Genomic DNA, 115,343 nt, shown 5'->3' on the forward strand with positions numbered 1-115,343 from the left:
CCCGCAAGGATACAGGTACAACTATGTACGATGCTCTTCTAGTGATTTTCCTTATCGTGGCAATCGGCCTTGTAGGTCTGGTTATGCTGCAACAAGGTAAAGGCGCAGATATGGGAGCCTCTTTCGGAGCAGGTGCATCAGGCACATTGTTCGGTTCGAGCGGTTCCGGTAACTTTATGACCCGCATGACGGCTATTTTGGCGGCGCTGTTCTTCGTCATTAGTTTGATTCTGGGGAACATGAGCACCAATAAGAGCAAAAGCGGCAGCGAGTGGGAAAATCTCGGTCAGCCAGTTAAATCTGAGCAGACTACTGCACCGGCAGCTCCAACGGGCCCAAGCAGCGATATTCCTAAGTAAGTTGCAGTAAAAGTACAGAAGTTGCAGTAAATCAGTATCAGGTTGTAGAAAAGATTTTAAAGCATTTGACGCCAGCGTCAGGGCTTGGAAGTAAAGGGTTCTAAACAATTGCAATTACTTGGACAGTAAGCGCGATTGAGAAAACAGAGTGCCGAGGTGGTGGAATTGGTAGACACGCTACCTTGAGGTGGTAGTGCCCGAATGGGCTTACGGGTTCAAGTCCCGTCCTCGGTACCAATCTTTTGATGACTTGCATTCTTGCGGTTATCGGCGTAATATTTTGCGGCATCAAGTCGCGATAATATAAATGCGCGTTACGTTGTTTTCGGACGCGGGGTGGAGCAGCCTGGTAGCTCGTCGGGCTCATAACCCGAAGGTCGTCGGTTCAAATCCGGCCCCCGCAACCATTTTCCTCAAGTGTTTGTTTCAAATATACTGCTAGTATCCTCCCTGGTGCTTCCGAGTATCCATTTGAAAAAAATCCTTCTGAAAGTGCTCCGAAGCCGCCTTGCGGCAAATAGGGTCCAGTTCTATAAAGCCCCGATTTATCGGGGTTTTTTATTATTGTTTCGGCAATAAGACTGGCAGCAGAATCACTGGGCTATAGGCCCTTTTTTTATGTCTTGGGGGTGGACTTGTCCACATTAGAACAAAAGTTAACAGAGATGATTTCAGCACCGGTCGAAGCTTTAGGTTTTGAACTGGTAGGTATCGAGTTCGTTCGAGCTCGCCAATCGACGCTACGCATCTATATTGATAGTGAAGACGGGATCAACGTTGATGATTGTGCTGATGTCAGCCACCAGGTTAGCGCCGTTCTCGAAGTAGAAGATCCGATTACCGTTGCCTATAACCTGGAAGTTTCCTCCCCGGGCCTCGATCGCCCTATGTTCACCGCAGACCATTATCAACGATTCCTTGGTGATGAAGTAAGCGTTGTATTGCGAATGGCAATGCAGAACCGCCGCAAATGGCAGGGAATAATCAAGGCTGTCGAAGGCGAAATGATCACGGTTACGGTGGATGGGAAAGACGAAGTGTTCGCACTGAGCAACATCCAGAAGGCGAACCTGGTACCCCACTTTTAAAGTTAGGATGAGGCAACTAGGATGAATAAAGAAATTCTGGCTGTTGTAGAAGCAGTTTCGAATGAAAAGTCCCTTCCGCGCGAGAAAATTTTTGAAGCGCTGGAAACTGCATTGTCGACAGCGACCAAGAAAAAGTACGAGCAGGAAATCGAAGTTCGCGTCACCATCGACCGTAAGACCGGCGACTTTGACACTTTCCGCCGCTGGGTAGCCGTAGACGAAGTCACTCAGCCGACGCGTGAAATCACGATCGAAGCTGCGCAATACGAAGATCCATCCATTCAGTTGGGTGATTACATCGAAGATCAAATCGAATCCGTCACCTTTGACCGTATTACCACGCAGACCGCCAAACAGGTCATCGTACAGAAAGTACGTGAAGCCGAGCGCGCGATGGTAGTCGATGCTTTCCGCGAACAGGAAGGCGAAATTGTGACCGGCGTCGTCAAGAAAGTGAACCGTGACAGCATCGCTCTGGATCTCGGCAGCAACGCTGAAGCCGTTATCCTGCGCGAAGACATGCTTCCGCGTGAAAACTTCCGCTCCGGTGACCGTATTCGCGGCGTACTTTACGCTGTGCGCCCTGAAGCGCGTGGCGCACAACTGTTCGTTAGCCGTTCACGTAACGAGATGCTGGTCGAGTTGTTCCGCATCGAAGTACCAGAAATCGGCGAAGAACTGATTGAAATCAAGGCCGCAGCCCGCGATCCGGGTTCACGCGCCAAGATTGCAGTAAAAACCAACGATAAGCGTATCGACCCTGTTGGTGCTTGTGTCGGTATGCGCGGTGCGCGCGTTCAGGCCGTTTCCAGTGAACTGGGCGGTGAACGTATTGATATCATCCTCTGGGATGACAATCCTGCGCAATTCGTTATCAACGCTATGGCGCCGGCCGATGTCGCGTCTATCGTTGTTGATGAAGACAAGTGCACCATGGATATCGCCGTTGAAGCCAGCAATCTGGCTCAGGCGATTGGTCGTAACGGCCAAAACGTGCGTTTAGCCTCCCAGCTTCTGAAGCAGCATCGTGGTGATGACAAGTGGGAACTGAACGTGATGACAGCAGACGATCTGCAGGCCAAACATCAGGCCGAGGCGCATGCTGCAATTGAAACCTTCACCAAATACCTGGCAATCGACGCAGATTTCGCGACGGTTCTGGTTGAAGAAGGCTTCTCTACCCTCGAAGAGCTGGCTTACGTGCCGGTGAACGAGTTGCTTGAAATCGATGGTCTGGACGAAGACACGGTTGATGCGCTGCGCGAACGCGCGAAAGAAGCGCTGACTACCCTGGCCCTGGCACAGGAAGAAAGTCTCGGTGACAACAAGCCTGCTGAGGATCTGCTGAATCTTGCAGGTTTGGAACGCAGTATGGCGTTTAAACTAGCAGCAATCGGTGTTTGCACGCTGGAAGATCTTGCCGAGCAGGGTGTCGACGATCTCACTGATATTGATGGTCTTAATGACGAACAGGCGGGTGAATTAATCATGGCCGCTCGTAATATCTGTTGGTTCGGCGACAATGCGTAATAAACTGTAGCAGGAAGGAACAGCATGACAGATGTAACCGTAAAATCGCTGGCAGCGGAGATCCAAACTCCTGTCGATCGCCTGGTACAGCAATTTGCTGACGCAGGGATTGATAAGTCTGAAGCTGACTCTGTCACCCAGCACGAAAAAGAAACACTGTTGGCGCATTTGAATGGTGGAAATTCGAATGCGACAAACAAACTTACGTTACAACGCAAAACGCGTAGTACACTTAATGTTCCGAGCACCGGCGGGAAGAGTAAATCGGTGCAAATCGAAGTCCGCAAGAAACGCACTTATGTTAAACGTGATATGACCGAGGCAGAAGTTGCCCAGGCCGAAGCGGAAGAGCAGTCAAAGCGTGAAGCGGAAGAACAGGCTCAGCGTGTAGCACAAGAGCAGGTCCAGCAAGCGGCCGCTCAAGAGAAAGCTAAACGTGAAGCCGCTGAGCAAGCCAAACGTGAGGCCGCTGAAAAAGCTAAGCGTGACGCAGCGGAAAAAGATAAAGTGACGAATCAACATACCGACGAAGTAACCAAGCCAGGTCAGGCAGAAAAAGTACGCCGCGAAGCGGAAGCTGCAGAGCTTAAGCGTAAAGCGGAACAAGAAGCCCAGCGCAAAATCGAAGAGAACGCCAAACGCGTTGCTGAAGAAGCACGTAAAATGGCTGACTCCGGCGTCTGGACCGAAGCGCCTGCCCCTAGCGAAGCCGAAGCAGAAACTGCTGACTACCACGTCACCACTTCCCAGCACGCACGTGCTGCAGAAGATGAAAACGACGCGAAAGTTGAAGGCGAGCGCCGTGCGCGCACCCGTGGCGGAAAAGCGACCAAGCAGAAGAAAGGCAATAAACTGTCTGAATCTAAAGCCGATCGCGAAGAAGCCCGTGCCGTTGGCCGTAATGGCAAAGGCAAGCGCAAGCCAAGCACCCTGCAACAGAGCTTCAACAAGCCTGTCGTAGCGGTTAACCGCGACGTTGTCGTGGGCGAAACTATCACCGTAGCCGAACTGGCTAACAAAATGGCCGTCAAAGGCTCTCAGGTCATCAAAACCATGATGAAACTGGGCGCTATGGCGACCATCAACCAGGTTATCGATCAGGAAACAGCTCAGCTGGTTGCTGAAGAGATGGGCCACAAGGTTATCCTGCGTCGTGAGAACGAGCTGGAAGAAGCGCTGATGAGCGACCGTGACAACGGCGATTCAGATGCTGCTGAACAACGCGCACCTGTTGTTACCATCATGGGCCACGTTGACCACGGTAAAACCTCTTTGCTCGACTACATTCGTTCAACGAAAGTAGCCGCAGGCGAAGCGGGTGGTATTACCCAGCACATTGGTGCATACCACGTTGAAACCGAAAATGGCATGATCACCTTCCTGGATACCCCTGGACACGCCGCGTTTACTTCAATGCGTGCTCGTGGTGCCAAGGCGACAGACATCGTGGTTCTGGTTGTTTCTGCAGATGATGGCGTGATGCCTCAGACCGTCGAAGCCGTACAGCATGCGAAAGCCGCTGGCGTGCCAATCGTGGTTGCAGTGAACAAAATCGACAAGCCGGAAGCCGATCCCGATCGCGTTAAAACCGAGCTGTCCCAGTACAACGTTATGCCGGAAGAGTGGGGCGGCGAGTCTCCGTTCATCCACGTATCAGCGAAAGCCGGTACCGGTATCGACGACCTGCTGGAAGCTATCCTGCTGCAAGCCGAAGTTCTTGAACTGAAAGCAGTGCGCACCGGTATGGCAAGCGGCGTTGTCATCGAATCCTTCCTTGATAAAGGTCGTGGCCCAGTGGCTACCGTTCTGGTTCAAGAAGGTACGCTCAACAAGGGTGACATCATCCTGTGTGGCTTCGAATACGGCCGTGTGCGTGCGATGCGTGACGAAATGGGTCGCGATATCACCTCTGCGGGTCCTTCTATCCCTGTCGAAGTTCTGGGCTTGTCCAGCGTTCCGGCTGCGGGTGATGAAGTTACCGTTGTGCGTGACGAGAAGAAAGCACGTGAAGTTGCGCTGTATCGTCAGGGCAAATTCCGCGAAGTTAAACTGGCTCGCCAGCAGAAATCTAAACTGGAAAACATGTTTGCGAACATGACCGAAGGCGAAGTTTCTGAACTGAACATCGTGTTGAAATCTGACGTGCAGGGTTCTTGCGAAGCTATCTCCGATGCGCTGCAAAACCTGTCGACTGCTGAAGTTAAAGTTAAAATCGTGGGCATGGGCGTAGGTGGTATCACCGAAACCGACGCGACGCTGGCTGCGGCTTCCAACGCTATCATCCTGGGCTTCAACGTACGTGCCGATGCTTCTGCTCGCCGCGTCGTAGAAAACGAAAGCCTGGATCTGCGTTACTACTCCGTCATCTATAACCTGATTGACGAAGTTAAGCAGGCGATGAGCGGTATGTTGGCACCAGAATACAAACAGCAAATCATTGGTCTGGCTGAAGTTCGTGACGTGTTCAAGTCACCGAAATTCGGCGCTATTGCAGGCTGTATGGTTACTGAAGGTATGATCAAGCGTAACAACCCAATCCGCGTTCTGCGTGACAACGTGGTTATCTATGAAGGCGAGCTGGAATCCCTGCGCCGCTTCAAAGATGACGTTGCCGAAGTCCGTAACGGCATGGAATGTGGTATCGGCGTTAAGAACTACAACGACGTACGTCCTGGCGATGTGATCGAAGTCTTCGAAATCATCGAAATCAAACGTACCATCGCTTAACGTTTACGTTTTCGATTGTATCCAGAACGATAGGGGGCCTTGTGCCCCCTTATTTGTCTGAGGCTTGGTGAAGTACAAGTTTGGAGTATTAAATTATGGCTAAAGAATTCAGCCGTACCCAGCGCGTCTCGCAAGAGATGCAAAAAGAGATCGCTATTATTCTGCAGCGCGAAGTCAAAGACCCGCGCGTAGGCATGGCGACGGTTTCCGGCGTTGAAGTTTCCCGCGACCTGGCTTATGCCAAAGTTTTCGTGACCTTCCTGGACGTGTTGACCAGCGAACCTCAAGATCCTGACCGTGTTAAAAACGGTATCAAGGCCCTGCAGGACGCCTCTGGTTTTATCCGTACCCTGATTGGCAAGGCGATGCGTTTACGCGTTGTTCCCGAGCTGACTTTTGCCTACGACAACTCGCTGGTTGAGGGCATGCGCATGTCCAACCTGGTGACCAACGTAGTGAAAAATGATGCCGAACGTCGTTCTGCCGCAGGCGACGACGAGGAATCATAATGAGTCGCCCACGTCGCCGAGGTCGTGATATTCACGGCGTTTTATTACTCGATAAATCACTCGGATTGTCGTCCAACGATGCGTTGCAAAAGGTGAAGCGCCTTTACAACGCCAACCGCGCAGGGCATACCGGCGCGTTGGACCCGCTGGCCACCGGCATGCTGCCGCTGTGTCTCGGCGAGGCAACCAAGTTTTCACGTTTCCTGCTCGATTCCGACAAGCGTTATCGCGTTATCGCCCGCATGGGCCAGCGCACGGACACCTCTGATGCCGAAGGCCAGATTATTTCCGAACGTCCGGTGACTTTCACTCAGGCCCAGCTTGACGAGGCGCTTGAAAGTTTCCGTGGCGAGACGCAGCAGATCCCTTCAATGTATTCAGCATTGAAATACCAGGGCCGTAAACTCTACGAGTATGCGCGCGAAGGGATTGAAGTACCGCGAGAATCACGCAGCATCACAGTGTATGAATTACAGTTCATCCGCTGGGAAGGCGAAGAAGTCGAGCTGGAAATTCACTGTTCCAAAGGCACCTATATTCGCACCATCGTCGATGACCTGGGTGAGAAGCTAGGCTGTGGCGCGCACGTGACTTTCCTGCGTCGTTTGCAGGTGGCAACCTATCCATTTGAACGGATGGTAACGATGGACCAGCTGAACGCGCTGATTGCTCAGGCAGAAGCCGAAGGCGTTGAGCCGCGCACGCTGCTCGACCCGCTGCTGCTGCCGATGGACAGTCCGTGTGAAGATTTTCCTGAAGTCAATTTACTGCCCGTGGTGGCCGCTTATGTCAAGCAGGGCCAGCCGGTGCAAGCGTCGGGCGCACCGCTTTCGGGTCTGGTGCGCATGACCGAAGGTGAAGAGCGTAAGTTCATCGGTGTTGCTGAAATCGATGATCAGGGCCGCGTTGCTCCTAAACGTCTGGTTGTAGAGTATCCTGAGTAAATTGCGGGCCTGTTAAAGCAGGCTGGCGAGTTAACACAGTGTTGCTCATGTTGCGATCGGGCATATCAAAGAGTAGAATAGCGCAGCTTATGCATGGGGTAGCTGAATTAGAGATCGGCGCCCGTTTAATTAATCTATAATATTTTGGAGTTCATTATGTCTCTAAGCGTTGAAGCGAAAGCTCAAATCGTTGCAGACTTCGGTCGCGGTACTAACGACAGCGGTTCTACCGAAGTTCAGGTTGCTCTGTTGACTGCTCAGATTAACCATCTGCAAGGTCACTTCTCCGAGCACAAAAAAGATCACCACAGCCGTCGTGGTCTGCTGCGTATGGTTTCTCAGCGTCGTAAGCTGCTGGATTACCTGAAGCGCAAAGACGTAGCACGCTACACCACCGTTATCGAACGTCTGGGTCTGCGTCGCTAAGTTAGCGAGTTTCAGTGTAAAGGGGCCACAAGTTGGCCCCTTTATTCTAGGGAGCATCGGTAAACTGTTTCTTGCCAGAACCCTTGTTTCTACGCTACTTTTTTATAAATGCGTTTGTTAGTGACGATTTATAAAAAAGTAGAGTGTTATAGAGTAGATTGTTAGCGAGATCTTCCATTGCTGAGGTTCGCGCGGCTAATGAGAGACTTTAATCCCGCCGAGAGGATTAAGGATTGTCATTAGTCGCGAGGATGTAATGTGAAGTTCAGATTTTATTGACGTGAACTGCTGTCATAACAGCTGCGCGTCGCCAAAAAAGGATCATACATTGTCATTTCTTGATGCGAAAATTCGTAAATTTCAATACGGTCAACATACCGTAACTATCGAAACCGGTATGATGGCTCGTCAGGCCACCGCCGCTGTTATGGTTAGCATGGACGACACCGCGGTATTCGTTACCGTTGTTGGCCAGAAAAAAGCCAAGCCGGGCCAGAGCTTCTTCCCGCTGACTGTAAACTACCAGGAGCGTACTTACGCTGCCGGTAAAATTCCGGGTAGCTTCTTCCGTCGTGAAGCACGTCCAAGCGAAGGCGAGACCCTGACTTCCCGTCTGATCGACCGTCCAATTCGTCCACTGTTCCCGGACAGCTTCCTGAATGAAGTTCAGGTTATTGCGACCGTTGTTTCTCTGAACCCGCAGGTTAACCCGGACATCGTTGCGATGATCGGTGCTTCTGCTGCGCTGAGCCTGTCTGGCATTCCGTTCAACGGCCCAATCGGTGCTGCACGCGTCGGTTACATCAACGACCAGTACGTGCTGAACCCAACGGCTGAAGAACTGCTTGAAAGCAAGCTGGACCTCGTGGTTGCCGGTACTCAGAACGCGGTTCTGATGGTTGAATCCGAAGCCGAGATCCTGAGCGAAGAGCAGATGCTGGGTGCAGTAGTATTCGGTCACGACCAACAGCAAATCGTTATCAACGAAATCAACGCGCTGGTTGCCGAAGCAGGCAAGCCTAAGTGGGATTGGCAGCCAGAAGTGGTTAACGCCGCGCTGCACGCTCGCATTGCCGCTAAAGCTGAATCTCTGCTGGGCGACGCTTACCGCATCACCGACAAGCAAGAGCGTTACGCTCGCATCAACGTCATCAAAGACGAAGTCACGGCTTCCCTGCTGGCCGAAGAAGAGACGCTGGACGCTGGCGAAATCTCCGACCTGCTGGGCGCAATCGAGAAGAACGTAGTGCGTAGCCGCGTACTGAGCGGTGCTCCGCGTATCGATGGCCGTGAAAAAGACACCATCCGTGCGCTTGACGTGCGTACTGGCGTGCTGCCACGTACCCACGGTTCTTCACTGTTTACCCGTGGCGAAACGCAGGCGCTGGTTACCGCAACTCTGGGTACTACCCGTGATGCGCAGAATCTCGACGAACTGATGGGTGCCAAAACTGACACCTTCCTGTTCCACTATAACTTCCCTCCGTACTCCGTAGGCGAAACCGGCATGGTCGGTTCACCTAAGCGTCGCGAAATCGGTCACGGCCGTTTGGCGAAACGCGGCGTGCTGGCAGTGATGCCTAAGTTTGAAGATTTCCCATACACCGTGCGCGTGGTATCTGAAATCACCGAATCAAACGGTTCTTCTTCAATGGCTTCCGTTTGTGGCGCGTCACTGGCTCTGATGGACGCAGGTGTGCCAATCAAGGCTGCCGTTGCGGGTATCGCGATGGGTCTGGTTAAAGATGGCGACAACTTCGTTGTACTGTCCGACATTCTGGGTGACGAAGACCACCTGGGCGACATGGACTTCAAAGTAGCCGGTAGCATCGACGGTATCACTGCTCTGCAGATGGATATCAAAATCGAAGGCATCACCCGTGAAATCATGCAGGCTGCACTGAGCCAGGCGAAGGGCGCGCGTACGCACATCCTGAGCGTGATGAACAATGCAATCAGCGAATCTCGCGGCGATATCTCGCAGTTCGCGCCACGCATTCACACCATCAAAATCAACGCTGACAAAATCAAAGATGTCATCGGTAAAGGTGGTTCTGTAATCCGTGCGCTGACCGAAGAAACGGGCACTACCATCGAAATCGAAGATGACGGCACCGTGAAAATTTCTGCGACCGACAACGAGAAAGCGAAACACGCTATCCGTCGTATCGAAGAAATCACTGCTGAAATCGAAGTTGGCCGTATCTATCAGGGTAAAGTTACCCGTATCGTTGACTTTGGCGCGTTCGTTGCCATCGGTGGCGGTAAAGAAGGCCTAGTCCACATTTCTCAAATCGCCGACAAGCGCGTAGAGAAAGTGACCGACTATCTGACGATGGGTCAGGAAGTGCCGGTTAAGGTTCTGGAAGTTGATCGTCAGGGCCGTGTGCGCTTGAGCATTAAAGAAGCGACCACCCCGTCTGAAGATTCGGCTGAACCAGCTGCAGAGTAATCTGTAACCTGTAGTTTACAGCTCCCGGCGTAATAGCTGGGAGTTGTTCGTATCATGAGCGCAGGAAGCGCTTGTGCTAAGCAAGCGGATAACAGGATGTTTGTCCAATGTTTGTCTTCGGGAGTTGAAATGAAGCCTTTCTTGCGCTGTTGTTATGTTGCGACAACACTTTTGTTGGCAGGATGCAGCAACCATGATTGGCGCAAAAACGAAGTCCTGGCAATCCCGTTGCAGCCTACTTTGCAGCAGGAAGTGATCCTGGCGCGTATGGAACAAATACTTGCCAGTCGTTCATTAACAGATGATGAGCGCGCACAGCTATTATATGAGCGCGGTGTGCTGTATGATAGTCTCGGACTCAGAGCACTAGCGCGAAATGATTTCTCACAAGCGCTATCTATTCGTCCTGATATGCCAGAAGTTTTTAACTACCTGGGGATTTACCTAACGCAGGCCGGCAACTACGATGCCGCCTATGAAGCGTTTGATTCTGTACTAGAGCTTGATCCAACTTACAATTACGCGCGTTTGAATCGCGGTATCGCCCTGTATTACGGTGGCAGATATTCGCTAGCGCAGGATGATTTGCAGGCGTTTTATCGAGACGATCCAAATGATCCCTTCCGTTCGTTGTGGCTATACCTTGCGGAGCGAGAAATCAATCCCAAGAATGCCGAAGTAGCGCTTCAAGAGCGTTACGACAAAGCGGACAGAGGGCAATGGGGATGGAATATCGTCGAATTCTACCTAGGCAAAATCAGCGAATCCACGCTGATGGACCGCCTAAAGGCAGAAGCAACGGATAACACTTCGCTCGCTGAGCATCTCAGTGAAACTGACTTCTATTTAGGTAAGCATTACCTAAGTCTGGGGGACAAGGACAGCGCTTCTGCACTGTTCAAACTGACGGTAGCTAACAACGTACATAACTTTGTTGAGCACCGCTATGCATTGTTGGAATTGGCGCTTTTGGGCCAAGAGCAAGACGACCTATCAGAATCGGACCAGCAATAGCTGACGACACTAATCAGCCTGATTAACCATGGCCTATGCCATTTTTAATCGCCTTTATTGGCGAGGGTTGCTTTGTTCGTTTTATAAACTAATTTGAGCCGGTTCACACTTTTCAATGAAAATGACTGAAAATTTTCTCGACGAGTTATGTAGACTGGCTGCCATTATTAATGAGGCACGTGTACATGACTACTGAGCTTGAAACCTCTTTTGCTGACCTGGGGCTGTCTGCTCCGATCATTTCTGCCCTGACCGATCTGGGCTACGAAAAACCATCACCGATCCAGGCTGAGTGTATTCCTCACCTGTTGAGCGGTCGCGACGTTCTGGGTATGGCTCAGACCGGTAGCGGTAAAACTGCAGCCTTCTCGCTGCCACTGTTGCACAACATTGATGCTTCCCTGAAAGCACCACAAATTCTTGTTTTGGCTCCAACCCGCGAACTGGCGGTTCAGGTTGCCGAAGCGATGACCGATTTCTCCAAGCACATGCACGGCGTTAACGTTGTTGCATTGTACGGCGGCCAGCGTTATGACGTGCAGTTGCGCGCTCTGCGTCAGGGTCCACAGGTTGTTGTGGGTACCCCGGGTCGTCTGCTGGATCACCTGAAACGCGGTACGTTGAACCTCTCTAACCTGAGCGGTCTGGTACTGGACGAAGCCGATGAAATGCTGCGTATGGGCTTCATCGAAGACGTAGAAACTATCATGGCGCAGATCCCGGCTGACCATCAGACCGCGCTGTTCTCTGCAACCATGCCAGAAGCGATTCGTCGTATTACACGTCGCTTCATGAAAGATCCGCAGGAAGTTCGCATCCAGTCAAGCATCACTACGCGTCCGGACATCAGCCAGAGCTACTGGTCTGTACACGGTATGCGTAAAAATGAAGCGCTGGTACGTTTCCTTGAAGCTGAAGATTTTGACGCGGCTATTATCTTTGTTCGCACCAAGAATGCGACCCTGGAAGTGGCTGAAGCGCTGGAACGTTCTGGTTACAGCTCTGCGGCACTGAACGGCGACATGAACCAGGCCCTGCGTGAGCAGACTCTGGAACGTCTGAAAGATGGCCGTCTGGATATTCTGATTGCAACCGACGTGGCAGCACGTGGTCTGGACGTTGAGCGTATCAGCCTGGTTGTAAACTATGATATCCCTATGGATTCAGAGTCTTACGTTCACCGTATCGGCCGTACCGGTCGTGCTGGCCGTGCTGGTCGCGCGCTGCTGTTCGTTGAGAACCGCGAACGTCGCCTGCTGCGCAACGTAGAACGCACCATGAAGCTGACTATTCCAGAAGTGGAATTGCCAACTGCAGAAGTGCTGGGTCAACGTCGTCTGGCCAAGTTTGCCGCTAAAGTTCAGCAGCAGCTTGAAAGCAGCGATCTGGATCAATACCGTGCGCTGCTGGCTCAGCTTCAGCCTGCAGAAGAGCTGGATGTTGAAACTTTGGCCGCAGCACTGCTGAAAATGGCACAGGGCGAACGTCCTCTGATCGTTGCCGCTGACCCAATCTTCAAAAGCCGTCCACCGCGTCGCGAATTTGAAGACCGTGGTGATCGTCCAGCTCGTGGCGACCGTCCTGTTCGTGGTGACCGTCCTTCACGTGATGGCGATCGTCCAGCGCGTGATGGTGCTGCTCCACGTCGCGAACGTCGTGATGCTGGCGAGATGGAACTGTACCGCATTGAAGTTGGCCGTGATGACGGCGTTGAAGTTCGTCACATCGTTGGCGCTATCGCTAACGAAGGCGACATCAGCAGCCGTTACATCGGTAACATCAAGCTGTTTGGCACCCACTCAACTATCGAGCTGCCTAAAGGTATGCCGGGCGAGATTCTGTCTCATTTCACCCGTACCCGCATCCTGAACAAGCCGATGAACATGCAGTTGATGGGCGATGCAGTACCACAGTCCGATCGTCGTGAGCGTCCAGCTGGCGGTGAGCGTCGTGGTAACGGTGCTCCACGTTCTTTCAGCGGCGAACGTCGTGAAGGTGGTGCAGGCCGTGGTCGTCCATTCAACGGCGAACGTCGTGAAGGTGGCAACTCTGCAGCTGGCGATCGTCGTCCGCCAAGCCGCGCACCACGTCGCACTACTGACGCATAATCTGTCCGACATTCAAAAGTCTTGATAGATGAGCAATAAGAACCAGCCTCCGGGCTGGTTTTTTTTGCCCTAATACTTCTTGTTTTTGTTTCACGCAGTCATCAAAAAAGGTCGTCACACGGCTGCCCGACTTTATTCAGCGCGTTGTTAATGCCAGCTCGCAATTCGGCCAACGCTTTTTCTTTCTCTTCAATTTGCACCAGTTTGCGTTGCAGGCAGGCGCGTTTTTGTTCAGCGGTAAACTGTTTATCTACCCATACGGCCAGCACGTCGGCGATTTCTGCGAGAGTGAAGCCCAACATCTTGGCATGTTTGATCATCTTCAAACGCTGTAAATCCACGGCGGAATAGACTTCATAATTATTGCTGCCGTTGGGCTGCGGAATTTTTTCCAGCAGACCCTGACGCTCATAATAACGCACCGTATCTTTAGGCAATCCGGATTTTGAACAGAGTTCGCCAATTCTCATTATGACCTGCTTTGAGTGAGTTGAGTTGTGCTTGACCGTAGACCTTACTCCACGGTTTATGCTGTTTTCAGCATATCGTCAAACAGGAAGAGAAACATGGATTCTTTTGATTACACTCATAAAACGGCGCTGATTACGGGCGCGTCGTCGGGAATTGGCCTGGAGTTTGCCCATCAGCTCGCTGCACGCGGCGTCGCGTTAATCTTGATTGCCCGCTCCCGGGAAAAACTGGATGCCCTTGCCACCGAATTAACGCAAAAGCACGGCATTGACACTACGGTTATCGTGCAGGATTTAGCGCAGGCGCAGGCGAATACTGCCATTGTTGCGCGGCTAAATGAATTGCACCTGTCACCCGATATTCTGATAAATAATGCCGGCTTTGGCACTTACGGATTTTTCGAGGTGCAATCGGTGGAACGCCAGAAAGAAGAAGTGCAGATCAATTGTCTCGTTCCCGTTGAGCTGACTCACGCCCTATTGCCCGCCATGCTGGCGCGCGGTTCGGGGGTGATTATTAACGTTGCGTCGACGGCGGCGATGCAGCCAGATCCCTATATGGCGATTTACGGCGCAAGCAAAGCGTTTTTGCTTTCATTTTCGAATGCACTTTGGGCCGAAAATTGGACGCGCGGGATTCGTGTCTTGGCCCTCTGTCCGGGGGCGACAGATACCGCCTTTTTTGAAGTGGTCAATGCTGAAGAAGCTTCGGTCGGAAAAAGGATGACGCCAAAAAGCGTAGTTTATCAGGCTCTTCGTGCCGTTGATAAGAATCGTAACTCGCTGATTACCGGCTGCAATAATTGGCTGCTAGGACAATTATCACGCTTTCTGACCCGTCGCCGCCTGCTGCTTGTCGCGGAGAAAATATTGCGGCCAACATAAAGGCGTTAACTCCGACAGTCGAAAAAAGCCTATTGAACATCACGATCAATAGGCTCGATTGGGTTTTCAGAAGAAAATCTAGAGCAGAGGATCAGTCAATACGCGGCGTTTTAAATACTTCGCCCTGAAGCTCTGAGACGATTTCGAACGAACGCAGACGCGCCGCATGATCGAAAATCTGCCCGTTGATCATCAGCTCGTCGGCGTCGGTTTCACGCAAAATCGCCTGTAATCCCTGACGAATGCTCTCTTTATTACCCACTACCGACAGACGCAGCGCCTGATCGACACCGAAACGCTCCTGCGCAGACCACAGACTTTCGATATTATCCACCGGCGCAGGCAGTTTGCCCGGATTACCGCGACGCAAATTGATAAATTGCTGCTGGTTCGAGGTAAACATCCGGCGCGCTTCTTCGTCGGTATCTGCCGCAATTGCATTGACGCAGACCATCGCGTGCGGCTGTTGCAGTTGGGCGGAAGGCTTGAATTTGCTGCGATAAATCGCCAGCGCCTGATAAAGCATGTCAGGGGCAAAATGCGAGGCGAAGGCGAAAGGCAGGCCAAGCGCGGCGGCCAGCTGGGCGCTATACAGGCTTGAGCCGAGCAGCCAGATAGGCACGTGTAATCCCTGACCCGGCACCGCCTGCACGGCTTGACCCGTTTGAACTTCGCCGAAATAGTGCTGAAGTTCCTGCACGTCCTGCGGGAAGTTATCGATTTCGCCGGACATATTGCGGCGCAGCGCCATCATGGTGCGCTGGTCAGTACCCGGCGCGCGGCCCAGGCCGAGATCGATACGATTAGGATAGAGCGTCGCCAAGGTGCCGAACTGTTCGGCAATCACCAACGGCGCGTGGTTAGGCAGCATCACGCCGCCCGATCCGAGGCGAATAGTTTTGGTTCCGGACGCAATATAGCCAATCAGCACCGAGGTTGCCGCGCTGGCAATCCCGGTCATGTTGTGGTGTTCCGCTAACCAATAACGCTGGTAGCCCCATTTTTCAGCGTGCTGCGCCAGATCCAGCGAACATTCGAAAGCGTTAGTTGGCGTTTTGCCCTGTGGAACGGGCGCGAGATCGAGCACGGAGAAGGGGACGGGAATGTGTTTAGCTTGTGCTTCAGACATAGTTTTCTTCACCTTGTAGGCTCTGGCAAACGTAAAATCTTTGCCAGCTAATCATCGTCTAATAATAGACCCAGTATTCCCCATTTCCTGCACGCTGAATACGCTATTTGAGCGGTATAGCTGGAGTTAGCCGCTTTTTATGAAGTAACTCAACACAATTCAAAACCTTATAAAATAGCGGATTATGTGCTAAAAATAGTCCGGTTAATTAGATAAAAAGGTAAGAGAACGATGAGTAAAAAGGTGTTGTTTACCCTGCTGCTGGTGGCAGTAGTGATTTCTCTTGCCGTACTTTTTCGCGCCAGTAATCAGTCTTTATTGTTGCAGGGTGAAGTTGACGCTCCCGAAGTGATTGTTGCTTCGAAAGCCAAGGGTCGAATTATTGAACGTCACGTGCGCCGTGGTGATGACGTCAAGGCGGGCCAACTGTTGATCACGTTGGACAGCCCCGAGCTGATGGCGCAATTGCGATCGCTGCAAGCCTCGCGGGATCAGGCCAAAGCTCAGCTTGACCTGTCGCTGAACGGCACGCGCGAAGAGAGCATCCGCAACCTGAAAGCCGCGCTGGCACAGGCGCAGGCGACCTACGTCAATGCCCGTGACCTGTATAATCGAAACGCGCGCGTCGCGGCGAAAGGCTATGTTTCGCAGTCAGATCTCGAAGCTTCCCGCGAATCGCGTGACAGCGCCTATCAACAGGTTCAGGCGGCCAAAGCCAATCTCGACGAGGGGGTAAACGGCGATCGTATTGAGCAGCGTGATGTTTACGCCGCCGAGCTGCGGGCGGCAGAAGAGAACCTGCTGGAGATCAAAGCGCAAACCGATGACTTGCAGGTAAAAGCGCCCGTCGATGGCGAAGTCGGGCCGATCCCCACTGAAGTGGGTGAACTCGAAAGTGCCGAAAGCCCGCTGCTGACGCTGGTTCGCCTGCCGCAGGCCTATTTCGTGTTTAATCTGCGTGAAGATATTCTGGCCGGCATTCGAAAAGGCGACAAGATTCAGCTGCGCGTGCCGGGTATCGGTAATAAAGAGGTTGAAGCTGAAGTGCGCTATATCGCGCCATTGGGGGATTACGCCACCAAGCGCGCCACCCGCGCCACCGGCGATTTCGACCTCAAGACTTTCGAAGTGCGACTCTATCCGCAACAGCCGGTCGCTGGCCTGCGACAGGGCATGAGCGCGCTGTGGCAGTGGAAAGCCGCGCACTAATGGCGCACGCAACTCACCGTATTAAAGCCGCGTGGCGCTGCTTTGGTCGCGCGTTTAACGCCGAGGTCAAAACGGCCTTTCGCCAGCCGGTAATACATTGGTTATGCTGGTGTTTTCCGCTGATTTTATTCGCGCTGATCGCCAGCAACTTTTCGGAAGGCACGCTGCTCGACCTGCCGGTTTCCGTGGTCGATAGCGATCACAGCACGCTGTCACGCGAGCTGACGCGCAAACTCGATGCCGGTTCACACGCGCACGTTGTGGCCTATCAAGGCGGGCTTCCCGAAGCGGAATATCGGCTCCGCACGGCGCAGGATTACGCGCTGCTCTACATTCCGCCACGCTTTGAGGCCGACGTGCTGGCCGGACGCCAACCCAGCGCGGTGCTCTATTACAACGCGCTGTTTTACGGCGCGGGCCTCTATTCGACGCAAGATTTCAGCGGGCTGATTACCGAACTCAACACTAGCTATCGCACTATTATCGCGACCGAAATCGGCAAAACCGTGCCTTCGCTCGCCAGCGTCGATCTCTCTTATGGCAGCCTGTTTAACGCCAGCGGCAGCTATATTTACTATCAACAGTTCGGCGCGACCATCCACCTGCTGCAACTGTTTACCGTCACCTGCATGATTTACGTGATGGCGCGTAGCCAGTCGCTGCTTGCCTCGCCGTCCTTTACCTTCGGGCTGCTCGGCAAGCTGGCGCCTTACACGCTCTGTTTCACCGCCCTGTTGATGGTCGAAATTGCGCTGCTGGTGGGCGTATTTGATGCGCGGGTTAGCGGTAACCCGCTGGATATGCTGATTATTGCCTTCTTTTATGTGATATCGGCGCAGAGCCTCGGACTGTTGCTGTTCACCTTCACCAGCACCACCATCACGGCTTACACCTTAATGGCGACCTTCGTGGGCCTCGCGCTGACTTTTTCCGGAATGGCGGTGCCTGAGCTTTCGATGTCATTACCCGCGCAGATTATTTCGGAAATCGAGCCGCTGACCCACGCGCTCAACGCGATGTTTGACGTCTTCCTTCGTCAGGTGCCGAGCACCCGTATTCTGGGCGTTTGCGCCGTGCTGCTGGTTTATCCACTGGTCACCGGCCTGTTGGTGCATCGCAAACTCTATTTGCGATTGAAAAAGCAGGAGCCGGGCAAATGAAACGTCGCGACGCGTTTTCCGTTTACTGGCACACCTTCACCCATTCTCTCTACGGCATGCTGGATAAGCCGATGTGGATGATGCTGCTTATCTCGCTGTGCCTGATGAGCACCGTTTATGCTCATCGCACCGTATGGGATCTCCCCGTCGCGGTTATCGATCAGGACCACAGCACCGCGAGTCGGCTGCTAACGCGCGATCTCGATGCCACTTCGAAAATCAAAACGGTCAGCTACGACAGTATTCCCGAAGCGCAGCGCGATTTGGGGCTGCGCAAGCTGTTCGCGGTGGTTATCATGCCCGTCGATCTCGAGAAAAAGATTCTGGCGGGTGAAGACCTTGTGATTCCGGTCTATGGCGATGCGACCAACCGGCTGGCAAACGGGCAGATCCAGCAGGATGTAGTGGCGGCGTATCAAAGCCTGTTGTCGCAATATAATACCCAGTTGCTGCTGCAAAACGGTTTTAGCAGCCGACAGGCCAACGTGCTACTCACGCCGATAGTGGGGCAGACGCTGGACCTGTTTAACCCCGGCATTAGTTTTGCGGCGATTATTTTCCCGGGCCTGCTGGTGATGCTGTTGCAACACTCGCTGCTGATTGCCAGCGTGCGGGTCAATATCACGCTGAAAAACACGCCGGACGGTAAAGCCTCGCTGCCTGCCTTTTTCGGTGCGCTGTCGGCGCTGGTGCCCATCTGGCTGTTTCTCTCCATCGTGCTGTTTGTGCTCTGGCCGTGGGTGTTGGGCTATCGGCAGACGGCGAGCATTCCCGAAATCCTGCTGCTGACTTTCCCGTTCGTTCTCGCCGTCATGGGGCTCGGCAAGTTTGTCACCGAGTGTTTGCGCAGCGTCGAGATGATTTACCTGACGCTGTCGTTTGTGACCATGCCGGTATTTTATCTGTCGGGCACGATTTGGCCGCGACAGGCGCAGCCCGGCTGGGTATACGGCGTGTCGTCAATGCTGCCTTCAACCTGGGCGACCAAGGCCATCGCGGGGGTAAATCAGATGGGCCTGAAGTTCAGCGAGGTCGGCAGCGATATCGCGGTGCTGCTGTTGTTGTGCGTGTTTTATACCGGCCTTGGCATCGCGCTCGGCATGCTGCGTGACAGCGGCCGTTTGCGCACGCTGCTCCATCGCAAGAAGCCGTTGAAAAACGATTAACATAACGGTTTGTTTGACTATTTAAATGCGTATTTATCGCAAATTCAGCTAGTTAAACTCATGCCCGCAATATTCTGCCAGTAGCCATTACAATCGCGCGAGGCGGCGAGCGTGAGCGGATTCAGCCCCTTTTCGTTGGCCCGAAACGCCGCCATTACCTCGAAGGTTTCAGGCGTTTGTGGCGAAAGCCGCACGATATCGACCAGCCCCTGCATGGTCAGCAAGTCATTGCCGAGGTTGTAACACGCGCCGCTTTGCGTCTGAATTCCGTTGAGTACAAACACCTGCTGATCTTCCTGCGACAGCACCTTTCTGCCCTGTGGATAGTGAATACAGCAGGTTTCGCACTCGTCTTTGGCGCGATTTTCGGCGCGGGCGGTAAAGCAGCGCGCCGAATAGGCGAGAGGAAGATGGCCGTAAGCGAGAACTTCGACCTCAAAAGTGCCGTAAATTCCCAGCCCCCGACACTGCGTCAGCAGCTTGGCCAGCCAGTCGCGCGACAGCTCAACCGGCATGCACCAGCGGATCATCCCCTGACGTTGCAAAATTTTCAGCGTCGCCGCGTTATAGCAGTTAAGCGCGTGTCCCACTACAAAAGGCAGTCCGCGTTCCGCCAGCATGTTCACCGCGCCAAAATCATTGGCCTCCAGCAAGAAATCGCCGTTATCAACATAACGTTTAAGCTCGGTTAACTCTGAAGGCGCCTGTATCAAAGCCAGCGTCGACAGCACGACCTGCTTGCCGCTGGCGCTGAGCTGTTTTGCCAAGGCCAGCCAATCGCCGACCTTCATTTCACGCCGTTTACTGCACACGTTTTCGCCGAGATAGATAATGTCGGCCTCGCTGCTCATTGCCGCCTGATAAAAATCCTCAATCTGCGCTTTCGGCCAGCAGTAAAGCAGCGCGCCTAATGAATATTTCATAATGCTTTTCCTCCTTATAGAACCTTGTTTAGCCCTGAATTACTGCCATTTTCGATGATAGGCACCGAGCGTGGTTTGCGTGCCTTCAGAGAGCTGGCCCAGCGTGTTCATCCAGTTTTGCTCGCTAACAAATTCCTGTGGATTTCGCTGACAGTGGTCAATCGCCGCGCGCCACACCCGCGTAACCTGGCTGACATAGGCGGGGCTGCGCTGGCGACCTTCGATTTTTACCGAGACGATATTGGCGGCAAACAGTTCGGGCAGCAGTGACAGCGTGTTCAGGCTGGTGGGCTCCTCCAGCGCGTGATAACGCACGCCGTCAACCTGATAACGGCCTTTGCACAGCGTCGGATATCCCGCGTTTTCGCCGGGATCGTAGCGATCGATCAACACCTCGTTGAGCCGCGACTCCATGCCCAGCGGCGTTTGCTGCCAGCGAACAAAACGCGCGGGCGAGCAGGCACCGGCCGTATTGGGTGATTCACCGGTTAAATAAGATGAAAGGTAGCAGCGACCTTCCGCCATGATGCACAGGCTGCCGAAGGCGAAAACCTCCAGCGGCACGGCACTAACGCGAGCAAGCTGGCGCACCTGATGCATCGACAAAACGCGAGGCAGCACCACGCGGGCGACGTCAAAATGATTTTTATAAAACGCGATCGCCTGCTCGTTGGTGGCAGAAGCCTGCACGGAAACGTGACGTTCGACGTGCGGATAACGTTTTGCGGCATATTCCAGCATCGCCAAATCGGCCAGAATCAGCGCATCGGCGCCTAATTGTGCCGCCATATCCACCGCCCGTTCCCAGCGCTGAAAGCCATCAGGATGTGCAAAAGTATTGATGGCAATATGGAGTTTGCGGTGGCGTCGATGTACGTACTCCACCGCTTCGTGCAATTTTTTCTCGGTAAAATTGAGTCCGGCAAAATGACGTGCATTGGTGTCATCTTTTAATCCGATATATACCGCATCGGCACCTTCATCAATCGCCGCCTTTAACGCAGGTAAATTACCTGCCGGGCAAAGTAGCTCCATTACGCTCTCCGTTAATGGGTCAAAAAACCAAGATTAAATGTGGTAAAAATTGGTTCTTATCTTAAAGAAGGCGTGCGGCCAATATTTTGATTTAAGGCAGCTTATGAGGTGTTTGCGCCAGGAGGATAAAGGCAGAGGTTGTGTACGGGATATTTCTGGTGCACTATTTTTAGAGGACAATATTGATTTGGGCGAGGGTACGAAACAGGCGATCTGGCAACATGGCTGTCGGCTATTTTACGATCGACCGTATAACTGCCGGTCATTTTACTATTGTTCATAAAACGCGTTTAACCGCGCGTCGCTAAAGGAGAAGTCTCCGTGTTGCAAAAATTAGGTTCACAGCTAGGCCAGCAAGTTCGAGCAAAAATAGTGCGACAAGGACCCGCCTGGTTAAGAACGCCGGTAAAATATACCCCTTTTGCCGTTAAAGGCCGCGTGCTGCAACAGGTAATGAACTGGCAGTTTCAGCAGGCACTGACAGACGGCGAGCTCGATTTTTTGATCCATCGCACTTTAAGGATTGAGATTGCCGACCTCGGTCTTGATTGGCTGATGACCGTCGAAGACGGCAAGCTGCAAGTTTGCCAGCACGGAGCGGCCGACGTATGCTTTAGCGGTAATGCCAACGACCTGCTTTTGGTCGCCGCCCGCAAAGAAGATCCTGACACGCTGTTTTTTCAACGGCGTCTACGTATTGAAGGAGATACTGAATTGGGCTTGAACGTAAAAAACCTGATGGACTCCATCGATCTCGACAGCATGCCGGCTCTACTGCGCCACGGGCTCGACAGCCTGGCGGCCTTTGTAGCAGCCGGACGACAAGAGGACGGCGAGTTATTCTCTCCGGCAGTATCACCATGTTAATTAGAGTTGAAATACCCGTCGATGCCGCCCGCATCGACCAGCTGCTGCGTCAGGCTTTTGGTCGCGATGACGAAGCCGATTTGGTTCAGCGCCTGCGCGAAGATGGCCTGCTGACGCTCGGCATTGTTGCCACTGACGACGAAGGCGGCGTGGCAGGCTACGCGGCCTTTACGCCGGTTGATGTGCACGGCGAAGATCGCCAGTGGGTGGCGCTCGGCCCCCTTGCCGTCGAGGCGTCGCAGCGCGGACAAAAGGTGGGGGAAAAGCTGATTTACGAGGGCCTCGATGCCCTGAATGAGTTTGGCTACGCCGCCGTGGTTGTGCAGGGCGCGCCAGACTATTTCGCGCGCTTCGGTTTCAAACCTGCCGCCGCTCACCAGTTGCACAGCCGCTGGCCGGATTCCGAAAAATCATTCCAGCTCTATGTGCTCGCCGATAATGCCCTTGAGGATGCCAGCGGGCTGGTGGAATATCCTCCACATTTTAATCACAATTAAGCGCTAGATTTATTCTTGTTAACTCATTTATAAAGAAAGGCCGAGGTTATTACCTTGGCCTATTTTATTTCCTGCGATACTCAAAATACCGAGATATAAATAAGCATCAAAAGCTAAAAATAGCTTTTTTTGTTAAAGCTGACAGCGGGAATAATAAACAGAGTGGATTAATAACAAGCGAAAGCTTTTAATTTCCTACTAAACAGTGAGTTAGATAATAAGTTAGACAAATAGCTTATTCATTGCACAAATTAATATTTAAGCAATGAAACAAATAGACGCACAAAAAGATAAATTGTCGATATTTAACACTACATTGATACGTTATGTGCGCAATCAAATAATCCCCGTTCGAATATATTTAAAATATCAAATACAGGTCACAGAATATTGCTCCTCGAAGAATAATATTGTCGCCACTGAACTTTAAGAATTATAAGGAATCTAAAGTGGCCAATAAACCTTCTTTCCGCATCAACACGCTGACTCTGGCATGTACCGTTGGACTGCTTTGCAGTTCTGCTCAGGTATTGGCCGCCGAAGGACCTTTCTCACCGACCTCGACCTACATGCTAGGAGATTGGGGCGGCGAACGAACCGCACTCAAAGATGACGGCGTTGATTTCCAGGTGAACTACACGGGCGAAGCCGGCAGCAATTTCGGGGGCGGTTATGATACCAACACCACGGCGCGCTATTCCGACCAGTGGCAGTTCGGCGTTGACCTCGATTTAGACAAGTTGCTCAACTGGAAAGACACCGAATTCCAGATGACCGTGACCAACCGTAATGGCCGCAATATCTCCAACGACGCCGTGGGCGATCCGCGTTCCGGCACGCTCTCTTCTTCACAGGAAGTGTGGGGCCGTGGGCAAACCACCCGTTTGACCCAGTTCTGGCTGCGTCAGGGCTATTTCGATGACACTTTGGATATCAAAGCCGGTCGCGTTACCGTCGGTGAAGATTTCGATTCGCTGAAAAGCAACTTCCAGAACCTGGCGCTGGGCAGCGGACAGGCGGGGAACTGGCGTGGCGATCGCTGGTACAACTGGCCAATCTCCCAGTGGGGCGGCCGTATCAAGCTCAAAATCACTCCTGAGTTCTACACTCAGGTCGGTATTTACAACCAGAACCCGAAAAACTATGACACGGGCAACGGTTTCCGTCTCGACACGTCAAACTCGATTGGTAACCTGATCCCGCTGGAATTTGGCTGGTTGCCGAAGCTCGGCCCTGAAGCGTTGCCGGGCAAATACGCCGTGGGTGCTTATTACAGCTCCACTAAAGGAAACGTTTACAGCAGTGGCGACGTGCGTAACGGCGCTTACGGCTACAGCGACGAAGCGCATGCCTACGGCGGATACCTGCTGATACAACAGCAGCTTACCTCGATGAATGGCGATAAGGATCGCGGCCTGTCGCTGACGGTGCAAGCCGTCATGAACGACAAGAAAACCTCCACTACCGACAATTATCAATCCGTGGCGCTGACCTATATGGGGATGTTTGATGCGCGTCCTAAAGACGAAATCGGTTTTGGCGTCGGACGTATTCACGTCAATGATGATTACACTCAAACCGAGCGCGATCAAAATAACGCCAACGGCGTGAACAACTACAATAATCCGACCTATTTGCCGGTGCAGAGCGGCGCGGAATATAACTACGAGCTCTATTACGGCATTCGCGCCACAGAGTGGATGACCATTCGTCCGAACCTGCAATATATCACCGCACCGGGCGCGGTCAGCGAAGTTAAAGACGCCTTCGTCGGCGGGGTGACGGTTAACGTCGCGCTGTAATCTTGAACGGCTCGCTATTTTTTAATGGCGAGCAGAAACGCCGAAATATCTTCCGAGCAGCTGTGAACCAGCTGCTCTTTTTGTTTTTTACTCAGCTGCTTAACCTGATATTCCAGCTTCGACGCCTCTGAGCGATCGCCCGCCTCGCAGTGAAACACCAGCGTTAGTTCACCTTTTCCTCGCAGCGCCTTGGCGCCTTTTCCCTGCTGATGCTGATGCAAACGGCGCTGCACGTCAGTGGTGATGCCCGTATAAAGCATGCCCGTCGGCGTGCGCAGCATATAAAGGTGCCAGCCGAGGGCAAGTAAAGGAGAGGAGAGGGCGGAATCAGTCACGAGTTTTCTTTCTCTAGGCAAAATCTGGCGATGGCGCAGTTTACCTTACGGCTGGCGAAATAAGTGAGGCAAAAGCGCATCTTCCGTCAACCCGCCGCAGGTAACTTGCCGCTCATCGCGCTAAACTGGAGGCAAAATTTCAGGGAGCCGAATATGAATAATGCTAACGACGTTGAAATCATTCGCCGTTTTTTAGAGGAAAACCACGTGCTGGCGCTCTGTGCGCACGCCGACGGCCAACTCTGGAGCGCCAACTGTTTTTATGTCACCGATGCCGAGACTATGTGCCTCTATTTTATGACGGAAATGAAAACGCTGCACGGCGCGCTGATGGCGAAAAACCCCGAAATTGTCGGCACTATCGCCACCCAGCCTGAAAATATCGCGCTGATTCGCGGCATTCAGTATCGCGGTCAAGCCACCGTTTTAGAAGGCAGCGCGGACGAAAACGCGCGGGCGCTTTACTGCCAGCAATTCCCTATCGCTGCCAAAATGAAAGCGCCGGTCTGGCAGCTGCGTTTCGACGACATCAAGATGACCGACAACACGCTCGGCTTCGGCACCAAGCTGTTTTGGTCACGAAAAGAAGGGTCACGAAAAGAAGGGACGCGAAAAGAAGGGACGCGAGAAACAGGGTCACGAAAAGCAGGGTCACCAGAAACAGGGTCACCAGAAAAATGATTAAGTTGAAGCCGCTCAGCTATTTCAAGGCCGTGTGCGAGCACGGCTCGATTTCGGCGGCTTCCGACGTGCTGTTTATTGCCCAACCTCCGCTCAGCAAGGCGCTGCATCAGCTTGAAGAAGAGTGGGGCGTTAAACTTTTTGAACGTTCGAGCCGTGGCATGACGCCGACGGAAGCCGGAACCTACCTTTATCGCCGCGCTAGCGACCTGCTGCAAATGGCAGCGGAAATCGACGAAGAGATGCAGGCGTTTGGCGAAGGCGATCGCGGCGTGGTGCGCATTGGCACCGTATCCATGGGGATTCCTCGAGTCGCGGCGGCCATGAAACGGCTGAAATTGGCGCATCCGCAGCTCAGCTTTTCCTTGCAGCAGGGCGATACCGGCTATCTTGAGGAACTGCTGGAAAGGCGACGAATTGACGTGGCGCTGGTGCATTTGCCGCTGACCACGCGCGACGATGAACTGGCGATTCAGCCGCTGGCCCGCGCCTGTTTTCGAGTGATGTGTCTCCCCGATTCCCCATTGGCGCGCGATCCGCAGGTTACGCTACAGCAGCTCGCCGCGTGGCCGCTGGTGGTTATGCGCCGCAAATCCGGTTTTGGCGTTTACGATAACGTGATGCAATTTTTCAGCAAGGCCGGGCTGAAACCGCAGATTTTAGCCGATGCGTCCGACGTGCCGATGATGAAACATCTGGTCGAACAGGGGATGGGCGTGGGCCTGCTGCCGATGCTGGCGGAAGACCGCGAGGCGTCGGCGTTGCTGACTCTGCCGGTGCCCGAACTCGACGCCGTAGCCGATGATTTAGTGCTGATTTCCCGTTCGCACCACCAGTGCAATACGGTGCTGCGAACGGTCATCGAAGCGTTTAACGCCGCTAGCTAGCGCGGTAGAAGCGCGCCAAAACTTAACCCTTTGTTTTCAATTCTGGAATCGCAGGCATCACGCCGAAATGCGCCATGTCTGCCGGTGAAAACTTGAAATTCGGGTTATATTTTTGCGGATCGGTAATGAAATCCGGCTCCGTATTGCGCCAGGTAAAGAAGCAGGTCGGGCAGTGAAAAACCGTCCACGCGCCCTCTACCGGCGAATGACTCAGCGCCTCCGGCCCGCGAGAATCACAGCGCGGACAGCATTCAGGCTGCTGACCTTCTTTATTCTGCACACTCTTTTCATTATCAAGATTAGCCATCTCATTTCCTCCGGGCGAATTAGCGATCATTTTGCTGATTTTGCATCATCGATTGCAGCTTCTCGACCCACGCATCGGTGGTGATCGGGTCGCGCAACTCCTGCGAAAAGTGACCGTGATCTTCCGGCGCTTTCGGCGTGGTGGCATCAATAATCACCTTGCTGGTCATCCCGGCGGGTTGCGAGGCGGGGTCGAGCGGCAAAATCGACAGGCCCGGCACCGTGACTAAATCGTACTGCGGATTAAACTTGGTCGACATCGCCCACATCACCTGCGGCAGGTTAAACGGGTCGATAGTTTCGTCCACCACGATCACCATCTTCGCGTAGCCCAAGCCGTGCGGCGTGGTCAGCACGCGCATCCCGACGCCTTTGGCAAAGCCGCCGAAGCGCGTTTTGGTCGACACAATCACCACCAATCCGTGGGTGTACAACGCGTTGACGGCGACGACTTCCGGGAACGCTTCTTTAAGCTGCACGTAAAGCGGCGCGCAGGTATTAATGCCCATCATGTAGTCGATTTCGGTCCACGGCATGCCGAGATAAAGGTGCTCGAAAACCGGATTTTTGCGGTGCGACACCTTGGTGATTTCGACCACCGGCATCTGCCGTCCGCCGGAATAGTGGCCGGTAAATTCGCCAAACGGCCCTTCAGCTTCCCGTACGCGCGACAAAATGCGCCCTTCGAGTACAAATTCGGATCCCCACGGCACGTCCAGACCTGTTAATTCGGCTTTAACGATAGGGTAAGGCACGCCGTTGAGCGCACCGGCCATCGCGTATTCCGATTGGCTGTAAAGGATAGGCATCGCGCCGACGGTGCTGATCATCGGGTCATTGCCGATGGTAATGGCGATGGGTAAATCGAGGCCCAACTCTTCGGCACGTTGAAGGTGAATTGCAATATCGTGAGCAGGCACGGGCTGTAACCCGAGATGATTTTTGCCTTTTACCTCAATGCGATAGATGCCGACGTTTTGGCTGGCTTCGTGGGCGTCGCCTTCGAGAGAAGGGTCGCGCGACACCACGCTCGCCTTGTCGATATAAAAGCCGCCGTCGCCGTGATTGAGGCGAAACAGCGGCAGAATATCAAACAGATTGATGTCCTCCTCAATCACTACCTCCTGCCACGGCGCGCTGTCGCGATGCTCGACTTCGCCCGGATAATTTTGATAGCGGCGTACAAATTCAAAAAACTGCTGCTTGAGCGGGGTATTTTTCGGCATATCCATGGCGATCGCCAGATTCGGCCATGAGCCGTGGACGTTCATCGCAATGCGCGCGTCGTGATAACCCAGAATATTTTCAAACAGCAGCGCGGGAGAACTGTCGCCCAGCTTGGCGGCGGCGCAGGCGGCAGCCGAAATATCCGGTTCCGGCGTCACCTGCTCGGTGATGTGCAACAGCTGTTGCTGTGCGTCGAGTTCTTCAAGATAACTGCGTAAATCGTGAAATGGCATGGTTACGGCTCCTTTTATCCCAGACTTAATTCGATTATCTGGGGCGCGGAGCCGTTGGAACATGACTTAAAAAGATCGTCGGTATAGCTTTTAAATATAGCCCGAACGGCAAACGGATGGCGTATCTCGGGCGGACGCCGTTAAACACTTCGCCTGATGCAATACCGCCAGCAGGTTCGCCAGCGTGTGCTGTAAATCGCCATTATTATCAAGGCGCTGACATGACGCGGGCAGACCGTGCTGATACTGTGCCGCGCGCTGCAAACGCTGCTCGATTTCCGTGGCTGACTCACGCCCGCGCGCCTCAAGCCGCCGAGCCAGCACCTCGGGCGAAACGTGCAGATAAACCGGCAGTAATGTCGTGCCATAGCGAGCAAGCGCCGTCGGCAGATGCGCTCGCGAGCCGTTGATCACCACGCTAAATCCCTGCTGCATCCACAAATCGATTTCGAGACCTAGCGCGTAACGCGTTTCGTGCGCCTGCCAGTCGAGGGCAAACAGGCCACGTGATTGCCGCAGCGCAAACTCTTCGCCACTTAGCGCGACGTGATTTTCCGCCCCCGCGTGCGCCGGACGGGTAATGTAGCGATGCGCCACCAGCAGCGCTGGCGGCATTTTCTCTCGTAGCGCGTCGAGCAGGCTGTCTTTGCCCGACCCCGACGCGCCAATCACGTAAACCAGCTTTGCCATCAGAATACCTGTATTCCCTGACGCCAGACGTTTTGCACGTAGTAGTTTTGAATGTAGTGATGCGGGCCGTGCGCGCGTGCCAGCAGCAGATCCGCGCGTTTGCCCTCGGCAATCACTCCTCTATCTTCCAGCCCCAGCGCCCGCGCCGGATTACGCGTCACCAGCGCCACGGCCTGCGACAGGGTGAAAGCGTTGCTGTCATCATTGGCAATACGAAACACGGCGTCCAGCAGGCTGGCTGGATAGTAGTCGGAAGAGAGAATATCAAGCAGGTCGAGCGACGCCAGATATTTTGCCGCCACGTTGCCGGAATGCGAGCCGCCTCGCACGATATTTGGTGCACCCATCAACACTTGCAGCCCTTCTGCGTGCGAGGCCCGCGCGGCTTCTTCCGTGGTCGGGAACTCGGCAATCACGCTGCCCAGCGCTTTCGACTCCTGCACGTGAGCGGCGGTGGCGTCATCGTGACTCGCCAGCGCGATGCCTTTTTCGCGGCAGTGGGCGGCAATCGCCAGCCGATTTGGCTGCGCCCAACGCTGGGAGTTGGCTATTTGCTCCGCCTGAAAAGCTTCCATGTCCTGATCGTTAAGCTGATATTTTCCCTGATAATATTCGCGATATTTTTCTGGCGTTGAAAACTGACGCTGGCCCGGCGAGTGGTCCATTAAGGAGACGAGAGAGACGCCCGGCTTGTTCATCAGCTCTTCAAACAGCGGCAGCGTGGTTTCGTGCGGCAGCTCGCAGCGCAGGTGCAGCCGATGTTCGGCGCGATTTAATCCAGACTGCTGGCTATGAATCACCGCGCCGATCATTTTCTCAAGATTATCAAGCCGATGCCCGCCGTCGCGCACGTCGCCCACGCCGATGGCGTCGAGCACGGTGGTAATGCCGCTGGCGACCATCAGCGCGTCGTGGCTGCTCATCGCCGAATGCGCGGGCCAGTCAACTTTTGGGCGCGGAGTGAAAAACTTGTCCAGATTATCGGTATGCAGCTCGACAAAACCGGGCATCAGCCACGCGCCGTCGGCATCGACCGCCTGAGGCAGCTGGCTTGGATTATCGGTAAACGACGAAATGATTCCGTCTTTAATCTCAATCGAACCCTTGACCGTTTCTTGCGCCAATACCAAATTGACGTTGTTGATAATCATGCAAAATTCTCCGCATTAACCGAATCTGGCGTCATAACGTGCAGCCTGTCCGCCACGCGTTCGCGCACCTCTTCATCGTGAAAAATACCGACCACGGCGGCACCGCGCGCCTTGGCTTTTTCAATCAGCGTCACCACCGCCGCGCGATTGGTGGCGTCGAGCGAAGCCGTCGGCTCGTCGAGCAGCAACACCGGATAATCGACAATAAAGCCGCGCGCGATGTTAACCCGCTGCTGCTCGCCGCCTGAAAAGGTCGAAGGCGCCAGCTGCCACAGGCGTTCGGGCACGTTAAGATGCTGCAATAATGCGGCGGCGCGCTGCTCGGCTTCGGCTTTATCGACGCCCAGCTCGACCAGCGGCTGCATCACCAAATGCAGGGCGCTGATACGCGGAATTACCCGTAAAAACTGGCTGACCCAGCCGACGCTGTGACGGCGCACGTCGAGAATTTCTCGCGCCTGCGCGCCGACCATGTCGATCCACTGGTCACGATGCTTGACCCAAATGTGGCCGTTGTCGGGCAGATAATTGCCGTACAGCGAGCGCAAAAGTGTCGATTTTCCGCTGCCGGAATGGCCGTGCAGCACCACGCATTCGCCCGCGTTGACCTCGAGGCTGGCGTCGTGAAATACCGGCAGCCGAATGCCCTGTTGATTGTGCAAAATAAAGGTCTTGGCGAGATTGTCGACCCTAAGTCTGGTTGTCATGGATGGCTCACTTTTTAAAGGCTCAGGACAAAACGGAAGAAACCAGCAGCTGGGTATAAGGATGATGCGGATCGTCGAGCACGCGGTCGGTTAACCCACTTTCCACCACCTGACCCTGTTTCATCACCAGTAATCGGTGAGCCAACAGGCGCGCGACGCCCAAATCATGGGTCACAATCACCACCGCGAGCTGCATTTCCACCACCAGCGTGCGCAGTAAATCCAGCAAACGCGCCTGAACGGAGACGTCAAGGCCGCTGGTCGGCTCATCCATAAACACTAAACGCGGATGCGTCACCAGATTGCGGGCTATTTGCAGGCGCTGCTGCATGCCGCCGGAAAAAGTGGTGGGCAGGTCGTCGAGACGCGAAACCGGAATTTCGACATCTTGCAGCCACTGGCTCGCCTGCTGACGAATATGCGCATAATTGCGCTCGCCGATCGCCATCAGACGTTCACCGATATTGCCGCCCGCCGAAACCTGCCGACGCAGGCCGTCCATAGGATGTTGATGCACTACGCCCCAATCGGTGCGCAGCAAACGACGACGATCGCTTTCCGCCATCTCATACAGCGAATGCGCCGGCTGCACGCCGTTGTCGTAAATAACTCGCCCCTGCTGAGGCGCAAGGCGAGCGGAAATCGAATGCAGCAACGTCGTTTTGCCAGAGCCCGATTCGCCAACGATACCCAACACTTCGCCGGGATAAATGTCGAATGAAACATCGCTGAAGCCTTTGCCCGGCGCATAAAGATGGGTCAGATTTTCAACCGAAAGTAACGGATTCATTGCGGACGCGCCTCGTGTGAAGATACGTTTTCGTTCTGCTGGGAACAAAAATCAGTGTCGGAACAAACGAACATTCGATTGCCGAGATCGTCGAGCACCACCTCATCGAGATAGCTGTCGTGTGACCCGCAAATCGCGCACGGCTGATCCCATTTTTGTACCGAAAACGGGTGATCCTCGAAGTCCAGGCTTTCGACTTTGGTAAACGGCGGCAGCGCGTAGATGCGCTTTTCGCGTCCGGCACCAAACAGTTGCAGCGCGGGCATCATGTTCATTTTCGGATTATCGAATTTCGGGATCGGCGAGGGGTCCATTACGTAACGATCGTTCACCTTCACCGGATAAGCGTACGTCGTGGCGATGTGGCCAAAACGCGCGATATCTTCGTACAGTTTCACCTGCATCACGCCGTACTCTTCCAGCGCGTGCATCTTGCGCGTTTCGGTTTCGCTTGGCTCGATAAAGCGCAGCGGCTCGGGGATCGGCACCTGAAAAATCAGGATCTGATCCTCTTGCAGCGGCGTTTCCGGAATCCGGTGACGAGTCTGAATCAGCGTCGCCTCACGGGTTTTTTCCGTAGTTTCGACGGCGGCGACGTTTTTGAAGAAGCGACGGATCGACACGGCGTTGGTGGTATCGTCGGCGCCCTGATCGATCACTTTCAGCACGTCATCCTGACCGATCACGCTGGCGGTCAGCTGGATCCCGCCGGTTCCCCAGCCGTAAGGCATCGGCATTTCACGGCCCGCGAACGGCACCTGATAACCCGGGATCGCCACGGCTTTTAGAATCGCGCGGCGGATCATTCTTTTGGTCTGCTCGTCGAGATAACCCGGGTTATAGCCCGTTGCGGTCTGCCGAGGCTTTTTTTGCGATTGATTCTGTTTTGCTTGAAAAGTTTCAGATTTCATCGGACGGTTTTCCCTTCATCATGGCCTTCTCCGCGGCGGTGGCGCGCAGACGCTGCAACAGCTCCAGCTCGGCCTGAAAATCGACGTAATGCGGCAGTTTCAGATGCGAGACAAACCCGGCGGCCTCGACGTTATCGGCGTGCGAGAGTACAAACTCTTCGTCCTGCGCGGGGCTGCGCACCTGCTCATTGTGCTCGGTGGTTTGCAGCGCGCGGTCAACCAGCGCCATCGACATCGCCTTGCGCTCGGCGCGGCCAAACACCAGCCCGTAACCGCGGGTAAAGTGCGGCGGCCTCTCTTCCGGCGTGATAAAGCCGTTCACCATCTCGCATTCGGTCAGCAAGATCTCGCCGATATCAATCGCGAAACCCAGCTCTTCCGGCACGATTTCGACCGTCAGCCAACCCGTGCGGATCTCGCCCGCAAACGGATGCGTGCGGCCATAACCGCGCTGGGTGGAGTAGCTCAGCGACAGCAAAAAGCCTTCGTCGCCGCGCACCAGCTGCTGCAATCTGGCGGCGCGCGAGGCCGGATAAACCGGCGGCGTGCGGGTGATATCTTCCGGCTCGCTGCCGTCATCCTCTTCGCGCACGGCAAGCTGCTGATTAGCCAGCAAATCAAACACGTGGCTGCACGATTCCGGCAAGGTTTCGTCACCTTCGGGCGCGCGCGGATCCAACCCTTCGGCCAGCAGCGCGAAATCCAGCAGGCGATGGGTATAGTCGTAAGTCGGCCCCAAAACTTGTCCGCCCGGCAGATCTTTATAGATAGCCGACACGCGACGCTCCAAACGCATCGTGGCGGTGTTCAGCGGCTGGCTGGTCGCCAGTCGCGGCAGCGTGGTGCGATAGGCGCGGAGCAGAAAAATCGCCTCAACCAGATCCCCCGACGACTGCTTGATAGCCAGCGCGGCCAGCTCGGGATCGTAAATTCCGCCTTCGCTCATCACGCGATCTACCGCCAGCCCGAGCTGCTGCTCGATTTGACTAGCCTCAAGCTCAGCCACCTGCGTGTCGCCGCGACGCTGATGCGCCAACAATTCATGGGCAGCTTCGATAGCCTTTTCGCCCCCTTTAACCGCAACGTACATTAGTTAACCTCCACGCGGCTGGTGCGCGGCAAGGCAAGCAGCTGCTCACCGCAGGTCAGCATAAAGTCCAGACCCAGCGGGAAACGGTGCGGACGATTTAACAGATAGTCACTGACGGCGCGCGGCAGCAGCGGCGAAATTAGGCATGACTGCGCGATGCCCGGCCCGCTCAGGCGCAGAGGCTGGCCGCCGTCGAGCGACTCAACCTGCACGATCACGCTGGTCGCCAGCTCCGGCGACATTTCATCGCCACACGGAAAGGCAAGCAGGGTGGCGCTATCGAGCGAACGATCGGCGAGGGCAAAGCTGACGGCGCGCGGATCGTCGGTTAATCGCGCTCCGGTATGAAAACGCAGGTTTTGACGCAGTATTTCATCGTCGAGCTGCGGACTGATCCACAAAGGCGTATCGCGATCGATAAGGGTCAGCAAGACGCAGGCGCTGGCGGAACCGAGCAGGCCGAATCCCGGCATGGCAGGCAGCGTAACCACATTACCTGGCTCGCTTAACGCCTTGAGAATACGGCGGAAACTGTACTGTGCATCGGCAACCGGATGCTGAAAGCTGGCAACTAATGACATCTTTATTCTCCTCGAACCAGAGTGAAGAAATCGACGCGGCTGGAGGCGATTTGACGAGCGCGCCTCTCGCGTTGCGCCTGCTGGCTGGCGGCCAACGGCGCGATGACGCGTTTGTGCAATAACTCTTCCATGCCCGAAACTTGCAGCAGGGCGTCAATCACCGCGCAGAGTTCGGCGTGTTGTTTGTCGCGGCCGCGCACGTAGCTGTAACCGTAAACCCCCGATGAAAGCTGAATCACGGCGCGCGTCACCGTCATATCACCCATCACAAAACGTTTTCCGGTGCCGCCCATGCGGCCTTGCAGCTGGGTCAGCCCCGTTTCAGCCGGACGCAACAGGCTGTAAGTCGGCGAGAGATTCAGCGGCTGCCAGTGTTCGAGCAGCGCGGAAGGCGAGCTGTGCGCCAGCACCGACATCCAGCGCTGACGATGTTGCAACGCCTGCTCTTTCAAGGCATTCGCCTCATCATTTTTTAAGAAAGCATCGCTCTTTAAGAAAGCATCACTATTTATGGCGTCCATTAATGCTCCATGGTCAGTTCAATCATGTCGGCACGCGTCAGGCTGACGGAGTATTCCGCCACGCTGCCGCTGCTGTCACAGGTGTTCAGAGTACGCACGCACAGCAGCGGCGCCTGTGGCACGATCTCCAGCAGCTGGCTCTCTTTCGCCAGCGCGCGGCGAGCGCTAATACGCGTCGAATGGCGGTTTAACGGCTCTTTCAGCTGTGAATTAATGAAATCGTGTAGCGATCCGCTGCGAAAATGCTGTAACGCGGCCCACCACCTGAGATCGGGTAAGTAGTGATCGATTACGCAAACCGGCACGTTATTCACGCGGCGAAGCGTACGCAGATGAATAACCGTGTCGCCTTCCTGCTTGCCAATCGCGGTCGCCACGTGTTCGGTACACGGACGCAGCACCGACAGCAGGCGTTCGCTGGTGGGATGACTGCCCTGATCCAGCAAATTCTGGCTAAAACGCGCCTGTGAATGCAGCGGATAGTCGTAAGGTCGCATGAGTACCAGCGTGCCCACGCCCTGACGGCGCTGCAGCCAACCGCGATCCACCAGCTCGTCTACCGCGCGGCGCAGCGTGTGGCGATTGACAGCAAATCGTTCGGCCAACTGATTCTCGGGAGGAAGATAGTCGCCGCAGCGATAGTTGTTGCGCAGCTCATGCTCAAGCTGGGCGGCAATTTGCTGATAACGCGTGGTGAAACTGGTCGGATGTCTAGATAAGTCGATCACAATGAAACCCTCGTTAACAGGTTTTTGGACAGGTTGTCTGACAAAAGATGAAGTCGAGGCGGGTACAAAGGCGTATTAACGGCGTAAAAGGGAGGTAAATCGTAACTCAAGAGGATCGCTTCAAAACCTTGCATGATGTCAACCTCGCTTCGACGTTGGCATCATCTTGCAGGCGTTAAATGACAGTTCGGTGAAGCGCGGATTGCAGAAAGATGAAGAATGCTGGGCGGGGGTTTAGCGTAAATGCCAAACGATCTGGTTGCTGCTGCCGCGCCAGTGGAGGGACGGATCGTGCAGTTGCTGGATGAATTTTCCGTCGATCATTACGTTGATACGCGCGATCGTGTTGCGTTGGCAGGCGTTGAGCTCGCTGAGGCGATAGCCGGTCCAGAGCCAGACATCTTTTCCGGGGCATTCGTGAGCCACGCGTTCGAGCAGGCGATTGATCGCGGCTAAATTTTGCGGATGCAAAGGATCACCGCCCGAGAGCGATAATCCCTGACGCGGGATCTGCTGATCCTGCAAATCCGCCACGATCCTGTCTTCGATTTCCTGCGTAAAAGGCAGGCCGGAATCCAGCCGCCAGGTGCTCTGGTTATAGCAACCGCGACACTGATGCACGCAGCCGGAAACAAACAGCGTGCAACGCGTTCCCGGCCCGTTAACGACGTCGATAGGATAATAGGCGTGATAATTCATGAGATTACCCCAACTGGCCGTTATCGAGATGTTTTACGCGACGCTTGACCTCTTCCTGCTTACCCGCGTTGAAAGGCCGCGCATCGGGGCTGCCGAGATAGCCGCAAACTCGCCTCGTGACGGAGACTTTTGCCGCGTCGTGATTGCCGCATTTCGGGCATGTAAAGCCTTTGCTGGTGCAGGCGAATTCGCCGGTAAAACCACAGCAATAACACTCGTCGATAGGCGTGTTGGTGCCGTAATAAGGCACGCGCGAGTAGCTGTAATCCCAGACGTCTTCCAGTGCTTTCAGGTTGTGTTGCAGGTTGGGATACTCGCCGTAGCAGATAAATCCGCCGTCGCTGATAGGCGGATAAGGTGCTTCGAAATCGAGCTTTTGGTAAGGATTAACCTTCTTCTCGACGTCGAGATGGAAGCTGTTGGTGTAATACCCTTTATCGGTGACGCCCGCGATAACGCCAAATTCGGCGGCATCGAGGCGGCAAAAACGGTCGCAGAGATTTTCGCTGGGCGTGCTGTAAAGGCTGAATCCGTAGCCGGTTTCGGCTTTCCAACGGTCAGTAGCGGCTTTTAGATAGGCGACAATCGCCACGGCTTTTTCGCGCAGTTCGGGCGCATCGAAAGGATGAATCGACGCGCCGTACAGCGCATTGACCGTTTCATGTATGCCGATATAACCCAAAGAAATCGACGCGCGGCCGTGTTTGAAGATTTCGCTGATATCGTCGTCGGCCTGCAATCGCACGCCGCAGGCACCTTCCATATAAAGAATGGGCGCGACGCGGGCTTTTACGCCGTCGAGCCGCGCGATTCGGGTCATCAGCGCTTTTTTCGCCAGCAGCAGGCGCTGGTCAAGCAGGGCATAAAACGCCGCTTCATCTCCTTTGGATTCCAGGGCAATGCGCGGCAGATTCAGGCTTATCACGCCAATATTGTTGCGTCCGTCGTGAATCATCTCGCCTTGCTGCTCGTAAACGCCCAAAAAGCTGCGACAGCCCATCGGCGTTTTAAACGATCCTGTGACCTTAACTACCTGATCGTAATTAAGAATATCGGGATACATGCGTTTGCTGGCGCACTCCAATGCCAGCTGTTTGATATCATAATTGGCGTCACCCACTTTATGGTTAATGCCGTCACGAATGGCAAATACCAGCTTCGGGAATACCGCCGTTTTACGATTTTTACCCAAACCGGCGAGGCGATTGCGCAGGATAGATTGCTGAATCAACCGCGATTGCCAGCTGGTGCCCAAACCAAAGCCAAAGGTGACAAACGGCGTCTGGCCGTTGGCGGTGTGCAGCGTATTGACCTCATATTCCAGCGACTGAAAGGCGTCGTAGCACTCTTTTTCGGTGAGCTGATGGGCGTAGGCGTCGGCATTGGCAATCTGCCAATCAATCGCGGTTTGCCGATGTTTCTCAAAGGATTGGGACACAAAGGGCGCGAGGATTTCGTCAATGCGATTGATGGTGGTGCCGCCATAAATGTGGCTGGCGACCTGAGCAATAATCTGCGCGGTGACGGCGGTGGCGGTCGAGATAGATTTCGGCGTATCAATCTCGGCGTTGCCCATCTTAAACCCCTGATTTAGCATGCCTTTCAGGTCGATGAGCATGCAGTTAAACATCGGGAAAAACGGGGCATAATCAAGATCATGATAGTGAATTTCACCGCGCTCATGCGCCAGCACCACATCACGAGGCAGCATATGCTGGCGAGCATAATGCTTGGCCACAATCCCGGCCAGCAAATCGCGCTGGGTCGGGATCACCTTGCTGTCTTTGTTGGCGTTTTCATTGAGCAGCGCCAGATTGCTTTGCTCCACCAGCCCGCGAATATCCTGATTCAGCCTGCTGTGCAGCTCTCTTTTGACGTCGCGGTCGTGACGATATTCGATGTAGGTGCGCGCCAACTGGGGATAAGGCCCCGCCATTAAACGATTTTCAACGGCCTGCTGAATTTGGTGAATATCCGCCTGTGCATGGCCGGTAAAATCATCGGCAACCTGCTGCGCAACCTGTTCGGCATAGGTGACGTCATTGATGTGAGCGGCGGCGGCGGCGCGCTGTACGGCCTGGCTGATTAATTGCCGAACAAACGGCACCTGACAGCCATCGCGTTTAATAACGATGAGGTGCGGATAAGCGGATTTCACAGGGCGAGTCCTTTTGGATGAATATCTATATGTAGAGGCTGGTCGCATTGTATGCGCTACATATAGATAAATTCTCGCCCATTTTGGCCGCTTTTTTGACGTGAAACAAAGAAGCCGGCGATCGGCTTCCGGCGTCAAGGCCGCTCAGTTTTGATTGGCTTCTACGGCAAATTCATCTTTGTCAGGCGCATTTTCAAACAGGCCTTGGCGCTGCTTTCGCTTGTAAACAATCAGCGTTAGCAGCAGCGGAACGACAATCGCAATCAGCGTCGCGATGCCATAAACCGGCCAGAACTGGGTTTTGATCGACAAAATTGCCGGCAAGCCGCCCACGCCGATGCCGTTTGCCGTCACGCCATACAGGCCGCAAAGCAGCGAGGCGAGGGCGGATCCAATCATGCCGCACAGCATCGGGAAACGGTATTTCAGGTTGATGCCGTAAAGCGCCGGTTCGGTTACGCCGAGATAGGCTGAAATGGTGGCGGGTACGGAGATTTCGCGCTCGTTGCGTTTTCGACTGATAATCACGATGGCTAATACCGCGCTGGCCTGCGCCATATTCGATAACGCAATCAGCGGCCACACCGGCGTGCCGCCCGTGCTTTGCACCATCTGCATGTCGATAGCCAGCGTGGTTTGATGCACGCCGGTAATCACTAACGGCGCATAAAGGAAGCCGAATACCGCCGCGCCAATCGGCGCAAAGCTGCCGGTCATCACCGTTTTCACCACCCACGCCACGCCGTTACCGATGGTGCGACCAAACGGTCCGATCAGCGTGTGGGCAAGAAAAGCGGCGAGCAGCAACGAGACCACGGGCACGATAACCAGCTGCAAATAGTTGGGAATAATTTTTTTCAGGCCGTTTTCGATCCATGCCAGCGTTAGACCCGCGAGCATCGAAGGAATGACCTGCGCCTGATAGCCGACCTTTTCGATCGAAAACCAACCAAAATTCCACAGCTCCGGCGTCTGCTGGCCGAGCTGATAGGCGTTCATCAGCTGCGGCGAAACCAGCGTAATCCCTAATACGATGCCGAGAATTTCAGTGCCGCCGAGCTTTTTGACCGTCGACCAGCACACCGCAACCGGCAGGAACATAAAGATTGCTTCACCGAGCAGCCAGACAAAATCGTAAATCGTTTTCCACAGCGGGTGCATTTGCACCAATGTTTGGCCATTACTGAAGGGAATGTCGCCGATAACGTTACGAAAGCCGAGAATCAGGCCACCGCTAATCAGCGCGGGTAAAAGCGGGAAGAAGATTTCGGCGATGTGCGAAATAATGCGTTCGAACAGGTTCATGTTTTGGCGCGCGACGGCCTTGGTCTGCGCCTTGGTGGCGGCAGATTTGCCCGAGATTTCAATCAGCGCCTTGTAGTAATCGTCGACTTCGGGGCCAATGACCACCTGAAACTGTCCGGCATTGGTGAAGCAGCCTTTCACCATCGGCAGATTTTCGATCTCTTTCGGTCGCGCCTTGGCCGGATCGTTTAACGCGAAGCGCAGCCGCGTAATGCAGTGCGTAACGGAGGCAATATTCTCGCGACCGCCGACCTGTTCGAGCAGCTTTTCAACGTCCTGTCGGTTTATTTTACCCATCTTTTCAGCCTCTTCGTCCCAAAGGTTAAAACCTAAGCATAACGGCAGATTGAAAACCTGCACGTCGACAACCACTTTCCGGCGCTCTAGTGGTTTAGCTACGGTTAACAATCAGAGGCGTATGATTCGACCACTGAGTTGATCGAGATCAGCTCGGCCCGCGCGTTTAGGTTCATACTGCGCACCGTTCATAACTTTTTAGTTCATAAGTTCAGAACTTTGTAGTTCATAAACTTTTAGTTCATAAGTTCATAAGTTCATAAGTTCATAAGTTCACGATTTCACTTACCGAGGCTTTTTATGGATCCCGACCCCGATACATCAAGTCCGTCATGATCCGGTAAGCACCCGCCTTTTCGCTGCTGCTTACCGGTAAATTTGGTAAGCAGCAGCGCGCAAAAATTTAAATGCCCGCTCTGCCTGTAACTTGCCTATCCCTGGCTAATTTGTCAGGGGTTTTCGCGCTGCGTCTGCGTTTTAACGTCGACGGCAGGCTGAAAACCTCCGACAAGCTTTTGCCGTGGGCGCAAGAAAGGTATTTATTATGTTCAAAACTCTCACTCAACGCCTGTTCGACGCATTTAGCCGTACTTTGCCGCGCCGTCTGATTCGCCGCTCGCCGATGCTGGAAAATGCCCAGCCCGCCGCCGGTCACGACGTGCCGCAGACGATTGTCGAACACTGTCAGGCCTGCGCTCGCGCCAGTGCCGATGAACTTTATCAACAGTTCAACAGCCATTTTGAAGGCCTGACCGACGCCGAAGCCGCGACGATTCGCGAACGCGTCGGCGCAAATCAGACTGACGATCAGCAGCCCGCGCCGTGGTGGCAGCATCTGTGGATCTGCTATCGCAATCCGTTCAACCTGCTGCTGACCATTCTGGCGGCGGTTTCCTACGCCACCGAAGATATGAAGGCGACGCTGGTCATCGGCAGCATGGTGGTGATTTCCACTTTGATGCGTTTTATTCAGGAAGCGCGTTCCAATAAAGCCGCCGACGCGCTGAAAGCGATGGTCAGCAACACCGCCACGGTGCTGCGCAGCGACGCGCAAACCGGGCGCAGCGAAAGCCTCGAGCTGGCCATTAATCAGTTGGTGCCCGGCGATATCGTCAAGCTTTCGGCGGGCGACATGATCCCCGCAGATTTGCGCATTTTGTCGGCCAAAGATCTGTTTATCAGCCAGGCGGCGCTGACCGGCGAATCGCTGCCCGTCGAAAAGCAGGCCGTGAGCCGGATGCCCATCGACTGCGATCCGCTTGAGCAGGACACGCTGTGCTTTATGGGCACCAACGTGATTAGCGGCACGGCGCTGGCGATAGTGATTTCAACCGGCGCGCAAACCTGGTTCGGCCAGCTCGCCGAGCGGGTGATTCGTCAGGACGAGCAGCCTAACGCCTTCCAGCGCGGCATCAGCAAAGTCAGCTGGTTGTTGATTCGCTTTATGATGGTGATGACGCCGATCGTGCTGCTGATTAATGGTTATACCAAAGGCGATTGGTGGGAAGCGGCGCTGTTTTCGCTCTCTGTCGCCGTGGGGCTGACGCCTGAAATGCTGCCGATGATCGTCACCTCGACGTTGGCGAAAGGCGCGGTAAAACTGTCGCATCAGAAAGTGATCGTCAAACATCTGGACGCGATTCAGAACTTCGGCGCGATGGATATTTTGTGCACCGATAAAACCGGCACGCTGACGCAGGATAAAATTATTCTTGAGCGTCACACCGACGTGCTGGGGTCGCCGAGCGACGACGTGCTGCATTTGGCGTGGCTGAACAGTCACTATCAGACCGGCCTGAAAAATCTGCTCGACGTCGCGGTGCTCGAAAGCGCCGAAGCGCGGCTGATGGAGCAGGGCATGAATCCGGCCACCAAGATTGACGAGATCCCGTTTGATTTCGAGCGTCGCCGCATGTCGGTGGTGGTGTCGGAGGTTGAAAACGAGCATCGGCTGATCTGCAAGGGCGCGCTGGAGGAGATCCTGTCGATCTGTACGCAGGTACAACTCGACGCTCAAACCGTGCCTTTGACGGCGGCGCTGCTGGCGCGCATTCGCGGCATTACCGACGAACTCAATCAGCAAGGGCTGCGCGTGGTGGCCGTGGCGCATAAAGTGATGGCGGCGCGCACGCAGGATTACGCGGTGCCCGATGAGTCCAGCCTGATTCTGGCCGGTTATATCGCCTTCCTTGATCCGCCGAAAGAGAGCACCGCGCCCGCGCTAAAAGCGTTGCAGAACAAAGGAGTGACGGTAAAAATCCTCACCGGCGATAATCCGCTGGTGGCGCGTAAAGTCTGTAAAGATGTCGGGCTGAGGGTCGATAGAATCGTGATTGGCAGCGAAGTTGAATTACTGAATGACGCCGAGCTGGCCGAGCTGGCAAAAACTACCACCGTTTTTGCCAAGCTGGCGCCGCTGCATAAAGAGCGCATTGTGCGCGTGCTGCGCGAGCAGGGTCACGTGGTGGGTTTCATGGGCGACGGCATTAACGACGCGCCCGCGCTGCGAGCCGCGGATATCGGGATTTCGGTCGATTCGGCGGTGGATATTGCCAAAGAGGCGGCCGACATTATCCTGCTCGAAAAAAGCCTGATGGTGCTGGAGCAGGGCGTGACGGAAGGGCGTCGCACCTTTGCCAACATGCTGAAATATATAAAGATGACCGCCAGTTCAAACTTCGGCAACGTGTTTAGCGTATTGGTCGCCAGCGCCTTTTTACCTTTCCTGCCGATGCTGCCTTTGCATCTGCTGGTGCAGAACCTGATTTACGATGTTTCGCAGGTAGCGATCCCGTTTGATAACGTCGATGAAGAGCAGCTCGCCAAGCCGCAGCGCTGGAACGCCGGCGATATCGGGCGATTTATGGTCTTCTTTGGGCCGATCAGCTCCGTTTTCGATATCCTGACTTTTTCGCTGATGTGGTGGGTCTTTAAGGCCAACACGCCTGCAATGCAGACGCTGTTCCAGTCCGGCTGGTTCATTGAAGGGCTGCTGTCACAAACGCTGATTGTGCATATGATCCGCACCCGAAAAGTGCCGTTTATTCAGAGTCGCGCGTCGTGGCCGCTGTGCATCATGACGCTGCTGGTGGTGGTTACGGGCATTGGCCTGATCTTCTCGCCCGCCGCCGGATTCCTGCAATTACAGGCGCTGCCGCTGGGTTATTTCCCGTGGCTCATCCTGATTCTGGTGGCTTACATGGTCCTGACGCAGGGCGTAAAAGGCTATTTCGTTCGTCGCTACGGCTGGCAATAATTTGCTGATTTAAAAGCAGTAATGTTTTAAAAAGGCCTCTTGCGTAGAGGCCTTTTTGCGTTTCGATCTGCAACTGCATTTACAGCCGTGACAGGCGTTCGGCCAGCATTTTCAGCAGGCGCGGTTTATCGACTTCCGTCATCACCGTAATATTGGTTTGATTATCAGCCAGGTGACGCGGTTTAACGGCCACGACGGTCTGTCCGCGATGAATATCGTCGTGATAGCTGACGCTAATATCACCTTCAACGCCGCTAAATAACGAAGGCTCGATAAGCCAGGCGATAACACAGGGATCGTGCAGACACGGATCGCTCGCGCCGTAGCTGCGCATCATGGCGGTGGCGCTGGCAAGTAACGGGCTAACCTGCTGTAAGGCATCCAGATAATTTGAATTTATTTTAGCCTGAAGCGTAACGTCGAGGCCAAACATCACCTGCGGAATGCCTGCACTCAGCACCACGTGCGCCGCCCACGGATCGACATAAATATTAAATTCCGCCACGGGCGAGCTGTTGCCCGGACAAAACGCCGCGCCGCCCATAAATACCAGCTGTTTGATCTTCGGCGCAATCGACGGATCTTTGACGATCGCCAGCGCGATATTGGTCATCGGGCCGATCGGGCACAGCGTGATTTCGCCGGACGCCGCGTGAATAGCGCGAATCAGATAATCGACGGCGTGCTCTTCTTGCAGGGCGAAATCTGGCTCCGGCAGCGTCACGTTGCCTAATCCGTCATTACCGTGAACTTTTGAACGACGCCCTTCGGCTTCGAGCATCGGACGCGAACATCCGGCGTAAACCGGAATATCCTGACGCCCCGCCAGCGTACAGATCCGCCGCGCATTGCGGGCGGTATTCTCGAGCGGCACATTGCCCGCAACGGTGGTAATGCCAAGCAATTCAATCTCCTGCGGCGACGCTAGCGCCAGCAGAATGGCGATGGCATCGTCAACGCCAGGATCGCAATCGAGAATAATTTTATGTGGTGCCATAGCCAGCCTTGCCAGAATGAGTGAGGAGAAGCGAAAGTATTTTCCCGCCGTGAGGGCTATAAAACTAGTCGCCTTGCCCAGCGCGCGCAATACGTTTCTTCCGCCCCTGCACCGCAATAGCGCGCGTTGAGCCTACAACAGGATGTTGCCCGCCTTTAAAACACTTTTAACCTTCCACCCATTCACTGACCAAAACATCTGTAATCGATAATATCCAGCCTAATCAGCCCGTTGGCTTTATTTGTGATTAATGTGGGAAGTGGTACGAAGCTTGCTTATTAACTGGCTGAAAAGGTTTTTCCACGCCTTTCCCCGTTGATCATCTTTTTTTCAGAGGCAAATATCATGGCCCATTACACGCTACGTCAGCTGAAATACTTCGTCACCGTGGTGGAGTGCAGCAGCATTGCGGAAGCATCGCGCCAGCTGCACATCGCCCAACCCTCTATTTCGCAAGCGATTAAAGGGCTTGAAGAGAGTTTCGGCGTGCAGCTATTTATTCGCCATCATGCGCAGGGCGTGTCGCTAACCTCGAGCGGCCGCCGGTTTTATACCAAGGCGCAGGAGCTGCTGCGCATGTCCTATAACTTTGAGCAAAACGCGCTGGCCGATAATGACGTGGTGTGTGGGCAGATTTCGATTGGCTGCTTTGAAACCGCCGCGCCGCTCTATCTGCCGCGTTTGCTGACGGGCTTTCGTCGCCACTATCCGGGGGTCGAAATTCATATCTACGACGGCGAACAAAACGAGCTGGTTCAAGGGATTAGTAACGGTCGTTTTGATTTGGCGATCCTTTATCATCACGATCTCGATGACAGCATCATCACTCACTCGTTGAACGCGCCGCAAAAACCTTACGTGCTGCTTCCCGCCGATCATCCGCTGGCGCAGAAGCCGCGCGTGACGCTGCGTGAGCTGAGCGAAGAGCCGATGATCCTGCTCGACGTGCTGCCGAGTAAGCACTATTTCGTCAGCCTGTTTACCGAGCAGGGCCTCTCGCCGCAGGTGGCGTTCGCCTCGCCGTCGATTGAGATGGTGCGCGGCATGGTGGGGCAAGGGCTTGGCTTCTCGATTCTGGTCACCCGTCCGCACTCGAATTACACCTATGACGGCCAGCGCGTGGCGATGGTGGAACTCGCCGAAGAGGTTACGCCTTCCGCACTGGTGATTGCGCAGCTAAAAACCGCGCAGCCAACCAAGCCCGCCCAGCTGTTTGTCGACTATTGCCTACAGCAAATTTTGACCCCAATGGCCGCCGTGGCCTAAGTCTCACAGAGTAATCTGCTGCTTTTTCCGCGTGGTGGGAAAAGCCGGAGGTTACTCGTTATCTCTATGATAAATATATTGATAACAACATGATTAATCGCTTGATTCAGGTTTTATCACGTCGCGCTGCCTCGAAGGTTTCCTGCCGATTTAACCTCTGATTAGTTTTTTTAACTTCACTAGCCATTAATTAACTAATTTCGCCTATAGCGCTTCCCGCTCAGGATAAGCCTTATACGTCCGCGCCTTTGATGGCATGACCCCAGGAGTCAGCAGCATGAGTAATAAAGAGCACCCAGAGCAGGATCTCGTCTCGTTAAGCACTGAAATGACGGCTCAGGAGCAGGCTTCTCTGCTCAGCGGCCATCGGATGTGGAAAACGGAGCCGATCGATCGTCTGGGCATTCCGAATATCGTGATGACCGATGGCACCTACGGCGTGCGTTATTCCATTCAGCAGATTGAAAACGATGAAAAGGGCGGACAGGATTTTTCGGCCTTCCTTAACGTAGTCAATCAGCGCGCCAAAGATGTCGAGCTGGCGTGGGGCACCATGAAACCCGCGACCTGTTTCCCGAACGGCTCCAGCTTTGGCTGTTCGTGGGACGTCGATTTGGCCTGGCGTCTCGGCGACGCGCTGGGGCAGGAGTGCCAGAACATGGGCGTTCACCTGCTGCTCGGCCCGGGGATCAACATTCGCCGCACGCCGCTCGGCGGCCGCAGCTATGAATATTATTCAGAAGATCCGGTCGTTTCCGGCGATATCGCCGCGGGCGTGATTAATGGCCTGCAACAGCGCGGCGTGGGCGCTTCGCTCAAACATTTCGCCTGCAACAACTCCGAAGTCGAGCGCACGACGATGGATTCGATCGTCGACGAGCGCGCGCTGCGGGAAATTTACCTGCGCGGCTTCGAGCGCGCCATCAAGCAGAGCCAGCCGTGGACGGTGATGAGCTCCTACAATCGCCTGAATGGCGTGCATACCGCCGAAAGTCGCTGGCTGCTGACCGACGTTCTGCGTAACGACTGGGGATTCACCGGCGTGGTGGTGGCCGACTGGCACGGGATTAAAGATCGCTGCGCGTCACTGCTGGCGGGCAATGATCTCGACATGCCGGAAAGCGAAAGCCGTAAGGCAGAGCTGCGCGTGGCGCTGGAAGAAGGGCGCATCGATCGCCACGTGGCCGAGCAGTCCTGCCGCCGCATTCTCTCGCTGGTGCAGAAAGCCAAGGCCGCTGAACGCCGCGATACTGCGGTGGATTACGGCGAGCATCACCAGCTGGCGCGCAACATGGTGGCCGAATCCATCGTGCTGCTGAAAAATGATAACCAGCTGTTACCGCTGGAAAAAGCCAGCTGCCAACGCCTGCTGGTGATTGGCGAAGGCGCGACGGTGCCGATTATTCAAGGCTCGGGCTGCGCGACGACGGTGCCGACGCAGGTCGATATTCCTTTAGATGAAATGAACAAGCTGGCCGACGGTCAGATGAGCGTGCAGTGGCTGCAAGGCACCTCCGAGATTGCTGCCGAGCGCGACGCATTGACCCAGCAAGCCTGCGCTGCTGCGGCCGAAGCCGATAAAATCGTCATTTTTGTCAGCACCGAAAACGGCTACGACGGCGAAGGATCGGATCGCACCACGCTGGCGCTGGCCGAGGGTCACGACGCGCTGATTTCAGCGGTGGCGGCGGTAAATCCCAACGTGATTGTGATTTTAGCCAACCCCGACGCCGTGGTAATGCCGTGGATCGACGAAGTCGGTGCCGTGGTTGAAACCTTCTTCTCGGGTCAGGCGATGGGCGGCGGCTTGGCCGACGTGCTGTTTGGCCACACTAATCCGAGCGGCAAACTGACCGTGAGCTTCCCGAAACGCCTGCAAGACACGCCGAGCTGGCTCTCTTATCCGGGCGAAAACGGCAAACATTATTACAGCGAGGGCATTTTCGTCGGTTATCGCTGGTATGACACCCGCGACATCGAGCCGCTGTTCCCGTTTGGTTTTGGCCTGAGCTACAGCGATTTTACCTACAGTGACCTCGCGCTCGACCGCCAGACGCTGCGTCAGGGCGAAACCGTCGCCGTAAGCTTTACGCTGACCAATAACAGCGCGCGCAGCGGTAAAGAAGTTTGCCAGCTTTACAGTCGCTATCAGCAGCCGCGTCTGGCCCGCCCTTATCAGGAGTTGAAAGGCTTCTGCAAGGTGGGGCTGGCCGCCGGTGAAAGCCGTCGCATCACGCTCACGCTCTCTGCCGATGACCTGCGCTATTACGACACCGCGCGCGGCGAATGGATTCTGGATAACGACCTCGTCACGCTGTGCGTCGGCGCGCACTCTCGCTCTCTGCCGTTGCAGGCGGCGCTTGAGTGTCACTCTGCCGTCGCGCGTTATCGCCTGATCCAGCACGACACCCAGCCGACCTTTATTCTCGAAAACCCGATGGCGCGCGGCATGTTCAATCAGTTCCTGCAACGTGAGATGAATATTAACGAGCAGGACGCCGAACGCATTCTCGAACACTGCGCCAACTCCTTCGTCGGCATCTTCACCACCTTCGATCGCCGTTTGCGCCACCGTTTTGCACCTGAAGCCTGCGAGCAGATCCTGAAAGAGATCAATCAGGCGATTATACAGCAGGAATTGGATGCCTGAACCTTGAGGGGCACCTCGCCCCTTACTCTTTTACTCATCAGTCACTCACCATTTGCCAGCACATAAGGGAAAGAGTAATGAAAAAGATTGGTCATTTATCACGCCGCGATGCGATTAAAGCGGGCGTAGGCACCGCAATTACCCTGTTAACTGCGCCGTCGATTCTGGCGCGCAGCGCGCAGGCTGCCGATATGAAAACCCTGACGGTGGCCGATGTCGGCGGCCCTTACGGCCTCGGATTCGGCAAAGCTTTCTATCAGCCTTTCGAAAAAGCGACCGGCATCAAGATAATCAATACCGTGCTGGGGCCGGATCCGGTTCCGCAATTCCAGATGGCGGTGGATACCAAAACCTACCTGTTCGACGTGGCGCTGCTCAATCCCGAGCATCTGGTGCGGATGAACAAGCAGCCGAAAAGTTATCTCGAAACGTTGGATATCAAGGTCGACGATCCTGAAAACTACGTGAAAGGTTCGATTACGCCGCAGTTTGCCGGGGTCAGCATTTACGCCCTCGCGCTGGGTTATCGCACCGATACTTTCAGCGCCAGCACTGCGCCAAAAAATTGGGTCGATTTCTGGAACGTCGAGAAGTTTCAGGGACGTCGCGGCCTGTGGCGCAGTCCGGTCTGTACGCTGGAGCTGGCCTTGCTGGCCGACGGCGTGTCGCCTGACAAACTCTACCCGCTGGACGTCGATCGCGCCTTCGCCAGCCTCGATAAAATCCGCAAACACATCGACGTGTGGTGGACCAGCGGCGCGCAGGGTTCGCAGATGCTGCAAAGCGGCGAGCTGGATCTGATGAGTATCTGGAGCACCCGCGCGCAGACGGTAATCGACGCGGGAACGCCAGCTTCTATCGCCTGGGATCAGGGTTTGTACAACATCGACGGCTGGACTATTCCGAAGGGCAACCCGAAAGCGGCGCTGGCGAATCAGTTTATCCAGTTCTGCATGAACGCCCAGCGTCAGTCGATGTATACCAGCGATTTGGCCTGCGGCCCGACCAATATCAAAGCTTATCAATACATTGACGCCAAAAAAGCCGCGCTGTTGCCGACGGCACCGGATCACATCGCGGGTCTGCGCGAAATGGACGCCAACTACTGGGGCGACAATCAGGTTGCGCTGACCGAACGTTTTGAAAAGTGGATTATCGGGTAAGACCCGTGGCGGGGCGCTGAGGCGTGCCGCCAATCTCTATCCCGGAGGAGGGTGAATTGAGCTTGCTAGAAACCACCGTTGTCAAACAACAACCTGAACGCCGTAAAACGCGTCGCCTGCATCCCGCCTGGTTTACCCTGCCGGGCCTGATATTTTTGCTGATTTTTCTCGCCTATCCGACCATCAAGCTGATGCTGCTGAGCTTCAATGATGACGAAGGGCATTTCTCGCTGGCGGTGTGGCAGCAAATGTTTGGCGCTGGCGTCTACGTTAAGGTGATGATTAACACCTTCGTGATCGCCGCACAGGCTACGCTGGCCTGCCTGCTGTTCGGCTATCCCGTGGCGTATTGGCTTTCCCGACAGGGCGAAACGATGCGCCGTCGGCTGATGTGGCTGGTGCTGCTGCCGTTTTGGACCAGCGCGCTGCTGAAAAATTTTGCCTGGATGGTGCTGCTGTCGCGACGCGGCATTCTGTCTGAAGTGTTGCTGTCGATGGGCGGCGCGCATCCGCTCGACGTGCTTTATACCCGTGGCGTGGTGGTGTTTGCCATCGCGCACAGCATGCTGCCGCTGGCGATTATCACCATGTTGCCGAGCATGACCAGCATTGACGACGGGCTGATCCGCGCGGGTAAAACGCTGGGCGGATCGATTAGCCAGACTTTTTGGCGGATCTTTTTCCCGCTCTCGATGCCCGGCACCATCGCCGCCTGTCTGCTGGTGTTTATCGGCTCACTGGGCTTCTTTATTACCCCCGCGCTGCTCGGCAGCCCGCAGGATTCGGTGATCGGCCAGCTGCTGATAACTCAGGTGCAACAGCTGCTTAACTGGCGGCTGGCGGGCGCTATCGCCATGATGCTGCTGGTTGCGACGCTGGTGGTCTGCTTCCTGTATGACCGAATTTTTGGCATGTCGGCGATTTCCGGGGGCGATGCGCAGGTCGATACCGGCTCGCTGACGCGTCGAATCGGGCACGCGATTCTGGGAATTTTCGCCGCCGCAAGTCATCTGCTCACCGAAACGCTGGCGCGCATTCTGGGCGGTCATCGCTTTGGCTGGCTGCTGCCGCTGTTTAGCTGGCTGGTAATTGCCGTGCTGGTGCTGCCCGTGGTGTCGTTCTTGCCGATGGCGTTTAGCAGCTCGACGTTCCTGCAATTTCCACCGCCGGGCTACTCGCTGCGCTGGATGGAAACCTATCTGAATTCGCCAATCTGGATGGGCGCGACGCTTCGCTCGTTTGGTATTGCGCTGGTTTCAGGGGCGCTCGCGACCCTGCTGGCGGGCATTGCGGCCTTCGGCGTGGCGCGTCACAGCGGCAAAGGCGGCGGGCTGATTATGATGACTTTCCTGATGCCGATGATCATCCCGAACATCGTCACCGCCGTGGCGCTGTTTTACCTCTTCGCCTCTATCGGCCTGGTGGGAACAGATGCCGGCATCATGCTGGGCCACACGGTGATGGCGATTCCCGTGGTGTTTATCATTATTTTGACCACCTTCAAAAATTACGACTGGCGACTCGATCAGGCGGCCGGAACCCTTGGTGCAAGCCGCTGGCGGGTTATCCGCGAAATCACGCTGCCGCTTATCAAAGGCAGTCTGGTGGCGGCCTTTATCTTCGGCTTCCTGAATTCGTTTGAGGAGCTGACCGTGGCGATGTTCGTCGGCGGCGGGGTGAAACAGACGCTGCCGAAACAAATGTGGGATGACGTGCTGTTGTCCGTGACGCCAACGCTGGCGGCGGCTTCGGTCATTATTCTGGCCATCGTCACCCTGCTGTTTATTCTGGCCGAACGGGCCCGTCGTGACACCGAATCTGCTTAATGCGGTTTCCTGCAATGAGAGAAAAAAGATGACAACCCACGCCTCTTTTAGCACCAAAAAGGTCAAGTTACAGGCGCAGAAAGTCGCCAAAAGTTATGGTCAGACGCAGGTTCTCGCCGACCTTGATTTAGACGTTTATGACGGTGAGCTGCTGACATTGCTGGGCCCGTCGGGATCCGGCAAAACCACGCTGCTGCAAATCGTCTGCGGACTGGTCGAGCCAACCTCGGGCCGTTTGCTGATCGACGGTAAAGACGAAACCTGGACGCCGGTTCACCAGCGCGACATTGGCGTGGTGTTTCAAAACTACGCGCTGTTTCCGCATTTAACGGTTGAAGAAAACATCGCCTTTCCGCTGCGCATGCGCCGCCTGCCGGGCAACGAAATAAACCGCAAGGTGAAGCAGGTGCTGGAGATGGTCGAGCTGGGCCACGTCGCGACGCGCCTGCCTCGCGCGCTCTCCGGCGGCCAGCAGCAGCGTATCGCGCTGGCTCGTTGTCTGGTTTATCAACCAAGCGTGATTCTGATGGATGAACCGCTGGGCGCGCTGGACCGCCAACTGCGCGAGACGATGCAGATGGAGATTAAACGCATTCACCGCGAGTCGGGCGCGACCATTATTTTCGTGACTCACGATCAGGAAGAGGCGCTGGCGTTGTCTGACCGTATCTGCCTGATGAACGAAGGAAAAATTGCGCAAATTGGTTCGCCGCAGGAGATTTACGAGCGTCCGCAAAGTACCTTTGTGGCCGAGTTTATCGGCCTGTCGAATATTCTCGACGGACAGGTTCACGGCGATTCGCTGCACACGCGCCACGGAATTTTCCCGCTGATGGCGGGCGGACAGCAGGCGGGCAACGCCGCGCTGGTGATTCGTCCTGAACATATGCGTTTAGGCGCGCGCGGAAATGGCGGCCTTGAAGGGCAGGTGAGTGAAAGTGTTTACGCTGGTTCAGAGACGCGGGTGGTCGTGACGCTGGCAGGCGGCGAGAAGTTTATCGTTCGCAGTTCCGCGCAAACGCCTCTCAGAATAGGCGACCACGTTTCGCTGGACTGGGACGTCGCAAACTCGCGGCTGTTGGCGGTCTAGCGAGTGATGTGATGGCGAATTAACATAGGCGCAGGCCTTGGGCAATGAGATGCCGAAGGCCTTTTTTTATTTTATAAAAAAGCTGATACCTTCTTATTTACGATAAACGCTAATAAAGTGATTTTAAAATTGTGTATAGGGAAGGCCGTCAGCATCGTAAAAGGTTTTTCCAAGGTGCATTTTGCTCTCGGCCCGTTGTATTTCACGGGCTTCCGCCGCTAACATTCCGTGCAGTCGTTTTTTTTTACGCCAATGTCGATGGAGTTATATAAATCCATATTAACCGAGCGGTGAGTAACAAAAATCTTTTGCAGCTGTTGATTGGAATAATAGGGGGTGATCCGCTGTCTTGGCGGAAGATTTGCACCTTTGCTTAGCAGACGATGGTCGAGCGGCCGGTTATTAAGGGGAAAAATTGAAAAGGCGACAGGCATTTTCTGCTCTAGCGGATCAATATTGGACTCTTTCATAAAGTCTTTGTAATGACTGACGTTAATCGCGCGCATGACCAGCGGGACCTCTTTGAGATGCCGATTGTTCTTGATAATAGCTTTGTTGATTAGCTTTACTTTCGAACGGCTTAAAATATCGTTGCCATATTTAAGCTTGGTCAGCTCTTTATAAGTGTGTTCATGGTTAATAAAATCATTTTTTTTGCATCTTAAACAAAACAGGCATCCACGTTTATTTTTCACCTCTGTGAGGTTTTTTATGAACTTTTTAATATTTCGCGTTGACGGGTTATATTGAATTCTCTTCAAAAGAAAAAGGGCGTGAATCGGTAATTCATTTGGAAACGTTGACATGTTAATTTCCCTGTTAATGTGGGTGAACACGCCGTGATACTAAAGTAGGGGAAAAGGAAATTCTCTTAGGAAACGATTTTCTTATAATTTTAATTTCGTTTTTGGGAATCTACGCGTTTAAGGGAATTAAGGATTTTAAGGATTTGAGGTCTGGACAAGACGTCAATGATGAGCAGCAAGGTAATGAAAAGAGGCGAGCCTGTCGACTCGCCTGTGACTATTAAATTTTCGCCTTCGCTTTGGTCAATTTATCATTCCTGTAGTTGACCCAGGCGTTGATGATGAGCGTCAGGGCAAGAATCGATGCCACCACGCCCAGCGAATAACCGACCGGAATATGCACCACGTCGAGCAGCAGCATCTTCGCGCCAATAAAAATCAAGATAATCGCCAACCCGTATTTCAGCATCGAGAAGCGTTCCGCCACGTTCGCCAGCAGGAAATACATCGCGCGCAGGCCGAGTATCGCAAACAGGTTCGAGGTCAGCACGATAAACGGATCGGTAGTGACGGCGAAAATAGCCGGAATACTGTCGACGGCAAAGATGACGTCGCTCAGCTCCACCATAATCATCACCAGCAGCAGCGGAGTGGCAAACAGCAGGCCGTTGCGACGGACGAAAAACTTCTCGCCCGACAGCTCGTCGGTCATGCGCAGATGCCCACGCAGCCAGCGAATAATCGGCTTGTCGCCGACCGCGCCGTCATCCTCTTTCGCCAGTGCCATCTTGATGCCGGTAAACAGCAGAAACGCGCCGAACAGGTAAAGGATCCAGCTAAATTCCGCCACCAGCCAGCTGCCCGCGAAAATCATGCCGGTACGCAGCACGATCGCGCCGAGTACGCCGTAAACCAGCACCCGACGTTGCAAAGCTGGCGGCACGGCAAAGTAGCTAAACAGCATCAGCCAGACGAAAACGTTGTCGACCGCCAGCGCTTTCTCAATCAGATAGCCGGTCAGAAACGCCAGCGCCTGCTTGTCGGCGACCTCGCGGCCCACTTCGCCGTTGAGATACCACCAGAAGGCAAGGTTAAACAGCAATGAAAGTCCGACCCACAGCAGCGACCACAGCGCCGCGCTTTTCATGGTCATCGTCTGCGCGCCTTTTCGGCCTTGCAACAGCATGTCGACCGCCAGCATGATAATCACCACGACGGCGAACGCGCCCCACAGCAGCGGGCTTCCTACGGAATTTTCCATCGTCCCATCCTCAATAAAGTAAAAAAAAACGGCCAACGTCAGAAGACGTCAGCCGCTCTTTACTAAATTTTGAGCCAACCTTGCCTTCCGGCAAGGTCTCACTTACAGCTGAAATCAATGGCTATTTCAACTGCCCGGTAACCGGATGAGAGGACTCATCGTATTGACGATTGACCGGCAGGAAGTTACTCCCCTTTGCTGATGAAAAAATAATTCAAAATGTTTCAACGGTCAAGCATCTTGACACACTTAGACAATTATCCCGCCAGCTTTAGACAGTTATCCCGCCAGCTTTAGACAGTTATCCCACCAGCTTTAGACAATCATCCCGCCAGCGCGCGCTGCTTGCCGAGCGCATCCACAAACTCAAGCAACAAGCCCTGAGCCAGCGGAGTTTCTTCAATCTTTTGCAATTTACCGAGGTAATCGACGCTGTCGTCGGCGGCCTGCTGGTTGAGCCACGGCAGATAAGATTTCATGACCGCCGCGCTAAATTCCGGATGGAACTGGGTGCTGACGGCGTTCGGGCCGTAACGCAAAATCTGGTGCGGATCGTGAGCCGATTTTGCCAGTACCGTGGCGCAGGCTGGCGGCTGCAACACGGTTTGCAGGTGGATCAGGTTGGCATTAAAACGCGCGGGCAGGGCGGAAACCCATGGATCTTTCTGCGCCTCGGGCAGCAGCTCAATCTCTTCAGTGCCGACTTCAATACCGTCTGGATGATAGCCCACGCTGCCGCCGAGCGCGTACGCCATCAGCTGGTGGCCGTAACACGCGCCGAGCATCGGCAGGTCCATCAGCATCGCCTGACGGATCCAGTCGGCGGCGTATTCGCTCCACTCGAGATGCTCGGTCACCATGCTGCGCGAACCCGTGATTACCGCGCCCGCGTAATGCTGTGGCGGCAGCGGGCGCTCACCGGCCTGTAAATCGATGATAACCACGTGCTGATTGTCGATATTTCCCTGACGAATAAACATCTGCGGAAAATTTCCGTGCAGCTCGCGGATAGGCTCGGGCGCCTGACCGGTTTGCAGAATGAGCAGGGGTTTCAGGTCGGAATGAGGCATGCAGGCTCCTTAATTATTTTCAACAAGCTGCCGTTAAGCAGGCTATTTATCGGCAGACTCTTTATCCGCAGACTCTTTATCGGCAGGGAAGGCTACGCCAGTCTGACGACGAATTTCAGTCAGCAGGCGGGCGGTCACGCGCGACACGTCGAGTCCCGGATGATGATAAAACTGGCTGTCGACCAGCGTGGCGAAGGTTTCGGCTTCGTAGAGCATGGTATTTATGTGCTGCGGCTGGGTCAGTTCGAGCTTCTGGCCGCCGCGCGGGATGTAATTCAGCCCCTGACATTCCGCCAGTTTTTCAATCAGCAGCGTGCCGTTTTCGCCCTGAATTTCGCTCTCCAGCCAGGAATCGCTGACCTTGGAATGGTTGATCACTACCTCGAAATCGCCGTACTGATGATTTTTGTAGCTTAGCAATACCGTGCCCTGTGCATCGACGCCGCTTTCAAGCAGGGTTGCGCTGGCGACCACCGAATCCGGTTCGCCAAACAGCGCCACGCTGCTGGCGAGGCAGTAATAGCCGATGTCCATAATCGAGCCGTTGGAGAAGGCCGGATTAAAGGTGTTGGGATTTTCGCCGTTGAGATAGCGCTGATAGCGCGAAGAATATTGGCAGTAGTTAAGAATCGCCTTGCGCAGCGGGCCCATGCGGCCCAGCGTGCTTCTTACATGCAAGAAGTTAGGCAGATAGGCGGTTTTAAAAGCTTCAAACAGGACCACCTGATTCTCGAGCGCGCAGCTGATCATCTGCTCCGCCTGCTGCAAAGTAGACGCCAGCGGCTTCTCGCAGATCACATGTTTTTTATGCTTGAGGAACAGTAACGTTTGCTCGCAGTGCAGCGAATTCGGGCTGGCGATATACACCGCGTCTATCTGATCGGAGGCGGCCATCGCCTCGAGAGAGTCAAAAAAGTGTTCGACAGGATAGTCGTGCCCGAGCGCTTTGGCGTTTTCCAGCGAGCGCGAATAGATAGCCGTCAGCTTGAGTTTGCCACTTTCGTGCGCTGCGTTGATGAAGCTTTGGGTTATCCAGTTGGTGCCCACCACGGCGAAGCGAATCATGGTTACTCCCTTTATTTTTGATTATTAGATATAGAGCTTGCCGAATAAATCCAGATGGGTCAGATACATACGGGTATCAAACTCAAGCTGATGGTAATCAGGTGCCATGTGGCAGCACAGGCTGTAAAACGCCTTGTTATGTTCTTTTTCTTTAATATGTGCCAGCTCGTGCACCACGATCATTTTCAAGAAAGCCTCGGGCGCGGTCTTGAATACCGTCGCGACGCGGATTTCCGCCTTAGCTTTGAGCTTGCCGCCCTGAATGCGCGAAATCGCCGTGTGCAGCCCCAACGCGTGGCGCATGACGTGAATCTTGTTGTCATAGGCCACTTTGCTCAACGGTGACGAGCTGCGCAGGTATTGGTTCTTCAAGTCGAGCGTATACTGATACAACGCTTTGTCGTTGGTCAGTTCATGAGGTTCGGGATAACGACTGAGCAGCACGCTGCCGAGACGCTTTTGCTCGATGAGCGCGTGCACCTGAGCTTGAAGATGTTCGGGGTATCCTTGCAGATAGGTCAATTCTGGCATAACTGTTTGCTTTGGCTCTCTTTAATGGAGGGAAAACCCGCACGCAATCCACCGGTGAATGACCCGCAGGCAGCAAGGGGGGACAGATAATCCCTTTTTAACTGAAAAAACATTTTACTGATAGCGCAATTTAAGGGATAAACAGCGCAAATTGAAATTTGAGGAGGGCCAATGAGCCATTTTGAACTGGGTACACTGCAACTTGAGCTGGAACGTTATCCGCTACAGGAAGAGTCCACGACGCTGCAGGCGTGGGAAGCAGCCGACGAATACTTGCTGCAAACCCTGACCACCGACACACTCAATGGCCGTCCCGTGCTGATCTTTAATGACGCGTTTGGTGCCCTGACCTGTGCGCTGCATGAGTTTTCGCCGGTCAATGTCAGCGACTCCTTTATGAGCCAGCTGGCGGCGCGCTACAACCTGCGTCTGAATAATCTCGACGATTCGCTGATTACTACCCAAAGCAGTCTCGATCCGCTGCCGCAGGCGCCGGGTTTAGTGGTCATTAAAGTGCCAAAAACGCTGGCGCTGCTGGAACAACAGCTGCGTGCGCTGCGCGAAGTCGTGACGCCGGAGACCCAGATCATCGCGGGCGGCAAAGCGCGTGACATTCACACCTCGACGCTGCAACTGTTTGAAAACATTCTTGGCACGACGCGCACCAGCCTGGCGTGGAAAAAGGCCCGTCTGATTCACTGCCAGCCCGAGAAAGACATGCAGCCTGCCGAGCCGGTAACCACCGAATGGGCGCTGGATGACAGCGAGCTGCGTATCACCAACCACGCCAACGTGTTTTCGCGCACGGGTCTGGATATCGGTGCGCGCTTCTTTATGCAGCATCTGCCGGAAGGCATTGAAGGCCGTATCGCCGATCTGGGCTGTGGCAATGGCGTGATCGGCATTACCGCACTGGCGCTGAACCCCGACGCCGAGATGCTGTTTGTCGATGAGTCTTACATGGCGGTGGAATCGAGCCGTGCCAACGTGGCGAACAATTTGCCGCAGGACCTTGAGCGCTGCGAGTTTGAAGTGAACAACATGCTGGCGGGCGTTGAGCGTGAATCGCTGCACGCCGTGCTGTGCAACCCGCCGTTCCATCAGGGCACGGTTATCAGCGACGACACCGCGTGGCGGATGTTCTGCGATGCCAAACGTTGCCTGCAACCGGGCGGCGAGCTGCGCATCGTCGGCAACCGTCATCTGGATTACTACCAGAAACTGCGTCGTCTGTTCGGCAACTGCACCACTATTGCGACCAACCAGAAGTTTGTGGTGCTGCGCGCGGAGAAAACCAACGCCGGACTTAACAACTTCTAAAGGTGACTCGATGATTAATCACCAGTAATCATCAGATAACCAGTCCTAAACGGGTGCCCTGATCGATAGCGCGACGGGCATCCAGTTCTACGGCGACATCCGCGCCGCCAATCAGATGCACCACTTTCCCACTTTCACGCAGCGGCGCTTCCAGCCCGCGCTGTGACTCCTGACCGGCACAAATAATCACGTTATCCACCGGCAAAAGGTGTTGTTGCCCTTCATAAATAATGTGCAAACCCGCGTCGTCGATGCGTTGGTAACCCACGCCGTTAAGCATTTTTACGCCGCGAGCCAGCAGGCTGGCGCGATGGATCCAGCCCGTCGTTTTGCCTAATCCCGCTCCAACCTTGCTGGTTTTACGCTGCAACAGAGTGATTTGACGCGCCGACGGCAAGGGCTGCGGGCCTTCTGCCGCTAAGCCGCCGCGCTGGCACAGGCTGGAATCGATGCCCCATTCCAGATTAAACATCGCGATATTCAGGCTCGACGACGGCTCGACGTGCGCCAGATATTCGGCGGTATCAAAGCCGATACCGCCCGCGCCGATAATCGCGACGCGCCGTCCAACCGGCTTTTTGTCGCGCAATACGTCGAGATAGGACAACACTTTAGGGTGATCGATACCCGGAATGTCGGGCAGGCGCGGCAAGATTCCGCAGGCCAGAATAATTTCGTCGAACTCGAGCAACGCCTCGGCAGTAATCTGCGCGCCCAATTTCAGCTGCACGTCGAGCAGGGCAAGCTGGCGCGAGTAATAGCGCAAGGTCTGATAGAACTCCTCTTTGCCCGGAATTTGTTTGGCGATATTAAACTGCCCGCCGATGTCGGGCTGCGCATCAAACAGCGTCACGAGATGACCGCGCTGCGCCGCCGTGGTGGCAAAGGCCAAACCCGCCGGACCCGCGCCGACCACCGCCAGCTTTTTAAGCCGCGTGGCGGGCAGGATCGGCAGCTCGGTTTCGTGGCAGGCGCGCGGATTAACCAGACACGAGGTTATCTGTCCCGCGAAAATCTGGTCGAGGCAGGCCTGATTACAGCCGATGCAGGTGTTAATCTCGTCGGCGCGATCGTCGGCCGCTTTCTGCACAAACGCCGGATCGGCAAGAAACGGCCGCGCCATCGACACCATGTCGGCGTAGCCCTGCGACAGCAGATCTTCGGCGATTTCGGGGTCATTAATTCGATTAGTGGTAATCAGCGGAATGCCGAGTTTGCCCATCAGCCGCTGCGTGACCCAGCCAAACGCGGCGCGCGGCACCCGAGTGGCGATGGTCGGGATGCGCGCCTCGTGCCAGCCAATGCCGGTATTAATCAGCGTCGCGCCGGCCTGCTCGATTTGCGTTGCCAGCAGCTCCGTCTCTTGCCAATTGCTGCCCTGTTCCACTAAATCGAGCATCGATAATCGATAGATAATAATGAAATCGCTGCCGCAAATTTTTCTCACGCGGCGCACGGCTTCGATGGCAAAACGCATCCGGTTTTCAGCGCTGCCGCCCCATTGATCGTCGCGCTGGTTGGTACGCTCGGTGAGAAACTGGTTAATCAGATAACCTTCCGAACCCATGATTTCTACGCCGTCATAACCGGCTTCGCGCGCCAGTTGGGCGCAGTGGGCAAAATCTTCCAGCGTCTGTTCGATCTCGGCTTCGCTGAGGGCGTGCGGAGCAAACCGGTTGATGGGCGCCTGCAAAGCCGACGGCGCGACAGGGTCGGGCTGATAGCTGTAACGGCCCGCGTGCAGAATTTGCAGCGCGATTTTGCCCCCGGCGGCGTGAACGGCGTCGGTAACGATTCGATGATGGCCGAGCTGCGAGGCGTTATTGAGTACCGATCCGCCCTGATAGACCACGCCCTGCGGATTCGGCGCAATTCCGCCGGTCACAATCAGCCCAACGCCCGCCGCCGCGCGCTCGGCGTAAAAGGCCGCGAGCCGCGCGGGACCGTCTTCCCGCTCCTCCAGACCCGTATGCATCGAGCCCATCAGCACGCGATTTTTCAGCTGGGTAAAACCTAAATCCAGAGGAGCAAGCAAAAAAGGATAAGTCACGGACCAAGGCTTCATAACGCACTCCATCAGGAAAGTAACCACGGCTCGAGTAACCCCAAGAGATGAGTGGTCGGATGAGATGCTGTTAAATTTAAACCCTGTGGCGCGGCTTTCAAACACGGGCTGCCGTGATTGTGACAGGTATCAAGAATTATTACGGGGAAGGGCGTTGCGCCTGCTGAAAGCAAAAAAATCAGCAGGCGCAGAGGGCAGGATTACTCTAGCACGAAGCTGTTTTGCTTAACGTTTACCGAGTCCAGCCCGATAAAGACGTTGAACCTGCCCGCTTCCGCCGCCCATTTGAGCTGATTGTCGTAGAAGCCCAGATCTTTGGCCCGCAGAGTAAAGCTGACGCGTTTCTCTTCACCGGGTTGCAGGTAGACTTTTTCGAAGTTTTTGAGCTCTTTCACCGGACGACTGATTGAGGCGGCGATGTCGCGGGTATAGAGCTGCACAATCGTCGCACCGGCAACTTTACCGGTATTTCTCACCATCACGCTGGCGGTAATTTCACCGTTGCGCGGCAGCTGGCTCGACGACAGGCTGATATCCGAAACGCTGAAATCGGTATAGCTCAGACCATAGCCGAACGGGAACAGCGGGCCGTTGGTGATATCAAAATAGCGCGAAGTATATTTGTCGGGTTTCTGCGGATTGAAAGGTCGACCGGTATTCAGCTCGCTGTTATACAAAGGAATTTGACCCACGGCGCGCGGGAAGGTCATCGGCAGTTTGCCCGACGGATTGTAGTCGCCGAACAGCACGTCCGCGACCGCGTGGCCGCCTTCCGTGCCTGCAAACCAGGTTTCCAGCATCGCGTTGGCGTTATCATTTTCCCACGGCAGCGTCAGCGGACGGCCGTTCATCAGCACCAGAACCAACGGTTTGCCGGTAGCTTTCAGCGCTTTCAATAAGGCTTTCTGGCTGTCGGGAATACTGATGTCGGTGCGGCTCGACGCCTCGTGCGCCATGCCCTGCGCCTCGCCGACCACGGCCACGATCACATCGGCTTTTTGCGCCGTTTTCACGGCCTCGTCGATCATCTCCTGCGCCGGACGCGGATCGTTCTGGATCTGTTTTTCATAGGAGTTCAGGAAGGTCACGATGGCAGGATCGTCGATGATATTCGAGCCGCGCGCGTAAAGCAGCGTCGCTTTATCGCCGAGGGCGTCCTGCATGCCTTTCAGCACGGTAATAGTCTGCTTCGACACGCCCGCCGCTGACCAGCTGCCCATCATGTCGCGCTGACTGTCGGCCAGCGCGCCAATCAGCGCAATGGTGCCTTTTTTCTGTAACGGCAGGATATGATTATCATTTTTCAGCAACACCATCGACGCGCGCGCCACTTCGCGAGCTTCTTTGCGATGCAAACGGCTTTCGGCGTTGGTGTCGACAGGGTCGGTCGACTGCGGGCCGAGGTGGCGATACGGATCGACAAACAGGCCCATGTCCCACTTGGCGACCAGCACGTCGCGCACGGCGTGGTCGATATCCTGCTGCGTGACCAGCCCGTCTTTCAGTAAGCCGCGCAAATACTGGCCGTACTGATTATCCGCCATGTCCATATCAACGCCCGCTTTCAGCGCCATCGCGGCGGCTTGACGATCGTCTTCGGCCACGCCGTGTTTAACTAATCCGCCAATGGCGCCGTGATCGCTGACGGTCAGGCCGTGGAATTTCCACTGGTCGCGCAGGATATCTTTCAGCAGCCAGCCGTTTGAGGTAGCAGGCACGCCGTTTACCGAGTTCAGCGCCACCATCACGCCGCCCACGCCCGCATCGACGGCGGCTTTGTAAGGCGGCATGTAGTCGTTGAACATCCGCGACAGGCTCATATCGACCGTGTTGTATTCGCGTCCGCCTTCGACTGCGCCATAAAGGGCGTAATGTTTAACGTTGGCCATCACGTTGCCCGGCGCGGAAGGGTCGTCGCCCTGATAGCCTTTGACCATCTCGTAGGCGAGGCGGGAAGTGAGGTAAGTGTCTTCGCCGAAACCTTCGGAGACGCGGCCCCAGCGCGGGTCGCGGGTGATATCGACCATCGGCGAGAAGGTCATGTTCAGGCCGTCGGCGGCCGTTTCTTCGGCTGACACGCGGGCGCTGGTGGCGACGGCGTTCATGTCCCAGCTCGAGGCCAGCCCGAGGCTGATAGGGAAAATGGTGCGCTGGCCGTGGACCACGTCATAGGCATAAAAAGGCGGGATTTTCAGGCGGCTGTATTGCACCTGATCCTGCATTTGGCGAATGTCGTGCTTGGTCACGGTGTTGAACACGCCGCCAACCTTGTCTTCGCGGATATCGGCCATGATTTTTTCTTTTGGATTATCCGGCCCCACGCTGACCAGATTGAGCTGGCCGATTTTGTCGTCCAGCGTCATTTTTTTCATCAGATTGGCGATGAAAATGTCGCGCTGTTTTACCTGCATTTGCGGAATGGTCGACGAAGCGGCGGGGGCAGGCGAAACGGTTTGTGCATACAGCGGAGAACCCAACAGCAGAGCGACAGCGCCTATCACGTAATGCGTCTTCATTAGATATCCTATATCCAAACATCCCCCTCCCGACATCGACCCGCAAATAATGCGGTGAGATTCAGGACAGGCGTATAAATGTTATTTTGAGGAAAATATAAACGTATCTAATACAGGAATGTGGGCTTTGGCAAATAATATGTAAGGATTGGGTGGGAAAAACAGCTAAATCATGATCATAAGGGGCCAATAGCGCCGTGCAGCATCGGGCGCTATGGAGAAAAAAGGGGAGGTTAAGGCATCGGCCAGGTGGTCGGAGTTTGACTCATGATATCGATGAACACGTCTTTTGAGGCCAGCCAGAAATGGGTCACGGCTTCAACGCTCAGTGACATTCCCATTAATCCCATCACAAACCAGCAGGTCATCGACAGGCCTAATCCGCTGCACATAAAGGCCAGGGCGTTTTTACTGGTTTGACGGCAAACCACGTTCAGTTGGCTGGCAAAAAACATCATCAGCGCGCTCAGTAACTCCCAGCGCATCATCATGAATCCAGTAGTCAGGGTGTTCATCGAATTAGATCCTTAATACATTCAGTCTTTTACGCTTACATAACTCCGTAATTACATAAAATCATGTCAAGCCCATGATTTTAAATAAGTAATGGTAGAAGTTTGCAAATGTGGAATACAGAAAAGTGTGATTGAGGTCACATTCTATCATCTGAATTTCTGATTGTGCAAAAAACAATCTGGAATATTAATCAGCCAAATCGGCATAAAAGTTATAAAAGCGCTCGGCTTATTCTTTTTTAACCTCGATTTAACAAAATTTCATTTCACCTCTGCTGGAAATTTAAGGCAGCAGACCTCCCCTTTTAAGAAAAGTAAAATTTCAAATTTTCGGGGTCAAAATTTTGGCTCGCCAAAGTATGCAGACTGAGTAGAATTATTAATGGGTAGAAAATTACAATTATGCGACGGACCGTGTAATTAGCTGTTTTTTAACCACTAAACTTAAACGTTTTTTGAGTAATTACGCGAGAATTTGAATTTACTAAGAAAATTCCTAGGCTTGCAAACCGCGATGAAGTGTTAATTTCGTGTAAATTTGCGTCGAAATGGGCATTTCACGGTGGTTAAAGTTAGGTTTTAATCTTGTTACGGCAGCTTTACCGACATAAAAATTGGTTGGAAGCTGGGTTTGTAGGGTTTTACGTTTTAATTGAATTTAAACAAATTAGGCCTATTCATGCTAGACAGCTGATTTTATATTTTCAACAGCCGTTAGGATGACTCTGTAAATTAAGGGAACTATGAAAAACCTGGTCATAATGGAACCGCATTCCTTTACCTCCTTGGCCATGAGAGCGCTAATTCCTGAAGACGTTAAAATCAGAGGTGCGTTAAAAGGTTTCACTCCGTTACAATCAATGCTTGATGCTGAAATGATCGACATCGTCATTATGGAAATATACGACACTAATTTATTTCCCATGGACGGTATCGATTTTATTCGCCGTAATGCGGCGCATTGGAATCGCGTCACGCTCATTATTTGCACGGATGTTGATAACGTTTTTCTTATCAAAGAGTTAATGAAGTGTAAGGCCCGCATTCTTATCTCCAAAAAAGATGACATTGTGGCCATCGAGCACGCCATCGCCAAGGGGATGTCGGGAGACTATTATTGCAGTCCGCACCTGCTGGATATTGTTAATTCAGACAGCAACGAACTCTCGCTGACGTCCAGTGAACTTCGGGTTATGTCCTTATTATTGAATAACAAGACGCCGATGGAAATATCCGAATCGCTGGGTATCAGCTATAAAACCGTGCAGACGCATAAAAGAAACGTGATGCAAAAATTGGGCGCCAGAAATAGTTTTGGGCTGATGAAAATAGGCTATCAATACAAAAACAAACTTTAGTTAAGTTATTATAATCTCACTAACCTTTATTAGCGGGCTGTCATCTTACGTTCATTTTGACTTAACCTAATTCGTTTACTGCACAAGTAGATAGCTTAAAACTTAACGTAAAGCTTACAGTTTTCTGGCGCTTATTAATTAAGCTTTGGCGTTTATTAATTAAACATTGTTGTCTACACTGGGCTCAAATTCACGGCTCGCGAGGCAGGCAAGATGGAAAATAGTTATAAACGAATCGCTTCACCCGTAGGCGTGCTGACGCTGGTGGCGCGAGGATCCAAACTTGCTGCGGTGCTTTGGGAGTCAGAACGCGAAAACCGCGTGAGATTAGGCGCGCTAGTTGAAGATGAGCACCATCCGATGCTGCTCAAAACGGAACAGCAGCTCAACGAATATTTTGCCGGAACGCGAACCCGTTTCGAATTAGCACTGGATTTTCAGGGCACCGATTTTCAGCAGCGTGTCTGGCAGGCGTTGCTGGCTATTCCATTTGGTGAAACGCGCAGTTATACCCAGATAGCGCAGGCGGTGGGCAGTCCAAAATCCGTGCGCGCGGTAGGTGCGGCGAATGGCCGTAATCCTCTCTCTATTATTGCACCATGTCATCGTGTGATCGGCGCGTCAGGCGCACTGACCGGATTTGCCGGCGGGCTGGAAGCCAAAACGTTCCTGTTAACGCTGGAAGGCCATACGTTTTCGACCCCCGTTCTCGATGCCGACAAACATCAGGGCAGTTTCTCATTTTGAAAAATTCATTTTATTTTTTCTAACAATTCAGCCAAGGTGGCGACAGCCCAGCTTTCATCGCTGTTTGCATAACACCACAGCCCTCCTTATGAATGAGCGGCAACTTCTTGCGCGCATTCCTGTACAGTTTTTGCTATCTTCAACAAAATTCAATTTTGCAGTGCAGCGTTTGCAGACAGAGTTTATTGATTGGTTTTGCAGAGAAAATCGGAACAATCGCAAGACGATTGGCGGGATTCAGGCCCACAGTGCGCTGGTTGCTACAAGCCAAGGCGGTAGCGTGGAAGGTTGAAATACATTCATTCAGCCTGCTTGTTGAAAAATCTATAATCTGAACCCTTCCCTGTGGCATTATCAGCCTTGGCATCTGATTTATATCGTCAAAGGAAAGGGGTAAACCCGATGGCCAAACCTTTTAAGCCGACATGTTTTAAGCTGACATGTTTTAAACCGACATGCACAGCGGCGTTTTTTGCCCAAGCCTGCGGCAATTTCTGATTTATGCCTGCCGTATGGTGAATTTGATCTGCTTGCCTGATACTACAATCATTCAGGGACGTTTAAGTTTCTCTCCCTCGCGCTCTTTTTCTAATCCAGTGCCAATGACGGTAATAGATGATGCAGGTAGGCGGGTATAAGTGGAATATTCCTTAAACCTCTAAGCCACAAGACAGCAAATGTGGTCTGGTAATACAACAGGGGACAAGGGTGATAGCGCGTCCTTTCCAAAACTTGACTCTAACTATTGAATGAAATCAATGACAAAAAAACATGTAATCAAGTTGACAGCCGTAGCTGTTCTTGTGGGTTTACTTAGTGGGTGTACCGTAGTGCCTGGTCAGGGATTGAACAGCATCGGTAAAAATGTGGTCGAACAGCCGGACAGCAACGCCAACTGGGATAAAAAAATCAACGTTTATCCAATGACGCCGGAGCTGGTCCAGCAAATGCGTCCGTTGAAAGTCCTGTCGCGCCCTAATCCTGAGTTAGATGCGCTAATCAACCGCTACGAATACCGTATTGGTATTGGTGATGTGGTCGCGGTTACCGTTTGGGATCACCCTGAACTGACCACGCCTGCCGGTCAGTATCGCAGTGCCGAAGACAGCGGTAACTGGGTCGGTGCCGACGGCGATATTTTCTATCCTTATATCGGCAAAGTGCACGTCCTGGGTAAAACCATGGCCGAAGTTCGCGCGGATATTGCCAAGCGTCTCGTGACTTATATCGAAAGTCCTCAGGTTGACGTGAGCGTTGCGGCGTTCCGTTCGCAAAAAGCCTATATTTCCGGCGAGGTGGCCAAATCAGGTCAGCTGCCAATTACCAACATTCCGATGACCGTGGTTGATGCTATCAACGCCGCGGGCGGACTGGCTGCCGATGCCGATTGGCGCAACGTCATCTTGACGCACGACGGTAAAGATCAGGTTATTAATCTGGCTACGCTGCTGCAAAAAGGCGACCTGATGCAGAATCACCTGATGTATCCGGGCGATATTCTGTATGTGCCGCGCAATGACAGCCAGAAAGTCTTTGTGATGGGTGAAGTTGTGCAGCAGGCGACCATGAAAATGGATCGCAGCGGCATGACGCTGGCCGAAGCGCTGGGCAACTCTTCCGGCATCAGTCAGGTTGAAGCCGACGCTTCCGGCGTGTTCGTTATTCGCCAGATCAAGGGTGACAAACAGGGCCGTATCGCCAACATTTACCAGCTGAATGCGAAAGATGCGTCGGCGATGGTGATGGCGTCGCAGTTCGAGCTCAAGCCGTACGACATCGTTTATGTGACGACCTTGCCGCTTGTTCGCTGGAACCGCGTGATTTCACAGCTGTTGCCAACGATCACCGGCACGCACGACACGCTGTTGACGCTGCAATATTACAGAAACTGGGGCTAACCTATGTTTCAATCGGTATTGGTTGTCTGCACTGGAAATATCTGCCGTTCACCGACGGCAGAGAGACGGCTTCGCCAGCTGTTGCCTAACAAGAAAATTGATTCGGCTGGCGTAGGTGCTCTCATTGGTCATCAGGCCGATCAGCAGGCTTCCCTTACCGCCGAAGAGCACGGACTTTCGCTGGAAGGGCACAAAGGACAACAGTTCAGTGCCCAACTGGCTCGCCAGTACGATTTAATTCTGGTGATGGAGCAGGCGCATATAGAACAGGTCTCGAAACAAGCAGCCGAAGCCCGTGGCAAGACCTTGTTATTAGGTCACTGGCTGGATAAAAAAGAGATCCCCGACCCGTATCGCCAAAGCCAGGAAGCGTTTGATTATGTTTATCAGCTCATCGACGAAGCCTGTGAGAGTTGGTCGACAAAGCTTGACGTTTAAGGGAATCGATAAGATTCCCTTTTTGTAGTACTTTTCTTTTTCTCAGGGACACACAATGCCTTTTTCCAAAAATTTTTGGATCACTTCTGCGTTAATTTTTTCTGACTTTATCAGTTTCGTCCTCTCTCTTTATCTTGCGCTTATCGCGGTTGAACTTACCTCAAGTCATTTTGAAACCAATGTGCCAGGCGATATCAATAGCTGGATTGGAATACATTGGCTCATGGCCGGTTTTCTGGTTATCTGGATTGGCGCGCGTCTTCGCCACTATTTTTATCGCAAGCCATTTTGGTCCGAACTTAAAGAAATCCTGCGTACGGTGATTATTTTTGCCATTGCCGAAGCGGCGATCGTTGCCTTGCTCAAATTAGATTTCTCCCGTTATTTATGGAGTCTAACTTGGGTATTAGTGGCGATACTGGTGCCGTTTGCGCGAATGATGACAAAAGTTGTGTTGCATAAGCTGAACCTGTGGCAGCGCCCGACCTATATTATCGGTAACGGCAAAAACGCGCTGGACGCTTATAAAGCTATCAGCGAAGAGAGCAACATGGGTCTGCGAGTGATCGGCTTTATCGCCGAAAAACTGTCGGAGCCATCAACTCATACGCTGGCCGGATTACCGGTACTGCACGTTGATACTGAATGGCTGGAGAGCGGCATCGATAAACAAATGCAGTTTATGGTTGCGGTTGAAAACGATGAGGGTGAAATTCGCAGCGCCTGGCTTCGCCAGTTTATGATTAAAGGTTTCCGCTACGTCTCCGTTATTCCAACGCTGCGCGGTATGCCGTTGGACAGCACGGATATGTCCTTTATCTTTAGTCATGAAGTGATGATTCTCAGGGTTCACCATAATCTGGCAAAGCTCTCTTCCCAGATATCAAAACGGATATTCGATATTCTTGCCTCACTGGCGTGTATTATTCTGCTTTCCCCTGTACTTATTTACATAAGTCGCAAAGTTAAAAAAGATGGCGGACCGGCTATTTATGGGCATGAGCGCATTGGCAAAGGCGGCGTGCCTTTCAAATGCCTGAAATTCCGCTCAATGGCGATCAATTCCAAAGCGCTGCTCGAAAGTTTATTGGAGAGCGATGCCGAAGCCAAGGCCGAATGGGATCAGACCTTCAAATTAAAAAACGACCCGCGTGTGACAAAAATAGGTGCCCTTTTACGCCGCACCAGTCTTGATGAATTGCCACAGCTATTCAACGTGCTGAAAGGGGAAATGAGCCTCGTCGGACCAAGACCGGTAATTTATGCAGAATTGGAACGCTATCAGGAACAAATTGATTATTACCTGCTGAGCAAGCGGGAATGACAGGTTTATGGCAGGTTAGCGGACGCAGTGATGTTGATTACGAGACGCGCGTCTATTTCGATGTCTGGTACGTTACTAATTGGTCTATGTGGAATGACATCGTTATTCTTTTTAAGACTATCGGTGTTGTCTTAAAAAGAGATGGCGCTTATTGATAAACAGCCGCTGTAGTGATTAATCTTGAGGCGGCTTATTCCGATTTATCTGTAAATGAACCTGCTTAGGCAGGTTTTTTTACGCCTGTAATATTTTATCTATAAACTACAGGAAGACTTAATGGTGCATTAAAAACAGCCTGCTGTTGGGCCCTCGAGGAGGAGGTCTAAAAATCATGCGCTTAGAAAAATTTCTTCAAATGCCAAAGCGGGATGTCATGTGTCCAGTATAAGCTATGCTTAACTAAATCGGTCAAAAGCGTACAGCTACAGAGTTATTGTGAAATTCATTTTTTTCAGTAATATAGAGTGAAATCTCACCACAAAAACTCCTGATGTCTGGTCGTAAACCGGTTAGATTTTACATGAGCTAAACGCAGTTTTAGCTGTTGATGAGCGAATACAAGCGTTGATGGCAAGCTTGAGAGCGAGAGCAGAAATCGGGTTAAGCGGTCCTTTAACCCATTAATTTTTTGTCTCATCCTCAAGTCCAGCAAGGGTATTTAGTTCGTCCTTTTTTTGAAGAGCAAGGTTAACTTGCCGAGTGTGATAGCCAGGGCGTAAATTCGACATATTTCCCTTAAGGGCATATGTCCTCCATGATCGAAGACAGGCAGACAATATGACGAGTTTCGGTAGGAAAACATTACAATATAGTGCATCTGTCACTTCAGTAATTCAAAGACTGTCCGATATCTTGACTATATCTTTTGGTTTGTATATTACGCGTTTGTTTTTCCATGAAGCATTCATGTATCAAGATATAATCATGGTATTGGCCTCGATAATTGTATTCCAAATGATTGGCGGCTTTACCGATTTTTATCGCTCTTGGCGCGGCGTGAGGATTGGTTTCGAACTTAGAGTCGTGCTGCAAAGCTGGGTATTAAGCGTTTTAGTGACTTTCGGCGCATTATCCTTGGTGCGTATTGTCAATGAGAATCTTATTGTTTGTGCCACCTGGTTTATCATTGTTTGTTTAGGTTTAGTAATTTCTCGGTTAATTATTCGTTATGTCATCGGCCATCTGCGAAATAAAGGCTACAATACGCGCAATGTCGCCATAATGGGCGCATTCACGCCGGGCATTAAATTAGCAGAATCATTACGCGATGCGCATTGGATGGGATTCAGGGTCGTCGGTATTTATGACGATTGTGATGTTCCTGCCGACACTGACATCCCGAGAGTGGGCGATTTTAAACAATTAATCCACGATGCTCGTCTGGGTAAAATCGATCGGGTTTATATCGCGCTGCCGATGACTCAGGAAAAAATCATTAAAGAAGCCGTCGAAGAGTTGTCGGATTCTACCTGTTCCGTTGTACTGATCCCCGATGTTTTCACCTTCAATCTGCTTCATGCGCGTACCGATGAAATAAACGGTGTTCCTGTCGTTTCACTGTTTGATACGCCGATGATTGGGGTCAACCGACTGATTAAGCGTCTGGAAGACATTATTGTCTCCATTATCATCCTGACCTTTATTTCACCGATTCTCCTACTGATTGCTATTGCCGTTAAAGTGACGTCGCCGGGTCCGGTGATATTCAAGCAGCAGCGTTATGGCATTGACGGTAAAGGTATCGCCGTCTGGAAATTCCGTAGCATGGTGGTTATGGAGAATGGCGATAGCGTGATTCAGGCGACCAAAGGCGATGCGCGTATTACCAAACTTGGCAGTTTCTTGCGCCGTACTTCTCTTGATGAACTGCCGCAGTTTATTAACGTGCTGAAGGGCGATATGTCGATTGTGGGTCCGCGTCCTCATGCGGTGGCGCATAACGAGCTCTATCGGACGATGATTAGCGGATATATGCTGCGTCACAAGATGAAGCCTGGAATTACCGGCTGGGCACAAATCAACGGCTGGCGCGGCGAAACCGACACCCTCGACAAAATGGAAAAAAGGGTCGAATTCGATCTCGACTACATTCATAACTGGAGTCTGGGTCTGGATTTAAAAATTATCTTTTTGACCATCTTCAAGGGCTTTGTACATAAAGCCGCTTACTAAGATAATCTTTATTCCACACTGAATCTGCTTCTAAAAGATAAATGGCCGCATACTCTGCGGCCATTTTTTTGTGATAATTTTTGTCGCTTTTTCACCCCAAACTGGCTGAGAGTAGCCCGTTAGGAAGAGGGGTAGATCAATGACGTTGCTGACGCTGGCTCAGCCAGTAACCATGCAAGTTCAGCGCCGCAGGTTTTAACTCTTCGATACTGGCCTCGATTTGCTCTTCCGACATCTCTTCGAGCGCAGACATATTATCTTCGTGACCGTGAAGGGCAATTAAGTCAAGCGAAGGCTTGAAGGCTTCCGGTAATGTGGACCAATCATCCAGCGCCACGCCGCGCATATAACCGAAGCACCATTCATCGACAATCGTATAATCCGTATCGTCTACCGTGTGCTCGCCAAATAGCGGTTCAAACTGTTCTGGATAATCATTGAGCCTGTCGGCGATATCATTCATGTGCTGGAAGGTGAGATCCATAAAGCGCGTCACCTCTTCCTGCGATTCCCAAACGGGAATAAATTCTTCACCGCCCCAAAGTGCGACCAGCCAGACGCTCGGCTCAATCATTTTTGGACCCGAGAGAATCGCGGTCAGCATACCGTCGAGTTCGGCAACGTCCATAACGGACTCTTCGCTGCCGTACTTGATAAGCACGTCTTCCAGCCATTCCAGCTCTTCTTCGTTTAGTGGTCCCTGATTCATGCGGTCGTCTCCTGCGGAGTAAATACGAAAGGTATGTGCGAATGATAGCGGATTTAGCGCAGCATTGGCTCAACAGACGTCAGGATTTTGTCCCAATTGATAAATATCAGAATGGCTGCAGCCGCCGCGATAATAAATAACCACTTTCCAAGCATATCTTCACCTCCAGTCCCCGAAAGTTTATGACCTTTCTAGTGTAGATGGGATGACGGGAAGGGGGAGAAAACGGCGGGCAATTTGTTGTTAGGGAGTTTGTCTTGTTATGTCGTTGAACTGGAAAAGGGGGGTAAGAGTTAACGTTCAGACAACAGAAGGTGCTTTGTCATTAAGTAATACCTAGAAGAGCCATCGATTGTGCGAAAGTGACAAATAGCAATGTGTAGCCAAGAAAATTCAGCTGAACCAGCCTTACAACTAGGAGTTTTCCAGAGGAATCAAAAATGGCCAAATATAATCTGAATTCTTCAGAAACGCTTTACCAACCTGGCTCCTCGGACAGCGTATTGATGAACAAGCTGGGAATTATCGATGAAGCAGAAATGGAAGCGCTAGAGTCGGGATTACTGCTGATGCTGTATGAGCAAATTTTTATAGAATCAGCCCCTATGACAGTACTAAATTTTACTCACATTGAAGAATGGCATCGGCATTGGCTAGGAAATCTCTACGATTGGGCAGGGCGATTGCGTAATGCTAATCTTGTAAAAGATGGCTTTAAATTTGCAGCCGCTGATCGAATCCCCCACCTCATTTCAGCCGTTGAAATACGTTATCTGCGTCGCTTTAAAGAACTTAACGCCCTAAGCCGATCGGAATTAATCTGTTATCTGGCTGAATGCCACGTGGAGTTTATCCTGATCCACCCATTCAGAGAGGGAAACGGAAGATTGTCACGTCTACTTTTTGATGCGCTGTCTGTTCAGGCGGGAACGGGATTACTGGATTATAGCCTTTGGGATGAACATAAAGCGTTTTATTTTAAAGCTATTCAGGCCGGGGTCTCGGGTAACTATAAGCCGATGATGCAGCTGGTTAACGATATTTTGCCGAATTAACGAGCTAAACCAATAGCCTTTGCTTTTGCTTGATACTGCTTGAGATTTTGTTCAATTTTCCGCACATCTTCGCCTGTTTCGATAGCCGTTGAACTCGCTACGGAGCGATAGATTTGCTGTTTGGTGATCTTAGCGTTGGTTGATCGATTTTGCATTATGTGGTCCTCATTTTACTTGTTGAGATTGTAGTGGGTGGAAAGGAGGCTTACAAGGTGGTTTATTAGATGGGGTTTGCTGAGAAAGAGCCCACCCTTCAGGTGGACCCAGTTGCTCAATCTTGGTATTTCGCTCTTGCTCTCAATTCCTGAATGTTCATTCCGCAGTGAAGGCGTTGATGTCCGCACATCCAGCATGAACAGTTGCAGGGCGTATGATATGCCTTACCGATATTGATAATAGTCGCGCCTTCAGGCCAGCTGTAAGCCGCATTATTATAGCGACCGCGTTTAGCTTTGAGCCTTTTCATATGATGATGACGCAGCGCTCGATTTCTTGTTTGCATAGGTAATCCCCGAATAAACCGTCGGGGCAGCCACACCTTCGTGTGACCGCCGGAACGGCAGCTCGGAGTGGAGGATTTTACGCAATGGATTCTCCTTTAATTACTTCGATAAAGATGAGGTATGCAAATTCTTAGCGGGTTTTAGCTTGTCTTCGACGCCAAAAATATAATATTACAGCAAGCACGATCGTTGGGATTACATGAAGGATAAAACCAATGATCCAGGCAGGGAAAAGATAGATCCCGCCAGGCGCATCGGGATCTTCTGTGATGGCAAGATAGGCGAGGTAATTCCACAGTAGAAACCCTGCGAAAATCCACAGCAGATATATTTTCCATCGGTGACGGTTTACAGATTCCAGAATCTTCATTGGCTATTCAATCCTTAAATAGCTGAGTCAGTGACTTTATTTTGTTTGAAAACGAGGGACTGTCAAGTGTGTCGGAGTTTATGGACAATCTGAGGTGAGAAAAAACGCAGCTGTCATTTTGCCGCCACTTCAATTTTAGGCAACAAAAAAGCCACTCCTTTCGAAGTGGCTTAATGTTCTGATTTAACAGCTAAAATTTGGTGGCCCCTACTGGACTTGAACCAGTGACCAAGCGATTATGAGTCGCGTGCTCTAACCAACTGAGCTAAGGGGCCGCGGTGCAGGATTATACGGTAGTTCGCCGTCCCAGGTCTACACTTCATCCAACTGTATGCGTGTTTTATGTCCAACTTTTAGCTTGTTGTTATTACTGCGAGTTTTTAGGATAACAACATTAAATACGGCTTAAGGTTTAAACATGATCACTGACATTATCAGCGCTAATCTTCGCGTGGTTTTCTGCGGCATCAATCCGGGATTGTCGACGGCACATCACGGCTTTCATTTTGCCAATAGCAATAATCGTTTCTGGAAGGTCATCCATCAGGCTGGATTCACCGAGCGACAGCTGAAGCCGGAAGAAGAGCAGCATCTGCTGGATGCCGGCTGTGGTATCACTATGCTGGTCGAAAGGCCGACGGTTGAAGCCTCAGAGTTGGCGCGTCTTGAGCTGCGAGAGGGCGGAGAGGCGCTGAAAACGAAAATGCTTCACTATCAACCGAAAGCGCTGGCGGTATTAGGCAAGCAGGCTTTTAGCAGTGCGTTTGGCATTCGAAAGGTGGCGTGGGGACGTCAGGAACTGATGATTGATGAAACGGAAGTCTGGGTATTGCCGAATCCGAGTGGCCTCAATCGCGCAACGTTGGACGAACTCGTTAAAAGCTACCGTGAGTTGTTTGATGCCATTAAATAGCGCCTCGGGGCTTTAGGCTCGCTTTCAGAAAGCTTTTCTCTATACTCATTCCGGCTAAGCGCAGGAAAAGAGAGATAAATAGCGGCAATAAAAAAGCCCCATCGGGTTATTCCAGATGGGGCTTTACGTTTGGCAGTGACTTAAGTGTTAACTCAAAACCACTGACTTTCGAAGATTAGCGATTAATCATCGAGGAAGCTGCGCAGAACTTCGGAGCGGCTTGGGTGGCGCAGTTTGCGCAACGCTTTCGCTTCGATCTGACGAATACGCTCACGGGTAACGTCGAACTGTTTGCCCACTTCTTCAAGCGTGTGGTCAGTGTTCATATCGATACCAAAACGCATACGCAACACTTTCGCTTCACGCGCGGTCAGACCGGCAAGCACGTCGTGCGTTGCTGAACGCAGGCTCTCGGAAGTCGCAGAGTCCAGCGGCAGCTCGAGGGTAGTATCCTCGATGAAATCACCCAGATGCGAATCTTCATCGTCGCCGATTGGCGTTTCCATGGAGATAGGCTCTTTGGCAATTTTCAGCACTTTACGGATCTTGTCTTCCGGCATCAGCATGCGCTCGGCCAGCTCTTCCGGCGTCGGCTCGCGACCCATTTCCTGCAGCATCTGACGAGAAATACGATTAAGTTTGTTAATCGTTTCAATCATATGCACCGGAATACGGATGGTACGCGCCTGGTCGGCGATAGAGCGGGTGATAGCCTGACGGATCCACCATGTCGCATAAGTCGAGAACTTGTAACCACGACGGTATTCAAACTTGTCTACCGCTTTCATCAGGCCGATATTACCTTCCTGAATCAGGTCGAGGAACTGCAAACCGCGGTTGGTGTATTTCTTGGCGATCGAAATAACCAGACGCAAGTTGGCTTCCACCATCTCTTTCTTGGCGCGACGCGCTTTCGCTTCACCAATCGACATGCGACGGTTGATATCTTTAACCTGCTCGATGGTCAGACCGGTTTCTTCTTCAATCTGACGCAGCTTTTGCAGGCCGCGCTGCACATCTTCAGTCACTTCTTTCAGTTTTTCAGACCATGGCTTAGCCATTGCCAGTGCTGCATCGAACCAGGTTTGATTGGTTTCGTTGCCGGCAAACAGGTTGACGAAGTTTTTCTTCGGCATTTTGCACTGTTCAACGCACAGCTTCATGATCAGACGTTCCTGAGCACGAACGCGATCCATCATGGAACGCATGCTGTTTACCAGGAAATCGAACTGTTTTGGCACCAGACGGAACTGCTTGAAGACTTCGGACAGCTTCAGGATCTCTTCTGCAGAGCTCTTGTGGCTGCGGCCGTTCTTCTTGATGACGGAGCGGGTCGCTTCATGCTGTTCACGCAGTTCGGTGAACTTCTGGCGCGCCAGCTCAGGGTCGATGCTGTTGTCATCTTCTGCATCGTCGTCTTCGTCTTCATCGTCGTCTGAATCGTCCAGCTCTTCGTTGGACAGCTCAGAACCGACGTGCGTCGCGGTCGGTGCAATATCTTCTTCTGCGTTAGGATCAACAAAACCGGTGATCAAATCTGACAGGCGCGCTTCCCCTGCTTCAACACGGTCATATTGCTCTAACAAATAGGTGATAGCTTCAGGGTATTCGGCAACCGAACACTGAACCTGATTGATACCGTCTTCGATACGTTTGGCGATGTCGATTTCGCCTTCACGGGTCAGAAGTTCAACGGTACCCATTTCACGCATATACATGCGGACAGGGTCGGTGGTACGGCCGATTTCAGATTCTACGCTTGAGAGCACCTGCGCTGCTGCTTCTGCTGCATCTTCGTCGGTATCAGGTCTATTTTCGGCCAGCATCAAGTCATCGGCATCAGGCGCTTCTTCAAGAACCTGGATACCCATGTCGTTGATCATCTGGATGATGTCTTCGATCTGGTCGGAGTCGACGATATCTTCCGGCAGATGGTCATTGACCTCAGCAAAGGTCAAATAGCCTTGCTCCTTACCACGGGTGACAAGTAGCTTAAGCTGTGACTGCGGGTTTTGCTCCATAAGACGGTATCCACACTTCAGAGTATTGGGTTGGTGTCGGTCGGCGAAACCGCCAACAATAACATTTGGGGCGTATTTGATTTCGCCGCGGCCCACTATGGCGGCATTCGGCAGGGGTAGCATCCCCTACATTTAGCGGCACTTAAGCCGTGTATATTTGTTAACGCTTTGTCCTTGGCACTTCAATACCAATGACGTTGCGTGCCTTTTAAAAGGGGAAACTTTCGTTCCTCTCTAAAAGGAAATGTTGTTTAGCTCTTTCTGGCGCGCGCTTCGTTGATGGCTCGGACTTCTTCCCGCTCTTCGGCAGTCAAGCCTTCGGTTCGTGAGCGGGCAAGCAGGGTGTCCAGTCGTTGCAACAGTGCCGAGTCAAATAAATGGTCCAGCGCGTCCAGGAATGTTTTTTCTGCAATGTCCCTATCTGCTATATCGTCCCACATGGCGAGAATTTCAAGCTGTGGGCCGAATTTATTATCGCGATACATCTCCAGCAGCTGGCCGGTTTTCAAGCCCGGCTGCGCGTTACAGATATCGGCCAACTCTTTCAGCAGATCGAGGCCCGGAATTTTTGATTGCTCTAAACCTTGCAACGAGGGTATAAGTGTAGCCAGTTGTGGATTTTGTACCAGCAACCCTATCAGTATACGCATGGTTGTGCGTTTTAGCTGGGGAGCCTGGTAGCTATTTGCACTTTCAGCCGGTTTCGGCATCAGTTTTTCCAGCTGACTATCATCTAAAATTCCGAGCTTATTGCCTAACTGTTGACGCAGATAGAGCCGTAACGTCTCGCCCGGAACCTGACTAATCAGCGGCAGCGCCAGCATACTCAGCTTGGTGCGACCCTCCGGACTGCTCAAATCAACCTGCGGCATCAGCGTGTCAAACAGGAAGGTCGAGATCGAATGCGCCTCTTCCATTCGCAATTCGAAAGCCTCTTTCCCTTCTTTGCGCACCAGCGTGTCAGGGTCTTCACCATCGGGTAAAAACATAAACCGCAGCTGGCGACCATCCTGCAAATAGGGCAGGGCAGTTTCTAATGCACGCCACGCGGCTTCTCGACCTGCACGGTCGCCGTCGTAGCAGCAAATTACGGTATCGGTCGCGCGGAACAACAGCTGAATATGTTCAGCGGTGGTCGAGGTTCCGAGCGAGGCGACGGCATAATCGATGCCAAACTGCGCCAGCGCGACGACATCCATGTAACCTTCAACCACCAACAGGCGGGGAGGCGTAGGCTGATGCTTCTGCGCTTCATAAAGGCCAAACAGCTGGCGACCTTTATGGAAAATCTCGGTTTCCGGTGAGTTGAGATATTTGGGTAAGGCATCGCCCAGCACTCGGCCACCAAACGCAATCACCCGTCCACGTTTATCACGGATCGGAAACATAACGCGTTCGCGGAAACGGTCGTAAGTTCGCCCTTGTTCGTTGGTGATCAACATGCCTGCGTCGGTCAGAGAGCTTCTGTCGTCTGCGGTTTTACCAAAACGTTTTAACGCGTTGTCCCACCCGGGAGGGGCGAAACCGATGGCAAAATGGTTGATGACCTCATCGCTTAAACCGCGTTGAGCCAGATACTCGCGAGCAGGTGCGCCGGCGGGTTGTTTAAGTGACTGCTGATAAAACTCGCTGAGCGGTTCCATCAACTGATAAAGACTTTGACGCTGATGGCGTTCCATCGGGGTAGGGCCGGTGCCAACTTCATACGGCACTTCCAGACCTTGCATGGTCGCCAGTTCCTCGATGCATTCGACAAACTCTAACCTGTCGTAATTCATCAGGAAGTCGACGGCGTTACCGTGAGCGCCACAACCGAAACAGTGATAAAACTGCTTATCGCTATTTACGGTGAATGAGGGTGTTTTCTCATGGTGAAATGGGCAGCACGCGTGGTAGTTCTTGCCTTGCTTTTTGAGCTTTACACGCGCATCGATTAAATCGACGATGTCGGTGCGAGCCAGCAAGTCATTGATAAATACGCGCGGAATTCTCCCAGCCATAAGCCCCTTACTCACTTACCCTACGTCTTTCGCAAGGCCGCTTTGAAAACAGGCTCGCGAAATCTATTGGGTACAGCCTATAAACGAGAACAAGCCGCGCATTCCTTACGGAAAGCACGGCCTTCGTATGCTACTACTCGGTCTGTGCGCCATAAAAACACTATGGCGCGATTGGGGTTACCCCCGAAAAATTAATACAGACGAGTGCGACGTGCGTTTTCGCGAGCCAGTTTCTTGGCGTGGCGTTTTACTGCAGATGCTTTAGCGCGTTTACGTTCGGTAGTCGGTTTTTCATAGAATTCGCGACGACGAACTTCGGCCAGAACACCCGCTTTTTCGCAGGAACGCTTGAAGCGACGCAGAGCTACGTCGAACGGCTCGTTTTCACGTACTTTAATTACAGGCATGTGCCTCTCACCTCGATAAAATCGGTTTGTTTGCTAGCGTTGTGCCAGCACATTTCAAAATGGTGCGGAATTTTACTCCAATTTGCCCAGCCTTGTAAAGCCCAATGGCAAATTGAAACGGGCGTAATACAATCCAGTTGACGGGGACTGTGCGCCTGCTTTTGCGTCGGCAGGCGATTATATACCAATCAACTCGAATTGCTCACGTTTAATCAATGTTTTGCATAAAAGCGCGGTTTTCTGCTTGCTAAACGCGCGTTTTGGCCATGACAGGGCGTTCTGCTCGGCGGGTTGTGTGCTAGAATACGCGCCGCGAGTTGGCGCGAAAACCAGATGGAAAGAGTGATGCGAGTACTAGGTATAGAAACGTCCTGTGATGAAACTGGGATTGCAATTTACGACACCGAAAACGGGTTATTGGCTAACCAACTGTATAGTCAGGTAAAAGTGCATGCTGATTACGGCGGTGTCGTGCCGGAACTGGCTTCGCGCGACCACGTGCGTAAAACGCTGCCGCTGATTAAAGAAGCGCTGAAAGAGGCGAATCTGACGCCGCAAGATATCGACGGCGTGGCTTATACCGCCGGTCCCGGACTGGTTGGCGCGCTGCTGGTTGGCGCCACTATTGGCCGCTCGCTGGCCTTCGCCTGGAATGTGCCGGCCATTCCTGTGCATCACATGGAAGGCCACCTTTTAGCACCAATGCTGGAAGATAATCCGCCTGCGTTTCCGTTTGTTGCGCTGCTGGTTTCTGGTGGCCACACGCAGCTGATTAGCGTGACGGCGATTGGTGAATATACGCTGCTCGGCGAGTCTATCGATGATGCCGCCGGTGAAGCCTTTGATAAGACGGCAAAACTTCTGGGGCTCGATTATCCGGGCGGCCCGTTGCTGTCGAAGATGGCGCAGCAGGGCGTGGCCGGACGCTTTACGTTTCCGCGTCCAATGACCGATCGCCCCGGGCTGGATTTCAGTTTTTCCGGCCTGAAAACTTTTGCTGCCAACACCATTCGCGGTAACGAAAGTGACCCGCAAACGCACGCCGATATCGCGCGTGCATTCGAAGATGCCGTGGTCGATACGTTAGCGATTAAGTGCAAACGCGCGCTGGAGCAGACCGGTTTTAAACGTCTGGTGATGGCGGGCGGCGTGAGTGCCAACCGCACGCTGCGCAGCAAATTGGCCGAGGTGATGGAGAAACGCGGAGGCGAGGTGTTTTATGCCCGTCCAGAGTTTTGTACCGATAATGGCGCGATGATCGCTTACGCCGGCATGGTGCGTCTTAAAACCAGTCAAAATACCGATCTCGGAGTCACAGTTAGACCCCGATGGCCCTTGGACGAATTGTCGCCTGTATGATTTTGAATAAAATAAAAAACGACCCTTGAGGTCGTTTTTTTATGTCTGCTATTTGCCGTTGGCGGCTTTTCGGCCGGCGCGTTTTTCTTTGAGCCGGGTCCAGATTTTGGTTTCCTGTCCGCGCCAGAGCCGCTGAATGTTGTCGTGATGACGCAACAAAATCAGGCAGGAAAGCATAGCGACGGGGAAGGTGAACTGCGGTTTGAACCACCAGACATAAAAAGGGGCGATCAGCGCGCTGACGATGGCGCCCAGCGACGAATAACCGCTCAGCAACACCGTGAGCAGCCAGGTGCCGGTCATCAGCCCGGTGAGATCCCAGCCTATAGGCGCGATAGCGCCGAGCGCGGTCGCCACGCCCTTGCCGCCCTTGAAGCGGAAAAACACGGGGTAAATGTGTCCGACACAGGCCGCGATAGCCGTCAGGCCCAGGTACATCGGCGTCACGTTGAGCTTGTAAGCCAGCCATACCGGCAGCATGCCCTTGAGAATATCAAAGACCAGCACGCTCGCTGCTGCTGCCTTTCCGCCGACTCTGAGCACGTTGGTCGCGCCCGGATTGCCGGAGCCTTGGGTTCGGGGATCGGGTAATTTCGCCAGGCGGCAGACCAGAATAGCACTGGAAATCGAGCCGCAAAGGTAGGCGAAAATAATCATTCCAAGCGCGGTTGCACTCATAAAAGCAATTCCGTCTATTTAGGGGGTCGTTTAAAACACTACTTCTATGGATAATACGCACTTTCCGCTGGAAGTGGTATACCCATCATCTTCCATGCCGCCTATGCCATGGCTTTCGTTTAAGCCCAATTGAGAGAGACGCGTGATGGATATCGTATTTATCGAGCAACTAAATGTAATCACCACCATCGGCGCTTTTGAGTGGGAACAGACCATTCAGCAGAAATTGGTTTTCGATATCGAACTTGCCTGGGACAACCGAAAGTCAGCCCAAAGTGATGATGTAAATGACTGCCTGAGCTACGCCGACGTCAGTGATGCGGTAATTGCCCACGTGACTTCACAGAGCTTTGCATTGGTAGAGCGCGTCGCCGAAGAGGTGGCAAGTTTGCTGATGACCCGCTTTAACACGCCGTGGGTACGCATCAAACTGAGCAAGCCGGGCGCTATCGCTCACGCCGCCAATGTTGGGGTGATTATCGAACGTGGCGAGCTTGTTAAATAAAATTTTATATTAAATGATGGTTTTCGAAGCAAAACGTGAAAAACTGCTGTCACAATAATGCATTACTACTGGTTGGCTAGGTAGCGCCACTTTTGGGATTATGCAGGGCAAGGAAGAGTTTGCCCTAAGTCGTTAGAGCATTGCGCCGCTTTTAAGTGAACACTCTATTTAGGGCAGGGATTATTATGGTAACTGAAGGCCATCAGCTTCTTATTGCGCTGATTATGGGCATTGTTGAAGGGTTAACCGAGTTTCTTCCAGTCTCATCTACCGGACATTTGATTATTGCCGGCAACCTGATGGGCTTTAATGATGACAAAGCGAAGGTTTTCGAAGTCATTATCCAATTGGGTTCCATTCTGGCCGTCGTCGTGATGTTCTGGCGTCGTCTGTTTGGCCTGATCGGCATTCATTTTGGCAAGAAAGTCGAGCACGAAGGGATAGGCAAAGGGCATCTGACCTTAGGGCACATTTTGCTCGGCATGATCCCTGCGGTCGTGATTGGCCTGCTGTTTAGCCATCAAATCAAAGGGCTTTTCGAGCCGCGCTTTGTGATGTGGGCGTTAATCGTCGGCGGTATTTACATCCTGATTGCCGAAAAGGTGAAGCCGAAGTTTCCGAAATCAGTAGGTATTGATGACATCACTTATCTGCAAGCCTTTATGATTGGCTGCTTCCAGTGTCTTGCGCTGTGGCCGGGCTTTTCCCGTTCAGGTGCGACGATTGGTGGCGGGTTGTTAATGGGCGTGAGTCGCTATGCGGCGTCGGAATATTCGTTCCTGCTCGCGGTGCCGATGATGCTGGGCGCCAGTACGCTGGACCTCTATAAAAACCATTCAATTCTGAGCATGGCCGATCTGCCGATGTTCGCCGTCGGTTTTATCTCGGCCTTTGTGGTGGCACTGATCGCCATTAAAACCTTCCTGACGATTATCAAACGCATTTCGTTTGTGCCTTTCGCGATTTATCGTTTTATCGTCGCAGGACTGATCTACTGGGTGTTTTTAAGTTAAACCTCGATTACTGCAAACGAAAAAACCCGCCTCGGCGGGTTTTTCTTTTTGGCGAAACGAAAATGGCAAAACGAAAATGAGGGCCAAAGAATTTCGATTAAACATTAGCAGTAATAGACAATAGCACTTAAGGCTGGCGGGCCAGGATATCCTGCGTTTCGCGCCACTCGGCGATGGCGGCGATACGGCGTTTGCCCAGCTCCTCGCGGATTGCCATGCCTTTGAGGCCTGAATCGACTACCTCTTTAATTGATACACTGTTAGCGGCGTCAAACGCAGCCCGCAGATAATCGCCCTGCGGATAAGGATTACGTTCGAAACCGGTTCGGCCACGCGCGTCGGCTTCACTAGTCAGGATCATTTGCTGGAGCCGCTGCGGTTTACGCCAGACATCAATGGTATCGAACAGTTTTAGCAGCGTTTCAGGGCGCAGGCGCTCAACGGTATGGATCAGGTCGTGAAACTCGGCCACTAAGACGGCGAGGTCACGCACCGCCGTTGGCACGCGCAGACGTTGGCACAGCCCTTCGACCAGCTTCACGCCCGCAGGCCCGTGGCCGTGATGGCTGGGCCACAGCTCCGGCTTAGTCAGACCTTTACCCAAATCGTGACACAGCGCCGAGAAGCGAATATCCACGTCAGGACTCAGCTCGGCGGCAATCTTCAGCGTCATCAATGTATGAATGCCGGTATCAATCTCGGGATGCCACTTGGCGGGCGCGGGCACGCCGAACAGCGCGTCGACTTCCGGGAACAATACTTTCAAGGCGTTACAGTCGCGTAACACCTGGAAATAAACCTGCGGATCTTGCGTTTGCAGCGCCTTCTCAGTCTCTTTCCACACTCTTTCAGGAGTGAGAGCTTCCAGTTCGCCGCTAGCCGCCATTTCAGTGATTAACGCCTGCGTTTCCGGTGCGATAGTGAAACCGAGATGAGCAAAACGCGCGGCGAAGCGGGCGAGGCGTAACACGCGCAGAGGATCTTCGCCAAAAGCATCGGAAACGTGGCGTAAAATACGCGCCTCGATGTCCGCCTGTCCGTGGTAAGGATCAACCAGTTCGCCGTCGGCGCTGCGGGCGATAGCATTAATGGTCAGGTCGCGGCGCATTAAGTCCTGCTCCAACGTTACGTCGGGCGAGGCGTAGCAGGTGAAACCGTTATAACCGGCACCGGATTTGCGTTCGGTGCGGGCGAGGGCGTATTCGTCGCGGCTGACAGGATGCAGAAACACCGGAAAATCTTTGCCAACCTGTTGATAACCAAGATCAAGCATCGCTTCAGGCGTGGATCCGACCACCACCCAGTCTTGCTCACTGACGGCAAGGTTTAACAGACTGTCGCGGACGGCACCGCCGACCAAATAGATTTTCACGGGCTAACTCCTGAGAAATATGACCAAGACAAAAAAGAATTTACCCGCTTATTGTAGCAAATTTGTTAATGGAATTGTGGGGTAAACTGGGTTTACGTCTGTATGACAGCAACGCGAAAAGGCACACGCGGTGCCTTTTCTTTAGAACTTGTGGAAAAAAGAGCAGGAAGGAGAGTTCGAGAACTCAGCTCATCCAGCGATCTTTTTTCTTCCGGCGCGGCACTAAGTGTGGCAAGAGCAGGCCGAGGATCAGACCAACACCCGCGACGCCGCCGCCGTACATAAACCATTGAAGAATAATGGTTCTTTGTTTGTCGTCGAGCTGCACGTTAACCGCGCTGACCTTCTTCTGCGCGACAATCAGCTGATTTTTTAAATCCTGGTTTTCGCTTTTCAGGCCATTGATAATGCCATCGCTCGAGGCCACTTTATGCTGCATCTCGGCGGTGCGCTGGTTCCAGCTTGAATCGATATTATTCAACTTGTCGGTCAGCGTTTTTACCTGCTGTTGCAGGTCGGGAACCTGAGTGCGCAGGCTCGGCGAGGTGCTCAGCTGGTCTAGCGGGATCCACGCGTCACGCCCTTTGGCATCAACGATTTGGCCGTAGTTAGTGCTGTTATTGACGTTTTTCAGGGTCACTTCATCACCTGAATTCAGCGTGCCGACAATACGGAACTGATTGCCCGGGCCGCTGTGGATGTAAGTGATCAGATCGTCGGAAATATAGCGCTTCTCATCTGCGTGAGCGCCCCAAGTGATGCCTAAAGCGAGCAAAGCGAAGCCAAAAAGGCGGAATTTATGCATTATTCGTCATTCTTCGTGGTTTGCGGGCCTGCGAATCAGTGCCCCGGCTTTCGATAAAATTCGTGAGGAACGATAGTAAGGGCAACAGTGTGACGACGCAACGCAAAAACCTAAATGAGAACTATCTTACAATCCCACGGAATGCGGCTTGCGCGGGGCGTGTGTGTTAGAATTGGTAAAAATTTTCCTGTTTAGCCTAGAAGCGGTGTAAAGCGTTATGACCATAGAAATAGAACTAAAATTTATTGCCAGTCCTGCGGCCATCGCCGAGCTGCCTGAACAGCTCTCTGCGTTTACCAGCCAGCACTCTGCCCCGCAGAAACTCACCAATATTTATTATGAAACCGCCGATAATCGTCTGCGCAAGCTGGACATGGGCCTGCGTATTCGCGGTTTCGACGACAGCTACGAGATGACCATTAAAACCGCCGGTAAAGTTATTGCGGGTTTACATCAGCGTCCTGAATATAACGTTGCACTTGATAAGCCTGAACTTGATATCAGCCTGTTCCCGTCCGATATCTGGCCGCAAGGTTTTGACGTTGCCGCGCTGCAAGCTGACCTCAAGCCGCTGTTCCGCACCGATTTTGTCCGCGAGAAGTGGGTAATCACTTACCAGCAAAGCGAGATTGAGCTTGGTCTTGATCAAGGCAGCGTGACGGCGGGCGAGCTTTCCGAGCCGCTGGCCGAAATCGAGCTTGAGCTTAAAGAGGGCAACACCGCCGATCTTTTAGCGCTGGCGACCGAACTGGGTAAAAATGGCGGCCTGCGTCTTGGCGGATTGAGCAAGGCGGCGCGCGGCTACCACCTGGCGCAGGGCGATCAGATTCGCGTTTCTCCGCCATTGCCGATTTATCGCGCTGAACCAAAAGCGACGGTAGAACAGGCGCTTAGCGGCATGCTTGAGTTGGGCCTGAGCCACTGGCAATATCAGGAAGAGTTATGGGTACGTGGCGACAAAACTGCCCGTATCAATGTTTTGCAGGCAGTTGAAACGGTGCGTCAGGTGCTGGTGATTTATGGCGGTTTGATTCCGCGTAAAGCCTCGACCGATCTTCGCGCACGCCTCACAGAGCTGGCTGAAAAGCTGGATAAAAAAGGTCTGGATGCAGAAGAAACTTGCCTGAATGCTGACTACCTGCAATGTAAGTTAGTACTTACTTCATGGTTGGCGAATCAGGAATGGAAACCTTTTGTTGATGACAAATCGCAGAAGAAGCTCGATAACTCGTTCAAACGTTTTGCCGACATCATGCTGGGCCGCACCGCCGCAGACCTGAAAGAAGCGTTTTCGCAGCCGCTGACCGAAGAAGGTTATCGCGATCAGCTGGCGCGACTGAAGCGTCAGATTTTGGCTTTCCATCTGCTTTCTGGTGCGTATCCGCTTGAAGAGTCGATGGTTTATATTACCGTGTGGACCGAACTGCAACAGGCGATCGTTCAGCAGCAGCACGCTTGGGAAGACTCGGCGCGCCAGCACGCTGTCATGCAACCTGCATTTTGGTTAAACGGACAACCTCGTTAATGACTAGCCCGGCCTGACGCCTCGTCAGGCCGAATATCGAAGGAAGCGAAGAATGTTGCCTCTCACCCCGCTGCTCGAGGCTCAGGCCGACAAGCTGCACCTGCGTTTCAAACAAAGCCAAGAACAACAGCAGCTTAACGATCTTCCCCCGCTAACCGATGACGCGCTGCGTATTTTAGCCAGCAGCGATTTTATCAGTGAGAATTTTATTACGCATCCGCAGTGGTGGCAGGCGATTTCCGCCCATCCGCCGCAGGTTGATGAGTGGCAAAATTATGCATCGGAACTCGCAGAAAGGCTTGAACAGGTGCAGGACGAAGCGGGGCTGATGAAGGCGCTGCGCCTGTTTCGCAAGGAAAAAATGCTGCGTATCAGCTGGTCGCAGGCCAACCAGACCAGCAGCTGCGAGCAAACGTTACAGCAGCTGAGCGTGCTGGCCGAGACGCTGATCGTCGCTGCGCGCGACTGGCTGTATGAGGCCTGCTGTCGCGAATGGGGCACGCCGGTTAACGCGGCGGGCGAAGCGCAAAAGCTGCTTATTCTTGGCATGGGCAAGCTGGGCGGCGGCGAGCTGAACTTTTCTTCCGATATCGACCTTATCTTCTCTTATCCTGAAAACGGCCAGACCCAAGGCGGACGTCGACAGCTCGAAAATGCGCAATTTTTCATACGCTTGGGGCAAAGGCTGATCAAAGCTTTGGACCAGCCCACCATTGACGGCTTCGTTTATCGCGTCGACATGCGGCTGCGCCCTTTCGGCGACAGCGGCCCGCTGGTGCTGAGTTTCGCCGCGCTGGAAGACTATTATCAGGAGCAGGGCCGCGACTGGGAACGTTATGCGATGGTTAAGGCCAAGCTGATGGGCAGCGCGGAAGACGCTACGAGTCTTGAGATCCGCAAGATGCTGAAACCCTTCGTTTTCCGGCGCTATATCGACTTCAGCGTGATCCAGTCGTTGCGAAATATGAAAGGCATGATTGCTCGCGAGGTGCGTCGCCGAGGGCTTAAAGACAACATCAAGCTTGGCGCGGGCGGCATTCGCGAAATCGAGTTTATCGTGCAGGTGTTTCAGCTGATTCGAGGCGGGCGCGAGCCTTTACTCCAGCAGCGCGCGCTGCTGCCGACGTTGAAAACGATTGAAACGTTGAATCTGCTGCCGGAAAATCAGGTGCAGCAACTGACTGAAAGTTATCTGTTTTTACGTCGACTGGAAAACCTTTTGCAGGCCATTGCCGACGAGCAGACACAAACGCTGCCGGGCGACGAGCTGAACCGCGCACGTTTGGCGTGGGGCATGAATTTTACCACCTACGCCGAGCTGCACGAGCAAATTGTTCGCCACATGCAGGCCGTGCGCGGCGTGTTTGACGAGCTGATCGGCGACGATACTCCCGACGCAGGCGACGACCCTCAGCTTGAGCTTTATCGCAGCTTATGGAGCGACGAACTCGACGACAACGACCTGCTGCCGCTGGTGGGCGAGCTATCGGAACAGGGTCGGGCGAATCTTCAGCGCTCACTCGCCAGTTTCCGGCAGGATGTCGACAAACGCACTATCGGCCCGCGTGGACGGGATCAACTCGACCAGCTGATGCCAAGGATGCTGGCGCAAGTGTGTACTTACCCCAACGCCGACATTCTGCTTCAGCGTTTAACCCTGTTGCTGCTCAATATTGTGACCCGAACCACCTATATCGAGCTGCTGGTGGAGTATCCGGGCGCGTTGAAACAGCTGATTCGCCTGTGTGCCGCCTCGCCGATGGTCGCCAACCAGCTGGCGCGTCACCCTATTCTGCTCGACGAACTGCTCGACCCGAACACGCTTTATCAGCCGATTGCACCCGAATCCTATCCCGACGAGCTGCGCCAGTATTTATTGCGCGTGCCGCCCGACGATGAAGAGCAGCAAATCGAGGCGCTGCGCCAGTTTAAGCAGGCGCAGCAGCTGCGCATCGCGGCGGGTGATATTGCGGGCGTGCTGCCGGTAATGAAAGTCAGTGACCATCTGACCTCGCTGGCCGAGGCGATTTTAACCGCCGTAATTCAGCAGGCGTGGGATCACATGCTGGCACGCTACGGCCAGCCTGCGCATCTTCAGCAGCGCGAAGGGCGCGGCTTTGCGGTGATCGGCTATGGAAAACTCGGTGGCTGGGAGCTGGGTTATAGCTCTGACATGGATCTGGTGTTTTTACACGATTGTCCGATGAATATCGTGACCGACGGCCCGCGTTCAATCGATGGCCGACAGTTTTATCTGCGACTGGCCCAGCGCATCATGCACCTGTTCAGCACCCGTACCTCCTCCGGGATTCTCTACGAGGTCGACGATCGCCTGCGGCCGTCGGGCGCTTCGGGCATGCTGGTCAGCACCATCACGGCGTTCAAAGAGTATCAACAAGAGAGCGCGTGGACGTGGGAACATCAGGCGTTGGTGCGCGCGCGCGTGGTGTACGGCAGCCCTGAAATGACGCAGCAAATCAATGCGATTCGCCGTGAGATCCTCTGCACGCCGCGCGATGGCGAGGCGTTGAAGAAAGACGTTCGCGAAATGCGTGAAAAAATGGTGGCGCATTTGGCGACCAAAAAAGGCGACGTTTTTGACCTCAAAGCCGATCCCGGCGGCATTACCGACATTGAATTTATCGCCCAATATCTGGTGCTGCGCTATGCCAGCGAAGAGCCGGAGTTGACCCGTTGGTCCGATAACGTACGCATTTTCGAATTGATGGCCAAATACCAGATAGTGCCGCCAGAGGAAGCCGAACAGCTAACCCACGCCTACGTGACGCTGCGCGACGAAATACATCATCTGGCGTTGCAGGAACATAACGGCAAAATTGCGGTCGATATGTTTGTCGCCGAGCGCGAGCAGGTCCGCGCCAGCTGGCTACGTTGGCTGGGCTGAGTGGTTTTATCACCATCCTTTTTCGCTTGTGATATTATCGCGCGCACTGTTTTAGGGATGACAACCTCATTTTTGGCTACGATTCGTTCATCTTTGTCTACGATGGGTTTATCGAGCCGGTTTGCCAAGTTTTATACCCGCGCATTTGAGTTTTCGCTCTGGATGCGTCGGGTTTACCTGTTTTGGAGTGTGGGATGAAAGTAACTTTGCCTAAGTTTGACCGTGCCGGAGTGTTGGTCGTAGGTGACGTAATGCTAGACCGCTACTGGTACGGCCCAACCAGCCGTATTTCCCCGGAAGCGCCGGTGCCGGTGGTGAAAGTCAATACCATCGAGGAGCGTCCTGGCGGCGCGGCAAACGTGGCGATGAACATTGCCTCTCTTGGCGCACGTTCTCGCCTGATTGGCCTGACGGGCGCTGATGATGCGGCCCGCGCGCTGAGCGAACGTTTAAATGAAGTCAACGTGAGCTGCGATTTCCTTGCCGTGCCGAGCCATCCAACGATCACCAAACTGCGTATTTTGTCGCGCAATCAGCAGCTGATTCGTCTCGATTTCGAAGAAGGTTTTGACGGAATCGATCTCGATCCGATGCTGGAAAAAATCAGGCAGGCGCTGCCGCAGACCGGCGCGATGGTGCTTTCAGACTACGCGAAGGGCGCGCTGAAAGACGTGCAGGCGATGATTCAGCTGGCGAAAGCGGCGGGCGTGCCGGTGCTTATCGATCCGAAAGGCTCCGATTTCGAACCGTACCGTGGCGCGACCTTACTGACGCCGAATCTGTCAGAATTCGAAGCCGTCGTTGGCGCGTGTAAAACCGAAGCGCAGTTGGTGGAAAAAGGCATGGCGCTGATTGCTCAGTTCGAGCTTTCCGCGCTGCTGGTAACTCGCTCCGAGCAGGGCATGACGCTGCTGCAACCGGGCAAACCGCCGTTGCATCTGCCGACGCAGGCGCAGGAAGTTTATGACGTGACGGGCGCGGGCGACACGGTGATTGGCGTGTTGGCGACCGTTTTGGCCGCCGGCAACAGCCTTGAAGATGCCTGTTTCCTCGCCAATGCCGCGGCGGGTGTCGTGGTGGCAAAACTCGGGACCTCGACCGTTTCTTCAATCGAGCTGGAAAATGCGGTTCATGGCCGTTCCGAAACCGGTTTTGGCGTAATGACCGAAGCCGAGTTGCAGATTGCCGTCGCGCAGGCGCGCCAGCGTGGCGAAAAGGTAGTGATGACCAACGGCATTTTCGACATTTTGCACGCGGGTCACGTCTCTTATCTGGCGAATGCGCGTAAGCTCGGCGATCGTCTGATTGTCGCGGCAAACAGCGATGCTTCGACCAAACGTCTGAAGGGCGAAACCCGTCCGGTAAATCCATTGCCGCAGCGTATGGCGGTATTGGCGGCGCTGGGCGCGGTCGATTGGGTTGTGAGTTTCGAAGAAGATACTCCGCGTCGACTGATCGCCGGGATCCTGCCGGATCTGCTGGTTAAAGGCGGCGACTATCAGCCACATGAAATTGCCGGTTGCGACGAAGTGTGGGCCAACGGCGGTGAAGTGAAAGTGTTGAATTTCGAAGATGGCTTATCGACTACGAAAATCATCAATCAGATCAAGTCGCAAGAATAGTTGGCGATCTGCTGATACAAAAAAAGGCTCACAGATGTGGGCCTTTTTTATCTTAATCGCTCGTCAAATAACGTCTAAAATTAGCCCGTTATTAGGCAATCGGCTTGTCAATCTTTGGCGTAGCGGCCGGTGAAGAAGCGGTGTTTGGCGCAGTAGAGGTTGGCGCGGCAAAGGTCTCGGCCTGCGGCGTGCTCATGGTTGGCGCGATAGGCGAGGTCGGTGGAGTTGGCGAGGTCGGCGTGGTTGGCACATTGTTGCCATTCGCCAGTTTGCCTTCAAGCTCGGCCAGACGCTGTTCCAGCAGGGTCAGCTTTTCACGGGTGCGCAGCAGCACCTGAGTCTGCACGTCGAACTCTTCACGGTTTACCAGATCCATGCGGCTGAACTGAGCCTGCAGAACCTGACGCACTTTCTTCTCGGTATCTTCCCCAAACTCGCGGATCCCTTTAGGCATCGCTTCTTGCACTTGGCGAGCAATTTGTTCAATTTTTTTAGTGTCGATCATCGTCGTTACCCTGTTTCAGAGAAGTGGCTTTCTATAAGTGTAATGCCTTAACGCCATTCTATAAACCTATCTAGCAGCTTTTAATAGCACAAAGGGCGCATTGCTCCCTCTATTCATTGGCGTTATAGTTGGCGTGCTTATTCTCAGGGCGGGGTGCAAGTCCCCACCGGCGGTAAACCACAGTAGACATTGATGAATCACATTTTCATCATCGTGGAAGCCCGCGAGCGCTTGCGTTTTCTTTCATTTGAAAGCGTAAGGTCAGCAGATCCGGTGTAATTCCGGGGCCGACGGTTATAGTCCGGATGGGAGAGAGTAACGACATTTTCGGGCTTTGATGCCCGCGACGTTATTTATAGCGCGACGTGCTATAGGCACGGCCATGCTATCTCCGCAAGACGCCCTGATTCTGGTAATCCATTTAAATTCAAAGCATTAATGAGGTTATTTTACCATGAATCAGACTCTACTTTCCGAATTCGGTACACCTGCTGAACGCGTTGAACGCGCGATTACCGCGCTGCGCAAAGGTCAGGGCGTGATGGTGCTGGACAACGAAAACCGTGAAAACGAAGGCGATATGATTTTCGCTGCCGAAACCATGACCGTCGAACAGATGGCACTGACCATCCGTCACGGCAGCGGCATCGTTTGTCTGTGTCTCACCGACGAACGCCGTCAGCAGCTCGAATTGCCGATGATGGTTGAACATAATTCAAGTCACTATCAAACCGGTTTTACCGTGACTATCGAAGCCGCAGAAGGTGTCACCACGGGCGTTTCTGCGTCAGATCGTCTGACCACTATCCGTGCCGCGATTGCCGATAACGCCAAGCCTGCCGACCTGAATCGTCCGGGCCACGTGTTTCCGCTGCGTGCGCGTGACGGCGGCGTGTTGACGCGTCCGGGCCACACCGAAGCCACGATTGATCTGGTCAAATTGGCCGGATTCCGCCCTTACGGCGTGCTTTGCGAGCTGACCAATGACGACGGCACGATGGCGCACGCACCAGAAGCCGTTGTTTTTGCCAATAAAAATAATATGCCGGTTGTTACCATCGATGATCTGGTGGCCTATTTGAAAGCTTAACCTCTTTCATCGTTAACACCGCTTTGTTAAACCCGGTTTGTTAAACAGCCTTAAAATAAGTAAATTTAAGGCTGGTTAATTAACGTTAATTTCCAGACGCAAAGTTAATAAAATAATAATTTTAATAAGATGTAATAAGACGATTTTAAGCACTCGTAATTACTAGGTTTAAATTAATACCCGTAGACTCTTACCATTCTTGAGTCACTGGGTATTGATAATGTCTTTCCGAAATCTCTTTGTTAAATTTAATTTTAAAATACTATTATTAATGCTGTTTTGTACCGCGTCATGCCTATCGTTCGGCTATAGTTTTAAACCTTTGCATTTACTGACGCTGTTTGTATTCCTGCTCACCGTTGCGAGCGCCTCCACGCTATCCTATAAAATACTCATTGTGTTTATCACTGGGATTTCAGTCGCTTATTTGCCTATTGGATTAACCTACGGCCCGATTGATTTTAATAGTGCGGTATCTTTTTTTTATACCGACAAGCAAGAAAGTTTAGGTTTTATTAGGGCTATTCCGTGGTTTTATTATCTTGGTCAATCGGCTTTCATTATAGTGGCTGTGCTTATTTTTAATTTAAAAATAGAAAAAATAAAATATAGAAAGCTGGCCATTTTATATCTGGTCATCTCTTTTTCCTCAACGCCAATAAGATTATATGCCAAAAACGGCGATATCACGTTTTTCAGTTCGGGAATACCTATATTGCGCGTCGTGACCAGTGCTATTGAAAATTATCGCGAGGTGGCAAAGCAAGATGCCGTGCTGGTAAAAGGCCTGGCAAAGCCCGATGATTGGGCGCCTACAGAGGTCGACTCTCATTATCAGCTCTATATTATAGTGATCGGCGAGAGTGTGCGCAGTGATTATATGCACGCCTACGGCTTTCCAGTGAGTAATACGCCTTTCATGAGCACTGCGCCCGGAGAAATTTTTACCCATTATATTTCAGCAGCGTCATCCACTCAGACTTCGCTAATGAATACTTTAGCGCTGCGTCGCGCGCAGCAGGCCAACATGAACAATGCCAACATGACCGATGCCGAAATTAATAATAATGTTATTACCCTGGCCAAAAAAGCAGGGATGGCCACGTATTGGTACTCTAATCAGGGGTCGTTAGGCGATAATGACACGCCCGTGGCGGCTATTGGAAAACATGCAGAACATTTTTTATTTCTAAAAAAGGGTGGTTATCTAGATGAAGAGGAAATTACTGACGCAAGTTTGCTGCCGAAAATTGAAAAAGGTATTAATGAGCAGAAAAAAACGCAGCTGGTGGTTATTCATTTAATGGGGTCTCATCCTGAAGCCTGTATGCGCACTCAGGGAAGATATAAAGAGTTTTTGCAGTCGCGTGAAATATCTTGTTATAGCCAAAGTATTCGTCAAACCGATAAGTTATTGTCAGACGTTGCTGACATGGCAAAGGCAAGCGGGAAAAAATGGTCGATGATCTATTTTGCCGATCACGGTCTAAGCTTTCAAAATGCGCATACTCAATACGCTCGATTATTGCACGGTAATAAATACAAGCAAAACTACACGGTGCCGCTGTTTATTACCTCTTATGACAGCACCCGTCGAGAAATTAACGCCCAGCCTAGAAGCGCACTGAATTTTCTGACCCTGTTTGCTCAATGGATCGGCGTTAAAGATAACCTCATAAAAGATCGCTGCGATATGCGTAGTAATACAGTTTGCGACGATCAGGACAGCATCATTAAATTTGATAAAAATATGGCGCAGTTTTCAACGTTACCCGCCGATGTGCCGGCGCACTAACAGCACGCTAAAGTTAGTCAAATTTATTGAATATCTTCATCACCGTTATCCGGCAGATTCAACGCCGCAAAGCGCGTAATCTTTTCCTTATCGAGCAGGCTGCCAGCGCCGCCTGCATCCCCTAAATTCAGGCGGTAAGGAAAATTTCATGACCTCTTCTCGTATGCCCGCGCTTTTTCTGGGCCACGGCAGCCCGATGAACGTGCTCGAAGACAACGTTTATACGCGCGCCTGGGAATCTTTGGGCAAAACGCTGCCGCGACCGAAAGCTATCGTGGCCGTTTCAGCGCACTGGTACACCCGTGGCACAGCGGTAACGGCGATGGAACATCCGCGTACCATCCACGACTTTGGCGCTTTTCCGCAGGCTTTATTTGATAAACGTTATCCGGCACCGGGCTCACCCGCGCTGGCGGCGCGCATTCAGGATTTGCTGGCTCCCATCGACGTAAAGGCAGACGCCAGCGAATGGGGTTTTGATCACGGCTCGTGGGGCGTGTTAATTAAAATGTATCCCGACGCCGATATTCCCTTGGTGCAACTCAGCATTGACGGCACCAAACCGGCCGAATATCACTATCAGCTTGGGCAAAAATTGGCGGCGTTGCGTGATGAAGGGGTGATGATTGTAGCCAGCGGCAACGTGGTGCATAACCTGCGGATGGTGAAGTGGGAAGGCGATGCGGAACCTTATCCGTGGGCCGAATCTTTCAATCAGTTTGTGCTAGATAATCTGCATTGGAAAGGCGAGGCGAAGGATCATCCGTTGGTCAACTTTATGCAGCAAGAGGGCGCGGCGCTGTCAAATCCGACGCCGGAACACTATCTGCCGCTGCTTTACCTGTTGGGAAGTTGGGACGGCGTCGAACCCATCACGCTGCCGACGCAGGGAATTGTGATGAGTTCGTTGAGCATGCTGTCAGTGCAGCTTGGCTAAAGCCGGATCGTCGGCGATCGTTAATCCACGATTACGTGGGGATAAAATCGCGACAGATCCTGAGTGATCAGCGCTTTATCTTCACGAAGTCCGATCCCGCACGGCGTGCCGTCAACAAGCCAGCTGCCAATCAGAGTATAGCTGTCGTTGTAGCGCGGCATCGGGCAATATTGCTGCACAATCATGCCTTCTTTTCCGTAAGGTCCTTCGGCGCTGGCGATTTCCTTGCCGTTTTCGATGATGCGGATATTCGCGCCTTCGCGTGAGAATAGCGGCTTAATCACGTAACTTTCCATCGGCGGATGCGCGTCGTCGGCGAAGTAGGATTCGAGCAGGTTCGGATGGTTCGGGAACATCTCCCACAGCAGCGGCAGCAGCGCTTTGTTGGAGATAATGGCCTTCCACGCGGGTTCCAGCCAGCGAACACCGGCATCTTCGAGCTTGGTTGAAAACGTCTCGCGGAACATAAACTCCCACGGATAAAGCTTGAACAGATTACTGATGATTTGGTCCTGCGGATCGGTAAACTGCCCGCGCTCGCCCAAACCAATCTCTTCTATATAGAGGAACTCGCTGGCCAACTCGGCTTCCAGCGCGCAATCCTGCAAATACTGCACGGTGCCGCGATCTTCTTCGGTGTCCTGACAGCAGGCAAAATGCAGCAGCGAAAAACCGTGTTGGGATTTCAGCTCGGCAAAACGCTCAATCAGTTTTTCCTGCATGCTGTTGTACTGATCGGCCTGCGGCGGCAGCTTGCCCGCGCTAATTTGTTCTTCAAGCCACAGCCACTGGAAAAACGCCGCTTCGTATAATGAAGTTGGCGTGTCGGCGTTATTTTCGAGCAGCTTTGGCGGATTCACGCCGTCGTAGACTAGATCCATCCGCGAATAGAGCGACGGCTGTTTAGTACGCCACGACGCACGCACAAACTCCCAAACGTGTTTGGGGATTTGGAATTTCGCCATCAGCGCGTCGCTGGCCACTACCTTGTCGACCACTTTCAGGCACATCTGATGCAGCTCGGCGGTGGCGTCTTCAAGCTGTTCAATCTGCGCCAGCGAAAACTGATAATAAGCCTCTTCACACCAGTAAGGCTCGCCGTACATGGTGTGAAAATTGAAGCCGAATTCCGTGGCCTTTTCGCGCCAGTCCGGACGCTCCTGAATTGCTACTCGTTTCATTCTCAGCCACCCATGCTGCGCGAAGGCGAGCGCAGGGTGGAAGCCGAGCTGCGCTGCATTGAGGTCTGTTTAGCCACGCTTTCGCCGAAGCCGCCACGCGTCACGGTGCTGGTTGTCGCGGGTTTTGGCGCCATCGCGGTTCTCGGCACGGTTACGCTGCGTCCGGTTGTGGCCGGGCCGTAGCTTTTACCTGCCGCATCGACAAACTTGCCGTTCGCCGGGCTGCTGGCGTTTTTCGAAGTAAACAACGGCTGCTGCGCGTATCCGCCGCCGCTCATCATTCGGCCCATCATAAAGCCGGCCATCAGTGGCATCCACATGCTGCCGCCCTGTTGCGATTCGGCAGACATACCGGCCTGAGCAGGTGCCTGAGCCGTTTGGCCAGGAACTTGAGTACACTGTGATTCGCCGAATTCGGCCACGCAGTCTGCGCGACTCGCATATTTAGGCGCCGTTTTCGCCGCTTCGACCTTGGCATCGTTAAACGCTTTAGTACATTGCGCGCTGGTCGACGGATTGGCCTTCGAGCAGTCGTCGGCATTTTGGTAAAGCGAAACATTTTCATCGCTTTTTTCACAGCCGCTCAGCATGAAAACGGCGCTAATCGCGACGGCTGCCGGTGTAATGCGCGAGCTGCGCCAGGTTTTGCGAAAATTCGCCAAATTGACGTTTTGTGTCCGTTTCATTTTATTGATCCCATCGTCGGGCGTGACCGCCCTTTACCCAGAGTAGGTTACATTTGTAACAGAATAAGAATAAGGTAAAGATGCTTACAATTAAAGCAGCAAAGGCCATCGTTACCAGACTTTACGTTCAGATGCAAAGAGGCGGGCAAAAATCACTTTTTGCTTTTGGCATTTATTTTCTTTCTGCATAAAAAACAAAACCGCCCTTGAAAGGCGGTTTTGAGAGGTCATATAACGACAGGAAGCAAGTAAACGTGGTGCGTGAAAAGCATCAATTGTGGAACGGATTGCCGCTGGTTCTTACGGGTTTTGCGGTCACTGGCGCGCTCGTGCGCTGCACCGGCGCGGCAGGAGCAGGCATGGCAATCACGTTGTTATTAGTGACATTTCCGTTGCTGACGTTTCTGTTATCGACATCGCTGGCAGCCTGTTCAACGGCCGCATTTTGCTGTGGCGTTTCGGGCGCGACCTGCTCAGGATTGGTTGCCACCGGTGTGCCCAGCACGCTATTTAACGAAAGCAGATCGTTTTCATTTAACGTTCCCAACGCCGATTTCACATTAAGCTGGTTGATCAAATAAGTGTATCGCGCGCTGGAAAGCTGCTGCTTGGCGTTGTACAGCGTGGTGGTGGCGTCGAGCACGTCAACGATGGTGCGCGTGCCGACGCGATAACCGGCTTCGGTTGCATCCAGCGAGCTTTGCGCCGATACCACGGCCTGTTTGTAGGCGTTGATGCTGCTGATCGACGCTGAAATATTATTGAACGATGAACGCACGGTCTGCACGACGCTACGATGCGCGCTTTCAAGCTGCTCGCTGTAGGTCACAAAATTATACTGCGCCTGCTTAACCTGTGAATTCACCGTGCCGCCGCTGTAGATAGGTACGGTCAGGCTCAAGCCGACCTGATTCTGCCCGGCGTCGGAGTCTTGATAGCTGGTCGCGTTACCGGTTCTTGAGCCGTTGTATTTGGTATTACTGATGCCGGTCGAGGCGGTGAGATCCAGCGTCGGCATGTGACCCGTCTCGTAATAACGGATTTGTTCACGCGCCAAGTCTTGCGACAGGCGAGCAGAGAGCAGGCTGAGGTTGCGGTTTTCAGCTTCTCTCAACAAATTGGCGACCGGTTCTGGACGCTGGGTGTTAAAAGTATTGATGTTTAATGACGCCAGCTGCGGATAGAAAACGCCGGTCACCTGACGCAACACTTCAAGCGCGTTGTCGAGCGTATTACGCGCCGTGACTTCGTTAGCCAGCACCGTGTCATACTCGGAGCGCGCGTTCTGTACGTCGGTGATCGCAACCAGCCCGACGTTAAAACGCTGGGTGGTTTGGTCAAGCTCGCGATAAATCGCCTGTTTCTGCGCTTCGGTATAGGAGAGCGAATCGATCGCACTCAAAACGTTGAAATAGGCCGTGGCAGTGTTCAAAATGAGGGTCTGCTGCGCGGTCTGGAAAGTCACGTCGGCGATACCGGCAGTTTTTTCCTGCAACGTGAGGGCGCGCCATTTGGACATATCAAAAATAGTCTGCGTTAACTGCAATGACCCGCTAGTCTCATTACTGTTTATGCCATTGGCATCGCGATAGCCATTGTTGTAGACATAATCGACACCCAATCCGAGCTGTGGCAGCAACGGACCACGTGTTTCATTGATTTTCTCGAATGCCGCGTCGCGCGTCGCGCCTGATGCCCGTAAATCTGGATTTGTCGCCAGAGCCTGCTGGTATACCTGCATAAGATTTTCAGCCTGGCTTACCGTGCTGAAGCCGCCGAGGCCCAGCGCGATGAGAAGAGGGAGCAGTTTCTTCATTTGCATTCCTTGTAGTGCAGCAATGTTATTATTTAATGCTGTCATTAAACCATAAAGGTATCGACGCGGATTCTAGCAGAGACCGATAAGCGGACTGCGTGGCCTAACGTGCCATCGCTCACGCGCGAATCCAAATCTACCACAAATAACCTTGATTATTATTACCGCATCGTCATCTAAATTTCGTGACGCGGTAATTAAAGACTTTCAATCGCTAACAGGGTGACATTTCATGGCTAAATTCAAAGACTCGCCAGTAAGCTTCGGCAAAAACGATCTCGAAATTCTCGCCGTTGAAAACCGCTATAAAGGCTTCTTCGCCATCAACGCCTACCGTTTTCGCCATCGCCTGTTTAATGGTGAAATGAGCAGGGAAGTGGTGCGCGAAGTTTTTGAGCGTGGACACGCAGCGGTTCTGTTACCTTATGATCCACACACCGACGAAGTGGTGTTGATCGAACAAATTCGCCTGCCCGCGCTGGAAAGCAGCGAAACGCCGTGGCTGCTCGAGATGGTCGCGGGTATTATCGAAGAGGGCGAAACGGTCGAAGATGTCGCCCGTCGCGAAGCCGCCGAAGAGGCAGGCATTGAAGTAAAACGCTGTAAACCGGCGCTGAGCTATCTGGCAAGTCCGGGTGGCACCAGCGAGCGACTTTCTATTATGGTAGGGGAAGTCGATGCCTCCAAGGCAGAAGGAATTCATGGGCTGGACACTGAAAATGAAGACATCCGGGTACACGTGGTGAGTCGGGAACAGGCTTATCGCTGGGTGGAAGAAGGAGCCATAGATAATGCCGCGTCGGTTATTGCCCTGCAATGGCTGGCGCTGCACCATGAATCTCTTAGAAAAGAATGGGTTGAAGAATGATAAAGCGCTACGTTCCCGATTTTCCCGAAATGATGCGCCTGTGCGAAACCAATTTCGCCCAGTTGCGTCGTTTGCTCCCTCGAAACGATGAAGTCGGGCAGACTGTGTCCTATCAGGTGACTAACGCGACTTACCAGTTAAAAATTCTGGAATCGACACGCTATACTTCACTGGTCGAGATTAGCCAAACGGCACCGGCGGTCAGCTACTGGAGCCTGCCTTCGTTAACCGTGCGTCTTTATCATGATGCGATGGTTGCCGAAGTGTGTGCGAGTCAGCAGATCTTTCGTTTCAAAGCACGCTATGATTATCCTAATAAAAAGTTGCATCAGCGTGATGAAAAGCATCAAATTAACCAGTTCCTTGCCGATTGGTTGCGCTATTGTCTGGCGCATGGAGCCATGCCAGTGCCGGTTTGTTAGACAGACTTCAATAACAAAGGATCGAATTTGGAAAGCCTGTTTACGCTGCCTTTGGTTGATGGGGCCAAAGTCAGGATACTTCAGATTACTGATACCCACCTCTTCGCAGGCGAAGAGCAGACTTTGCTGGGCGTAAACACGTTTCGCAGCTATCGCGCCGTGCTGGACGCTATCTGCGCACAAGGTCGCGAGGTCGATATCATTACGGCGACCGGCGATTTGGCGCAGGATCAGTCGCTCGAGGCCTATCACCATTTCGCTCGGGGCGTGAGTCGCATTGCCGCTCCCTGCGTTTGGCTGCCCGGAAACCACGATTTTCAACCGGCCATGGTTGATGCGCTGGCCGAGGCGGGTATTCGTCCTTCCAAACAGATTTTACTCGGCAATAAATGGCAGGTTCTGCTGCTCGATACTCAAGTATTTGGCGTGCCGCACGGCGAAATCAGCGAGTATCAGCTCGAATGGATGACGCGCTGTCTCGAGCAGTTCCCCGAGCGATTTACCCTGATTATGCTGCATCATCACCCGCTGCCGTCGGGCTGTACCTGGCTCGATCAGCACAGTCTACGCAACGCCCACACGCTGGCGGCGGTGCTGGAAGATTATCCGCAGGTTTCCACCTTGATTTGCGGACACATTCATCAGGAGCTGGATCTCGACTGGTATGGCAAACGGCTTTACGCCACGCCGTCGACCTGCGTTCAGTTCAAGCCGCACTGCACCAATTTTACTCTCGACAGCCTCGCACCGGGCTGGCGTTATCTGACGCTGCATCCCGACGGCCGCGTTGAAACCGAAGTCTGCCGCATCGACAGCGACGAGTTCAGCCCCGACGCTGACGCGGAAGGTTATTAATGAACACATTGCTGTATCTGCACGGTTTTAACAGTTCGCCGCTTTCCGCCAAGGCCACGGCGCTGCGCAGCTGGCTGGCCGAACATCATCCGCAAATCGAGATGGTTATCCCGCAGCTGTTGCCGCATCCCGCCGACGCCGCCGAGCAGCTCGAAACGCTGGTCATGGATCGCTCCGGCGAAAAAATCGGGATTGTCGGCTCGTCGCTCGGCGGCTATTACGCGACCTGGCTGTCGCAGTGTTTTATGTTGCCTGCGGTAGTGGTTAATCCTGCCGTTCGGCCATATGAACTTTTAATCGACTATCTGGGGGTCAATCAGAACCCCTACACCGGCCAGCAATATGTGTTAGAGTCTCGCCATGTTTACGATCTCAAAGTGATGCAGATCGAACCCCTGGAGTCACCCGACTTACTGTGGTTGCTCCAGCAAACCGGCGATGAGACCCTCGATTACCGTCAGGCCGTAGCGTATTACACCGCGTGCCGCCAGACCGTAGAACCTGAGGGTAATCATGCATTTGTCGGCTTTGAACGTTATTTCTCACCGATTGTGGATTTCTTGGAGTTGGCATCGTAGTGAGATTTGCTCTCGGCAAATCGCGTTCGCCAGCAACAGTATCGTTCACTCACAACCCGAGCCACGAATTAAAAAACGATGAGTCAATCAACCTATAACGCGGATTCTATCGAGGTTCTCAGCGGCCTCGAACCTGTGCGTCGCCGTCCTGGCATGTATACCGATACCACGCGGCCAAACCATCTGGGACAGGAAGTCATCGATAACAGCGTCGATGAAGCGCTGGCGGGCCATGCCCGTCGTATCGAAGTTATTCTGCACGCCGATCAGTCACTTGAAGTCACCGACGACGGTCGCGGCATGCCCGTGGATATCCATCAGGAAGAGGGTATTCCCGCCGTTGAACTGATCTTCTGCCGTCTGCACGCGGGCGGTAAATTTTCCAACAAAAACTACCAGTTTTCAGGGGGGTTGCACGGCGTCGGCATCTCGGTAGTCAACGCCCTGTCAACGCGCGTTGAAGTCACCGTGCGCCGCGACGGCCAAATCTACAACATGGCGTTCGAAAATGGCGACAAGGTCCAGGACCTGACCGTCACCGGCACCGTGGGCAAGCGCAATACCGGCACCAGCGTACATTTCTGGCCCGATGGCAGCTTCTTCGACAGCCCGCGCTTCTCCGTGAGCCGCCTCAGCCATTTGCTGAAAGCCAAAGCCGTGCTCTGTCCGGGCGTTGAAATTGTCTTCAAAGACAAAGTAAACAATACCGAGCAAAGCTGGTGCTATCAGGACGGTCTCACCGATTACCTGATGGAAGCCGTAAACGGCCTGATTACGCTGCCTGAAAAGGCCTTCGTCGGCGCGTTTGCCGGTGATACCGAAGCGGTTGACTGGGCACTGCTGTGGCTGCCGGAAGGCGGCGAAATGCTGACCGAAAGCTACGTTAACCTGATCCCGACCATGCAGGGCGGCACCCACGTTAACGGCCTGCGTCAGGGCCTGCTCGACGCGATGCGCGAATTCTGCGAATACCGCAATATTCTGCCGCGCGGCGTGAAGCTTTCCGCCGAAGATATCTGGGAACGCTGCGCCTACGTGCTGTCGGTCAAAATGCAGGATCCCCAGTTTGCCGGCCAGACCAAAGAGCGTTTGTCTTCGCGTCAGTGCGCGGCCTTCGTTTCCGGCGTAGTAAAAGACGCCTTTAGCCTGTGGCTGAACCAGAATGTGCAGGCGGCCGAACAACTGGCCGAACTGGCAATTTCCAGCGCCCAGCGTCGTATGCGCGCGGCGAAAAAAGTGGTGCGCAAGAAGCTGACCAGCGGACCCGCGTTGCCGGGCAAGCTGGCCGATTGCACCTCGCAAGACCTGAAAATGACCGAACTGTTTCTGGTCGAAGGGGACTCTGCGGGCGGTTCTGCCAAGCAGGCGCGCGACCGCGAGTATCAGGCGATCATGCCGCTGAAAGGTAAGATCCTGAATACGTGGGAAGTCTCTTCAGACGAAGTGCTGGCCTCGCAGGAGGTGCACGACATCTCCGTGGCGATTGGTATCGACCCCGACAGCGAAGATCTCACCCAGTTGCGTTACGGCAAAATCTGCATTCTTGCGGATGCCGACTCCGACGGTTTACACATCGCCACGCTGCTGTGCGCGCTGTTTGTCCGTCACTTCAGATCGCTGGTGCGCGGCGGCCACGTCTATGTCGCGATGCCGCCTCTTTACCGTATCGATCTCGGCAAAGAAGTGTTTTACGCGCTCGACGAAGAAGAGAAAACCGGCGTGCTGGACCAGCTGAAACGCAAAAAGGGCAAGCCGAACGTGCAGCGCTTTAAAGGTCTGGGCGAAATGAACCCGTTGCAGCTGCGTGAAACGACGCTGGACCCGAATACCCGTCGTCTGGTGCAGTTGACGATAGACGAAGAAGATGTCGACCAGACGATGCGCATGATGGATATGCTGCTGGCGAAGAAGAGGTCGGAAGATCGCAGGAACTGGCTTCAAGACAAAGGCGACACCGCCGATCTCTCAGTTTAAACAGCAGCATTCTTTATTCAGGGGTGTTGGCTGCCTTTGCTTACCCCGGTCACTGACTCATGTCAGCTCCCGGGGATTCGCGCAGTTGCCGCCTACCTGAATTTTGAATGATGCAGTTTAAATTTAATCTACAGCATTCTTCATTCAGGGGTGTTGGCTGCCTTTGCTCACCCCAGTCACTGACTTATGTCAGCTCCCGGGGATTCGCGCAGTTGCCGCCTACCTGAATTTTGAATGATGCAGTTTAAATTACTTTTCAGATTAAGATTTTGAAAATCTAGAAAGAAAAAACCGGAGTTTTTGGCTCCGGTTTTTTATTGGGTCAAATCAGTATCAGGCGGTTTCGATGATATTGATTTTTACGTCGACGACGTCGTTTTTGATGTTTTCACGATGCGCGTGCATGTGCGCGGCTTGCTGGTGGTCTTCGAGATGCGCTAGGCTGGCCCAATCTTCGACCATGAAGATGGAGTCGGGTGCGCTTTGACGCCACGGGATCTGGCCTTTTACGTCGATAAAAGGTTCGTAACGATGGCAGCCTTTTTCTTCGAGAACGGTGGGCAGCAGCTGGCGGATTTTATCCAGCACAGCGTCGCGGCGACCCGGCTTGATGATGATTTCAGCAATCACGGTGATCATAAAAACCTCGGTTTCCCTGAAAGTGTGTGGACCTTATAAACGACCGGTCCACGCGAATACGCTTTCACAGTGTGGCAATAATCAATCGCTTTGCCAAATCAGCGCCTTATTCTGCGACTTCGGCCTGACCAAATACGTGGTCTAAATGCGCGCGGTAGTTGGCGAAATAGCCGTCGATGTCTGGCGCTTTAATCACGTCGTTACACATAAAGGTGGGCAGCGTATCAAGGCCGATAAACTGGTTGGCCTTGTGGAATGGCAGGTAAACGCCGTCTACGCCAACGCCGTGGAAGAACTGATCTTTATCTTCGAAAGCTTCCAAAGGCGCGTTCCAGGTGACGGAAAGCATGTACGCGGTGCCTTGCAGCAGGCCGCCGGAACCATATTTTTTCGAGGCATCAGAACGGCTGCGGCCATCGCTTTCATACAGGCGACCGTGGCCTTCGGTGAAGACTTCGTCGATATATTTTTTCAGCGTCCACGGCGCGCCCATCCACCAGCCTGGCATCTGGTAAATAATCGCATCGGCCCAAACGTAGCTCTCGATTTCGGCTTCGACGTCATAACCTTGTTCGAGATGGGTAACACGCACCTCGTGACCCGCATCGCGCAAGAAAGTGTCGGCAACCTCGGTCAGGCTAATATTGAGGGCACCCTTTGAGTGGGCAAAAGTCTTTCCGGCGTTAATAATCAGTATCTTACTCATGGCATTGGCCTCGTTGATAAACTATTTGAACGAAGTGTACACAAGATTGTTGCAGATAAAAATGTGCGCAAGAGCACAATACTATTGTTGATGAAGCAATAATCGACAGCAGTTATCGACTTTTTTCACGGTTTTTGCCTATAACGTGGGCGGCCAAATCACAGCAACTGTGACAGCAATATGCCATTTGATGTACTATCGCGGTCATCATCGCTCGCGCAACAGCGCCTGAGCGCGCGACTTCCTAATTGTGACGCCCATTTCCAGAACATCGCTGGCAAACGGGCGGCAACAAAATCTAAAGCACAGTCCAGAACGTTTAATTTCCTGCACATCAGTGCCACCGTTTTGAGGAAAAAAATTTAATGAGTGAAGTGACTCATGACGGTACAGAGCGTCTTGCTCTGCACACGTTTACCGAGAATGCCTATCTGAACTACTCCATGTACGTCATCATGGACAGGGCGCTCCCTTATATCGGCGATGGCCTCAAGCCGGTTCAGCGCCGCATTATTTACGCGATGTCCGAGCTGGGTCTTGGCAACAACGCGAAATTCAAGAAATCCGCCCGTACCGTCGGTGACGTACTGGGTAAATACCATCCGCACGGCGACAGCGCCTGTTACGAAGCGATGGTATTAATGGCGCAGCCATTCTCTTACCGCTATCCGCTGGTCGATGGTCAGGGAAACTGGGGCGCGCCGGATGACCCGAAATCTTTCGCCGCGATGCGTTATACCGAATCGCGCCTGTCGAAATATGCCGAAGTATTACTGCGCGAGCTGGCGTTAGGCACGGCGGACTGGGTGCCAAACTTCGACGGCACGATGCAGGAGCCGAAGATGCTGCCTGCGCGCCTGCCGAACATTCTGCTCAACGGCACCACGGGCATCGCGGTCGGTATGGCGACGGACATTCCGCCACACAACCTGCATGAAGTCGCCAACGCCGCTATCGCGCTGCTCGAAAAACCGGGCAGCACGCTGGAAGAGCTGCTTGAGTTTGTGCAGGGGCCGGACTTCCCGACCGAAGCCGAGATCATCACGCCGCGCAATGAAATCCGTAAAATTTACGAGTCGGGCAAAGGCTCGGTGCGGATGCGCGCGCTGTGGAAAAAAGAGGACGGCGAGGCGGTGATCACCGCGCTGCCGCATCAGGTTTCGGGTGCCAAGGTGCTGGAGCAGATTGCCAGCCAGATGCGCGCCAAAAAGCTGCCGATGGTTGAAGATTTGCGCGACGAATCCGATCACGAAAACCCGACGCGTCTGGTTATCGTGCCGCGTTCAAACCGTATCGATCTCGATCAGGTAATGAACCACCTGTTTGCGACCACCGATCTTGAGCGTAGCTATCGCATCAACATGAACATGATTGGTCTGGATAACCGTCCGCAGGTCAAAGGACTGGTCGAAATCCTCACCGAATGGCTCTCTTATCGCCGTGAAACGGTGCGTCGCCGACTGAATTTCCGTCTCGATAAAGTCTTGAAGCGCCTACATATTCTCGAAGGTTTATTGATTGCCTTCCTTAATATCGATGACGTTATCCACATTATTCGTTCCGAAGACGAGCCAAAGCCGGTGCTGATGGCGCGCTTTGCGCTGAGCGAAACGCAGGCCGAATCTATCCTCGAGCTGAAACTCCGTCACCTTGCCAAGCTGGAAGAGATGAAGATTCGCGGCGAGCAGGCCGAGCTTGAGAAAGAGCGCGATCAGCTGCAAGCGCTGCTGGGTTCCGAGCGCAAGCTGAGCACCTTGATTCGCAAAGAGATTCAGGCCGATGCTGAAGCCTACGGCGACGATCGTCGTTCGCCAATCGTCGAGCGTGGCGAAGCGAAGGCGATGAGCGAAAGCGACATTATTCCTTCCGAACCGGTGACCGTTGTGCTGTCGGAAATGGGCTGGGTACGCAGCGCCAAGGGGCATGACATCGACCCAACCGGCCTGAGCTACAAGGCGGGCGACAGTTTCCGCAGCGCCGCGCGCGGCAAGAGCAATCAGCCGGTGGTGTTTATCGACTCCACGGGCCGCAGCTACGCGCTCGACACCAATACGTTGCCGTCGGCGCGCGGGCAGGGCGAGCCGTTGACCGGCAAGCTGACCCCGCCGCCGGGCGCGAGCATTCAGCAAGTCCTGATGGCCGCCGACGAGCAGAAACTGCTGATGGCCTCCGATGCGGGCTATGGTTTCGTGTGTAACTTCTCCGACCTCGTCGCGCGCAATCGCGCCGGTAAGGCGATGATTACGCTGCCGGAAAACGCTAAAGCGCTGGCACCTATCGAGCTGAACGGCGAAGACAACATGCTGCTGTCGATAACCAGCGCCGGACGAATGCTGATGTTCCCGGTCGCCGATCTGCCGCAGTTGTCGAAAGGCAAGGGCAACAAAATTGTCTCTATTTCGGCTGCCGACGCCGCGTCGGGTAACGACAAGCTAGCGTGGCTGCTGGTGCTGGCACCGCAAACCTCGGTGACGCTGCACGTGGGCAAACGCAAGCTGACGCTGCGTCCGGAAGATCTGCAGAAATTCAGCGCCGAGCGCGGACGTAAAGGCACGCTGCTGCCGCGCGGATTGCAGAAAGTCGACAAGGTCGAATACGACGCACCAACGCCGCCATCCGTTGGAAATAGCGAAGAATAAGTTTTTTTTCAGCTATCCTTTCAGGGCACCTCGGTGCCCTGAATAAACTTTACCGTGGTGAGTTCATTTATTGTTTTGGGTTTTGTGCATAAATCACTTACTTTGTTGCCATCAACATCGTTTGTATTGTTGTTTGCAATAGGGTTTGTCACAGAGTTTGTCATAGCAAAAACCCGCTCCGGTTGAAGAATAACTATTGTGTAGAGCGTGCTGAGGCACGAGAATAGTCTAGCGGCAAAGGAACCACAGAGTCAGACTCTGTTTGACGTCGGTTGTATGCTTAAGAGGGTGTTATGTTATTTATTTTTCGCGTTATTTATGTCGTGATTTTCTCCATTCTGGTATGTATTTTCGGTTCGATCTATTGCCTTTTCAGCCCAAGAAATCCAAAGCATGTCGCGACGTTCGGTCATCTATTTGGCGGACTGGCACCGATATTCGGTCTGAAAGTCGAGCAGCGTATTCCTGCCGATGCCGCGCAGAACGGCAACTGTATTTATATCGCCAACCATCAGAACAACTACGACATGGTGACGGCCGCGAGTATGGTGCAACCGCGCACGGTAACCGTCGGCAAGAAAAGCCTGCTGTGGGTTCCTTTCTTCGGCCCGTTGTACTGGGTGACCGGTAACCTGCTGATTGACCGCGATAACCGCGCCAAAGCGCACGGCACCATCTCTCAGGTCGTCGCGCAGATTAAAAAGAAAAATGTTTCAATCTGGATGTTCCCCGAAGGTACGCGCAGCCGCGGTCGTGGATTAATGCCTTTCAAAACGGGTGCTTTCCATGCGGCCATTGCCGCAGGCGTGCCCATCGTGCCTATTTGCGTTTCCAATACCAGCAATAAAATTAAGCTGAATCGCTGGAATAACGGTTTGGTGATTATTGAAATGCTGCCGCCGGTGGATACCACGCAGTATGGCAAAGAGCGTCTGCGCGAATTATCAGAGCATTGCCGTCAAATTATGGCCGATAAAATCGCCGAGCTCGATGCTGAAGTCGCGCGACGCGAAGCCGAAATGAAAGTAAAAAAATAAACTGTTTGCTAATCATCCGAAGGGGTCTGGGAATATATTCCCTGCCTGACGGAGATTATTTAGCGTCCGTCACCATTGAAGGTTTAACGGGCTAACCCGCGCTTTTGATTTTGTTTTCATGGAGAAAATATGTCCCTCAGTCGTCGCAGTTTTTTACAGGCATCCGGTATGGCGCTTGCCGCTGGGTCATTGCCGCTGAGGGCACAGGCTGCTGGTGTACAACCCGCGCTTCCCATTCCTCCGCTGATTGAATCTCGTCGCGGCCAGCCGCTATTTTTAACCCTCCAGCCTTCACATTGGGCGTTTCTTGGCGGGGCCAAAGCGCCGGTTTGGGGCTTTAACGGCATGTACCTCGGCCCGACGGTGCGCGTTTACAACGGCGACGACGTCAAGCTCATTTACAGCAATCGCCTGCCAGCTCCGGCGGCGGTCACCATCAGCGGGTTACAGGTTCCCGGCACGCTGACCGGCGGCGGCGCGCGCATGATGTCTTCCGGCAGCGACTGGTCGCCGGTATTGCCTATTCGCCAGCCCGCGGCCACCTGCTGGTATCACGCCAATACGCCGGGCCACATGGCGTCGCAGGTTTATAACGGTCTCGCAGGCATGTGGCTGGTGGAAGATGAGGTCAGTAAAAATCTGCCGCTGCCGAATCACTACGCGGTCGACGATTTCCCGATCATTATTCAAGACAAACGCCTCGATAACTTTGGCGTGCCGCAGTACGACACGCCTGCCAGCGGCGGTTTCTTTGGCGACACCATGCTGGTTAACGGCGTGCAGAGCCCGTATGTCAACGTTTCGCGCGGCTGGGTGCGTTTGCGCCTGCTCAACGCCTCGAACGCGCGTCGTTATGAACTGACCATGACCGACAACCGTCCGTTCCACGTTATCGCCTCCGATCAGGGCTTCCTGCCGACGCCGGTTAGCGTACAGCGCTTGTCGTTGGCGCCGGGCGAGCGTCGCGAAGTGCTGGTCGACATGACGCAGGGCGATGAAGTCTCGATTTCGGCGGGTGAAGCGGCCGGGATCATGGATCGCCTACGCGGCCTGTTCCAGCCGTCGAGCATGCTGGTGTCAACCGTGGTGCTGACCATCAAGCCAACCGGCCTGCTGCCGCTGGTCACCGACAATCTGCCGATGCGTTTGCTCGCCGACCAGCTCATTGCGGGCAACGTGGTGCGCAGCCGCGAATTCCGCCTGGGCGACAATCAGCCGGGCATTAATGGCGCGGTGTTTGATCCGTCGCGAACCGACGTGCAGGCGATGCAGGGAACCTGGGAGCGCTGGACGGTGCATGCAGATTTGCCGCAGCCTTTCCACGTGCAGGGCGTGACCTTCATGGTGAAATCGGTGAACGGCGCGTCGCCGCTGGTTGAGGATGCCGGCTTTAAAGATACCGTGTGGGTCGATGGCGAGGTGGAATTACTGGTTTATCTTAATCAGCCTTCTTACGATCACTTCCCGTTCTTCTTCTATAGCCAGACGCTCGAACTTGCCGATCGCGGCACGATGGGGCAGATGGTGATTCAGCCTTCGGCAGGGTCGTAATAGTTTTTTGCCCCCACCCACGCGGTGGGGGCATCAAAACGTCTTCTTAAAAAAGTCTTATAAAAACGTCTAACTCAAGACAACCCGTCTTATTTAAACGCGTTGGCATCGTCCGGATCCGGACCCAAACGGGTGCCCGTGTCCAGCTTGGTAAACGCCGACAGCTCTTCTTTATCCAGCTTAAAGTCAAAAACGTTGAAATTTTCGTGGATACGTTTTGGCGTGACCGATTTTGGAATCACAATCAATCCGTTATCCAGGTGCCAGCGGATCACAATCTGCGCCGGCGTTTTGTCATATTTTTTGGCGAGCTTTTCAATCAGGGGCTGATCGAACAGGCCGTCGCCGCCCTGAGCCAGCGGGCTCCAGGATTCGGTGGCAATGCGATGCGTTGCATTCCACGCGTGCAGCTGGCGCTGCGGCAGCGAAGGATGCAGCTCAATCTGGTTAACGGTCGGCGCGACGCCGGTTTCGTCAATGAGACGTTGCAGATGCGGGATCTGGAAATTACACACACCGACACTTTTCGCCAAACCCTGCTCTTTCAGCTTCAGCAGCTGTTTCCAGGATTCAACATAGTTGCCTTCAGCGGGCAGCGGCCAGTGGATCAGATAGAGATCGACATAATCCAGTTTCAGCTTTTCAAGACTCTCTTCCAGCGCCTTTTGCGCGTAGAGCTGCTGGTCGTTCCACAGTTTGGTGGTGATGAAAATATCTTCTCGGGCAACGCTGGTTTCCTGAAGTGCTTTCCCTACGCCTTCCTCATTTTTGTACGCGGCGGCGGTATCGATGTGACGATAGCCTGCGTTAAGCGCGGTGCCGACGGCGTGAGTCGCTTCGTCGTTGGTGGCTTTCCACACGCCCAGACCCAGTTGAGGAATACGCGTGTCGTCGTGAAGCTTGATGATGGATTGCGATGACATAAATTTCTCCTGTTGAGGAAATGCGTAATCCACGCATTTATTGCCTGATTGGCTAAGTCTAGTAAATGAATAGTCATTTCGCAGAGTTTGCTAATGATTCATTTTCAGCGATTTATCTCAAAAAGTGTTGTTTACGTGTTGGCTAACCACTCTGGCAGGATTGCGCGAACTTTTTAATGCTCATTCCTGTTAAAACCTTGCCTGTTCCTGCAAGCCGCTGTCTGTTTCTGCAAGATTCTGTAGAAAAACGGCATTGTGTGGCAGAATTATTACCGGATCGTTTTAATCGGGGAAGCGTGATGCAAGATGTTGAAAGCCTGTGTGCCGAATTGGCCAAAAAAGTAGAGCGCCTGACTGAAGGTTCGCTAAAGTTTCAATCCAGCGTGCCGCAGGCGACGTTGATGTGTTACTCCAGCTATCACGCCCGCCAGCCGGTTATCTATAACCCGAGCGTGACCATCGTTTTTCAGGGCAGCAAGGTCGGCTTTCTCGGCAATAAAACCTTTTCCTACGATCCCAAAAATTACCTGATGCTGACCGTGCCGTTGCCGTTTGAATGCGAGACCTTTGGCACGCCCGAAAGGCCGGTGACCGGCGTCTCTATTCGTATCGAAACCGGGATGTTGCAGGATTTGCTGGTGGAGATGGGCGACGAAGGTTTTCCGCATCAGCCGGACAATTCGTCGGGCATTACTTCGGGCGTGCTGGATGAGGATATTCTCTGCGCCAGCGAACGTTTGCTCGACGTGATGGACAAACCGCTGCGCGCAAAAGTGCTGGGTCCGCAGATTATTCGCGAGATTTTGTTCTTTATTCTGACCAGTGAAAACGGCGGGGCGTTGCAGGCGCTGGTGAATCGTCACACTCATTTTAGCCAGATAGCCAAGGCGCTGCGCAAGATAGAAAATCACTACGCGCAGCCGCTCAGCGTGGAGCAGCTCGCCAGCGATGTGAACATGAGCGTTTCGGCGTTCCACCATAATTTCAAGGCGGTCACCAGCACCTCGCCGTTGCAGTATCTTAAAAATTATCGATTGCACAAGGCGCGGGCGATGATGGTTTATGACAGCGTCAAGGCCAGCAGCGCGGCGCTTAACGTCGGTTACGAAAGCGCCTCGCAGTTTAGTCGCGAATTCAAACGCTACTTTGGCGTCACGCCGAGCGAAGAGATCGCTCGCATGCGCGAGAGCAATGCTCTGCCCCTCACCGAAACGGTTTTTGGCGCTTAATACCCTTCAATAAATTTATGAGAGGGCTTTCCGGCGGTTTTTCCAGACCACGAGCAGCGCGCCGACAAGGCCAGTGACCAGCAGCAGCGCGGGCAGAATCATCAGGCCCGCCATGACTTTATCTTCATGACGCTGCACCAGCGGAATCTGGCAGATGGCATAACCCATGCCGACAATTACCCCAACCCACAGAACCGCGCTCAGCCAGTTAAACAGCTGGAAGCGGGCGTTATCGAGACCTGAAATTCCGGCAATCGTAGGTAAAAGCGTGCGCACAAAGGCGAGGAAACGCCCGACCAGCAGCGCGGTGAGGCCGTGTTTGTCGAACAAGTCGTGGGCGCGTTGGTGATATTGCGCGGGGAGATGTAATAACCAGCCTTTCACCAGCTTGGTGTGTCCGAGCCAGCGACCCTGCAAATAACTCAGCCAGCAGCCCAGACTCGAGGCGACCACCAGAATAATCAGCGTCGGAATAAGGCTCATCACGCCTTTGGCAACCAGCGCGCCGGTGAGCAGCAGCAGACTGTCGCCCGGCAAAAACGAGGCAGGAAGCAGGCCATTTTCGAGGAAAAGGGTAGTAAACAGCACGGCATAGACGACCCACAACACGTTCGGGTTGGCGAGTACGCTAAAATCATGCTGCCAAAGTGCATCAAGAATCTGAGTTAAAACAGCCATAAGCTTTCCTGTTGGGTTACTTCAAAATCGTGAAAAGTCGGCAAAAGCCAACGTCACGTAAAAGGAAAATCGTGCTATCAATCTTTATTAGTATTTAACTTATTATGGTTAAGAACCGCCCATAATCCTATCAGATAAGTAAGGTTATGGGCGGTTTGTCGCAAGGATTTTATTAAGTTTAGGCGATGCGCGCGAAAGCCGCCTCGAGATCGGCGATCAGGTCGTCGCAGTGCTCCAGCCCAATGTGCAAACGCACCAGCGTGCCGGTGAAATCGACGGTTTCTCCGGGGCGAATCGCCTGAATTTCTTCCGGCTGATTCGCCAGCACCAGCGATTCGAAACCGCCCCAAGAATAGGCCATGCCGAAGTGTTCGAAGTGATCGAGATACGCGGAAAGTTCGCTGTCGTTCAGACGCTTATTAAGGATAAAAGAGAACAGGCCGCAGCTGCCGGTAAAATCGCGTTTCCAGAACTCGTGTCCCTGACTGCCCGGCAGAGCAGGGTGATTGACCCGCGCCACCTCGGGCCGCGTTGCTAGCCACTCGGCCACGCGCAGGCTGCTTTCGGCGTGCTGCTTGAGGCGAATTCCCATGGTGCGCAGCCCGCGGCTGGCAACATAGGCGGTATCGGCGTCGACCATTTGGCCCATCAGATAAGACTGTTCGCGCAGCTGCTCCCAGCAGCGGGCGTTTGAAACCGCCGTGCCGAGCATCGCATCGGAATGACCGACGATATATTTGGTGCCCGCCTGAATTGAAATATCGATATCAAACTCCAGCGCCTTGAACAGAATCCCCGCCGCCCAAGTGTTGTCGATCATGATAATCACCTCCGGCGACACGGCGCGTACGGCTTTCACCATTGCTGGAATATCAGGGACTTCCATAGTGATCGAGCCCGGCGATTCCAGAAACACCACGCGGGTATTTGGCTGGACCAGCTCGGCGATATCCGCGCCAATAGAGGCAGGGTAATACGTGGTGCTGACGCCCAGACGGGTCAGCACTTTGCTGCAAAAATCCTGCGTGGGTTCGTAGGAAGAGCTGGCCATCAGCACGTGATCGCCGGTTTCGATAAACGCCAAAATAGCGTTGCTGACCGCCGCCGCGCCGCACGGATAGAGCGCGCAGCCCGCGCCGCCTTCCAGCTCGACCATCGCCTCCTGCAATGAAAAATGGGTCAGCGTGCCGCGACGGCCATAAAACAGCTCGCCGTTGGCGCGATTGGCGGTGGCAAACTTTTTGTCGGCCACGGTGTCGAACACCAGCGAAGAGGCGCGCTGAATCACCGCGTTAACAGAACCCTGAGTAAACTTTTTATCTCTGCCTGCGCTTACCAACGCAGTTTCAATCTTCCTGGATGTCATAAGACCGCTTCACCTTGTATTTCCGCCATTCCGGCGCTTTTTCCTACGTTAACATGCCTCTTCGGCAGGGTCATTTCTTTGCCAAGGTGTGTGAAAATTTTTCATTTAATGATTAACCCTGTTTTTTCATGCCAATACGTAATGTAAATAATAATGAGAACTACTATCAATTATGGCTTTTATTTTGTTATCATTTGCCGCTATTAAACTATTCAATCCTTTTGATCATGGCTGGAGGCGCTACGTGCAAACGTGTCGCATTAAGATGAACAAAGTGGTGTCATTTTTGACGGACGTAAAACAGATGATGAGTACGCGTAAAAGTGGTACAGCGAAAATCGGTACGGTAATGACTTCACTGGTGCTGATTGCTGGATTAAGCGGCAGCGCCTTTGCAGCGCCTTCTTCGAACGCAGCCAACGTGGTAACGCCGACGACCGAAACCTCGGCACCTGCGCCAACCGACGCGAGCGCGACGCCTGTGCTGCAAAGCACCAACGGCGCGGCTTCCTCTGCCGATCCTCAGGGTCCAATCATTCCAAAAGATCTCTCGGTGCTGGGCATGTATCAACACGCCGACATCGTGGTTAAAATTGTCATGATCGGCTTGCTGTTGGCCTCTGTCGTGACCTGGACCCTGCTGTTTAGCAAGGGCACCGAAATTATTACCGGCCGTCGTCGTCTGCGTCGCGAGCTGGCTTCGCTGCTGCCGATGCGTTCACTTAAAGAAGCGCTGGACGAGTCTGAAAACTTCTCTGCCAACAGCATCAGCAGCCAGATGCTGCGCGATGCCGAAAACGAGCTTGAGCTCTCCGCGGGTTCTACCGACAACGGCGGCATTAAAGATCGTACCGGTTTCCGTCTTGAGCGCCGCGTTAGCGCAGCGGGTCGTCATATCGGTCGGGGTAACGGGATTTTGGCGACAATCGGTGCAATTTCGCCGTTTGTAGGCCTGTTCGGTACTGTTTGGGGCATCATGAACAGCTTCATCGGCATTGCACAAACGCAAACCACCAACCTTGCCGTCGTCGCACCGGGTATCGCAGAAGCGCTGCTGGCAACGGCGGTCGGTCTGGTTGCGGCGATCCCGGCGGTCGTTATCTACAACATTTTTGCTCGTACCATTGCGTCTTATCGTCATCAGGTTGGCGACGTTGCAGCACAGATTCTGCTGTTGCAAGGCCGTGACCTTGATTTGGCGGCCAGTGCCGAAGAGGCACCGCGCGCGCAGGCGG

General features: G+C 53.3%; 98 protein-coding genes, 3 tRNA genes, 2 pseudogenes and 1 riboswitch (1 of these 104 only partly in view). Of the genes and pseudogenes, 56 read left to right on the forward strand and 47 right to left on the reverse strand.

The features are described 5' to 3' along the window. The first annotated feature begins 23 nt into the window (after nt 1-23). From secG to SC206_RS06970, 13 genes are all read left to right on the forward strand, one after another. Complete coding sequence (secG, locus tag SC206_RS06915) at nt 24-359, forward strand: preprotein translocase subunit SecG (RefSeq protein ID WP_332735492.1); 336 nt, start codon at nt 24-26, stop codon at nt 357-359. A 150-nt stretch (nt 360-509) separates the two neighbouring features. Further along, nucleotides 510-596: transfer RNA gene (locus SC206_RS06920), tRNA-Leu, on the forward strand. A 93-nt stretch (nt 597-689) separates the two neighbouring features. After that, nucleotides 690-766: transfer RNA gene (locus SC206_RS06925), tRNA-Met, on the forward strand. Between the two features lie 228 nt (nt 767-994). Beyond that, entirely contained in the window at nt 995-1,447 is a 453-nt protein-coding gene (rimP, locus tag SC206_RS06930; protein WP_332735494.1) for a ribosome maturation factor RimP, read from the forward strand. 21 nt (nt 1,448-1,468) lie between these two features. Further along, nucleotides 1,469-2,977: a transcription termination factor NusA gene (nusA, locus tag SC206_RS06935; protein ID WP_332735496.1), complete on the forward strand. Its 1,509-nt coding sequence runs from the start codon at nt 1,469-1,471 to the stop codon at nt 2,975-2,977. A gap of 24 nt (nt 2,978-3,001) precedes the next feature. After that, nucleotides 3,002-5,704: a translation initiation factor IF-2 gene (infB, locus tag SC206_RS06940; protein ID WP_332735498.1), complete on the forward strand. Its 2,703-nt coding sequence runs from the start codon at nt 3,002-3,004 to the stop codon at nt 5,702-5,704. 95 nt (nt 5,705-5,799) lie between these two features. Further along, a complete protein-coding gene (rbfA, locus tag SC206_RS06945) occupies nt 5,800-6,213 on the forward strand; it encodes a 30S ribosome-binding factor RbfA (RefSeq protein WP_045049019.1) in 414 nt (137 codons plus the stop codon). After that, the gene (gene truB / locus SC206_RS06950; RefSeq protein ID WP_332735503.1) at nt 6,213-7,157 is read left to right on the forward strand and encodes a tRNA pseudouridine(55) synthase TruB; all 945 of its coding nucleotides are present in this window, start codon (nt 6,213-6,215) and stop codon (nt 7,155-7,157) included. The genes rbfA and truB overlap by 1 nt, the downstream gene beginning before the upstream one ends. A 156-nt stretch (nt 7,158-7,313) precedes the next feature. Then, nucleotides 7,314-7,583: a 30S ribosomal protein S15 gene (rpsO, locus tag SC206_RS06955; RefSeq protein ID WP_332735505.1), complete on the forward strand. Its 270-nt coding sequence runs from the start codon at nt 7,314-7,316 to the stop codon at nt 7,581-7,583. A 328-nt stretch (nt 7,584-7,911) separates the two neighbouring features. Further along, nucleotides 7,912-10,035 (forward strand): polyribonucleotide nucleotidyltransferase, encoded by a 2,124-nt coding sequence (gene pnp / locus SC206_RS06960; RefSeq protein WP_442976036.1) that lies wholly within the window; start codon nt 7,912-7,914, stop codon nt 10,033-10,035. 129 nt (nt 10,036-10,164) lie between these two features. Continuing rightward, the gene (nlpI, locus tag SC206_RS06965; protein WP_332735507.1) at nt 10,165-11,049 is read left to right on the forward strand and encodes a lipoprotein NlpI; all 885 of its coding nucleotides are present in this window, start codon (nt 10,165-10,167) and stop codon (nt 11,047-11,049) included. 121 nt (nt 11,050-11,170) lie between these two features. Further along, nucleotides 11,171-11,245 carry a protein YrbN gene (gene yrbN / locus SC206_RS22070; RefSeq protein ID WP_223499600.1) on the forward strand — a complete coding sequence of 25 codons (75 nt, stop codon included), beginning with the start codon at nt 11,171-11,173 and terminating at the stop codon, nt 11,243-11,245. Then, the gene (locus SC206_RS06970; protein WP_332735509.1) at nt 11,235-13,157 is read left to right on the forward strand and encodes a DEAD/DEAH family ATP-dependent RNA helicase; all 1,923 of its coding nucleotides are present in this window, start codon (nt 11,235-11,237) and stop codon (nt 13,155-13,157) included. Before yrbN ends, SC206_RS06970 begins: the two co-directional genes overlap by 11 nt. Nucleotides 13,158-13,258: 101 nt before the next feature. Here SC206_RS06970 and SC206_RS06975 read toward each other — a convergent pair whose 3' ends face one another. Further along, nucleotides 13,259-13,627, reverse strand: coding sequence for a MerR family transcriptional regulator (locus SC206_RS06975; RefSeq protein ID WP_332735511.1), 369 nt, complete (start codon nt 13,625-13,627; stop codon nt 13,259-13,261). Between the two features lie 96 nt (nt 13,628-13,723). On the opposite strand from SC206_RS06975, the gene SC206_RS06980 reads away from it, so the two are divergent. Next, nucleotides 13,724-14,512, forward strand: a complete 789-nt coding sequence (locus SC206_RS06980) for an SDR family NAD(P)-dependent oxidoreductase (RefSeq protein ID WP_332735514.1) — start codon at nt 13,724-13,726, stop codon at nt 14,510-14,512. Between the two features lie 91 nt (nt 14,513-14,603). Here the strand turns inward: SC206_RS06980 and SC206_RS06985 are convergent, their stop codons facing one another. Further along, nucleotides 14,604-15,641 carry a luciferase-like monooxygenase gene (locus tag SC206_RS06985; RefSeq protein ID WP_332735516.1) on the reverse strand — a complete coding sequence of 346 codons (1,038 nt, stop codon included), beginning with the start codon at nt 15,639-15,641 and terminating at the stop codon, nt 14,604-14,606. A 231-nt stretch (nt 15,642-15,872) separates the two neighbouring features. Here SC206_RS06985 and SC206_RS06990 point away from each other — a divergent pair, with 231 nt between their 5' ends. Genes SC206_RS06990 through SC206_RS07000 form a run of 3 tightly spaced genes read left to right on the forward strand, consistent with a single transcriptional unit; the run spans nt 15,873 to nt 19,176 of the window. Then, nucleotides 15,873-16,850, forward strand: coding sequence for an HlyD family secretion protein (locus SC206_RS06990; RefSeq protein ID WP_332735518.1), 978 nt, complete (start codon nt 15,873-15,875; stop codon nt 16,848-16,850). Continuing rightward, nucleotides 16,850-18,010 carry an ABC transporter permease gene (locus tag SC206_RS06995; RefSeq protein WP_332735828.1) on the forward strand — a complete coding sequence of 387 codons (1,161 nt, stop codon included), beginning with the start codon at nt 16,850-16,852 and terminating at the stop codon, nt 18,008-18,010. Before SC206_RS06990 ends, SC206_RS06995 begins: the two co-directional genes overlap by 1 nt. Next, complete coding sequence (locus SC206_RS07000; RefSeq protein WP_332735520.1) at nt 18,007-19,176, forward strand: ABC transporter permease; 1,170 nt, start codon at nt 18,007-18,009, stop codon at nt 19,174-19,176. The genes SC206_RS06995 and SC206_RS07000 overlap by 4 nt, the downstream gene beginning before the upstream one ends. 44 nt (nt 19,177-19,220) lie before the next feature. Here SC206_RS07000 and SC206_RS07005 read toward each other — a convergent pair whose 3' ends face one another. After that, nucleotides 19,221-20,099 carry a U32 family peptidase gene (locus SC206_RS07005; RefSeq protein ID WP_332735522.1) on the reverse strand — a complete coding sequence of 293 codons (879 nt, stop codon included), beginning with the start codon at nt 20,097-20,099 and terminating at the stop codon, nt 19,221-19,223. A gap of 39 nt (nt 20,100-20,138) precedes the next feature. Further along, nucleotides 20,139-21,134: a ubiquinone anaerobic biosynthesis protein UbiU gene (ubiU, locus tag SC206_RS07010; protein WP_332735524.1), complete on the reverse strand. Its 996-nt coding sequence runs from the start codon at nt 21,132-21,134 to the stop codon at nt 20,139-20,141. Nucleotides 21,135-21,458: 324 nt separating this feature from the next. Between ubiU and ubiT the strand changes: the two genes are divergently transcribed. From ubiT to SC206_RS07025, 3 genes are all read left to right on the forward strand, one after another. After that, nucleotides 21,459-22,001, forward strand: a complete 543-nt coding sequence (ubiT, locus tag SC206_RS07015; RefSeq protein ID WP_332735829.1) for a ubiquinone anaerobic biosynthesis accessory factor UbiT — start codon at nt 21,459-21,461, stop codon at nt 21,999-22,001. Next, entirely contained in the window at nt 21,995-22,498 is a 504-nt protein-coding gene (locus SC206_RS07020) for a GNAT family N-acetyltransferase (protein WP_332735526.1), read from the forward strand. The genes ubiT and SC206_RS07020 overlap by 7 nt, the downstream gene beginning before the upstream one ends. A gap of 473 nt (nt 22,499-22,971) precedes the next feature. Continuing rightward, nucleotides 22,972-24,300: a carbohydrate porin gene (locus SC206_RS07025; protein ID WP_442976050.1), complete on the forward strand. Its 1,329-nt coding sequence runs from the start codon at nt 22,972-22,974 to the stop codon at nt 24,298-24,300. A gap of 14 nt (nt 24,301-24,314) precedes the next feature. Here the strand turns inward: SC206_RS07025 and SC206_RS07030 are convergent, their stop codons facing one another. After that, nucleotides 24,315-24,581: a GIY-YIG nuclease family protein gene (locus tag SC206_RS07030; RefSeq protein WP_332735833.1), complete on the reverse strand. Its 267-nt coding sequence runs from the start codon at nt 24,579-24,581 to the stop codon at nt 24,315-24,317. Nucleotides 24,582-24,788: 207 nt separating this feature from the next. Here SC206_RS07030 and SC206_RS07035 point away from each other — a divergent pair. Next, nucleotides 24,789-25,220, forward strand: a pseudogene (locus SC206_RS07035) (YhbP family protein); the annotation flags it as partial. Between the two features lie 92 nt (nt 25,221-25,312). Beyond that, nucleotides 25,313-26,203 (forward strand): LysR family transcriptional regulator, encoded by an 891-nt coding sequence (locus SC206_RS07040; RefSeq protein WP_332735528.1) that lies wholly within the window; start codon nt 25,313-25,315, stop codon nt 26,201-26,203. 22 nt (nt 26,204-26,225) lie between these two features. Here the strand turns inward: SC206_RS07040 and SC206_RS07045 are convergent, their stop codons facing one another. The 14 genes from SC206_RS07045 to treB form a co-directional block, all read right to left on the reverse strand. Then, on the reverse strand, nt 26,226-26,510 hold the full coding sequence (locus SC206_RS07045; protein ID WP_332735530.1) for a non-oxidative hydroxyarylic acid decarboxylases subunit D: 285 nt from the start codon (nt 26,508-26,510) through the stop codon (nt 26,226-26,228). 19 nt (nt 26,511-26,529) lie between these two features. Further along, nucleotides 26,530-27,969: a non-oxidative hydroxyarylic acid decarboxylases subunit C gene (locus SC206_RS07050; RefSeq protein WP_332735532.1), complete on the reverse strand. Its 1,440-nt coding sequence runs from the start codon at nt 27,967-27,969 to the stop codon at nt 26,530-26,532. Nucleotides 27,970-28,059: 90 nt separating this feature from the next. Then, nucleotides 28,060-28,659: a ribose 1,5-bisphosphokinase gene (gene phnN, locus SC206_RS07055; RefSeq protein WP_332735534.1), complete on the reverse strand. Its 600-nt coding sequence runs from the start codon at nt 28,657-28,659 to the stop codon at nt 28,060-28,062. Continuing rightward, complete coding sequence (phnM, locus tag SC206_RS07060; protein ID WP_332735536.1) at nt 28,659-29,810, reverse strand: alpha-D-ribose 1-methylphosphonate 5-triphosphate diphosphatase; 1,152 nt, start codon at nt 29,808-29,810, stop codon at nt 28,659-28,661. The genes phnN and phnM overlap by 1 nt, the downstream gene beginning before the upstream one ends. After that, a complete protein-coding gene (phnL, locus tag SC206_RS07065) occupies nt 29,807-30,517 on the reverse strand; it encodes a phosphonate C-P lyase system protein PhnL (RefSeq protein WP_332735538.1) in 711 nt (236 codons plus the stop codon). Before phnL ends, phnM begins: the two co-directional genes overlap by 4 nt. 22 nt (nt 30,518-30,539) lie before the next feature. Continuing rightward, complete coding sequence (gene phnK / locus SC206_RS07070) at nt 30,540-31,307, reverse strand: phosphonate C-P lyase system protein PhnK (protein ID WP_332735540.1); 768 nt, start codon at nt 31,305-31,307, stop codon at nt 30,540-30,542. Continuing rightward, nucleotides 31,304-32,218: an alpha-D-ribose 1-methylphosphonate 5-phosphate C-P-lyase PhnJ gene (locus SC206_RS07075; RefSeq protein WP_442976037.1), complete on the reverse strand. Its 915-nt coding sequence runs from the start codon at nt 32,216-32,218 to the stop codon at nt 31,304-31,306. Before SC206_RS07075 ends, phnK begins: the two co-directional genes overlap by 4 nt. After that, nucleotides 32,208-33,308, reverse strand: coding sequence for a carbon-phosphorus lyase complex subunit PhnI (locus tag SC206_RS07080; protein WP_332735542.1), 1,101 nt, complete (start codon nt 33,306-33,308; stop codon nt 32,208-32,210). The genes SC206_RS07075 and SC206_RS07080 overlap by 11 nt, the downstream gene beginning before the upstream one ends. Next, nucleotides 33,308-33,889 (reverse strand): phosphonate C-P lyase system protein PhnH, encoded by a 582-nt coding sequence (gene phnH, locus SC206_RS07085; protein WP_332735543.1) that lies wholly within the window; start codon nt 33,887-33,889, stop codon nt 33,308-33,310. The genes SC206_RS07080 and phnH overlap by 1 nt, the downstream gene beginning before the upstream one ends. Nucleotides 33,890-33,891: 2 nt before the next feature. Continuing rightward, nucleotides 33,892-34,410: a phosphonate C-P lyase system protein PhnG gene (phnG, locus tag SC206_RS07090; protein ID WP_332735545.1), complete on the reverse strand. Its 519-nt coding sequence runs from the start codon at nt 34,408-34,410 to the stop codon at nt 33,892-33,894. Then, a complete protein-coding gene (gene phnF, locus SC206_RS07095) occupies nt 34,410-35,135 on the reverse strand; it encodes a phosphonate metabolism transcriptional regulator PhnF (protein ID WP_332735837.1) in 726 nt (241 codons plus the stop codon). Before phnF ends, phnG begins: the two co-directional genes overlap by 1 nt. A 237-nt stretch (nt 35,136-35,372) precedes the next feature. Further along, complete coding sequence (gene nrdG, locus SC206_RS07100) at nt 35,373-35,837, reverse strand: anaerobic ribonucleoside-triphosphate reductase-activating protein (RefSeq protein ID WP_332735547.1); 465 nt, start codon at nt 35,835-35,837, stop codon at nt 35,373-35,375. Between the two features lie 4 nt (nt 35,838-35,841). After that, nucleotides 35,842-38,043, reverse strand: coding sequence for an anaerobic ribonucleoside-triphosphate reductase (gene nrdD / locus SC206_RS07105; RefSeq protein WP_442976038.1), 2,202 nt, complete (start codon nt 38,041-38,043; stop codon nt 35,842-35,844). A gap of 96 nt (nt 38,044-38,139) precedes the next feature. Continuing rightward, the gene (gene treB / locus SC206_RS07110) at nt 38,140-39,597 is read right to left on the reverse strand and encodes a PTS trehalose transporter subunit IIBC (protein ID WP_332735549.1); all 1,458 of its coding nucleotides are present in this window, start codon (nt 39,595-39,597) and stop codon (nt 38,140-38,142) included. Between the two features lie 544 nt (nt 39,598-40,141). Here treB and mgtA point away from each other — a divergent pair. Further along, on the forward strand, nt 40,142-42,853 hold the full coding sequence (gene mgtA, locus SC206_RS07115) for a magnesium-translocating P-type ATPase (RefSeq protein WP_332735551.1): 2,712 nt from the start codon (nt 40,142-40,144) through the stop codon (nt 42,851-42,853). A 79-nt stretch (nt 42,854-42,932) separates the two neighbouring features. Here mgtA and SC206_RS07120 read toward each other — a convergent pair whose 3' ends face one another. Beyond that, the gene (locus SC206_RS07120; RefSeq protein ID WP_332735553.1) at nt 42,933-43,850 is read right to left on the reverse strand and encodes a nucleoside hydrolase; all 918 of its coding nucleotides are present in this window, start codon (nt 43,848-43,850) and stop codon (nt 42,933-42,935) included. Between the two features lie 345 nt (nt 43,851-44,195). Here SC206_RS07120 and SC206_RS07125 point away from each other — a divergent pair, with 345 nt between their 5' ends. From SC206_RS07125 to SC206_RS07145, 5 genes are all read left to right on the forward strand, one after another. Next, nucleotides 44,196-45,116, forward strand: coding sequence for a LysR family transcriptional regulator (locus tag SC206_RS07125; protein WP_332735555.1), 921 nt, complete (start codon nt 44,196-44,198; stop codon nt 45,114-45,116). Between the two features lie 277 nt (nt 45,117-45,393). Then, nucleotides 45,394-47,766 carry a glycoside hydrolase family 3 C-terminal domain-containing protein gene (locus SC206_RS07130; protein WP_332735557.1) on the forward strand — a complete coding sequence of 791 codons (2,373 nt, stop codon included), beginning with the start codon at nt 45,394-45,396 and terminating at the stop codon, nt 47,764-47,766. Between the two features lie 77 nt (nt 47,767-47,843). After that, a complete protein-coding gene (locus SC206_RS07135; protein WP_332735559.1) occupies nt 47,844-48,929 on the forward strand; it encodes an ABC transporter substrate-binding protein in 1,086 nt (361 codons plus the stop codon). 56 nt (nt 48,930-48,985) lie between these two features. After that, nucleotides 48,986-50,755, forward strand: a complete 1,770-nt coding sequence (locus SC206_RS07140; RefSeq protein ID WP_332735561.1) for an ABC transporter permease subunit — start codon at nt 48,986-48,988, stop codon at nt 50,753-50,755. Nucleotides 50,756-50,783: 28 nt separating this feature from the next. After that, nucleotides 50,784-51,845: an ABC transporter ATP-binding protein gene (locus SC206_RS07145; protein WP_332735563.1), complete on the forward strand. Its 1,062-nt coding sequence runs from the start codon at nt 50,784-50,786 to the stop codon at nt 51,843-51,845. Between the two features lie 218 nt (nt 51,846-52,063). Here SC206_RS07145 and SC206_RS07150 read toward each other — a convergent pair whose 3' ends face one another. The 5 genes from SC206_RS07150 to SC206_RS07170 form a co-directional block, all read right to left on the reverse strand. Beyond that, nucleotides 52,064-52,651 (reverse strand): hypothetical protein, encoded by a 588-nt coding sequence (locus SC206_RS07150; protein WP_332735565.1) that lies wholly within the window; start codon nt 52,649-52,651, stop codon nt 52,064-52,066. A 220-nt stretch (nt 52,652-52,871) separates the two neighbouring features. Beyond that, on the reverse strand, nt 52,872-53,852 hold the full coding sequence (locus SC206_RS07155) for a TerC family protein (RefSeq protein WP_332735567.1): 981 nt from the start codon (nt 53,850-53,852) through the stop codon (nt 52,872-52,874). Nucleotides 53,853-54,175: 323 nt separating this feature from the next. Next, nucleotides 54,176-54,922: a glutamine amidotransferase gene (locus tag SC206_RS07160; protein ID WP_332735569.1), complete on the reverse strand. Its 747-nt coding sequence runs from the start codon at nt 54,920-54,922 to the stop codon at nt 54,176-54,178. Between the two features lie 42 nt (nt 54,923-54,964). Beyond that, nucleotides 54,965-55,987, reverse strand: a complete 1,023-nt coding sequence (locus tag SC206_RS07165) for a Gfo/Idh/MocA family protein (RefSeq protein ID WP_332735571.1) — start codon at nt 55,985-55,987, stop codon at nt 54,965-54,967. Between the two features lie 24 nt (nt 55,988-56,011). Continuing rightward, nucleotides 56,012-56,518 carry a M48 metallopeptidase family protein gene (locus SC206_RS07170; protein WP_332735573.1) on the reverse strand — a complete coding sequence of 169 codons (507 nt, stop codon included), beginning with the start codon at nt 56,516-56,518 and terminating at the stop codon, nt 56,012-56,014. A 171-nt stretch (nt 56,519-56,689) separates the two neighbouring features. On the opposite strand from SC206_RS07170, the gene rlmG reads away from it, so the two are divergent. After that, a complete protein-coding gene (gene rlmG, locus SC206_RS07175; protein WP_332735575.1) occupies nt 56,690-57,838 on the forward strand; it encodes a 23S rRNA (guanine(1835)-N(2))-methyltransferase RlmG in 1,149 nt (382 codons plus the stop codon). A gap of 31 nt (nt 57,839-57,869) precedes the next feature. Here rlmG and SC206_RS07180 read toward each other — a convergent pair whose 3' ends face one another. From SC206_RS07180 to SC206_RS07190, 3 genes are all read right to left on the reverse strand, one after another. Further along, the gene (locus SC206_RS07180; RefSeq protein ID WP_332735577.1) at nt 57,870-59,903 is read right to left on the reverse strand and encodes an NADPH-dependent 2,4-dienoyl-CoA reductase; all 2,034 of its coding nucleotides are present in this window, start codon (nt 59,901-59,903) and stop codon (nt 57,870-57,872) included. A gap of 200 nt (nt 59,904-60,103) precedes the next feature. Next, nucleotides 60,104-62,419 carry a beta-glucosidase BglX gene (gene bglX / locus SC206_RS07185; protein WP_442976039.1) on the reverse strand — a complete coding sequence of 772 codons (2,316 nt, stop codon included), beginning with the start codon at nt 62,417-62,419 and terminating at the stop codon, nt 60,104-60,106. A 233-nt stretch (nt 62,420-62,652) separates the two neighbouring features. Next, nucleotides 62,653-62,934 (reverse strand): YjcB family protein, encoded by a 282-nt coding sequence (locus SC206_RS07190; protein WP_332735581.1) that lies wholly within the window; start codon nt 62,932-62,934, stop codon nt 62,653-62,655. A gap of 743 nt (nt 62,935-63,677) precedes the next feature. Here SC206_RS07190 and SC206_RS07195 point away from each other — a divergent pair. The 6 genes and pseudogenes from SC206_RS07195 (at nt 63,678) to wcaJ (ending at nt 70,871) form a co-directional block, all read left to right on the forward strand. Continuing rightward, nucleotides 63,678-64,292 carry a response regulator transcription factor gene (locus SC206_RS07195; protein ID WP_332735583.1) on the forward strand — a complete coding sequence of 205 codons (615 nt, stop codon included), beginning with the start codon at nt 63,678-63,680 and terminating at the stop codon, nt 64,290-64,292. Nucleotides 64,293-64,505: 213 nt separating this feature from the next. Continuing rightward, on the forward strand, nt 64,506-65,039 hold the full coding sequence (locus SC206_RS07200) for a methylated-DNA--[protein]-cysteine S-methyltransferase (RefSeq protein ID WP_332735585.1): 534 nt from the start codon (nt 64,506-64,508) through the stop codon (nt 65,037-65,039). Nucleotides 65,040-65,797: 758 nt separating this feature from the next. Further along, complete coding sequence (locus SC206_RS07205; RefSeq protein ID WP_332735587.1) at nt 65,798-66,937, forward strand: polysaccharide export protein; 1,140 nt, start codon at nt 65,798-65,800, stop codon at nt 66,935-66,937. A gap of 3 nt (nt 66,938-66,940) precedes the next feature. Then, a complete protein-coding gene (locus tag SC206_RS07210) occupies nt 66,941-67,375 on the forward strand; it encodes an arsenate reductase/protein-tyrosine-phosphatase family protein (RefSeq protein WP_332735589.1) in 435 nt (144 codons plus the stop codon). Nucleotides 67,376-67,430: 55 nt separating this feature from the next. Further along, nucleotides 67,431-68,854, forward strand: a pseudogene (wbaP, locus tag SC206_RS07215) (undecaprenyl-phosphate galactose phosphotransferase WbaP). Nucleotides 68,855-69,476: 622 nt separating this feature from the next. Further along, nucleotides 69,477-70,871, forward strand: coding sequence for an undecaprenyl-phosphate glucose phosphotransferase (gene wcaJ / locus SC206_RS07220; RefSeq protein WP_332735591.1), 1,395 nt, complete (start codon nt 69,477-69,479; stop codon nt 70,869-70,871). A 136-nt stretch (nt 70,872-71,007) separates the two neighbouring features. Here the strand turns inward: wcaJ and SC206_RS07225 are convergent, their stop codons facing one another. After that, entirely contained in the window at nt 71,008-71,580 is a 573-nt protein-coding gene (locus SC206_RS07225; protein ID WP_332735594.1) for a UPF0149 family protein, read from the reverse strand. Nucleotides 71,581-72,020: 440 nt separating this feature from the next. Here SC206_RS07225 and SC206_RS07230 point away from each other — a divergent pair, with 440 nt between their 5' ends. Then, the gene (locus tag SC206_RS07230; protein WP_332735596.1) at nt 72,021-72,635 is read left to right on the forward strand and encodes a Fic/DOC family protein; all 615 of its coding nucleotides are present in this window, start codon (nt 72,021-72,023) and stop codon (nt 72,633-72,635) included. Here the strand turns inward: SC206_RS07230 and SC206_RS07235 are convergent. The 3 genes from SC206_RS07235 to SC206_RS07245 form a co-directional block, all read right to left on the reverse strand. Then, nucleotides 72,632-72,790, reverse strand: coding sequence for a hypothetical protein (locus SC206_RS07235; RefSeq protein ID WP_332735598.1), 159 nt, complete (start codon nt 72,788-72,790; stop codon nt 72,632-72,634). The genes SC206_RS07230 and SC206_RS07235 overlap by 4 nt on opposite strands. A 478-nt stretch (nt 72,791-73,268) precedes the next feature. Continuing rightward, nucleotides 73,269-73,508, reverse strand: a complete 240-nt coding sequence (locus SC206_RS07240) for a hypothetical protein (RefSeq protein ID WP_332735600.1) — start codon at nt 73,506-73,508, stop codon at nt 73,269-73,271. A gap of 198 nt (nt 73,509-73,706) precedes the next feature. Next, nucleotides 73,707-73,783 (reverse strand) — tRNA-Ile (locus SC206_RS07245). Between the two features lie 143 nt (nt 73,784-73,926). On the opposite strand from SC206_RS07245, the gene mug reads away from it, so the two are divergent. Further along, nucleotides 73,927-74,421, forward strand: coding sequence for a G/U mismatch-specific DNA glycosylase (mug, locus tag SC206_RS07250; protein WP_332735602.1), 495 nt, complete (start codon nt 73,927-73,929; stop codon nt 74,419-74,421). A 182-nt stretch (nt 74,422-74,603) separates the two neighbouring features. On the opposite strand, the gene rpoD is transcribed toward mug, so the two are convergent. The 3 genes from rpoD to rpsU form a co-directional block, all read right to left on the reverse strand. Next, on the reverse strand, nt 74,604-76,442 hold the full coding sequence (rpoD, locus tag SC206_RS07255) for an RNA polymerase sigma factor RpoD (protein ID WP_045049111.1): 1,839 nt from the start codon (nt 76,440-76,442) through the stop codon (nt 74,604-74,606). 251 nt (nt 76,443-76,693) lie between these two features. Next, a complete protein-coding gene (dnaG, locus tag SC206_RS07260; protein WP_332735606.1) occupies nt 76,694-78,442 on the reverse strand; it encodes a DNA primase in 1,749 nt (582 codons plus the stop codon). A gap of 191 nt (nt 78,443-78,633) precedes the next feature. After that, complete coding sequence (gene rpsU / locus SC206_RS07265; protein ID WP_001144069.1) at nt 78,634-78,849, reverse strand: 30S ribosomal protein S21; 216 nt, start codon at nt 78,847-78,849, stop codon at nt 78,634-78,636. Between the two features lie 345 nt (nt 78,850-79,194). Between rpsU and tsaD the strand changes: the two genes are divergently transcribed. After that, a complete protein-coding gene (tsaD, locus tag SC206_RS07270) occupies nt 79,195-80,208 on the forward strand; it encodes a tRNA (adenosine(37)-N6)-threonylcarbamoyltransferase complex transferase subunit TsaD (RefSeq protein ID WP_332735622.1) in 1,014 nt (337 codons plus the stop codon). Nucleotides 80,209-80,256: 48 nt separating this feature from the next. On the opposite strand, the gene plsY is transcribed toward tsaD, so the two are convergent. Further along, on the reverse strand, nt 80,257-80,886 hold the full coding sequence (gene plsY / locus SC206_RS07275) for a glycerol-3-phosphate 1-O-acyltransferase PlsY (RefSeq protein WP_332735624.1): 630 nt from the start codon (nt 80,884-80,886) through the stop codon (nt 80,257-80,259). A 145-nt stretch (nt 80,887-81,031) separates the two neighbouring features. Between plsY and folB the strand changes: the two genes are divergently transcribed. Together folB and bacA are read left to right on the forward strand one after the other, a co-directional pair. Continuing rightward, nucleotides 81,032-81,391: a bifunctional dihydroneopterin aldolase/7,8-dihydroneopterin epimerase gene (gene folB / locus SC206_RS07280; protein WP_332735626.1), complete on the forward strand. Its 360-nt coding sequence runs from the start codon at nt 81,032-81,034 to the stop codon at nt 81,389-81,391. 185 nt (nt 81,392-81,576) lie between these two features. Further along, nucleotides 81,577-82,404, forward strand: a complete 828-nt coding sequence (bacA, locus tag SC206_RS07285; RefSeq protein ID WP_332735628.1) for an undecaprenyl-diphosphate phosphatase — start codon at nt 81,577-81,579, stop codon at nt 82,402-82,404. A gap of 127 nt (nt 82,405-82,531) precedes the next feature. Here bacA and SC206_RS07290 read toward each other — a convergent pair whose 3' ends face one another. Next, nucleotides 82,532-83,776, reverse strand: coding sequence for a multifunctional CCA addition/repair protein (locus tag SC206_RS07290; RefSeq protein WP_332735631.1), 1,245 nt, complete (start codon nt 83,774-83,776; stop codon nt 82,532-82,534). A 184-nt stretch (nt 83,777-83,960) separates the two neighbouring features. Continuing rightward, complete coding sequence (locus tag SC206_RS07295) at nt 83,961-84,581, reverse strand: TIGR04211 family SH3 domain-containing protein (protein ID WP_332735633.1); 621 nt, start codon at nt 84,579-84,581, stop codon at nt 83,961-83,963. 217 nt (nt 84,582-84,798) lie between these two features. Between SC206_RS07295 and SC206_RS07300 the strand changes: the two genes are divergently transcribed. The 3 genes from SC206_RS07300 (at nt 84,799) to hldE (ending at nt 90,633) form a co-directional block, all read left to right on the forward strand. Then, nucleotides 84,799-86,106 carry a CYTH domain-containing protein gene (locus SC206_RS07300; RefSeq protein ID WP_332735635.1) on the forward strand — a complete coding sequence of 436 codons (1,308 nt, stop codon included), beginning with the start codon at nt 84,799-84,801 and terminating at the stop codon, nt 86,104-86,106. 52 nt (nt 86,107-86,158) lie between these two features. Beyond that, nucleotides 86,159-89,011 carry a bifunctional [glutamate--ammonia ligase]-adenylyl-L-tyrosine phosphorylase/[glutamate--ammonia-ligase] adenylyltransferase gene (gene glnE, locus SC206_RS07305; protein ID WP_332735637.1) on the forward strand — a complete coding sequence of 951 codons (2,853 nt, stop codon included), beginning with the start codon at nt 86,159-86,161 and terminating at the stop codon, nt 89,009-89,011. A gap of 194 nt (nt 89,012-89,205) precedes the next feature. Next, nucleotides 89,206-90,633, forward strand: coding sequence for a bifunctional D-glycero-beta-D-manno-heptose-7-phosphate kinase/D-glycero-beta-D-manno-heptose 1-phosphate adenylyltransferase HldE (gene hldE / locus SC206_RS07310; RefSeq protein ID WP_332735639.1), 1,428 nt, complete (start codon nt 89,206-89,208; stop codon nt 90,631-90,633). A gap of 91 nt (nt 90,634-90,724) precedes the next feature. On the opposite strand, the gene ubiK is transcribed toward hldE, so the two are convergent. Continuing rightward, complete coding sequence (ubiK, locus tag SC206_RS07315) at nt 90,725-91,138, reverse strand: ubiquinone biosynthesis accessory factor UbiK (protein ID WP_332735641.1); 414 nt, start codon at nt 91,136-91,138, stop codon at nt 90,725-90,727. A 135-nt stretch (nt 91,139-91,273) separates the two neighbouring features. After that, nucleotides 91,274-91,459: riboswitch (FMN riboswitch) on the forward strand. Between the two features lie 133 nt (nt 91,460-91,592). Here ubiK and ribB point away from each other — a divergent pair. From ribB to ygiD, 3 genes are all read left to right on the forward strand, one after another. Then, the gene (gene ribB / locus SC206_RS07320; protein ID WP_332735643.1) at nt 91,593-92,228 is read left to right on the forward strand and encodes a 3,4-dihydroxy-2-butanone-4-phosphate synthase; all 636 of its coding nucleotides are present in this window, start codon (nt 91,593-91,595) and stop codon (nt 92,226-92,228) included. Nucleotides 92,229-92,448: 220 nt separating this feature from the next. Beyond that, entirely contained in the window at nt 92,449-94,023 is a 1,575-nt protein-coding gene (locus tag SC206_RS07325) for a phosphoethanolamine transferase (protein ID WP_332735645.1), read from the forward strand. 148 nt (nt 94,024-94,171) lie between these two features. Next, nucleotides 94,172-94,960, forward strand: a complete 789-nt coding sequence (ygiD, locus tag SC206_RS07330; protein WP_332735647.1) for a 4,5-DOPA dioxygenase extradiol — start codon at nt 94,172-94,174, stop codon at nt 94,958-94,960. A 20-nt stretch (nt 94,961-94,980) separates the two neighbouring features. Here ygiD and SC206_RS07335 read toward each other — a convergent pair whose 3' ends face one another. From SC206_RS07335 to tolC, 3 genes are all read right to left on the reverse strand, one after another. Then, on the reverse strand, nt 94,981-96,141 hold the full coding sequence (locus SC206_RS07335) for a glutathionylspermidine synthase family protein (RefSeq protein ID WP_332735650.1): 1,161 nt from the start codon (nt 96,139-96,141) through the stop codon (nt 94,981-94,983). 2 nt (nt 96,142-96,143) lie between these two features. Then, the gene (locus SC206_RS07340) at nt 96,144-96,827 is read right to left on the reverse strand and encodes a DUF1190 family protein (RefSeq protein ID WP_332735652.1); all 684 of its coding nucleotides are present in this window, start codon (nt 96,825-96,827) and stop codon (nt 96,144-96,146) included. Nucleotides 96,828-97,098: 271 nt separating this feature from the next. Beyond that, entirely contained in the window at nt 97,099-98,643 is a 1,545-nt protein-coding gene (tolC, locus tag SC206_RS07345) for an outer membrane channel protein TolC (protein ID WP_332735654.1), read from the reverse strand. A gap of 232 nt (nt 98,644-98,875) precedes the next feature. On the opposite strand from tolC, the gene nudF reads away from it, so the two are divergent. The 5 genes from nudF (at nt 98,876) to parE (ending at nt 103,340) form a co-directional block, all read left to right on the forward strand. Then, nucleotides 98,876-99,511: an ADP-ribose diphosphatase gene (gene nudF, locus SC206_RS07350; protein ID WP_332735656.1), complete on the forward strand. Its 636-nt coding sequence runs from the start codon at nt 98,876-98,878 to the stop codon at nt 99,509-99,511. Beyond that, the gene (locus tag SC206_RS07355; RefSeq protein ID WP_045049128.1) at nt 99,508-99,933 is read left to right on the forward strand and encodes a DUF1249 family protein; all 426 of its coding nucleotides are present in this window, start codon (nt 99,508-99,510) and stop codon (nt 99,931-99,933) included. The genes nudF and SC206_RS07355 overlap by 4 nt, the downstream gene beginning before the upstream one ends. A gap of 27 nt (nt 99,934-99,960) precedes the next feature. Further along, nucleotides 99,961-100,788 carry a 3',5'-cyclic-AMP phosphodiesterase gene (gene cpdA, locus SC206_RS07360; RefSeq protein ID WP_332735660.1) on the forward strand — a complete coding sequence of 276 codons (828 nt, stop codon included), beginning with the start codon at nt 99,961-99,963 and terminating at the stop codon, nt 100,786-100,788. Next, complete coding sequence (gene yqiA, locus SC206_RS07365) at nt 100,788-101,366, forward strand: esterase YqiA (protein WP_332735662.1); 579 nt, start codon at nt 100,788-100,790, stop codon at nt 101,364-101,366. Before cpdA ends, yqiA begins: the two co-directional genes overlap by 1 nt. Nucleotides 101,367-101,444: 78 nt before the next feature. Next, nucleotides 101,445-103,340, forward strand: coding sequence for a DNA topoisomerase IV subunit B (gene parE, locus SC206_RS07370; protein ID WP_332735664.1), 1,896 nt, complete (start codon nt 101,445-101,447; stop codon nt 103,338-103,340). 333 nt (nt 103,341-103,673) lie between these two features. Here the strand turns inward: parE and SC206_RS07375 are convergent, their stop codons facing one another. Next, nucleotides 103,674-103,979, reverse strand: coding sequence for a putative quinol monooxygenase (locus SC206_RS07375; protein WP_332735666.1), 306 nt, complete (start codon nt 103,977-103,979; stop codon nt 103,674-103,676). 106 nt (nt 103,980-104,085) lie between these two features. Further along, the gene (locus SC206_RS07380; RefSeq protein WP_332735668.1) at nt 104,086-104,685 is read right to left on the reverse strand and encodes an NAD(P)H-dependent oxidoreductase; all 600 of its coding nucleotides are present in this window, start codon (nt 104,683-104,685) and stop codon (nt 104,086-104,088) included. A gap of 365 nt (nt 104,686-105,050) precedes the next feature. On the opposite strand from SC206_RS07380, the gene parC reads away from it, so the two are divergent. The 3 genes from parC to ftsP all read left to right on the forward strand — a co-directional run bounded on the left by parC (nt 105,051) and on the right by ftsP (nt 109,912). Continuing rightward, on the forward strand, nt 105,051-107,324 hold the full coding sequence (gene parC / locus SC206_RS07385) for a DNA topoisomerase IV subunit A (RefSeq protein ID WP_332735670.1): 2,274 nt from the start codon (nt 105,051-105,053) through the stop codon (nt 107,322-107,324). A gap of 293 nt (nt 107,325-107,617) precedes the next feature. Then, the gene (locus tag SC206_RS07390; RefSeq protein WP_332735672.1) at nt 107,618-108,361 is read left to right on the forward strand and encodes a 1-acylglycerol-3-phosphate O-acyltransferase; all 744 of its coding nucleotides are present in this window, start codon (nt 107,618-107,620) and stop codon (nt 108,359-108,361) included. Between the two features lie 129 nt (nt 108,362-108,490). Then, a complete protein-coding gene (ftsP, locus tag SC206_RS07395; protein WP_332735676.1) occupies nt 108,491-109,912 on the forward strand; it encodes a cell division protein FtsP in 1,422 nt (473 codons plus the stop codon). An 89-nt stretch (nt 109,913-110,001) separates the two neighbouring features. On the opposite strand, the gene dkgA is transcribed toward ftsP, so the two are convergent. Then, nucleotides 110,002-110,835 carry a 2,5-didehydrogluconate reductase DkgA gene (gene dkgA, locus SC206_RS07400; protein WP_332735678.1) on the reverse strand — a complete coding sequence of 278 codons (834 nt, stop codon included), beginning with the start codon at nt 110,833-110,835 and terminating at the stop codon, nt 110,002-110,004. Nucleotides 110,836-111,134: 299 nt separating this feature from the next. On the opposite strand from dkgA, the gene SC206_RS07405 reads away from it, so the two are divergent. After that, the gene (locus SC206_RS07405; RefSeq protein WP_332735680.1) at nt 111,135-112,064 is read left to right on the forward strand and encodes an AraC family transcriptional regulator; all 930 of its coding nucleotides are present in this window, start codon (nt 111,135-111,137) and stop codon (nt 112,062-112,064) included. 15 nt (nt 112,065-112,079) lie between these two features. Here the strand turns inward: SC206_RS07405 and SC206_RS07410 are convergent, their stop codons facing one another. Both SC206_RS07410 and metC read right to left on the reverse strand, forming a co-directional pair. Further along, nucleotides 112,080-112,742: a DedA family protein gene (locus SC206_RS07410; protein ID WP_332735682.1), complete on the reverse strand. Its 663-nt coding sequence runs from the start codon at nt 112,740-112,742 to the stop codon at nt 112,080-112,082. Between the two features lie 178 nt (nt 112,743-112,920). After that, nucleotides 112,921-114,108 (reverse strand): cystathionine beta-lyase, encoded by a 1,188-nt coding sequence (metC, locus tag SC206_RS07415; protein ID WP_332735684.1) that lies wholly within the window; start codon nt 114,106-114,108, stop codon nt 112,921-112,923. Between the two features lie 307 nt (nt 114,109-114,415). On the opposite strand from metC, the gene exbB reads away from it, so the two are divergent. Next, nucleotides 114,416-115,343, forward strand: partial view of a tol-pal system-associated acyl-CoA thioesterase gene (exbB, locus tag SC206_RS07420; protein WP_332735841.1) — the 5' portion only. Its footprint extends 23 nt past the window's final position; the window shows 928 of its 951 coding nt (coding positions 1-928); it begins with the start codon at nt 114,416-114,418; the stop codon falls past the right edge of the window.

The sequence above is a fragment of the Rouxiella sp. T17 genome, from assembly GCF_036663475.1.
Taxonomy (GTDB): domain Bacteria; phylum Pseudomonadota; class Gammaproteobacteria; order Enterobacterales; family Enterobacteriaceae; genus Rouxiella.

Excerpts from the sequence above, each read along its gene's own strand:
- ygiD (WP_332735647.1), top strand. The coding sequence starts at position 94,172 with ATGACCTCTTCTCGTATGCCCGCGCTTTTTCTGGGCCACGGCAGCCCG.
- phnL (WP_332735538.1), bottom strand. The coding sequence starts at position 30,517 with ATGACAACCAGACTTAGGGTCGACAATCTCGCCAAGACCTTTATTTTG.
- SC206_RS07335 (WP_332735650.1), bottom strand. The coding sequence starts at position 96,141 with ATGAAACGAGTAGCAATTCAGGAGCGTCCGGACTGGCGCGAAAAGGCC.
- SC206_RS07020 (WP_332735526.1), top strand. The coding sequence starts at position 21,995 with ATGTTAATTAGAGTTGAAATACCCGTCGATGCCGCCCGCATCGACCAG.
- SC206_RS07075 (WP_442976037.1), bottom strand. The coding sequence starts at position 32,218 with ATGAAATCTGAAACTTTTCAAGCAAAACAGAATCAATCGCAAAAAAAG.
- dnaG (WP_332735606.1), bottom strand. The coding sequence starts at position 78,442 with ATGGCTGGGAGAATTCCGCGCGTATTTATCAATGACTTGCTGGCTCGC.
- SC206_RS07380 (WP_332735668.1), bottom strand. The coding sequence starts at position 104,685 with ATGAGTAAGATACTGATTATTAACGCCGGAAAGACTTTTGCCCACTCA.
- phnM (WP_332735536.1), bottom strand. The coding sequence starts at position 29,810 with ATGATTATCAACAACGTCAATTTGGTATTGGCGCAAGAAACGGTCAAG.
- SC206_RS07040 (WP_332735528.1), top strand. The coding sequence starts at position 25,313 with ATGATTAAGTTGAAGCCGCTCAGCTATTTCAAGGCCGTGTGCGAGCAC.
- nlpI (WP_332735507.1), top strand. The coding sequence starts at position 10,165 with ATGAAGCCTTTCTTGCGCTGTTGTTATGTTGCGACAACACTTTTGTTG.
- phnH (WP_332735543.1), bottom strand. The coding sequence starts at position 33,889 with ATGTCATTAGTTGCCAGCTTTCAGCATCCGGTTGCCGATGCACAGTAC.
- SC206_RS07150 (WP_332735565.1), bottom strand. The coding sequence starts at position 52,651 with ATGTCAACGTTTCCAAATGAATTACCGATTCACGCCCTTTTTCTTTTG.
- nusA (WP_332735496.1), top strand. The coding sequence starts at position 1,469 with ATGAATAAAGAAATTCTGGCTGTTGTAGAAGCAGTTTCGAATGAAAAG.
- SC206_RS07240 (WP_332735600.1), bottom strand. The coding sequence starts at position 73,508 with ATGAAGATTCTGGAATCTGTAAACCGTCACCGATGGAAAATATATCTG.
- parC (WP_332735670.1), top strand. The coding sequence starts at position 105,051 with ATGAGTGAAGTGACTCATGACGGTACAGAGCGTCTTGCTCTGCACACG.
- SC206_RS07295 (WP_332735633.1), bottom strand. The coding sequence starts at position 84,581 with ATGCATAAATTCCGCCTTTTTGGCTTCGCTTTGCTCGCTTTAGGCATC.
- wcaJ (WP_332735591.1), top strand. The coding sequence starts at position 69,477 with ATGACGAGTTTCGGTAGGAAAACATTACAATATAGTGCATCTGTCACT.
- dkgA (WP_332735678.1), bottom strand. The coding sequence starts at position 110,835 with ATGTCATCGCAATCCATCATCAAGCTTCACGACGACACGCGTATTCCT.
- SC206_RS07340 (WP_332735652.1), bottom strand. The coding sequence starts at position 96,827 with ATGAAACGGACACAAAACGTCAATTTGGCGAATTTTCGCAAAACCTGG.
- SC206_RS07190 (WP_332735581.1), bottom strand. The coding sequence starts at position 62,934 with ATGAACACCCTGACTACTGGATTCATGATGATGCGCTGGGAGTTACTG.
- nudF (WP_332735656.1), top strand. The coding sequence starts at position 98,876 with ATGGCTAAATTCAAAGACTCGCCAGTAAGCTTCGGCAAAAACGATCTC.
- folB (WP_332735626.1), top strand. The coding sequence starts at position 81,032 with ATGGATATCGTATTTATCGAGCAACTAAATGTAATCACCACCATCGGC.
- SC206_RS07125 (WP_332735555.1), top strand. The coding sequence starts at position 44,196 with ATGGCCCATTACACGCTACGTCAGCTGAAATACTTCGTCACCGTGGTG.
- SC206_RS07000 (WP_332735520.1), top strand. The coding sequence starts at position 18,007 with ATGAAACGTCGCGACGCGTTTTCCGTTTACTGGCACACCTTCACCCAT.
- SC206_RS07160 (WP_332735569.1), bottom strand. The coding sequence starts at position 54,922 with ATGCCTCATTCCGACCTGAAACCCCTGCTCATTCTGCAAACCGGTCAG.
- mug (WP_332735602.1), top strand. The coding sequence starts at position 73,927 with ATGATCACTGACATTATCAGCGCTAATCTTCGCGTGGTTTTCTGCGGC.
- bglX (WP_442976039.1), bottom strand. The coding sequence starts at position 62,419 with ATGAAGACGCATTACGTGATAGGCGCTGTCGCTCTGCTGTTGGGTTCT.
- ubiK (WP_332735641.1), bottom strand. The coding sequence starts at position 91,138 with ATGATCGACACTAAAAAAATTGAACAAATTGCTCGCCAAGTGCAAGAA.
- truB (WP_332735503.1), top strand. The coding sequence starts at position 6,213 with ATGAGTCGCCCACGTCGCCGAGGTCGTGATATTCACGGCGTTTTATTA.
- SC206_RS07130 (WP_332735557.1), top strand. The coding sequence starts at position 45,394 with ATGAGTAATAAAGAGCACCCAGAGCAGGATCTCGTCTCGTTAAGCACT.
- plsY (WP_332735624.1), bottom strand. The coding sequence starts at position 80,886 with ATGAGTGCAACCGCGCTTGGAATGATTATTTTCGCCTACCTTTGCGGC.
- ubiU (WP_332735524.1), bottom strand. The coding sequence starts at position 21,134 with ATGGAGCTACTTTGCCCGGCAGGTAATTTACCTGCGTTAAAGGCGGCG.
- SC206_RS07045 (WP_332735530.1), bottom strand. The coding sequence starts at position 26,510 with ATGGCTAATCTTGATAATGAAAAGAGTGTGCAGAATAAAGAAGGTCAG.
- SC206_RS07145 (WP_332735563.1), top strand. The coding sequence starts at position 50,784 with ATGACAACCCACGCCTCTTTTAGCACCAAAAAGGTCAAGTTACAGGCG.
- SC206_RS07195 (WP_332735583.1), top strand. The coding sequence starts at position 63,678 with ATGAAAAACCTGGTCATAATGGAACCGCATTCCTTTACCTCCTTGGCC.
- rpoD (WP_045049111.1), bottom strand. The coding sequence starts at position 76,442 with ATGGAGCAAAACCCGCAGTCACAGCTTAAGCTACTTGTCACCCGTGGT.
- SC206_RS07030 (WP_332735833.1), bottom strand. The coding sequence starts at position 24,581 with ATGCTGCGCACGCCGACGGGCATGCTTTATACGGGCATCACCACTGAC.
- ribB (WP_332735643.1), top strand. The coding sequence starts at position 91,593 with ATGAATCAGACTCTACTTTCCGAATTCGGTACACCTGCTGAACGCGTT.
- SC206_RS06995 (WP_332735828.1), top strand. The coding sequence starts at position 16,850 with ATGGCGCACGCAACTCACCGTATTAAAGCCGCGTGGCGCTGCTTTGGT.
- SC206_RS07375 (WP_332735666.1), bottom strand. The coding sequence starts at position 103,979 with ATGATCACCGTGATTGCTGAAATCATCATCAAGCCGGGTCGCCGCGAC.
- secG (WP_332735492.1), top strand. The coding sequence starts at position 24 with ATGTACGATGCTCTTCTAGTGATTTTCCTTATCGTGGCAATCGGCCTT.
- SC206_RS07210 (WP_332735589.1), top strand. The coding sequence starts at position 66,941 with ATGTTTCAATCGGTATTGGTTGTCTGCACTGGAAATATCTGCCGTTCA.
- SC206_RS07390 (WP_332735672.1), top strand. The coding sequence starts at position 107,618 with ATGTTATTTATTTTTCGCGTTATTTATGTCGTGATTTTCTCCATTCTG.
- SC206_RS07205 (WP_332735587.1), top strand. The coding sequence starts at position 65,798 with ATGACAAAAAAACATGTAATCAAGTTGACAGCCGTAGCTGTTCTTGTG.
- parE (WP_332735664.1), top strand. The coding sequence starts at position 101,445 with ATGAGTCAATCAACCTATAACGCGGATTCTATCGAGGTTCTCAGCGGC.
- SC206_RS07410 (WP_332735682.1), bottom strand. The coding sequence starts at position 112,742 with ATGGCTGTTTTAACTCAGATTCTTGATGCACTTTGGCAGCATGATTTT.
- yqiA (WP_332735662.1), top strand. The coding sequence starts at position 100,788 with ATGAACACATTGCTGTATCTGCACGGTTTTAACAGTTCGCCGCTTTCC.
- bacA (WP_332735628.1), top strand. The coding sequence starts at position 81,577 with ATGGTAACTGAAGGCCATCAGCTTCTTATTGCGCTGATTATGGGCATT.
- treB (WP_332735549.1), bottom strand. The coding sequence starts at position 39,597 with ATGGGTAAAATAAACCGACAGGACGTTGAAAAGCTGCTCGAACAGGTC.
- SC206_RS06970 (WP_332735509.1), top strand. The coding sequence starts at position 11,235 with ATGACTACTGAGCTTGAAACCTCTTTTGCTGACCTGGGGCTGTCTGCT.
- SC206_RS07405 (WP_332735680.1), top strand. The coding sequence starts at position 111,135 with ATGCAAGATGTTGAAAGCCTGTGTGCCGAATTGGCCAAAAAAGTAGAG.
- ftsP (WP_332735676.1), top strand. The coding sequence starts at position 108,491 with ATGTCCCTCAGTCGTCGCAGTTTTTTACAGGCATCCGGTATGGCGCTT.
- SC206_RS06980 (WP_332735514.1), top strand. The coding sequence starts at position 13,724 with ATGGATTCTTTTGATTACACTCATAAAACGGCGCTGATTACGGGCGCG.
- rpsO (WP_332735505.1), top strand. The coding sequence starts at position 7,314 with ATGTCTCTAAGCGTTGAAGCGAAAGCTCAAATCGTTGCAGACTTCGGT.
- rpsU (WP_001144069.1), bottom strand. The coding sequence starts at position 78,849 with ATGCCTGTAATTAAAGTACGTGAAAACGAGCCGTTCGACGTAGCTCTG.
- nrdG (WP_332735547.1), bottom strand. The coding sequence starts at position 35,837 with ATGAATTATCACGCCTATTATCCTATCGACGTCGTTAACGGGCCGGGA.
- SC206_RS07235 (WP_332735598.1), bottom strand. The coding sequence starts at position 72,790 with ATGCAAAATCGATCAACCAACGCTAAGATCACCAAACAGCAAATCTAT.
- rlmG (WP_332735575.1), top strand. The coding sequence starts at position 56,690 with ATGAGCCATTTTGAACTGGGTACACTGCAACTTGAGCTGGAACGTTAT.
- nrdD (WP_442976038.1), bottom strand. The coding sequence starts at position 38,043 with ATGCGACCAGCCTCTACATATAGATATTCATCCAAAAGGACTCGCCCT.
- phnK (WP_332735540.1), bottom strand. The coding sequence starts at position 31,307 with ATGAATCCGTTACTTTCGGTTGAAAATCTGACCCATCTTTATGCGCCG.
- SC206_RS07355 (WP_045049128.1), top strand. The coding sequence starts at position 99,508 with ATGATAAAGCGCTACGTTCCCGATTTTCCCGAAATGATGCGCCTGTGC.
- SC206_RS07325 (WP_332735645.1), top strand. The coding sequence starts at position 92,449 with ATGTCTTTCCGAAATCTCTTTGTTAAATTTAATTTTAAAATACTATTA.
- SC206_RS07170 (WP_332735573.1), bottom strand. The coding sequence starts at position 56,518 with ATGCCAGAATTGACCTATCTGCAAGGATACCCCGAACATCTTCAAGCT.
- hldE (WP_332735639.1), top strand. The coding sequence starts at position 89,206 with ATGAAAGTAACTTTGCCTAAGTTTGACCGTGCCGGAGTGTTGGTCGTA.
- rbfA (WP_045049019.1), top strand. The coding sequence starts at position 5,800 with ATGGCTAAAGAATTCAGCCGTACCCAGCGCGTCTCGCAAGAGATGCAA.
- SC206_RS07200 (WP_332735585.1), top strand. The coding sequence starts at position 64,506 with ATGGAAAATAGTTATAAACGAATCGCTTCACCCGTAGGCGTGCTGACG.
- SC206_RS07225 (WP_332735594.1), bottom strand. The coding sequence starts at position 71,580 with ATGAATCAGGGACCACTAAACGAAGAAGAGCTGGAATGGCTGGAAGAC.
- SC206_RS07180 (WP_332735577.1), bottom strand. The coding sequence starts at position 59,903 with ATGAAGCCTTGGTCCGTGACTTATCCTTTTTTGCTTGCTCCTCTGGAT.
- metC (WP_332735684.1), bottom strand. The coding sequence starts at position 114,108 with ATGACATCCAGGAAGATTGAAACTGCGTTGGTAAGCGCAGGCAGAGAT.
- SC206_RS07080 (WP_332735542.1), bottom strand. The coding sequence starts at position 33,308 with ATGTACGTTGCGGTTAAAGGGGGCGAAAAGGCTATCGAAGCTGCCCAT.
- phnN (WP_332735534.1), bottom strand. The coding sequence starts at position 28,659 with ATGGCAAAGCTGGTTTACGTGATTGGCGCGTCGGGGTCGGGCAAAGAC.
- phnG (WP_332735545.1), bottom strand. The coding sequence starts at position 34,410 with ATGGACGCCATAAATAGTGATGCTTTCTTAAAGAGCGATGCTTTCTTA.
- SC206_RS07155 (WP_332735567.1), bottom strand. The coding sequence starts at position 53,852 with ATGGAAAATTCCGTAGGAAGCCCGCTGCTGTGGGGCGCGTTCGCCGTC.
- SC206_RS06990 (WP_332735518.1), top strand. The coding sequence starts at position 15,873 with ATGAGTAAAAAGGTGTTGTTTACCCTGCTGCTGGTGGCAGTAGTGATT.
- SC206_RS07230 (WP_332735596.1), top strand. The coding sequence starts at position 72,021 with ATGGCCAAATATAATCTGAATTCTTCAGAAACGCTTTACCAACCTGGC.
- SC206_RS07120 (WP_332735553.1), bottom strand. The coding sequence starts at position 43,850 with ATGGCACCACATAAAATTATTCTCGATTGCGATCCTGGCGTTGACGAT.
- tolC (WP_332735654.1), bottom strand. The coding sequence starts at position 98,643 with ATGAAGAAACTGCTCCCTCTTCTCATCGCGCTGGGCCTCGGCGGCTTC.
- SC206_RS07050 (WP_332735532.1), bottom strand. The coding sequence starts at position 27,969 with ATGCCATTTCACGATTTACGCAGTTATCTTGAAGAACTCGACGCACAG.
- SC206_RS06985 (WP_332735516.1), bottom strand. The coding sequence starts at position 15,641 with ATGTCTGAAGCACAAGCTAAACACATTCCCGTCCCCTTCTCCGTGCTC.
- SC206_RS07165 (WP_332735571.1), bottom strand. The coding sequence starts at position 55,987 with ATGATTCGCTTCGCCGTGGTGGGCACCAACTGGATAACCCAAAGCTTC.
- SC206_RS07300 (WP_332735635.1), top strand. The coding sequence starts at position 84,799 with ATGACCATAGAAATAGAACTAAAATTTATTGCCAGTCCTGCGGCCATC.
- SC206_RS06975 (WP_332735511.1), bottom strand. The coding sequence starts at position 13,627 with ATGAGAATTGGCGAACTCTGTTCAAAATCCGGATTGCCTAAAGATACG.
- infB (WP_332735498.1), top strand. The coding sequence starts at position 3,002 with ATGACAGATGTAACCGTAAAATCGCTGGCAGCGGAGATCCAAACTCCT.
- SC206_RS07005 (WP_332735522.1), bottom strand. The coding sequence starts at position 20,099 with ATGAAATATTCATTAGGCGCGCTGCTTTACTGCTGGCCGAAAGCGCAG.
- glnE (WP_332735637.1), top strand. The coding sequence starts at position 86,159 with ATGTTGCCTCTCACCCCGCTGCTCGAGGCTCAGGCCGACAAGCTGCAC.
- mgtA (WP_332735551.1), top strand. The coding sequence starts at position 40,142 with ATGTTCAAAACTCTCACTCAACGCCTGTTCGACGCATTTAGCCGTACT.
- tsaD (WP_332735622.1), top strand. The coding sequence starts at position 79,195 with ATGCGAGTACTAGGTATAGAAACGTCCTGTGATGAAACTGGGATTGCA.
- SC206_RS07135 (WP_332735559.1), top strand. The coding sequence starts at position 47,844 with ATGAAAAAGATTGGTCATTTATCACGCCGCGATGCGATTAAAGCGGGC.